At 40.2% G+C, this 115,343-nt stretch carries 94 protein-coding genes and 4 pseudogenes (2 of these 98 running past the window's edge); 55 read left to right on the forward strand and 43 right to left on the reverse strand.

The features are described from left to right. The 4 genes in view from ACGHVY_RS02855 to ACGHVY_RS02870 are tightly spaced (at most 30 nt apart) and all read right to left on the reverse strand, a layout consistent with a single transcriptional unit that may run on beyond the window. Nucleotides 1-78, reverse strand: partial view of a pentapeptide repeat-containing protein gene (locus tag ACGHVY_RS02855; RefSeq protein ID WP_390597000.1) — the beginning only. 585 nt of this gene lie to the left of the window's left edge; the window shows 78 of its 663 coding nt (coding positions 1-78); its start codon is at nt 76-78; the stop codon falls past the left edge of the window. 30 nt (nt 79-108) lie between these two features. Continuing rightward, the gene (gene crcB / locus ACGHVY_RS02860; protein WP_308746363.1) at nt 109-486 is read right to left on the reverse strand and encodes a fluoride efflux transporter CrcB; all 378 of its coding nucleotides are present in this window, start codon (nt 484-486) and stop codon (nt 109-111) included. An 18-nt stretch (nt 487-504) separates the two neighbouring features. After that, a complete protein-coding gene (locus ACGHVY_RS02865) occupies nt 505-1,281 on the reverse strand; it encodes a hypothetical protein (RefSeq protein WP_390597002.1) in 777 nt (258 codons plus the stop codon). A gap of 13 nt (nt 1,282-1,294) precedes the next feature. After that, the gene (locus ACGHVY_RS02870; protein WP_308746365.1) at nt 1,295-2,128 is read right to left on the reverse strand and encodes a M23 family peptidase; all 834 of its coding nucleotides are present in this window, start codon (nt 2,126-2,128) and stop codon (nt 1,295-1,297) included. Between the two features lie 190 nt (nt 2,129-2,318). On the opposite strand from ACGHVY_RS02870, the pseudogene ACGHVY_RS02875 reads away from it, so the two are divergent. The 6 genes and pseudogenes from ACGHVY_RS02875 to ACGHVY_RS02900 all read left to right on the forward strand — a co-directional run. After that, nucleotides 2,319-2,552: pseudogene (locus ACGHVY_RS02875) on the forward strand (glycoside hydrolase family 97 C-terminal domain-containing protein); the annotation flags it as partial. A gap of 163 nt (nt 2,553-2,715) precedes the next feature. Next, nucleotides 2,716-4,125 carry an amidophosphoribosyltransferase gene (locus tag ACGHVY_RS02880; protein ID WP_308746366.1) on the forward strand — a complete coding sequence of 470 codons (1,410 nt, stop codon included), beginning with the start codon at nt 2,716-2,718 and terminating at the stop codon, nt 4,123-4,125. Between the two features lie 119 nt (nt 4,126-4,244). Then, nucleotides 4,245-5,468, forward strand: a complete 1,224-nt coding sequence (gene pepT / locus ACGHVY_RS02885; RefSeq protein WP_390597005.1) for a peptidase T — start codon at nt 4,245-4,247, stop codon at nt 5,466-5,468. A 52-nt stretch (nt 5,469-5,520) separates the two neighbouring features. Then, complete coding sequence (gene gcvT / locus ACGHVY_RS02890; RefSeq protein WP_390597007.1) at nt 5,521-6,606, forward strand: glycine cleavage system aminomethyltransferase GcvT; 1,086 nt, start codon at nt 5,521-5,523, stop codon at nt 6,604-6,606. Nucleotides 6,607-6,759: 153 nt separating this feature from the next. Next, on the forward strand, nt 6,760-9,033 hold the full coding sequence (locus ACGHVY_RS02895) for a cation:proton antiporter (RefSeq protein ID WP_390597009.1): 2,274 nt from the start codon (nt 6,760-6,762) through the stop codon (nt 9,031-9,033). 49 nt (nt 9,034-9,082) lie between these two features. After that, entirely contained in the window at nt 9,083-9,508 is a 426-nt protein-coding gene (locus ACGHVY_RS02900; protein WP_390597011.1) for an HIT family protein, read from the forward strand. Nucleotides 9,509-9,656: 148 nt separating this feature from the next. Here the strand turns inward: ACGHVY_RS02900 and ACGHVY_RS02905 are convergent, their stop codons facing one another. Continuing rightward, nucleotides 9,657-10,079 (reverse strand): RNA-binding S4 domain-containing protein, encoded by a 423-nt coding sequence (locus ACGHVY_RS02905; RefSeq protein ID WP_175630020.1) that lies wholly within the window; start codon nt 10,077-10,079, stop codon nt 9,657-9,659. A gap of 103 nt (nt 10,080-10,182) precedes the next feature. Continuing rightward, nucleotides 10,183-10,749, reverse strand: a complete 567-nt coding sequence (pth, locus tag ACGHVY_RS02910; RefSeq protein ID WP_308746393.1) for an aminoacyl-tRNA hydrolase — start codon at nt 10,747-10,749, stop codon at nt 10,183-10,185. 258 nt (nt 10,750-11,007) lie between these two features. Between pth and ACGHVY_RS02915 the strand changes: the two genes are divergently transcribed. Continuing rightward, nucleotides 11,008-12,171 (forward strand): IS4 family transposase, encoded by a 1,164-nt coding sequence (locus tag ACGHVY_RS02915; protein ID WP_002561845.1) that lies wholly within the window; start codon nt 11,008-11,010, stop codon nt 12,169-12,171. 51 nt (nt 12,172-12,222) lie between these two features. Here ACGHVY_RS02915 and ACGHVY_RS02920 read toward each other — a convergent pair whose 3' ends face one another. Beyond that, entirely contained in the window at nt 12,223-12,813 is a 591-nt protein-coding gene (locus ACGHVY_RS02920; RefSeq protein WP_390597013.1) for a 50S ribosomal protein L25/general stress protein Ctc, read from the reverse strand. 137 nt (nt 12,814-12,950) lie between these two features. Then, nucleotides 12,951-13,352 (reverse strand): PUR family DNA/RNA-binding protein, encoded by a 402-nt coding sequence (locus ACGHVY_RS02925; RefSeq protein WP_308746372.1) that lies wholly within the window; start codon nt 13,350-13,352, stop codon nt 12,951-12,953. A 168-nt stretch (nt 13,353-13,520) separates the two neighbouring features. On the opposite strand from ACGHVY_RS02925, the gene nusB reads away from it, so the two are divergent. The 6 genes from nusB to ACGHVY_RS02955 all read left to right on the forward strand — a co-directional run bounded on the left by nusB (nt 13,521) and on the right by ACGHVY_RS02955 (nt 17,407). After that, on the forward strand, nt 13,521-14,447 hold the full coding sequence (gene nusB / locus ACGHVY_RS02930) for a transcription antitermination factor NusB (protein ID WP_308746373.1): 927 nt from the start codon (nt 13,521-13,523) through the stop codon (nt 14,445-14,447). Between the two features lie 39 nt (nt 14,448-14,486). Then, a complete protein-coding gene (gene yajC, locus ACGHVY_RS02935) occupies nt 14,487-14,810 on the forward strand; it encodes a preprotein translocase subunit YajC (protein ID WP_308746374.1) in 324 nt (107 codons plus the stop codon). Between the two features lie 21 nt (nt 14,811-14,831). After that, nucleotides 14,832-15,845, forward strand: a complete 1,014-nt coding sequence (locus tag ACGHVY_RS02940) for a YbbR-like domain-containing protein (protein WP_308746375.1) — start codon at nt 14,832-14,834, stop codon at nt 15,843-15,845. Beyond that, nucleotides 15,835-16,452 carry a dephospho-CoA kinase gene (coaE, locus tag ACGHVY_RS02945; protein WP_390597016.1) on the forward strand — a complete coding sequence of 206 codons (618 nt, stop codon included), beginning with the start codon at nt 15,835-15,837 and terminating at the stop codon, nt 16,450-16,452. The genes ACGHVY_RS02940 and coaE overlap by 11 nt, the downstream gene beginning before the upstream one ends. A 20-nt stretch (nt 16,453-16,472) precedes the next feature. After that, nucleotides 16,473-16,904, forward strand: a complete 432-nt coding sequence (locus tag ACGHVY_RS02950; RefSeq protein ID WP_308746377.1) for a DUF5606 domain-containing protein — start codon at nt 16,473-16,475, stop codon at nt 16,902-16,904. 254 nt (nt 16,905-17,158) lie between these two features. Beyond that, on the forward strand, nt 17,159-17,407 hold the full coding sequence (locus ACGHVY_RS02955) for a hypothetical protein (RefSeq protein WP_308746394.1): 249 nt from the start codon (nt 17,159-17,161) through the stop codon (nt 17,405-17,407). 56 nt (nt 17,408-17,463) lie between these two features. Here the strand turns inward: ACGHVY_RS02955 and clpB are convergent, their stop codons facing one another. Together clpB and ACGHVY_RS02965 are read right to left on the reverse strand one after the other, a co-directional pair. After that, nucleotides 17,464-20,052 carry an ATP-dependent chaperone ClpB gene (gene clpB, locus ACGHVY_RS02960; RefSeq protein WP_390597018.1) on the reverse strand — a complete coding sequence of 863 codons (2,589 nt, stop codon included), beginning with the start codon at nt 20,050-20,052 and terminating at the stop codon, nt 17,464-17,466. Nucleotides 20,053-20,309: 257 nt separating this feature from the next. Beyond that, nucleotides 20,310-21,929, reverse strand: coding sequence for a plasmid pRiA4b ORF-3 family protein (locus ACGHVY_RS02965; protein ID WP_390597020.1), 1,620 nt, complete (start codon nt 21,927-21,929; stop codon nt 20,310-20,312). 234 nt (nt 21,930-22,163) lie between these two features. Between ACGHVY_RS02965 and ACGHVY_RS02970 the strand changes: the two genes are divergently transcribed. Both ACGHVY_RS02970 and ACGHVY_RS02975 read left to right on the forward strand, forming a co-directional pair. Beyond that, nucleotides 22,164-22,748: a DUF6621 family protein gene (locus ACGHVY_RS02970; RefSeq protein WP_390597022.1), complete on the forward strand. Its 585-nt coding sequence runs from the start codon at nt 22,164-22,166 to the stop codon at nt 22,746-22,748. A gap of 55 nt (nt 22,749-22,803) precedes the next feature. Next, a complete protein-coding gene (locus tag ACGHVY_RS02975; RefSeq protein WP_308746382.1) occupies nt 22,804-23,700 on the forward strand; it encodes a LysR family transcriptional regulator in 897 nt (298 codons plus the stop codon). Nucleotides 23,701-23,913: 213 nt separating this feature from the next. Here the strand turns inward: ACGHVY_RS02975 and ACGHVY_RS02980 are convergent, their stop codons facing one another. After that, the gene (locus tag ACGHVY_RS02980; protein ID WP_390597024.1) at nt 23,914-24,555 is read right to left on the reverse strand and encodes an HU family DNA-binding protein; all 642 of its coding nucleotides are present in this window, start codon (nt 24,553-24,555) and stop codon (nt 23,914-23,916) included. A 396-nt stretch (nt 24,556-24,951) separates the two neighbouring features. On the opposite strand from ACGHVY_RS02980, the gene ACGHVY_RS02985 reads away from it, so the two are divergent. From ACGHVY_RS02985 to ACGHVY_RS03015, 7 genes and pseudogenes are all read left to right on the forward strand, one after another. Next, a complete protein-coding gene (locus tag ACGHVY_RS02985) occupies nt 24,952-25,233 on the forward strand; it encodes a hypothetical protein (RefSeq protein WP_390597026.1) in 282 nt (93 codons plus the stop codon). 71 nt (nt 25,234-25,304) lie between these two features. Beyond that, nucleotides 25,305-26,273, forward strand: coding sequence for a hypothetical protein (locus ACGHVY_RS02990; RefSeq protein WP_390597028.1), 969 nt, complete (start codon nt 25,305-25,307; stop codon nt 26,271-26,273). Between the two features lie 56 nt (nt 26,274-26,329). After that, a pseudogene (locus ACGHVY_RS02995) lies at nt 26,330-26,687 on the forward strand (DUF1810 domain-containing protein); the annotation flags it as partial. A gap of 96 nt (nt 26,688-26,783) precedes the next feature. Next, the gene (locus ACGHVY_RS03000) at nt 26,784-28,049 is read left to right on the forward strand and encodes an ATP-binding protein (protein ID WP_390597030.1); all 1,266 of its coding nucleotides are present in this window, start codon (nt 26,784-26,786) and stop codon (nt 28,047-28,049) included. 28 nt (nt 28,050-28,077) lie between these two features. Next, the gene (locus ACGHVY_RS03005; protein ID WP_390597032.1) at nt 28,078-28,497 is read left to right on the forward strand and encodes a DUF1810 domain-containing protein; all 420 of its coding nucleotides are present in this window, start codon (nt 28,078-28,080) and stop codon (nt 28,495-28,497) included. 15 nt (nt 28,498-28,512) lie between these two features. Further along, on the forward strand, nt 28,513-28,887 hold the full coding sequence (locus tag ACGHVY_RS03010; RefSeq protein WP_390597034.1) for a YccF domain-containing protein: 375 nt from the start codon (nt 28,513-28,515) through the stop codon (nt 28,885-28,887). A 119-nt stretch (nt 28,888-29,006) separates the two neighbouring features. After that, nucleotides 29,007-29,999, forward strand: coding sequence for a putative sulfate exporter family transporter (locus ACGHVY_RS03015; protein WP_308746389.1), 993 nt, complete (start codon nt 29,007-29,009; stop codon nt 29,997-29,999). Nucleotides 30,000-30,107: 108 nt separating this feature from the next. Here ACGHVY_RS03015 and recA read toward each other — a convergent pair whose 3' ends face one another. The 4 genes from recA to ACGHVY_RS03035 form a co-directional block, all read right to left on the reverse strand. After that, nucleotides 30,108-31,145, reverse strand: coding sequence for a recombinase RecA (recA, locus tag ACGHVY_RS03020; RefSeq protein WP_308746390.1), 1,038 nt, complete (start codon nt 31,143-31,145; stop codon nt 30,108-30,110). 24 nt (nt 31,146-31,169) lie between these two features. After that, nucleotides 31,170-31,625: a thioredoxin-dependent thiol peroxidase gene (gene bcp, locus ACGHVY_RS03025; protein ID WP_308746391.1), complete on the reverse strand. Its 456-nt coding sequence runs from the start codon at nt 31,623-31,625 to the stop codon at nt 31,170-31,172. Nucleotides 31,626-31,651: 26 nt separating this feature from the next. Continuing rightward, a complete protein-coding gene (locus ACGHVY_RS03030; RefSeq protein WP_308746392.1) occupies nt 31,652-32,845 on the reverse strand; it encodes a saccharopine dehydrogenase family protein in 1,194 nt (397 codons plus the stop codon). 96 nt (nt 32,846-32,941) lie between these two features. Beyond that, nucleotides 32,942-34,225, reverse strand: coding sequence for a hypothetical protein (locus tag ACGHVY_RS03035; protein ID WP_390597037.1), 1,284 nt, complete (start codon nt 34,223-34,225; stop codon nt 32,942-32,944). Between the two features lie 144 nt (nt 34,226-34,369). Between ACGHVY_RS03035 and ACGHVY_RS03040 the strand changes: the two genes are divergently transcribed. Then, complete coding sequence (locus ACGHVY_RS03040; protein ID WP_390597039.1) at nt 34,370-35,161, forward strand: META domain-containing protein; 792 nt, start codon at nt 34,370-34,372, stop codon at nt 35,159-35,161. A 130-nt stretch (nt 35,162-35,291) separates the two neighbouring features. On the opposite strand, the gene ACGHVY_RS03045 is transcribed toward ACGHVY_RS03040, so the two are convergent. Beyond that, a complete protein-coding gene (locus ACGHVY_RS03045; protein WP_390597041.1) occupies nt 35,292-36,548 on the reverse strand; it encodes a DUF3472 domain-containing protein in 1,257 nt (418 codons plus the stop codon). A 351-nt stretch (nt 36,549-36,899) separates the two neighbouring features. On the opposite strand from ACGHVY_RS03045, the gene dnaK reads away from it, so the two are divergent. The 9 genes from dnaK (at nt 36,900) to ACGHVY_RS03090 (ending at nt 45,874) form a co-directional block, all read left to right on the forward strand. Beyond that, nucleotides 36,900-38,813, forward strand: coding sequence for a molecular chaperone DnaK (gene dnaK, locus ACGHVY_RS03050; protein ID WP_390597043.1), 1,914 nt, complete (start codon nt 36,900-36,902; stop codon nt 38,811-38,813). Between the two features lie 212 nt (nt 38,814-39,025). Beyond that, complete coding sequence (locus tag ACGHVY_RS03055) at nt 39,026-39,589, forward strand: helix-turn-helix domain-containing protein (RefSeq protein ID WP_117932466.1); 564 nt, start codon at nt 39,026-39,028, stop codon at nt 39,587-39,589. Further along, entirely contained in the window at nt 39,586-40,848 is a 1,263-nt protein-coding gene (locus ACGHVY_RS03060) for a site-specific integrase (protein WP_195504196.1), read from the forward strand. The genes ACGHVY_RS03055 and ACGHVY_RS03060 overlap by 4 nt, the downstream gene beginning before the upstream one ends. Nucleotides 40,849-41,162: 314 nt before the next feature. Next, a complete protein-coding gene (gene mads1 / locus ACGHVY_RS03065) occupies nt 41,163-41,516 on the forward strand; it encodes a methylation-associated defense system helix-turn-helix domain-containing protein MAD1 (protein WP_004290508.1) in 354 nt (117 codons plus the stop codon). Continuing rightward, entirely contained in the window at nt 41,513-42,112 is a 600-nt protein-coding gene (locus ACGHVY_RS03070; RefSeq protein WP_390597046.1) for a BT4734/BF3469 family protein, read from the forward strand. Before mads1 ends, ACGHVY_RS03070 begins: the two co-directional genes overlap by 4 nt. Next, nucleotides 42,063-43,868: a DUF3987 domain-containing protein gene (locus ACGHVY_RS03075; protein ID WP_390597048.1), complete on the forward strand. Its 1,806-nt coding sequence runs from the start codon at nt 42,063-42,065 to the stop codon at nt 43,866-43,868. Before ACGHVY_RS03070 ends, ACGHVY_RS03075 begins: the two co-directional genes overlap by 50 nt. Before the next feature lie 101 nt (nt 43,869-43,969). Continuing rightward, on the forward strand, nt 43,970-44,338 hold the full coding sequence (locus ACGHVY_RS03080; RefSeq protein ID WP_195504193.1) for a MobC family plasmid mobilization relaxosome protein: 369 nt from the start codon (nt 43,970-43,972) through the stop codon (nt 44,336-44,338). Next, nucleotides 44,322-45,221: a relaxase/mobilization nuclease domain-containing protein gene (locus ACGHVY_RS03085; protein ID WP_195504192.1), complete on the forward strand. Its 900-nt coding sequence runs from the start codon at nt 44,322-44,324 to the stop codon at nt 45,219-45,221. Before ACGHVY_RS03080 ends, ACGHVY_RS03085 begins: the two co-directional genes overlap by 17 nt. Further along, a complete protein-coding gene (locus tag ACGHVY_RS03090) occupies nt 45,221-45,874 on the forward strand; it encodes a hypothetical protein (protein ID WP_390597050.1) in 654 nt (217 codons plus the stop codon). The genes ACGHVY_RS03085 and ACGHVY_RS03090 overlap by 1 nt, the downstream gene beginning before the upstream one ends. A 27-nt stretch (nt 45,875-45,901) precedes the next feature. On the opposite strand, the gene ACGHVY_RS03095 is transcribed toward ACGHVY_RS03090, so the two are convergent. From ACGHVY_RS03095 to ACGHVY_RS03120, 6 genes are all read right to left on the reverse strand, one after another. Continuing rightward, complete coding sequence (locus ACGHVY_RS03095) at nt 45,902-46,417, reverse strand: very short patch repair endonuclease (protein WP_195504190.1); 516 nt, start codon at nt 46,415-46,417, stop codon at nt 45,902-45,904. Nucleotides 46,418-46,503: 86 nt separating this feature from the next. Then, complete coding sequence (locus ACGHVY_RS03100) at nt 46,504-50,082, reverse strand: hypothetical protein (protein ID WP_195504189.1); 3,579 nt, start codon at nt 50,080-50,082, stop codon at nt 46,504-46,506. 25 nt (nt 50,083-50,107) lie between these two features. Then, on the reverse strand, nt 50,108-52,351 hold the full coding sequence (locus ACGHVY_RS03105; RefSeq protein WP_390597053.1) for an LlaJI family restriction endonuclease: 2,244 nt from the start codon (nt 52,349-52,351) through the stop codon (nt 50,108-50,110). A 2-nt stretch (nt 52,352-52,353) separates the two neighbouring features. Next, on the reverse strand, nt 52,354-54,198 hold the full coding sequence (locus ACGHVY_RS03110) for an McrB family protein (RefSeq protein WP_390597054.1): 1,845 nt from the start codon (nt 54,196-54,198) through the stop codon (nt 52,354-52,356). Nucleotides 54,199-54,205: 7 nt separating this feature from the next. Next, entirely contained in the window at nt 54,206-55,321 is a 1,116-nt protein-coding gene (gene dcm / locus ACGHVY_RS03115) for a DNA (cytosine-5-)-methyltransferase (protein ID WP_195504187.1), read from the reverse strand. A gap of 14 nt (nt 55,322-55,335) precedes the next feature. Continuing rightward, a complete protein-coding gene (locus ACGHVY_RS03120; protein WP_195504186.1) occupies nt 55,336-55,545 on the reverse strand; it encodes a helix-turn-helix transcriptional regulator in 210 nt (69 codons plus the stop codon). A gap of 231 nt (nt 55,546-55,776) precedes the next feature. Between ACGHVY_RS03120 and ACGHVY_RS03125 the strand changes: the two genes are divergently transcribed. Then, nucleotides 55,777-59,778, forward strand: a complete 4,002-nt coding sequence (locus ACGHVY_RS03125; RefSeq protein WP_390597056.1) for an NACHT domain-containing protein — start codon at nt 55,777-55,779, stop codon at nt 59,776-59,778. A 235-nt stretch (nt 59,779-60,013) separates the two neighbouring features. Here the strand turns inward: ACGHVY_RS03125 and ACGHVY_RS03130 are convergent, their stop codons facing one another. From ACGHVY_RS03130 to ACGHVY_RS03170, 9 genes are all read right to left on the reverse strand, one after another. Further along, a complete protein-coding gene (locus tag ACGHVY_RS03130) occupies nt 60,014-60,838 on the reverse strand; it encodes a hypothetical protein (protein ID WP_195504184.1) in 825 nt (274 codons plus the stop codon). 10 nt (nt 60,839-60,848) lie between these two features. After that, complete coding sequence (locus tag ACGHVY_RS03135; protein WP_390597058.1) at nt 60,849-61,553, reverse strand: hypothetical protein; 705 nt, start codon at nt 61,551-61,553, stop codon at nt 60,849-60,851. A gap of 4 nt (nt 61,554-61,557) precedes the next feature. Continuing rightward, a complete protein-coding gene (locus tag ACGHVY_RS03140) occupies nt 61,558-63,111 on the reverse strand; it encodes an RNA-binding domain-containing protein (RefSeq protein WP_390597059.1) in 1,554 nt (517 codons plus the stop codon). Nucleotides 63,112-63,556: 445 nt separating this feature from the next. After that, the gene (locus ACGHVY_RS03145) at nt 63,557-68,434 is read right to left on the reverse strand and encodes a RecQ family ATP-dependent DNA helicase (RefSeq protein WP_390597061.1); all 4,878 of its coding nucleotides are present in this window, start codon (nt 68,432-68,434) and stop codon (nt 63,557-63,559) included. Nucleotides 68,435-68,635: 201 nt separating this feature from the next. Next, nucleotides 68,636-69,652 carry an anion permease gene (locus ACGHVY_RS03150; RefSeq protein ID WP_390597063.1) on the reverse strand — a complete coding sequence of 339 codons (1,017 nt, stop codon included), beginning with the start codon at nt 69,650-69,652 and terminating at the stop codon, nt 68,636-68,638. Nucleotides 69,653-69,667: 15 nt separating this feature from the next. Further along, entirely contained in the window at nt 69,668-70,315 is a 648-nt protein-coding gene (locus tag ACGHVY_RS03155) for a DUF47 domain-containing protein (RefSeq protein ID WP_390597065.1), read from the reverse strand. 78 nt (nt 70,316-70,393) lie between these two features. Next, entirely contained in the window at nt 70,394-71,029 is a 636-nt protein-coding gene (locus tag ACGHVY_RS03160; RefSeq protein WP_390597066.1) for a DedA family protein, read from the reverse strand. Between the two features lie 95 nt (nt 71,030-71,124). Then, nucleotides 71,125-71,562 carry a hypothetical protein gene (locus tag ACGHVY_RS03165; protein WP_390597067.1) on the reverse strand — a complete coding sequence of 146 codons (438 nt, stop codon included), beginning with the start codon at nt 71,560-71,562 and terminating at the stop codon, nt 71,125-71,127. Nucleotides 71,563-71,659: 97 nt separating this feature from the next. Continuing rightward, nucleotides 71,660-72,481, reverse strand: coding sequence for a GNAT family N-acetyltransferase (locus tag ACGHVY_RS03170; RefSeq protein ID WP_390597068.1), 822 nt, complete (start codon nt 72,479-72,481; stop codon nt 71,660-71,662). Between the two features lie 168 nt (nt 72,482-72,649). On the opposite strand from ACGHVY_RS03170, the gene ACGHVY_RS03175 reads away from it, so the two are divergent. From ACGHVY_RS03175 to ACGHVY_RS03215, 9 genes and pseudogenes are all read left to right on the forward strand, one after another. Beyond that, complete coding sequence (locus ACGHVY_RS03175; protein WP_390597069.1) at nt 72,650-73,909, forward strand: carboxypeptidase-like regulatory domain-containing protein; 1,260 nt, start codon at nt 72,650-72,652, stop codon at nt 73,907-73,909. Between the two features lie 56 nt (nt 73,910-73,965). After that, nucleotides 73,966-74,145: pseudogene (locus ACGHVY_RS03180) on the forward strand (RNA polymerase sigma-70 factor); the annotation flags it as partial. Continuing rightward, nucleotides 74,121-74,568: pseudogene (locus ACGHVY_RS03185) on the forward strand (carboxypeptidase-like regulatory domain-containing protein); the annotation flags it as partial. The pseudogenes ACGHVY_RS03180 and ACGHVY_RS03185, both read left to right, overlap by 25 nt. A 60-nt stretch (nt 74,569-74,628) precedes the next feature. Beyond that, nucleotides 74,629-74,805 (forward strand): DUF4250 domain-containing protein, encoded by a 177-nt coding sequence (locus ACGHVY_RS03190; RefSeq protein WP_024988655.1) that lies wholly within the window; start codon nt 74,629-74,631, stop codon nt 74,803-74,805. 201 nt (nt 74,806-75,006) lie between these two features. After that, nucleotides 75,007-75,546 (forward strand): RNA polymerase sigma factor, encoded by a 540-nt coding sequence (locus ACGHVY_RS03195; protein WP_308746744.1) that lies wholly within the window; start codon nt 75,007-75,009, stop codon nt 75,544-75,546. Between the two features lie 4 nt (nt 75,547-75,550). Beyond that, nucleotides 75,551-75,907 (forward strand): hypothetical protein, encoded by a 357-nt coding sequence (locus ACGHVY_RS03200; protein WP_390597070.1) that lies wholly within the window; start codon nt 75,551-75,553, stop codon nt 75,905-75,907. A 32-nt stretch (nt 75,908-75,939) separates the two neighbouring features. Continuing rightward, the gene (locus ACGHVY_RS03205; protein ID WP_390597071.1) at nt 75,940-76,500 is read left to right on the forward strand and encodes a hypothetical protein; all 561 of its coding nucleotides are present in this window, start codon (nt 75,940-75,942) and stop codon (nt 76,498-76,500) included. A gap of 53 nt (nt 76,501-76,553) precedes the next feature. Next, complete coding sequence (locus ACGHVY_RS03210) at nt 76,554-79,298, forward strand: TonB-dependent receptor (protein WP_390597072.1); 2,745 nt, start codon at nt 76,554-76,556, stop codon at nt 79,296-79,298. A gap of 86 nt (nt 79,299-79,384) precedes the next feature. Beyond that, entirely contained in the window at nt 79,385-80,956 is a 1,572-nt protein-coding gene (locus ACGHVY_RS03215; protein ID WP_390597073.1) for a ClC family H(+)/Cl(-) exchange transporter, read from the forward strand. Nucleotides 80,957-81,023: 67 nt separating this feature from the next. Here ACGHVY_RS03215 and ACGHVY_RS03220 read toward each other — a convergent pair whose 3' ends face one another. Then, nucleotides 81,024-81,383 carry an LruC domain-containing protein gene (locus ACGHVY_RS03220; protein WP_390597075.1) on the reverse strand — a complete coding sequence of 120 codons (360 nt, stop codon included), beginning with the start codon at nt 81,381-81,383 and terminating at the stop codon, nt 81,024-81,026. A 376-nt stretch (nt 81,384-81,759) separates the two neighbouring features. Between ACGHVY_RS03220 and ACGHVY_RS03225 the strand changes: the two genes are divergently transcribed. Further along, nucleotides 81,760-82,923, forward strand: coding sequence for an IS4 family transposase (locus ACGHVY_RS03225; RefSeq protein WP_002561845.1), 1,164 nt, complete (start codon nt 81,760-81,762; stop codon nt 82,921-82,923). Here the strand turns inward: ACGHVY_RS03225 and ACGHVY_RS03230 are convergent. Further along, a complete protein-coding gene (locus ACGHVY_RS03230) occupies nt 82,920-84,284 on the reverse strand; it encodes an LruC domain-containing protein (RefSeq protein ID WP_390597076.1) in 1,365 nt (454 codons plus the stop codon). The two genes, ACGHVY_RS03225 and ACGHVY_RS03230, sit on opposite strands and share 4 nt — an antisense overlap. 177 nt (nt 84,285-84,461) lie before the next feature. Then, nucleotides 84,462-85,295, reverse strand: a complete 834-nt coding sequence (gene nfo, locus ACGHVY_RS03235; protein WP_308746750.1) for a deoxyribonuclease IV — start codon at nt 85,293-85,295, stop codon at nt 84,462-84,464. A gap of 897 nt (nt 85,296-86,192) precedes the next feature. On the opposite strand from nfo, the gene ACGHVY_RS03240 reads away from it, so the two are divergent. The 12 genes from ACGHVY_RS03240 to ACGHVY_RS03295 all read left to right on the forward strand — a co-directional run bounded on the left by ACGHVY_RS03240 (nt 86,193) and on the right by ACGHVY_RS03295 (nt 100,696). Next, nucleotides 86,193-86,693: a hypothetical protein gene (locus tag ACGHVY_RS03240; RefSeq protein ID WP_390597078.1), complete on the forward strand. Its 501-nt coding sequence runs from the start codon at nt 86,193-86,195 to the stop codon at nt 86,691-86,693. Nucleotides 86,694-86,717: 24 nt separating this feature from the next. Beyond that, entirely contained in the window at nt 86,718-87,668 is a 951-nt protein-coding gene (locus tag ACGHVY_RS03245) for a DUF6175 family protein (protein ID WP_390597079.1), read from the forward strand. Between the two features lie 12 nt (nt 87,669-87,680). Continuing rightward, nucleotides 87,681-88,601, forward strand: a complete 921-nt coding sequence (locus ACGHVY_RS03250) for a hypothetical protein (RefSeq protein WP_390597080.1) — start codon at nt 87,681-87,683, stop codon at nt 88,599-88,601. Between the two features lie 33 nt (nt 88,602-88,634). Then, complete coding sequence (locus tag ACGHVY_RS03255) at nt 88,635-90,698, forward strand: WG repeat-containing protein (protein WP_390597081.1); 2,064 nt, start codon at nt 88,635-88,637, stop codon at nt 90,696-90,698. Nucleotides 90,699-90,757: 59 nt separating this feature from the next. Further along, nucleotides 90,758-91,975, forward strand: coding sequence for a hypothetical protein (locus tag ACGHVY_RS03260; protein ID WP_390597083.1), 1,218 nt, complete (start codon nt 90,758-90,760; stop codon nt 91,973-91,975). Between the two features lie 39 nt (nt 91,976-92,014). Continuing rightward, nucleotides 92,015-92,563, forward strand: coding sequence for a hypothetical protein (locus ACGHVY_RS03265; RefSeq protein WP_390597084.1), 549 nt, complete (start codon nt 92,015-92,017; stop codon nt 92,561-92,563). A gap of 19 nt (nt 92,564-92,582) precedes the next feature. After that, entirely contained in the window at nt 92,583-92,912 is a 330-nt protein-coding gene (locus ACGHVY_RS03270; RefSeq protein ID WP_390597086.1) for a hypothetical protein, read from the forward strand. A gap of 10 nt (nt 92,913-92,922) precedes the next feature. Continuing rightward, nucleotides 92,923-94,134: a radical SAM peptide maturase, CXXX-repeat target family gene (locus ACGHVY_RS03275; protein ID WP_390597088.1), complete on the forward strand. Its 1,212-nt coding sequence runs from the start codon at nt 92,923-92,925 to the stop codon at nt 94,132-94,134. Nucleotides 94,135-94,138: 4 nt separating this feature from the next. Then, nucleotides 94,139-95,080, forward strand: a complete 942-nt coding sequence (locus ACGHVY_RS03280; RefSeq protein ID WP_390597089.1) for a CXXX repeat peptide maturase — start codon at nt 94,139-94,141, stop codon at nt 95,078-95,080. Further along, complete coding sequence (locus tag ACGHVY_RS03285; protein ID WP_390597090.1) at nt 95,077-95,349, forward strand: CXXX repeat peptide modification system protein; 273 nt, start codon at nt 95,077-95,079, stop codon at nt 95,347-95,349. The genes ACGHVY_RS03280 and ACGHVY_RS03285 overlap by 4 nt, the downstream gene beginning before the upstream one ends. Nucleotides 95,350-96,007: 658 nt before the next feature. Beyond that, the gene (locus ACGHVY_RS03290; RefSeq protein WP_390597092.1) at nt 96,008-99,148 is read left to right on the forward strand and encodes a SusC/RagA family TonB-linked outer membrane protein; all 3,141 of its coding nucleotides are present in this window, start codon (nt 96,008-96,010) and stop codon (nt 99,146-99,148) included. A gap of 15 nt (nt 99,149-99,163) precedes the next feature. After that, nucleotides 99,164-100,696, forward strand: a complete 1,533-nt coding sequence (locus ACGHVY_RS03295) for a RagB/SusD family nutrient uptake outer membrane protein (RefSeq protein ID WP_390597094.1) — start codon at nt 99,164-99,166, stop codon at nt 100,694-100,696. Between the two features lie 82 nt (nt 100,697-100,778). Here the strand turns inward: ACGHVY_RS03295 and ACGHVY_RS03300 are convergent, their stop codons facing one another. The 9 genes from ACGHVY_RS03300 to ACGHVY_RS03340 all read right to left on the reverse strand — a co-directional run. Beyond that, nucleotides 100,779-103,397 carry a DUF4962 domain-containing protein gene (locus ACGHVY_RS03300; protein WP_390597096.1) on the reverse strand — a complete coding sequence of 873 codons (2,619 nt, stop codon included), beginning with the start codon at nt 103,395-103,397 and terminating at the stop codon, nt 100,779-100,781. 2 nt (nt 103,398-103,399) lie between these two features. Next, on the reverse strand, nt 103,400-104,668 hold the full coding sequence (locus ACGHVY_RS03305; RefSeq protein WP_390597097.1) for a sugar MFS transporter: 1,269 nt from the start codon (nt 104,666-104,668) through the stop codon (nt 103,400-103,402). After that, nucleotides 104,665-105,636, reverse strand: coding sequence for an ROK family protein (locus ACGHVY_RS03310; protein ID WP_390597099.1), 972 nt, complete (start codon nt 105,634-105,636; stop codon nt 104,665-104,667). The genes ACGHVY_RS03305 and ACGHVY_RS03310 overlap by 4 nt, the downstream gene beginning before the upstream one ends. A 44-nt stretch (nt 105,637-105,680) precedes the next feature. Further along, nucleotides 105,681-107,309: a Tat pathway signal sequence gene (locus tag ACGHVY_RS03315; protein WP_390597101.1), complete on the reverse strand. Its 1,629-nt coding sequence runs from the start codon at nt 107,307-107,309 to the stop codon at nt 105,681-105,683. Between the two features lie 25 nt (nt 107,310-107,334). Next, nucleotides 107,335-108,951 (reverse strand): sulfatase, encoded by a 1,617-nt coding sequence (locus ACGHVY_RS03320; RefSeq protein WP_308744309.1) that lies wholly within the window; start codon nt 108,949-108,951, stop codon nt 107,335-107,337. A gap of 101 nt (nt 108,952-109,052) precedes the next feature. Beyond that, complete coding sequence (gene hepC / locus ACGHVY_RS03325) at nt 109,053-111,053, reverse strand: heparin-sulfate lyase HepC (protein ID WP_308744310.1); 2,001 nt, start codon at nt 111,051-111,053, stop codon at nt 109,053-109,055. A 28-nt stretch (nt 111,054-111,081) separates the two neighbouring features. After that, nucleotides 111,082-112,368: a DUF4995 domain-containing protein gene (locus ACGHVY_RS03330; RefSeq protein WP_390597104.1), complete on the reverse strand. Its 1,287-nt coding sequence runs from the start codon at nt 112,366-112,368 to the stop codon at nt 111,082-111,084. A 203-nt stretch (nt 112,369-112,571) separates the two neighbouring features. Continuing rightward, the gene (locus ACGHVY_RS03335) at nt 112,572-114,251 is read right to left on the reverse strand and encodes a RagB/SusD family nutrient uptake outer membrane protein (RefSeq protein ID WP_390597106.1); all 1,680 of its coding nucleotides are present in this window, start codon (nt 114,249-114,251) and stop codon (nt 112,572-112,574) included. Nucleotides 114,252-114,267: 16 nt separating this feature from the next. After that, nucleotides 114,268-115,343: the 3' portion of a SusC/RagA family TonB-linked outer membrane protein gene (locus tag ACGHVY_RS03340; protein ID WP_390597108.1), read on the reverse strand. 2,080 nt of this gene lie beyond the right edge of the window; 1,076 of the gene's 3,156 nt are visible here — the last part of the coding sequence; its start codon lies beyond the right edge, outside the window — the gene reads right to left on this strand; the stop codon is at nt 114,268-114,270.

The raw sequence follows: 115,343 nt of genomic DNA on the forward strand, positions 1-115,343 counted from the left end.
GGTGCGCATACTGATTTCCTGTTCTTCCATCATGGGAGGGACTACGCGGACGGGTTTTGTAGAGTTTCTTTTTATCATGCCGCAAAGATAGCTTTTATATTCGGATATTTAAATTTGCTTTCCCATATATCCGCCACCCAGTGCGGCAGCCAGCCCTATTCCTATACTTAATAAGGTATATAGAATGAATGTCCCGTAAAATTCTCCTTTCAGCAGACCTATGCCGTCACTGGAGAACGTAGAGAAGGTAGTAAAACCACCGCACAGTCCCGTTGTCAAGAACAGGCGTACTTCGAAAGGAAGATGAAACCGTTCCGAAAGTGCATAAAACAGGCCGATAAGAAAACTGCCGAGAAGATTGACGGTGAACGTCGCCCATGGGAAATGATAAGGCACAATCCGCTCGTGCATAAACAACTGGACGCAATAGCGCAACGCGCTACCGGTGCCGCCGCCGATAAAGATATAGATGATTTCTTTACTCATTTGGTTTTAACATTTGCATTATTTGTAGGCCGCTTCAAAATCTTTTTCGAATTGCCGGAAGCCGCCGGGGTAGACGCAGTCTATCCGTTCGGAAACAGTCGACAGGTCGTCTTTGTTTTGCAAGGAAGCGATGAGCTTCTTCAATATATCTCTGGGGACTGTTTCTATCCAGAATGTGACAAGTGCGTGTGCGAGAATATATGAATATTGCTCGTCGGTTGCCTGCCGTTTCATAAACTTGCCGTATCCGCTATTCATAAATGTAGGGAGATCGATTTCTCCCAACATATACATCGTGCGGATTCTCCCTTGCTCATATTCGGTGAAGGTGTGGCGGAGACCCTTCTTCGTTATCTTGCAATGCTCGAAGTATTCTGACAGTCCTTCGTTGAGCCAACTGGGAGGAAATCTGCCAAGAATTTGCCGGACAAAGTGGTGGCTAAGTTCGTGGTAAATAATGGCAAGGCTTCTTTCCCGTCCTTTTTCCCGTCCCAGTATGATTGCCTTCTGCAGTTTGGGCGAATATATGCCTGCCGCTTTGAATGGCAGGGATATGTTTACGCTTTCAAGATACTCCATGGCCTCTTTTTTATCCTCGAATACATGCAGTTGAAGGGTCAGCGTATCGGGCAGTCCGAATTGTGTGTAGAAATTGACTTCATAACTGATGAATTGCTCGATATTCCGCCGGTCTTTCTCGGGAAGCGGGTCGCCGGCATATTCTATTTGTACAGTCTGTGCATCGAGCAAACTGCAAAAGAACAAAAAAGAAAAGAGAAGAGAAAGTGTGCGCATGATGATGTTGCTGTTATTTCTGGTTTTTATGTTTCATATATTTCTTTTTGTCGCGTTTGGTCATATCCTGTGTGATAAGTTCATCGTCGATGACAGCCTGATAGATTGTCTTTTCTTTGAGCTTGATGTCTCCTTCTGTTGTACGGAATACCGGAGCAAAGTGGGAGTAAGGATACCCCGAGGATTCTCCGCCTTTGAACTTGTTCTCATCCAGAAAGAAAAATGAGATGGAAACTCTTGAAGATCCGGCTTTTCCGACGGGTTGTCCTACTTGTACTTCCTCGCCCGGTTGAATGAAATTTTCGTTCATCACGAGATAAGCCGCAAACGTCTGGTCGGGATGATAGATTAGCAGTTGCCGTGGATTGGCTGTCGTACAGGCTATTCCGCTGCGGGTTGCATAAATGGTATCGCCTTCTTTTATACGGAAGTTGAGTGTTTTTAGAGGTTCTCGCGGGTCGGTTTGCCAACCTGTCTTTTGTCCGTCCTTCACGGGGAGGGCATAAGGAGTGTTGATTTGGAAATCTTTGGGGAACTTGCCGCGGTAGTATCTGTAAGTGGATGAACTTTTGAACGGATTCTCGAACGGTGTGTTCTTTTCTATTTTGAATATTGTATTTTTCCCGGGAGTCAGATTGTAGGAACGGTCGTTCATGCGATATAGATAATAGTCGCAATAATCTTTGTTATAGTAATTGAGTTCCCTGCCGCCTTGTACATTTGTTTCCCATTTTGATTCGATGATTCCGAATGGTTGTTCCATTAATTTTCGTAAGGACTGGGCGGATATATGACAAGCGGACAGTGTGAATACGAATAAGAGGGTGGATTTAAGGTGCTGTGCCATAACTTGAATAATATAAAATGTGCTATTTTTAGAAAATAAGTAATTACTCGCAAATATAAGAAGAAACAGTGATATGTGAATGTAATTATTCTGCTTTATTCGACAAGACTACTCTATTTTTTCTTCACTGGGACTGGAAATGAAAAATGATCCGGGGTTAATGAATGGACTTGCTTTGGCAGACACTAAAACTTCTACTTTTGTACTCGACTTCCTTGAACCGGGGAAACAGTATGTGGCTACACTTTATGAAGATGGTAAAGATGCTGGCTATGAAAGGAATCCGACTTTTTATCAAATAAAGAGAGGAATTGTAACCGCGGGAAACCGAATCTCCGCGAAACTCGCCCGTAGCGGTGGATTTGCATTGAGTTTGATTGGGACAACTCCGGGCGACAAGAAGTTAATAAAGAAATGGAAATAAGATTCAGGTAAGAGGATTGTTTTTCGAAACCACCTTTTTAATAAAAATTAGTTGTTGTCCCGCGAAGAAATCTAAAACTTTGCGGGGCTCTTTTTTTATCAGACGGATTCTTTTTTGTACTTTTGCGCATCTTTTTTAAAACATCATCAATAAAGAGAACGACATGGGAGGTTTTTTCGGAACAGTCTCGAAAACTAGTTGCGTGACTGATTTATTCTACGGTACAGATTATAACTCACATCTGGGTACGAAGCGGGGTGGACTCGCTACATATAGTAAGGAAAAAGGGTTTATCCGTTCCATTCACAATTTGGAAAGTACTTACTTCCGAACCAAGTTCGAAGGAGAACTGGACAAGTTTAAAGGAAACGCCGGCATCGGCATCATCAGTGACACAGATGCACAACCTATTATTATCAACTCTCACCTCGGGCGCTTCGCCATTATCACCGTCGCAAAAATAGTCAATATCCAGCAACTGGAAGACGAACTCCTCAATCAGAATATGCACTTCGCCGAACTTAGTTCGAGCAGCACCAATCAAACGGAACTTATCGCATTGCTTCTTATACAAGGCAGAAACTTTGTTGAAGGCATCGAAAATGTGTTCAAGCACATCAAAGGTTCTTGTTCCATGCTTATTCTGACGGAAGACGGAAGTATCATTGCCGCACGTGACCAATGGGGACGTACTCCCATTGTAATCGGTAAGAAGGACGGTGCTTATGCGGCAACAAGCGAATCATCCAGTTTCCCGAATTTGGATTATGAGATTGAGAAGTATTTAGGTCCCGGTGAAATAGTCCGTATGTATGACGATCATATCGAGCAGCTTCGTGAACCGAATGAGGATATGCAGATTTGTTCGTTCCTATGGGTATATTACGGTTTCCCGACTTCTTGCTATGAGGGCAAGAATGTAGAAGAAGTCCGTTTCACAAGCGGATTGAAGATGGGGCAGACGGATAAGTCGGAAGTTGATTGCGCCTGTGGTATCCCTGATTCGGGAGTAGGTATGGCTTTAGGATATGCGGAAGGTAAGGGAGTTCCCTATCACCGTGCCATCTCTAAATATACACCGACATGGCCTCGCAGTTTTACACCCAGCAACCAGGAAATGCGTTCGCTGGTCGCTAAGATGAAATTGATTCCGAACCGTGCGATGCTTCAGGGAAAACGTCTGTTGTTTTGTGACGATTCAATCGTCCGCGGTACGCAGCTACGTGACAATGTGAAGATTTTGTATGATTATGGAGCAAAAGAGGTGCATATGCGTATCGCTTGTCCACCGTTGATTTATGCTTGCCCGTTTGTGGGATTCTCTGCTTCCAAGAATGCGCTGGAATTGATAACCCGCCGCATTATCAAGGAACTGGAAGGTGACGAAAATAAGAATCTGGAGAAATATGCCACTACCGGTTCTCCCGAATATGAAAAGATGGTCAGTATCATTGCCGAACGTTTCGGCCTGTCTTCTTTGAAGTTCAATACGCTGGAAACACTGATTGAAGCTATCGGATTGCCCAAATGTAAAGTGTGTACACATTGCTTTGATGGCAGTAGCCACTTTTAAAAAAGATTATACAATAAAAAAGAGCCGTGAATTGCTTTGTAATTCACGGCTCTTTTTTTACCTTTACGGCATTGTAAACTATCAAATAGTAAGTAGTAAATCGTTAAATCGTAAATAAAATGACTTTAGTAGACAGATTTTTAAAGTACGTAAGCTTCGATACGCAATCTGACGAATCGACAGGGCTTACTCCCAGTACTCCGAAACAGATGATATTCGCCGAATATCTGAAAGCGGAACTGGAATCTTTGGGATTGGAAGATATTACTTTGGATGAGCATGGCTATCTTTTTGCCACGCTTCCCGCCAATATAGATAAGGAAGTGCCGACTGTCGGATTTATCGCTCATATGGATACTAGTCCCGATATGAGCGGTAAGGATGTAACTCCGCGCATTGTCGAAAAGTACGACGGTTCGGATATCGTGCTTTGTGCTGAAGAGAATATAATCCTTTCTCCTGTACAATTTCCGGAATTGCTGGAGCATAAAGGGGAAGATTTGATTGTTACCAACGGAAAGACTTTGCTTGGCGCTGACGATAAAGCAGGTATTGCAGAAATCATATCGGCAGTGGTTTATCTGAAGGAACATCCCGAAATCAAACATGGAAAGATCCGTATCGGTTTCAATCCGGATGAAGAAATCGGTGAGGGTGCTCATAAGTTCGATGTAGAGAAATTCGGCTGTGAGTGGGGATATACAATGGATGGTGGTGAAGTAGGGGAGCTGGAGTTTGAAAACTTCAATGCTGCTGCCGCTAAGATTACCTTTAAGGGACGTAATGTGCATCCGGGATATGCCAAGGACAAGATGATTAATTCTATCTATCTTGCCAATCGGTTTATCACCATGCTGCCTGCACAGGAAAGACCAGAACATACTACCGGATATGAAGGTTTTTATCATCTGATAGGTATCCAGGGTGAAGTGGAGCAAAGCACTGTTTCTTATATCATCCGCGACCATGACCGTGCAAAATTTGAAGACCGTAAGAAAGAAATGGAACGTCTGGTTGCTCTGATGAATGAGGAATATGGGGCAGGTACGGTAACTCTCGAACTGCGCGACCAATATTATAATATGCGTGAGAAGATAGAACCGGTAATGCATATCATCGATACTGCTTTTGCCGCAATGGAAGCTGTTGGCGTGAAGCCGAACGTGAAACCGATTCGTGGTGGTACGGACGGTGCGCAACTTTCTTTCAAAGGGTTGCCTTGTCCGAATATTTTTGCCGGCGGGTTGAATTTCCACGGACGTTATGAATTCGTTCCTGTTCAGAATATGGAAAAGGCTATGAAAGTCATTGTGAAGATTGCCGAACTGGTGGCTTCCAGATAAGATTTCGTAGTCAGGTATCGCTAATACTTAAAACTTAATACTTAAAAAGAATATGAAAACCACTCCGTTTACAGAGAAGCACATAGCACTCGGTGCTAAAATGCATGAATTTGCAGGTTATAATATGCCTATTGAATACTCCGGCATCATTGACGAACATCTCACGGTTTGCCAGAATGTCGGTGTGTTTGATGTGTCCCATATGGGAGAATTTTGGGTGAAAGGTCCGAATGCATTGGCCTTTCTTCAAAAAGTGACTTCCAATAATGTGGCAGCGCTTACTCCAGGCAAGATACAATATACTTGTTTTCCTAATGAAGAAGGCGGTATTGTAGATGACTTGCTGGTGTATCAGTATGAACCGGAAAAATATATGTTGGTAGTCAACGCTGCCAATATGGAGAAAGACTGGAACTGGTGCGTTTCCCATAATACGGAAGGTGCGGAGCTGGAAAACTCTTCTGATAATATCGGTCAGCTTGCCGTGCAAGGTCCGAAAGCAATTCTTGCTTTGCAGAAATTGACGGATATTGATTTGTCCGCTATTCCGTATTATACGTTTAAAGTAGGGAAGTTTGCGGGCGTAGAGAATGTTATTATCTCCAATACGGGGTATACAGGGGCAGGTGGTTTCGAACTTTATTTCTATCCGGATGCTGCCGACACTATCTGGAAGGCTGTTTTCGAAGCGGGGGAAGAGTTTGGTATCAAGCCTATCGGCTTGGGGGCTCGTGATACACTCCGATTGGAAATGGGATTCTGCCTGTACGGTAATGATTTGGATGACACAACTTCTCCGATAGAAGCCGGATTGGGATGGATTACCAAGTTTGTAGAAGGTAAGGATTTTATCAACCGCCCCATGCTGGAGAAACAGAAAGCGGAGGGAACTACCCGCAAGTTGGTCGGTTTTGAAATGATTGACCGGGGAATTCCTCGTCATGGCTATGAACTCGTAAATCCGGAAGGGGAGAAGATTGGAGTAGTGACTTCGGGGACTATGTCGCCTACCCGCAAAATCGGTATCGGTATGGGATATGTGAAGCCTGAATATAGCAAGCCGGGTATGGAAATCTGTATTGACATGCGCGGACGGAAATTAAAAGCAGTAATAGTAAAACCACCTTTCAGAAAATAAGATTTGAATTCATCTTGTTTGATTCAGCCCCGGATAAGGTCGGAACTTATCCGGGGCTGGTTGATTTTATGCCGGCTATTATAAAACATATCCGTTAATATGTTGTTTATACCGTAGATTTATTATAATTTTGTCATCAAATACGATGAAATAATGTCTCAATTACCTACTCTTATAGCCGACCTTGCACTGATACTGATATGTGCAGGTATTATGACTTTATTGTTTAAGAAGTTGAAGCAACCTCTAGTTTTGGGATATGTCGTTGCCGGTTTTCTGGCAAGTCCGCATATGCCTTATACACCTTCTGTAATGGATGCCGCGAATATCAAAACATGGGCGGATATAGGTGTCATCTTTCTGCTGTTTGCTCTTGGACTGGAATTTAGCTTTAAGAAGATTGTCAAAGTGGGCGGTTCTGCTATTATTGCTGCCTGTACTATAATCTTCTGTATGATTTTGCTGGGAATAGGTGTAGGTATGGGCTTCGGATGGCATCGGATGGATAGTTTGTTCCTGGGAGGTATGATTGCGATGTCTTCTACTACGATAATTTATAAGGCGTTCGATGATCTTGGATTAAGGAAAAAGCAATTTACCGGGTTGGTGCTGAGTATCCTGATTTTGGAGGATATTCTCGCTATTGTGTTGATGGTGATGCTTTCTACTATGGCGGTGAGCCACAATTTTGAAGGTACGGAGATGTTGGAGAGTATCGGCAAATTAGTATTCTTCCTTATCTTGTGGTTTGTGGTCGGTATCTATCTGATTCCGGAATTTTTGAAACGTTGCCGCAAGTTGATGGGGGAAGAGACTTTGCTTATCGTATCACTGGCACTTTGCTTCGGTATGGTGGTGATGGCTGCCAATACAGGATTCTCTGCTGCATTCGGCGCATTTATCATGGGTTCTATCCTGGCAGAAACAATTGAAGCGGAATCCATAGACCGGTTGGTGAAACCAGTGAAAGACTTGTTTGGAGCTATCTTTTTCGTGTCGGTGGGCATGATGGTCGATCCTGCAATGATTATAGAATATGCCGTACCTATCATTGTCATTACTCTGGCTGTTATTTTGGGACAGTCTGTCTTCGGCACTTTTGGAGTGATACTTTCCGGAAAACCTTTGAAGACAGCTATGCAGTGCGGATTTAGTTTGACGCAGATTGGTGAGTTCGCCTTTATTATAGCATCTTTGGGAGTCTCTTTGCATGTGACGAGCGACTTTCTGTATCCGATAGTGGTGGCGGTTTCCGTCATTACTACTTTTCTTACTCCTTATATGATTCGCCTTGCCGAACCCGCTTCTTCTTTTGTGGATGCCCATCTTCCCGCTTCGTGGCGGAAACTTCTGATGCGCTACTCTTCCGGGTCGCAGACTGCGCTCAACCATGAGAATTTGTGGAAGAAGCTGATATTGGCGATGGTGCGCATTACGGTGGTTTATTCTATTGTCAGTATATCGATTATCGCGCTTTCTTTCCGCTTTGTCGTACCTTTCTTTAGGGAGAATCTGCCGCATTTTTGGGCGTCGTTGCTTGGAGCAGTGTTTATCATTCTTTGTATTGCTCCTTTCTTACGGGCTATTATGGTGAAGAAAAATCATTCGGCGGAGTTTATGACTTTGTGGCATGATAGCCGGGCTAATCGTGCTCCTTTGGTGTCGACAATCGTTATCCGTATTATGATAGCGGCACTCTTTGTCATTTTTGTTATTTCCGGCTTGTTCAAGGCGTCTATCGGGTTGGTTATCGGAGTTGCTGTGCTTGTTGTGCTGTTGATGGTATGGTCGCGCCGCTTGAAAAAGCAATCCATATTGATTGAGCGTCGTTTTTTTCAGAATCTTCGTTCCAGAGATGTACGTGCGGAATATCTGGGAGAGAAAAAGCCGGAATACGCCGGACGTTTATTGTCGCATGACCTGCATCTTGCGGATATGGAAATTCCGGGAGAATCCAACTGGGCGGGTAAGACATTGTTGGAATTGAATCTGGGAAAGAAGTTTGGCGTTCATGTCGCTTCCATTCTTCGGGGAAAAAGACGGATAAATATTCCGGGTGGTTCTGTACGTCTGTTTCCGATGGATAAGATACAGGTGATAGGAACGGATGAACAATTGAATGTATTCAATGAAGCGATGCAGAATGGGGCGAAGATAGACTGGGAGGTATATGAAAAGAGTGAGATGGCTCTGAAGCAGTTTATCATTGATAGTGATTCTGTTTTTGGGGGTAAGACTATTCGTGAATCGGGTATCCGGGATAAATATCATTGCATGATAGCTGGGGTGGAAAGTGAAGACGGGACATTAATGGTTCCCGATGTAAATGCACCGCTCAAAGAAGGTGACGTGGTTTGGGTAGTAGGCGAAAAAGAGAATGTGTACCAATTAGTCAATCAAAAAAACGAAAAAGTACAAGTGGGATAAGAATGGAATCCTTATTTTTGTGCCGGTAAAAACTTAAAATAATAATATCATGAAGAGCGATCCGAAAGAATGTCTGTATTGCCAGAATAATGAGACGCTGCATAATCTGATGATTGAGATTGCGCAGTTGAGTGTGTCACATGTATTCCTGTTTAAGGAACAAACATATCGTGGGCGTTGCCTTGTTGCATACAAGGATCATGTGAATGATTTGAATGAATTGAGTGATGAAGACCGTAATGCTTTTATGGCTGATGTAGCACGTGTTACCCGTGCCATGCAAAAGGCTTTCCAGCCGGAGAAGATAAATTATGGCGCTTATTCTGATAAACTGTCTCATTTGCATTTTCACTTAGCACCGAAATATGTGGATGGTCCTGATTATGGCGGCATATTCCAAATGAATCCGGGGAAAGTCTACTTGACGGATGAAGAGTATCAGGAGTTGATTGATGCTGTAAAAGTGTATCTGTAAATGATACTTTGTTTGATGACAGAATAATTTCTTTTTAGACATAGGAACAAAAGATGAAACTGCAGTAGTTTAATGAACAGTAGAAATAATTTTCTAAGCGCAGCCTTTATGTTCTTTTGCTCTTATGTCTAAATCAGATTCCCATTTGCTATTCTTCACTATCAAAATCGAAATCAAAGTCGAAATCATCCAAAAATTCAGGAGTGGTAAACTCTTCCAATTCCCGACGGTCTTTTTTGGTAGGACGTCCTGTTCCACGTGCACGGTCTATGAATCCGCTGATTTTGCTCATCTCCAATAGTTCGTACTGGTCGGGAGTAGTCACATTTTCCATCATTTCCGGTACAAGCTTTGCGCCTATACGCTTTTCTATCGCTTGCAATACTTTGAAGGAGTAGGTGATGGGAGGCTTTTTCACTTGAATGACATCCCCCGGTTTCACCATGCGGGCTGCTTTGACCAGGGAGCCATTTATGGTGACACGTCCTTTCTTGCAAGCTTCTGCTGCAATCGTGCGTGTTTTGAAGATGCGGACAGCCCACATCCATTTATCTATTCTTGCTTCAGCCATTTTTTTATTAATGATTAGTTATTTAGTGATAAGTGATTAACGGGTAGTGGTTGGTAAGCGATTAACAGGCTAATCTTTAATCACTAATCATTAACCACTATCTTCATTTCTTGTTGAATTGGTTCATCGTGATGTCGATGCCGGCCAGGCAGAAACTCTTGATAATCTCTCCTGCCGTTTCCAGTCTTTCGCTCATGGTTTTCCAGTCTTCATCGGTGAAGTGTCCGAGTACATAATCAATCTGTCCGCCGCGTGGAAAATCGTTTCCGATGCCAAAACGCAGACGGGCATAGTTTTGAGTACCTAAGGTGGCGGCGATATGCTTCAATCCATTATGTCCGGCATCACTTCCTTTGCCTTTCAAGCGTAACGTACCGAAGGGAAGAGCCAAGTCATCCACTACAATCAATACGTTCTCCAATGGAATGTTTTCTTTCTGCATCCAGTAACGGACAGCCAATCCGCTCAGGTTCATAAAAGTCGACGGTTTAAGTAGTGTCAACTGTCGTCCTTTGACAGAGAAGCTGGTGGTGAATCCATAGCGTCCGTCGATGAAAGGAGGCGCATTATTGGTTCTGGCCAATGCTTCTACCGTCATGAATCCGATATTATGCCGGGTTTCGTGATACTCAGGGCCAATATTTCCCAATCCGACAATTAAATATTTTATCATTGCTTTTCGGTAAAACAGTTCGTTAATATAGAAAGAGAAACGCAGATTAATACAAATTAATGCAGACTGAATATCTGCTTTAATCTGCATTAATCTGCGTTTGCAGTATATCTCTTTTTACAGGGATAATCATTACTGTCCCGTAAAAGTGGATAAATAGTTCTTTGAAATAATTGAAATATAGTCTATTAGATACTACTTTTTAGGCGCGACGATTTGAAATCATACCTTTGAGGTCAATTAAGGTGACCTCAAATGAACCAAGATAAATATGTTTTCGCTCAGTTAGTAGAATTCTTGAACAATGATAAGTTCAGAAGACTTGTAGACAAGTATGATGGCAATCGTTATGTGAAACATTTCACTTGCTGGAGTCAGTTACTTGCAATGATGTTCGGTCAACTCAGTAATCGTGAAAGTCTTCGTGACTTGATTGTAGCTTTGGAAGCACATCAAGGAAAGCGTTATCATTTGGGATTGGGTCGTGAGCCCATTGCCAAAACTACGCTTGCATCTGCCAATCAGAATCGGGATTACAGAATCTTCGAAGATTTTGCTTTCTATATGATGAAGGAAGCATGTGAAAAACGATCGACTCACATCTTGGATATTCCAGGAAGGAAGTATGCGTTTGATTCCACTACGATTCCTTTATGTTTGGCTACATTCCCTTGGGCGAAGTTCCGTAAGAAAAAAGGTGGAGTTAAGGCTCATGTCCTTTATGACATAGAAGCACAACTTCCAGCCTTTTATACAGTAACTACAGCATCCAGGCATGATTCAACAGAAATGTCCGCAATTAATTATGAGCCAAATGCTTATTATATATTTGACAGAGCGTATGACTCGTTTAAAGAACTTTATCGGATTCATCTTACAGGTTCTTTCTTTGTAGTCAGAGCGAAGTCTAATCTGAAATGCAAGTTCTGTAAATGGAAGCGTAGAATGCCGAAGAATATCCTTTCAGATGCGGAAGTGAAACTGATAGGGTACACTTCTGAAAAGAAGTATCCTGAATCATTCAGAGTCATCCGTTTCTATGATGAAGAGGATGATCGTGAATTCACATTCCTGACGAATGCCAAACACATATCTGCACTTGATGTTGCCAATCTTTATAAGAAAAGATGGTTCGTGGAACTTTTCTTCAAATGGCTGAAACAACACCTTAAGATAAAAAGGTTCTGGGGTACTACCGAGAATGCGGTTCGAATACAGATTAGTGTTGCTATCATCACCTATTGTTTAGTAGCTATTGTCCAATATGATATGCAACTGAATCGTTCAACTTATGAGGTCTTGCAGATTCTTAGCATCTCATTAACAGATAAAACGCCTTTACAAGAGCTGTTTAATAAGACTAATTTCAATGATGTCAAAGAACAATTTAATCCCCTTATTCCGGGATTATTTGATTAATTAATAACTCGTCCCGATTTTAACGGGACACTAGTGAGGGATAATCTCAGATTACTTGCCAGCGGCTGCTGCTGCACCTCTTGCTGCACGAGTCAACTTAACAGCACATACAACGGCTTCTTTAGCATTGATCAGTTCAAGACCTTCGAAGCTCAGTTCGCCAACTTTAACAGTCTTACCCAGTCCCAGGTGAGAAACGTTAACAGTCAGTTTTTCAGGAATTACATTGTACAGAGCTTTCACTTTGAGCTTACGCATCTGCAATGCCAATTTACCACCGGCCTTAACACCTTCAGCAAGACCTTCCAACTGTACAGGAACTTCCATTACGATAGGTTTGGCTTCATCAATCTGATAGAAGTCAACGTGCAGGATAGTATCTTTTACCGGGTGGAACTGAATGTCTTTCAAGATAGCGTTTACTTTTTTACCATCGATATCCAGGTCTACTACGTAGATGTGCGGAGTATAAACCAGATTACGAAGACCTTCGTTGGTTACAGTGAAGTGAACAACTTCATTACCACCGTAAAGTACGCAAGGTACACCACCGTTCTTACGGATTTCTTTCAAAGCTCTTGCTTGTTCTGAAGAGCGTTCTGCAATAGTTCTTGCAGTTCCTTTTACTTCAATTGATTTCATTTCTTTAAAAAAATGTGTTACTCTAAATTAAGTTAGTTTGCTTAATTCACCATCACACGATGTGGATTATCACACGATGTTGCAAAAAAGCGGTGCAAAAGTACGTCTTTTTTTTGAATAATCAAAGATTTACTTTCTTAAAAATCGATGTCAATCTTGATTTCGCTCTCTAAATTGTCCTCTTGTACTTCTTCGGCAACTTTTTGCTCCCTTTCTCCGTCTGTTTTCTGGTTCAGGCGACCGGTGTAGTTGTTCATGGGGGCCTGGCTGATAAAGCCGATAGCTTCTGTCAGTCCATCCATAAACTTTTGGAAGTCTTCTTGATATAAGAAGATTTTGTGCTTCTCGAAACTAACCTGAGAATCATCACCTTCTCCCGTTATCACTTTCTTACTCTCTGTAATAGCCAGGAACATCTCATCTTTACGATTCTTTTTTACGTCGAGGTAGTAGATGCGTTTACCTGCTTTGATAGACTTGGAGAATACAATCTCTTTGTCATTCATGTCTGCGCTCATTTTCTTTTTTAAATCTTCCATGTCTTACGATCTGTTTATAATCGGCTTCAAAATTGGATATTTTTTTTAAACTGTCAAAAGAAAAAGCGCAGAGAATGAAATACTGCATTAAAAAATGTGATTTATTTGTGGAAACTCGCTAAAAATATCTACTTTTGCAGTTCGATAACAACAGTATTAAATTGAATTATGATCAACAGAGTTCTTATTCGTCTTAAGATTATACAGATAGTATATGCCTATTATCAGAATGGCAGCAAAAATCTAGACTCAGCGGAGAAAGAGTTATTCTTTAGTCTTTCAAAGGCGTATGACCTTTACAACTATTTGCTAATGCTGATGATAGCATTGACAGAGTATGCACAAAAGCGCATTGACGCGGCAAAAGCCAAACTGGCACCCACAGCCAAAGAGTTATATCCCAACACGAAGTTTGTGGACAATAAGTTTATTGCCCAGTTGGAAGTCAATAAGCAATTGTCCGAGTTTATAGCCAATCAGAAGAGAACTTGGGTGAACGACCAGGATTTCGTAAAAGAGCTCTACGAGAAAATTGTGGAAACCGATATCTATAAAGAGTATATGGCTTCTGATGACAAATCGTATGAGGCAGACCGTGAATTATGGAGAAAAATCTATAAGACATATATCTTTAATAATGATTCTCTCGATCAAGTATTGGAAGATCAGAGTTTGTATTGGAATGATGATAAGGAAATTGTAGATACATTCGTATTGAAGACAATCAAACGCTTTGACGAGAAGAAGGGTGCAAACCAGGAACTGCTTCCTGAATTTAAGGATGACGAAGACCAGGAATTCGCGCGTCGTCTGTTCCGGCGTACTATTCTGAATTCCGACTATTACCGCCACTTGGTAAGTGAGAATACAAAAAACTGGGATTTGGACCGTATTGCATTTATGGATGTTATTATTATGCAGACGGCATTGGCAGAAATTTTAAGTTTCCCGAACATTCCGGTCAGTGTTTCGTTAAATGAATATGTGGAAATTGCGAAGTTATATAGCACGGCCAAGAGCGGTAGCTTTATCAACGGAACATTGGATGGAATAGTTAATCAATTGAAAAAAGAAGGTAAGTTGGCCAAAAACTGATACCTTTGTATATATAATAGAAACTAAAACTGATTATTTATGAACGTATTGACTGTATTATTGCAAGCTCCAGCTGGTGCTGCCGGAGGTGGAAGTATGATGTGGATCATGCTGATAGCAATGTTTGTTATCATGTATTTCTTTATGATCCGTCCTCAAAATAAGAAGCAAAAAGAAATCGCTAATTTCCGTAAATCTCTGCAGGTAAATCAGAATGTGATTACTGCCGGTGGTATTCACGGAGTAATCAAAGAAATTACAGACGACTATATCGTGCTTGAGATTGCTTCTAACGTGAAGATTAAAATAGATAAGAATTCTATTTTTGCAGACGCTTCAGCGGCTAGCAATCAATCTAAGTAAATAGTTGGTAAGGAAATGCCTATGTTTGATCGTAGGAAAATAAGGTATACGTATTTAAAACTATCTAAGAGAATTAAGGATTTTCTGCTCAGTGATAAGAGCAGGGAGTTCTTAATTTTTTTATTTTTCTTCCTGATAGCCGGTGGATTTTGGTTGCTTCAGACATTGAATAATGATTATGAGGCGGAATTTTCTATTCCGGTGCGGATTAAAGACCTTCCCAATAACGTAGTGCTGACTTCGGAACCTCCTTCCGAACTTCGTGTCAGGGTGAAGGATAAAGGTACTGTTCTCCTTAATTATATGCTGGGAAAAAGTTTCTTTCCGGTAAATCTGAGTTTTCTTGATTATAAAGGAAAGAATAATCATGTGAAGATTTATGCATCTGATTTTGAGAAAAAGATATTGAGTCAGTTGAATGTGTCTTCCAAGATTCTTTCTATTAAACCCGATACATTGGATTATATTTATTCCGAAGGGAAATCCAAATTAGTACCTGTCCGCCTTCAAGGAAAAGTGACTGCCGGACTTCAATATTATGTGTCAGATACGATTTGCAGTCCTGACTCTGTATTGGTCTATGCTCCGGAGGGGATTTTGGATACGATAACCACTGCTTATACTCAGAAGATAAATCTGGAGAATATATCGGATACCACTCGCCGGAGAATTTCTTTGGCTTCGGAAAGAGGAGTGAAGTTTGTGCCGGGTTCGGTTGAAGTGACGTTTCCGGTGGATATATATACGGAGAAAACAGTGGAAGTTCCGTTGTATGGGATTAATTTTCCGGCGGATAAAGTATTGCGTGCTTTTCCTTCAAAAGTTCAGATTACTTTTCAGGTAGGGCTGAAGCGTTTCCGCAGTATAAAAGCGAGCGATTTTGTGATTAATGTTTCTTATGAGGAATTGCTTAAATTAGGCTCTGATAAATATACGGTCAAGTTGAAATCATTTCCGAGCGGCATCAATCAAATACGTATTGTGCCCGAACAAGTTGATTTTTTGATAGAACAAGTATCCTCTAATGGCGATTAAGATTGGTATAACCGGAGGCATCGGCAGCGGGAAAAGTGTAGTTTCAAGGTTGCTGGAAATAATGGGAATTCCTGTTTATATTTCTGATATAGAAGCGAAGCGTATCACGAATACCAATGAAGTGATTCGGCGGGAGCTTTGTGCCTTGGTCGGTCGGGAGGTGTTTCAGAATGGAGAACTGAACCGTCCTTTGCTGGCATCTTATATGTTCGGTCATCCGGAGCATGTAAAAGAAGTGAACGGAATCATTCATCCGCAAGTGAAGGAAGATTTTCGCCACTGGAGTGTCCGGCAGGAGAATAAACCATTGGTTGGCATGGAATCAGCCATTCTTATTGAAGCCGGTTTTAAGGATGAAGTCGATTTTCTGGTTGTGGTTTATGCGCCGTTGGAAATAAGGGTGGAGCGTGCCATAAAGCGCGATTGTTCATCAAGAGAACTGGTGATGAGACGTATCGAGGCTCAGATGAGCGATGAGGCTAAGAGGAGTCATGCTGATTTTGTGATTGTGAATGATGATGAAACACCGTTAATTCCACAGGTTTTAGAGCTTATTTCTTTGCTATCTAAAAATAATCATTACCTTTGCCCCGCAAAAAATAATTAATAAACAAAAGTATATATACTATGTTGAAGACTATCTTGTCTATCTCCGGCAAACCGGGATTGTACAAACTTATTTCGCAAGGAAAAAATATGTTGATTGTCGAATCAATCAATGCTGAGAAGAAACGTTTCCCCGCTTATGGTAATGAAAAAATTATTTCATTGGCAGATATAGCAATGTACACAGACGACGCAGAAGTTCCTTTGTACGATGTACTGGAAGCAATTAAGGAGAAAGAGCAATCGGCAACGGCTTCCATTGAACCAAAGAAAGCTACACCTGAGCAGTTGCGTGAATATTTGGCGGAAGTATTGCCGAACTTTGATCGTGACCGCGTATATATAGCAGATATCAAGAAGTTGATTACTTGGTATAATCTGTTGATTTCTAATGGAATTACGGAATTTAAACCGGAGGAAGCTAAAGAAGAAGAGGCATCTGCAGGAGAATAATTGATGTAGCCTGTTTGAAGAGATTAAAAGAACATGATAATCACTGAGTGGTTATCATGTTTTTCTTTTATATAAATGCTTGTTTGTTAAGGAAAAAATTAGTATATATTGGGTAATCTTTTCTTTAAATAAATATCTTCTACTTATATTGTAAATAATGATGCTTTTTTATGTATCTTTGCCATTGTTAATAATTTCACGGAATTTGGGCGTGGATAAATATAATAGTGAGAACAAAAGTGTTGTGTATGGGGATGGAGACGATAACAAATAAAGAAGTGAATGTCCATTTGGACAAAGAAGCAGGAGCATTATGCCTGACTGGTTTGCTGGTAGGTACAATGGTGTTCTTGTATGATTCTCAAGGTGAGTTAAGAGGGAGGCATCAGTTTGCGTTACCTTCACTTACTATAACAATTCCCAAACAGGGTACTTATGTTTTAGTGATGAGTCATCCGAACTGTCAGCCTGAAGTTCGGAGAGTGGTATATACAGAAATATAAAAGTCGGCAGGTCTGATGAAGGCCTGCCGACTTTTTTTCATTTAGCTTGGTGATATTTAATTTCTGAATACCAGTCCATCGCCGCCTGCGTCGACAATGATCGCTTTGCTTCGGTTTACTTCCTGGGCAAGCAGTTTCTTGGACAAGTCGTTCAGCAAGTAGCGTTGGATAGCTCTTTTTACCGGGCGCGCTCCAAATTCAGGATCATAACCCACCTGGGATAAGAAATTCAATGCGGCTTCAGTCATTTCCAGTTCCACGCCATTCTCTGCAAGCATTTTTTGTACACTCTTAATCTGTAAGAGTACGATCTGCTTGATTTCTTTTTCCGTCAACGGCAAGAACATGATCGTTTCATCAATACGATTCAGAAATTCAGGACGAATGGTCTTTTTCAGCATATTCGTCACTTCTTTCTTCGTTTCTTCGATTACTTCTTCCTTATTGGAACCGTTCAGTTTTTCCATCTGACTTTGTATATATGAACTACCCATATTTGAAGTCATAATGATGATTGTGTTTTTGAAGTTAACCACTCTTCCTTTATTATCAGTCAATCGTCCATCATCCAATACCTGCAACAGGATATTGAAAACATCCGGATGAGCTTTTTCTATCTCGTCAAACAGCACAACAGAATAAGGTTTCCGTCGGATAGCTTCTGTCAACTGACCGCCTTCATCGTATCCTACATATCCCGGAGGCGCTCCAACCAAACGTGAAACGCTGTGCTTCTCCTGATACTCGCTCATATCAATACGGGTCATCATCGTTTCGTCATCAAACAGAAACTCAGCCAACGCCTTTGCCAGTTCCGTCTTACCCACACCAGTAGTTCCGAGGAAGATAAACGAACCAATCGGACGTTTGGGATCTTGTAATCCGGCACGGCTACGGCGTACAGCATCTGCAACCGCTTCAATCGCTTCATCCTGACCGATAACCCGTTGATGAAGTTCTTCCTCCAGATGTAGTAACTTGTCTTTTTCGCTCTGCATCATCTTGCTGACGGGAATACCTGTCCAACGAGATACGACATCTGCGATATCTTCCGCATCTACTTCCTCTTTTATCATGGCTTTGTCACCCTGCATCCCACGAAGTTTCTGCTGGGTATCTTCTATTTCCTTGTCCAAAGCCTGAAGTTTGCCGTAACGGATTTCGGCCACTTTCCCATAGTCGCCTTCACGTTCAGCCTTTTCAGCCTCGAACTTCAAGTTCTCTATTTCTACTTTATTCTGCTGAATCTTGTCCATCAACGTTTTTTCGCTTTGCCATTTGGCTTTGAAGGACTTTTCTTGTTCTTTAAGTTCAGCGAGCTCTTTGCCGATGATTTCCAGTTTCGGCTTGTCATTTTCACGTTTGATAGCTTCGCGCTCAATTTCCAACTGCTTGATTTTACGGGAAATCTCATCCAGTTCTTCCGGCACGGAGTCTACTTCCATACGTAGTTTGGCGGCAGCTTCGTCCATTAAATCAATCGCCTTATCCGGCAGGAAACGGTCTGTGATATAACGGCTGCTCAACTCCACGGCAGCAATAATAGCATCGTCCTTAATACGCACATGGTGATGATTTTCGTAGCGCTCCTTTAACCCGCGAAGGATAGAGATCGTACTCAGATTATCCGGCTCATCCACTTGCACGATTTGGAAACGACGTTCCAATGCTTTATCTTTCTCGAAGTATTTTTGATACTCGTCCAGAGTTGTAGCACCGATAGAACGCAGTTCTCCACGAGCTAAAGCCGGTTTCAGAATGTTGGCTGCGTCCATAGCGCCTTCGCCTTTTCCGGCTCCTACCAATGTGTGGATTTCGTCAATGAACAGAATAATGTCACCTTCTGATTTCTTCACTTCATTAACGACAGATTTCAAACGTTCCTCAAACTCACCTTTATACTTTGCACCTGCCACCAATGCACCCATATCTAGTGAATACACTTGTTTGTTTTTCAGGTTTTCGGGTACATCTCCACGGAGGATACGATGTGCCAGACCTTCTACGATAGCTGTCTTACCTGTACCCGGTTCACCAATCAGAATCGGATTATTCTTTGTACGGCGACTCAATATCTGAAGTACCCGGCGTATTTCTTCGTCACGGCCGATTACAGGATCCAGTTTGCCGCTACGGGCAGCTTCGTTCAGATTGATAGCATACTTTTCCAGTGACTGATAAGTATCTTCACTTGACTGTGATGTTACTTTTTCTCCTTTCCTCAATTCGCTGATAGCATTTCGCAATTCCTTTTCCGTCATACCTGCATCCTTCAGGATGGTAGATACGGTGCTCCTTACGGTCAACAATGCCAGTATAATATGTTCCAATGAAACGAATTCATCGCCCATTTCTTTGGAATACTGCGTTGCCTTTTGCAATACTTCATTGGATTCGCGGCTCAGGTACGGCTCTCCACCGGACACTTTCGGCAGTGAATCAATTTGCTTGTCGACAACAAGAGCTACTTGCTGCCCGTTCATACCAAGCTTTTGGAAAATGAAGTTGGTGACATTCTCGCCTACTTTCATAACTCCCTGCATGATATGGGCAGGCTCGATAGCCTGTTGCCCCCGGCTTCTTACCAGGTTTACGGCTTCCTGTACCGCTTCTTGGGATTTGATAGTAAAATTGTTAAAATTCATATCGTTGTTCTCCTTTCTTATTTCATGTTCTTAATAACACCTAAAAGGGCGCAAAAGATTTGCCAAGTAGAAAAATATGACAAAATAACATGATTATTAAGGAGTTAAAGGACAAAATGACCTTCTTTATTCGATAAGAACTGACGAATTTACAAAATACTTCGCAGAATAACAACCGTATATAATCAGAATAACAACCGTATATAATCAGAATAACAACCGTATATAATATGGTATGTTATCCTGCGGAGAAATAATTATTCAGAGATTGCTATCGGAAAATCGTTCATCTCTTTTTTTGCTTTCTTTATATTGAATTTTTGGGGATTGAAATCCTTTCCCAACCATTCCCGGTATTCGCGTGCGGCTTTAGTGCGTGGATGTTCTAAGGCTTCTAATATTCTGCGATACCCCCATATCCCTCCGCAATCTTCGGGTGGACAAGCATTGGCTCCATCTATGAGGATGATACTACGGATGTCGTCTTTTTTATAAGCTTCCTGTGATTCCAGGGTGATTGTGTGCATCCAACTGTCGCCGAAGTCATATTCATACTCTATCCGTGAGCCTTTCTTTGGCAGAACCTCTCCTAATGAGGTGGCAGAAGAACTCTTTTCAATCTTGTCTTCCCGTAAAAAGTTGTCGTCTTTTTCGTAATCGGGCAAATATATATTTTTTCCTTTTCGAAATAGGTGCAGATGGTACCCTTCCCAACCCATAGCAACTTCTATGACTTCTGCAAAACTTTCCAAACGGATGTTTGAAGGAACTTCGAGAGTACGCCATACTTCCGGTGAGGAATCTGTCAAAGTGATTTTCAATTTGAGTTTTTTGGGAGTTATTGTCTCAATGTAAAAAGAATCCTCATCGTCAAACTCATCATCAAAGTCCTCATCAAACTCATCATCGAAGTCCTCGTCAAAGTTTTCGTCGTCCCATTCGTCATTGTATACTACGCCTATAAGGTCTTCTATAGTCTCAAAATCCAAACTTTCCGATTGTTCAGCATGAGGCATTTCTTTTTTCAGTTCTTTAATACCTCCTTTTACTAATATAGTGGGAATTTCATAACGCTTATAAATTTTCTCCAATATAGGTAATGTTTCTACTGCGCGTATATTTTTTAACAGGTGTGCTATATAGTCTATGATAGAGACATTGTTTTTTTCCGCATCATCCAAGTGGTCGTAATAGTAGTTCAGTACTTGGCAGAACCATTTGGTCACTTCCAACCTTCTTTCAGGGCTGGATATGGCAATTTGAGCGACGGCACTACAAATATTCTCTTTGCCGATGAAAAGGGTTTGGGGCTCTTTTATAAAGTCAAGTAATACGGGTAACTGGTTTTTTCCGAGTTGGTATAAAATGATAGGAGTGATATTGTCGGGTATGGAACAGTAGTAACTCAAGAAAGTGGGGCTTTGTCGCATAATTTCCAGGACTATTTCCAAGCTTGATTCCATTTGATAATGTTCCATTATCCAATAAATATATAACAACTTCAATATCTTGTCTTCTTCATCCTCGGCATTTTCCTTGAAATTAATGAATAAATTCAAGATGAAATTACGCACTTCTTTTTCAAGTTCGTCTACAGGCACTGATGCGCAATCCATCTGTAGTTCCTCTATTATATAATCTTCATAATTTTTCATATCCCAAAGCCTTTTCAGAAAAGGGGCGATGGGCTTGGCTTCTTGCGCATAATCAGGCTGTTGGTAGCAATAGATGTCTTCTAATTGCCGGTAACAGTCTTGTATTCCATCGTTTAGGAAAAGATTTAATAACTCTTGTTGCTCTTGGGGAGTGAACATCTCTAACGCTTCTCTGACTACTTTACCGAAGTCTATCGGAGTTTTGTTTTGTTTCTTAGTCATTTTGTATTTTAATTGAGTGGTTTATTAATTGTACAAAGGTAATGCAACTTTTTGATGAAATATCCCGAATCCTTATTTTTTCTTTTTCCAATTCGGATATTTCTTAAATTCCATGTTTTGCCTTAAAATCCTTATTCGAAACTATCTTGTGTCATTCTGCCTGACCTTTCAAATATTCTGTTTATCTTTGTCTCAAAATAAAAAGTAATCTGATAGGAGGATGATAATTAATATATGAACGATAAACCTCAAATAAAACTGTCCGAAACAGTAGTGCTGATTGATGCGGCTTTTCTGAACTTTGTAATTACAGATATGAAAGGATACTTTGAAAAGACTTTGCAACGTTCTTTACAAGAGATAGACCTTTCGATACTGACCACCTGTCTGACTTTGGATGCAGGGATTACGGAAGGAAAAAATGAAGTGCAGTTTCTTTTTGTTTACGATAAGGAGTCAGGGCGACTTGTTCACTGCCAGCCTTCCGATTTGGAGAAGGAACTGAATGGAGTTGCTTTTCAAAGTCCTTATGGTGAATATTCATTCGCGAGTGTTCCTTCGGAGGGAATGGTGTCGAGAGAAGATTTGTTTTTGGATTTGTTGTCTATCGTTGTCGATTCGGCTGATGTGAAAAGAATGATTGTGATTTCTTTCAATGAAGAATACGGAAAGAAAGTGACTGACGCGCTGAGTGAAATAAAGGGAAAGGAAGTTATTCAGTTCCGGATGGACGAACCGGATGTCCCGTTGGCATATAAATGGGATATGCTGGCTTTTCCCATTATGCAGGCATTGGGGATTAAAGCTGATGAACTTTAATAGAACCTCTGTCTGATACTTATTATCTAATACCTAATACTTGAAATTTAGCTTCATGTCCGATTTTCGTTTAAAAGTATTTCAGAGTGTGGCGAAGAACTTGAGTTTTACAAAGGCTTCGCAAGAACTATTTGTCAGCCAACCTGCTATCACCAAGCATATCCAGGAATTGGAGACTTATTACCAGGCTCGTTTATTTGAGCGTCAGGGAAGTAAAATCTCGCTGACCGATGCCGGCGAATTGCTGTTGAAGCATAGTGAGAAGATTTTGGATGATTACAAGCAACTGGAATATGAAATGCATTTGCTGCACAACGAGTATATTGGCGAATTGAAACTGGGCGCCAGTACTACGATTGCCCAATATGTCCTTCCCCCTTTATTGGGAAGCTTCATTGCTAAATTTCCACAAGTCAACCTTTCCCTAATCAATGGAAATTCGCGGGGAGTGGAAATTGCTTTGCAGGAACACCGGATAGATTTAGGTCTGGTGGAAGGTATCTTCCGCCTGCCTAACTTAAAATATACCTCATTCCTGCAAGATGAACTTGTGGCAGTAGTGCGTGCGCATACCAAACTGGATATTCAGGATGAGATATCTCCGGAAGACTTGTTGAACATTCCATTAGTCCTGCGTGAAAGAGGATCGGGGACGCTGGATGTATTCGAGCGTGCTTTGTCGCAACATAATCTGAAACTGTCTTCTTTGAATGTAATGATGTATCTCGGCAGTACGGAAAGCATCAAACTTTTTATCGAACATGCTGATTGTATGGGGATTGTCTCTATCCGTTCTGTACACAAAGAACTTGTTGCCGGCAATTTGCGTGTGATTGAGATTAAGGAAATGCCTATGCAGCGCGAATTTAACTTTGTGCAACTGCAAGGGCAGGAGGGAGGGCTGTCCCAAGTCTTTATGCGGTTTGCGGGACATCACAGCAAAAGCCTGTAAGGTCAGCCTTAGCTGAATTCAGAAATTCAGTGCTCGCTCCCAGAGAAGAAAAAATCATTTCTCATATTCTCATAGTTTTGCTGTAACTCACCTGTAATCAATAGATTATTGTATGAGAAATACTTTTGAAGAAATGCATTTCTCATCATTTTCAAGTAAATTGGCTCTTAAAATGGTTATTTCTCATACCCTTTTAAGGTATTTCTCATACTTTTATTGTCCCTCTTCTACTGTTTTCCTCTTTATATATACTCTGTGTGCTCCTCTACCTGTGATTTCTATTCCGGAATCAGGTTCGTGTCCCCACTGTCTCAGTTCATTGGTAGCTGCGGTTTGAAGTAATCCTGTTAGTCTGCGATAGTCCAGAACGGTAAGGAAAGGATGTTCGTCGAGATACTTTATTGCTAATGCCAGCCGTTGTTCCGGTGTAAATTTTTCTGAGGAACGTTTTCGCTTCCAGGGTGCTCGTTCCAGTCGGCATCTTTCACTAATGTTTCTGACCATTGTTCTGTCTACCCGGAAATTTACGCCTTTTATAAAGATACTCTGTGCGTTACGATGTTTTCCGCCTTCCACTTCTTCCCGTTCCTTGTCTCTGCCCAAAGTAAGTGACGGAGTAAATGTCCCTATTCCGTCTATCTTTACCGAACGTCCTTCTGCCATCAGACGTGCCATTTCAATGGCTGTCTGAAGCAGTACGCCTTTTATATCTCCTGCGCTGAAACCACTCACGTCGCCCACCCGTTGTGCCAGCTCTTTTATACTTGCATTATCTATCCGCGCAAATTTAGGATAAGTAATTCTTTTGCCTGTTTTTTGGATGTCGGGCATCTCATCCATAATGTATCGTGCCATACTATACTATCTGTTGTTTAAAGTATTAATAGATAAGTTCTTTTGTATTAAGAGTAAACTCTCTTTCTTCTAATAGCAAAGTTCCTTTTCGTTAAATATAAACTGTAAATGCAAGTTTTGTTTTTATAAACGCAACTTGTATTTATAAAAATGAAGCTTTTGTTTTTATAATCAAAGCTTGCGTTTATAGTTTACTCTTATACAAAGGTAAGTTTTCTATTTGATAAAAAGAAGTTTATCAGTAATAAAGAGGAAGTTATTTGTTAATAGACTGGGGGAGGAGTAATAGGAGATATGATAGGCTGAATTGTACTACTATGGGATATATGATAATGAGCTTCGGGCAGCTTGTTCTTTATTGTTTGGGAATCTGCGAGCACAATTTTTTAAATTGTTATGGATAATATTACAGATTTTATGAAGAAAGCTCTCCCCGAGTTCAAGAAAGAGTTTAGGAATGGGATTACTGATTTATTCTTTTTGTATGTTCAATCAGACAAGGCTTTGATGAAGGCTTATTTAGATTGTGTGGCTTCTACAGGTGATTTGAAATACGTTAATAGTTGCATCGCTCAACAGCTCAAACGGGAATTTTCATTGATTAATACGAAGAAAAGAAACGATATGCCTAAAAGTAGTTTGATTCAGTCTTTTTCGGAATTGGAAAATGAAGACTAAGGAGAATATGTCAGAAGGGCATAAAATGTAACAGTACGTCTAAAAATATAATCTTAAATAATTGTTGATTTATGAAGAAGATTTTCATATTTACCATATTGCTGGTAGGTTGCCTTAAAGTTTATGCACAGCCCAATCTTTCAGAGTTGGAGGGAAAAGATATATTATATGAATATATGAAAACTCCTCCTGCAACTATACTTATAATAAAAACTGAGCCTGAAACAAAAAAGAATCAGTATGGGCAAATAGTTAGTACTACAAAATATGGCGTTCTGCAAAAACCGTTTTCTTGTTATTTTGTGACAGATCGATATAGCATTTTTGCTCAAAAGTTGGGACCGCAAAAATATATGCTAATGTGTGATGGTAGTGGAACATTTATATATTCTTTCAGGGGCAATAGACTTAATCCGGGATGCATAAAATATGTTGATAAAGAAATTTTTCCGCGTATAGGTGATCGGTATAAATATTTGTGTGATTATTATCAATATGAGATTCCTGCTGACACTTATTCGACAAACAAAGAGGGTGAAGCGATCATAAAAATCAGCTATTGGCCAGAAGTTATGCAACTATTGTTTAAGAACGCCCCCGAATATTATGATGCATATAGTCCACTTTGTAAAAAAATGAATCTGAGTGACCCTGTATTTTCATCTTTGTTAATAGAAGCTTTGATAAGATACAATGGAGGTGATAGTAGTTTCTTGTTCTGCAAGGAAATAGTTTGCTCTTTAAATGGATTTAAAGGGTGTTCGGGTAAAAGTTCTATTCGGATTATTAAAGGCTCAATTTTATCATTTTATCCTTTAGAACCTGTGATGCCTGTCAATTCGGATAATGATAAGCTTATAAATTATCCTAAAGATAATCGTAGCTTTTCACAGAATTATCTTAAACAAGTAAAGCTGACAAAAACAATTCCACGCGATTACGGTTCTATACAGTTTAAGGGTAAGCCGCAGGTACTGACCGATTTGTATGGTTATGAAGTTGTATTCGATGATGCGAATATGTATTATTTTCAAAAGTGACATCAATCATATTAAAATAAATCGCTGCATATTTTGTTTAATATACGAAACCAAATGAAGTGAGAAACAGGCGGAAATATTCTCATTGGATTTGGTATATATTTCTTCAACTGAAAGGATTGGGAATGAGCTATAGTTCGCAGTATTACGGAATCAGCGGAAAAGAAGAGGCTGAAGCATATCTTGCGCATCCAATTTGGGGTAAAAAGACTTCGTGAAATAACATCGGTCTTTTTGCAATTAAAGGGTAAGACGGCACAGAATGTTTTTGGTTCTTGGGATGGCAATGGAAGTTCTTTTATGTATGACGCATTTTTAACGAAGTCGTGCCGGGTGATCTGTTTCAACAAGTGATAGACCTATAATCAGGATAAGACAGATGAAACGACAGAGAAAATAGTAAATAATTCATAATCAATCCCTCTATCTGAAATAAATAGATGTGTATTTTGTTTTGTATATGAAACAAAAATGCTATATTTGTGTTTCATATACAAAATAATATCAGATATGAATAAGGAACAAATAAGGCATATAATAGGTGAAAATCAAGAGTTTGTGAAGGATATAACATTTATGGAACGTCCTTTTACTTTTGAGGATGCGGGTAATTATGTGTTTTTAGGTATTCGCCGGGCTGGAAAATCCTATTTGATGTATCAGCGGATACACCAACTTCTGAAGAAAGGGCATAAGATAGAAGAAATACTTTATATCAATTTTGAGGATGAACGTTTTATCGGCTTGAAATCAGAAGAGTTGGACGATATAAAATTGGCTTATGAAGAGACCTTTTCCTATCAGCCTATCTTCTTTCTGGATGAGATACAAGTTGTAGACGGGTGGGAAAAGTTCGTTCGTCGGTTGGTAGATAAAAAATATCGTGTATATGTGACTGGAAGTAATGCGAAAATGTTGAGTAGTGAAATTGCTACGACATTAGGCGGGCGTTTTCTTATCCAGGAAGTATATCCGTTTTCTTTTCGTGAGTTCCTTCTTTCGCAGGATATAAGATTAACGGCAAACTGGCTTTATACTCCAAGTTTGCGTAATGAAGTGGTACGCACTTTTGATGCTTATTTTTATAATGGAGGATTTCCGGAATTGATAGCATTTAAAGATAAACGTTCTTGGTTGAGTGGACTTTATCAGAAAATATTCTTTGGTGATTTGGTAGCTCGTTATGCACTACGTAATTCGGATTCGATGAGTTTGTTGGTGAAGAAACTTGCGGAAAGTGTTATGCAACCCTCTTCTTACAATCGACTTAAAAATATTGTATCTTCAGCGGGAGAGAGCGTGGGAGTACGAACTGTTATTGACTATGTGAGATATTTGGAAGAAACTTGGCTGATATTCAGTGTTGAAAATTATGCTGCTCGTTTTGCCGAAAGAGAGAGTAACCGGAAATATTATTTTATAGACAATGGTATTTTGAATCTGTTCATCTTTAATCCGGAAACTTTGTTGTTGGAGAATTTAGTAGCTGTCTCTTTATATAGAATTTTTGGAAAAGAACTATATTTCTATAATCAGAATGTAGAAGTTGATTTTTATATTCCTGATCAGAAATGGCTTGTTCAAGCTTCATATAATATTTCTGATACTCAAACTTTTACCCGTGAAATGAATGGGCTTTTGAAAACGGCAAAATTCTTAAAAGCGGAGAAGTTGCAAATTGTGACTCGTAATGAGGAACGCACAGTTGAGCAGGATGGTTTTACAATAGAGGTAATTCCCATTTGGAAATGGATGATAATGTTAGAGAACAAGTAACTGATAATCTTTAAGATAAAATTATGATATGGTAGATTATAACTTGCAGCGATTTCTTGACGCCCAACAAGGCGACTATGAGCGTGCCCTTGCAGAAGTAAGAAACGGGCGGAAGCATTCTCATTGGATTTGGTATATATTTCCTCAACTGAAAGGGTTGGGAATGAGTTATAATTCACAGTATTATGGAATCAGTGGTAAGGAAGAGGCCGAAGCATATCTGGCGCATCCGATTCTGGGTGAAAGACTAAGAGAAATAACATCGGCTTTTCTGAAATTGAAAGGTAAGACGGCGCAGGATGTTTTCGGCGCGTTGGATGCGATGAAGGTACTTTCGTGTATGACGCTCTTTAATGAGGTTGCTCCGGACGGTTTGTTTCAGCAGGTGATAGAACAATACTATCAGGGCAAAACGGATGAGATGACAAAAAGAATGTTGGATAAATAATAAAATGTTATTGTTATGGGTTGTTTGATGAATCTTTTATGGCTGTTGCTTGGCGGTATTTTTACGGCAGTAGAATACCTTATTTCAAGTATATTAATGATGATTACTATTATCGGTATTCCCTTTGGGATGCAAACGCTGAAGTTGGCAGGACTTGCTTTGTGCCCTTTTGGTAAAGAAGTGAGAAGCGGAAGTCGTTCCAACGGTTGCCTTTATATACTGATGAATGTGATATGGATATTCGTGGGTGGCATTTGGATTTGTTTGTCACATTTGGTCTTTGGGGCGATTTTGTGTATAACTATTATTGGGATTCCATTTGGTTTACAGCATTTTAAACTGGCTTCATTGGCGTTGTCTCCTTTTGGAAAGGATATTGTAACTGTATGAAAATAGTCTGAAGTAGATTATCTATAACTAAAAGTTATAATGCATAATTAGAAACTATTGGTGTGTCTTGATTGTTTCCCGTACCTTTGCACCCCGAAAACAATTAAAGATAAAATTATATGATTTCAACAGCTACAAAAACGTTGCAGACGAATAACAAGACAATTTACGTCGCGTTACTTTCTACTTTGACTTTTTTTCTCTTTTTAGATTATATTCCGGGATTGGAAGCATGGTCGGCATGGGTGACTCCACCGGTTGCTTTATTTCTCGGACTAATTTTTGCATTGACCTGCGGACAGGCACATCCGAAATTTAATAAGAAAACCTCTAAGTATTTATTACAATATTCAGTTGTCGGGTTGGGATTCGGTATGAATCTTCATTCGGCTTTGGCTTCCGGTAAGGAAGGCATGGAGTTTACTGTAATATCTGTTATTGGTACGTTGGTGATTGGTTGGTTTATCGGTCGTAAGCTGTTTAAGATAGACCGGAATACCGCTTATCTTATCAGTTCGGGAACTGCTATCTGTGGTGGTAGTGCCATTGCAGCCGTAGGGCCGGTGCTGAAAGCGAAAGATAGTGAGATGTCTGTTGCGCTGGGCACTATTTTTATCCTGAACGCAATCGCACTCTTTATCTTTCCGATGATTGGTCATGCCTTGAATATGGATCAGCAGCAATTCGGAACATGGGCGGCGATTGCCATTCACGATACGAGTTCGGTTGTCGGTGCAGGTGCCGCCTATGGTGAAGAAGCCTTGAAAATAGCGACTACTATCAAACTGACTCGCGCGCTTTGGATAATACCTATGGCTTTTGCTACTTCATTTATCTTTAAGAGTAAGGGACAGAAAATCAGTATTCCCTGGTTTATCTTCTTTTTCGTATTGGCAATGGTGGTAAATACTTACTTGCTTGACGGAGTGCCGCAGTTAGGAGCTGCCATCAACGGAATCGCCCGTAAGACATTGACGATTACTATGTTCTTTATCGGTGCTTCTCTTTCTATTGATGTGTTGAAAGCGGTCGGGATTAAGCCGTTACTTCAGGGAGTTTTGCTTTGGGTAGTGATTAGTTTGAGTACGCTGGCTTATATTTATTTCGTATAGGGAAGAATCACAAATAATAGATATAGGAAAGGTGGGAGAATATCGCATTACACGAATATTCTCCCACCTTTTATAAGTACTATTCTATTTTAAAGAGACAGAGGTCTGTCATTCTTTTTTCTTCAATGCTTCGAAAATCAAGCCTTCCAGTTCTTCTGCAAGTTCTGGATTGTCAGCTATACATTGTTTTGCAGCATCGCGTCCTTGTCCTAATTTAGTGTCATTGTAGCTATACCACGAGCCGCTTTTCTTGATGACTCCCAAGTCTGCACCCAAGTCAATGATTTCTCCTGAGTGAGAGATGCCTTCACCAAACATGATGTCGAATTCTGCTCTACGGAAAGGAGGAGCAACTTTATTCTTAACAACTTTTACTTTTGTCAGTTTGCCCAGAATTTCTTCACCATCCTTGATTGGTTGGCTACCACGAATGTCTATACGTACGGAAGCGTAAAACTTCAGTGCATTACCGCCTGTGGTTGTTTCCGGACTACCAAACATAACACCGATTTTTTCACGAAGCTGGTTGATGAAGATACAGGTAGTACGCGTCTTGCTGACTGTACCGGTTAACTTACGTAATGCCTGCGACATCAGACGTGCCTGAAGACCTACTTTGTTGTCGCCCATGTCACCTTCGATTTCCGCTTTGGGAGTCAATGCGGCAACAGAGTCGATAACGATGATGTCAATAGCGGAAGAACGGATCAGTTGTTCTGCAATTTCCAATGCCTGCTCACCGTTATCTGGTTGAGAGATATACAATTCGTCAATGTTTACGCCCAGTTTGGAAGCGTAGAAACGGTCGAAAGCGTGCTCGGCATCAATGAAAGCAGCGATACCGCCTGCCTTTTGTGCTTCGGCAATGGCATGAATAGCCAGTGTCGTTTTACCGGAAGATTCCGGACCATATATTTCGATTATTCTACCTCTCGGGTAACCACCTACGCCAAGTGCCACGTTCAAGGCTATAGAGCCTGTCGGGATCACTTCTACCTGTTCAACACTATCGTCACCCATTTTCATGATAGAACCTTTACCGAAGCTCTTTTCTATCTTTTCCATGGCAGCCTGTAAGGCTTTTAATTTTTCGCTTGATGCCATTTTATTATCTGTTTCAAAATTAAGTTCGTCTTTCTTTGCCATACCTTATTCTTATAATTAATGGATTTATTGATTTAAAATCTGTGAGGCGTGTTCTTTGGTTTTCACTTCTTTCGGAGTGATAATCCGTTCTACGATTCCTTCTTCGTTAATAAGGAAAGTAGTGCGGAAAGTACCCATATATGCACGTCCGTACAGTTTCTTTTCTCCCCACACGCCAAATTCTTCTACCAATTTCTTATCTGTATCGGCAATCAGCGTGAACGGAAGATTGTTCTTTTCGATAAATTTCTGATGCGACTTTTCATTGTCTACACTCACACCGATTACTTCGTAACCGGCTTTGCGCAGGTCCGAATAATTATCGCGCAGATTGCACGCCTGTGCGGTACAACCGGATGTGCTGTCTTTCGGATAGAAATACAGCACAACTTTTCTTCCTTTGTAAGCACTCAGACGGATTTCTTCGCCTTTTTCATTGATACCCAAGACTTCCGGTGCTTTATCTCCAATGTTAATCATAACTTTATTTCTACTGAATTGATGTTTTACAGCTCTAGATCCTGATCAATCACTTCATGCCAAGGCAGACCTTGCTTGTTCAGTTGTTCCATAAACGGATCCGGGTTGAACTCTTCTACATTGTTTACACCCGGACGTTTCCATTCTCCTTTGAAGAACATCATAGCTCCGATCATTGCCGGAACTCCGGTGGTGTAGCTTACTCCTTGCATGCCTGTTTCCTTGTATGCTTCCTGATGACTGCAATTATTGTAAACATAGTAAGTGCGTTCTTTTCCGTCTTTCAGACCACGGATACGGCAGCCGATAGATGTTTCGCCCTCATAATTCTCACCCAAATCCTGCGGATTAGGCAGTACGGCTTTCAGGAATTGCAGGGGAACAATCTTTACTCCGTTGTAGTCAACCTCGTCAATACGCGCCATACCGATATTCTGAATGACACGTAAGTGGGTTAAATATTCCTGTCCGAAAGTCATCCAGAAACGCGCACGTTTGATAGTCGGGAAGTTTTTCACCAACGATTCCAGTTCTTCGTGATAAAGAAGATAGGAGTCACGGGGACCGATATTCGGATACGTGAGGTCTTTATGGATTTCCAGCGGACCGGTGGTTATCCATTTGCCGTCTTCGTAATAACGTCCGTTCTGAGTGATTTCGCGGATATTGATTTCAGGATTGAAGTTTGTTGCAAATGCTTTATGATGGTTTCCGGCATTACAGTCTACAATATCCAAATATTGAATTTCGTCAAAATAATGTTTGGCTGCATAAGCTGTATAGATGCCGCTTACTCCCGGGTCGAATCCACAACCAAGAATAGCTGTCAGCCCGGCTTCTTTGAAACGTTCATGATAGGCCCACTGCCAACTGTACTCAAAGTGAGCTTCATCTTTCGGCTCATAATTGGCGGTGTCCAGATAGTTCACTCCGGCTTTCAGACAAGCTTCCATGATGGTCAGGTCTTGGTAGGGAAGAGCAACGTTTATCACCATTTCCGGTTTGAAATCGTTGAATAAGGCTACCAGTTCTTCCACATTGTCTGCATCGACCTTAGCTGTCTTTATATTGGGATTACCTATCGCCTCGACGATTCTGTCGCATTTCTCTTTTGTACGGCTGGCAATCATAATATCTGTAAATACATCGGCATTTTGTGCCACTTTGTGCGCAACGACAGTGCCAACACCGCCTGCACCAATAATAAGAACTCTACCCATTTCTTTAAATTGCGAATTAAAATTAAGAATATTAGAATTGTTTATGGAGCAAATATACGTGATTATTTTCAGATAATCATTCGTAGTTACTCCTTTTTATTTGTATCGTCGTAAGGTACCGTTCTCAAATTCCAGCGTTTGGCCATTATAGAACCAAGTTTCAAAACGATTATCTTTTTTCAGTTCGATTTCCACCGGGTCACCAATAGACAGGCGGCATTCATCGGTACTCATACCTGCTTCCAACTCACCCCGGGAAATAATCTGCCAACGTTTCCCGGTAATGCCCGGATATTTCTTCTGTATATCTTCAAATCCGAAAAGGTCTTCGATGTAATTATCATTTTTGATGATAACATCATATTTCAAGTCGGTTTCCACTTCATAGATACTTCCACTTTTGTCTTCCAATAGCAGGACTGCCAAACTGCCGGGAGAAGCCGGTTTCACTTCTTTTATCTCCAGAACCGTATATCGGGGTAAGTGGACACGCGATTCGCTCTGTTTACCTTCAAGGGATACGATTCTTTTGGCTACCAGTATCTTTTTAGGATAAACGGTGTGTCCTGTATATTTGTTTTTCAGTCCTTCGATGTTGTCTGAACTTTTGTTCGTGAAGCTGATTGCGTTTGAAAAATACTTCATTCTCTTTTCACCCTGGAAGTCATTCAAGTCCATGCCCGAGTTGGTTCGTGAGAGGGCGACTTCGATATAATAAGAATGTCCTTGCGTATCTTTAAATATGATTTTTACAGGGTATCTCTGGCTGCCGGCTCCGATAGCGGTGATTGTCGCTTCAGTATTGACGGGAATGGCTACGTCCCGATAACCGGAATAGCTGTTGGCGTCGTCCACCCGGACGTTTTCGGACTGTATATAAATTGTTTTTCCTGTCAACAGATTCTTCGCGGTATCTATATCTTTCAGGCAGACTAATCCGTTAATATATGTACGGGGAGCTTTTTCGCAGATTTCATCCAGACGCATATTCTTTATATCATAATAATACTTTTCTCCTTCACACTCAAATAGGAAACGGGTGGAATAGTTCGTGGTGCTTGACAGGTTTTGGGATTTCTCTTCAGTTCCGGTGAAGGTGAGGATTTTGTATTTCAATAAACTGTTGTCCACTCCCTTGTCAGTGTTGTATTTGGAGAGGGTAGGCATGAACATATCCCGTGAGGATGGAGCAAACATGAATTTCATTCCGGATGTCCATTTGCACAGAGGTTGCAACGGAAAGTTGTTTCTGATAAACTGCTCTTCTTCACTTACGGGAATTTCTTGTGTGGAAGGTGTGGTGACAATGTAGTCGTTTTGTGCTGCGATATGAGACGTACCGCAGCAGAATAAAATCAGAGAGAGAGCGATTGTTCTCATATTTATTTACTTTTTGTGAACTATGTAAATTGTTCGTTTGTTGTACATTCAATGGCAAATGTATATATTTTATATTGTATTGGATGTTATTTCCCAATCTTTTTAATATCTTTGTCTCCAATTTAACTTAAACGTTATAACAATATGAAGAAAGTATTAGTTTCAATTTGCATTGCCGGTGCAGCACTTGCAATGTCATCATGCCGTTCGGTTGAGAAGGCAATCCCTCTGTCATCTATTAATGGTGAGTGGAATATTATAGAAGTTAATGGCTCGAAAGTTGCTCCGGGCGAAAGTAGAACCCTTCCGTTTATTGCATTTGATACGGCTACCGGTCGTGTGTCCGGTAGTAGCGGATGTAACCGTATGATGGGCACGTTCGATGTAAATGCGAAACCGGGAAGCTTGGAACTAGGTGCCATGGCCAGTACCCGGATGATGTGTCCGGATATGACTACCGAAAAGAATGTATTGAGTGCTCTTGCACAAGTAAAGGGATATAAGAAAGCAGGTAAGGAGAAGATGTATCTCTGCAATGCTTCCAAACGCCCGGTTGTTGTTCTTGAAAAGAAGGAGGCTGATGTGAAACTTTCGGTGTTGAATGGAGAATGGAAAATTAAGGAAGCGAATGGTGAAGCGATTCCTTCGGGAATGGAAAAACAACCGTTCATCGCTTTTGATGTGAACAAGAAATCTATTCATGGTAATGCCGGATGTAACTTGATTAACGGAGGTTTTGAAATCAGTACAAGCAATGCCAGAACGATTTCCTTCCCGGGAGTGGCAACTACAATGATGGCTTGTCCTGACATGGAGACGGAAGGCAAGATTCTGAAAGCGTTGAATGAAGTAAAGTCATTCGATGTATTGGCAGGCGGTGGCATTGGGCTATATGATGCCAATAATGCATTGGTTATTGTATTAGAGAAAAAGTAATAATTATAAGGAATAGGAAAGGCTGTTTCAATAAAGCCTGATATTTATGAAATCGGCCTCACTGCTGTCTGTTACAGTGAGGCCGATTTTTAGTTTTTAAAACTTTATATCTAACAGTGGAAGCAGACTGTTACAATTGCTTCAATGCTTCCCAATCAATTTCCGGCTCTTTGCCTGTTGGCTTGCAATAGAACTTTGTTCCCATCGGAACGGATTTGTTAAAGAATCCTCCCATTTTCAGATAAAACCGATTGTCTTTGGTATTACCGCCCTGATAGTCGAGACGGACTTGGGCGCTAGCTGTTGCATCGTGTGTAAAGGTAGCGTCAGTGAGTCGGGACCATTTACCTTCTTTGCTGCGTGCCCATTGGTTGCCGAAGAAAACTTCACGTGACAAATATCCTTGTTCCGGGCTGAAATTTTCAAGGAAGCTGTGAGGACGTTTATACCATGTATTGGTATTGGGGCGTAAGAAACTAGCTATTAATTTCCATTCTTTCTCATCTGTTGCATAGAAATAGGCAGTATAGGTTGTATTACCCTTTCCGTCCGGTCTGATTTGCATCAGAAATTTGTATGTATTACCGGCTTTCCAAGGATATTTCAAATAACTTTGTCCGCCTGAGCCTTCGTTGCCAAACTCTCCGATATGCACATCTTTGCCTTGGCGTAATAGTTTAATCTTTTGGTCATCCGGAATCTCTTTGGGATTTTGTGTATCAAAAGGACTCCATACAGAGAAGAGAATACGGCGTTCTGTCGGAGAGTTATATTGCATTCCGAAATAACCTTCACCGAAGCCGGCTGTCATGTAATAGCTGTGCATTGTTTCCCCTTCTTTGGGTACTGTGATTTCGTTGTAGAACCATTCAGTGTCACCTTCAGGCAGCGTATATCCCAAATGAACGGATGGACCGCGACGCCCCCAATAGTCTGAGAAGTCTTTCACATAATTACTCTTGCCTGTAACATTGTCTGCTATCAATTGCTTAATTTCTCCGAAACTCTCGCCATTTTTAGAGACTCCTTGCAAGTCGATACGAACATACCCTGCTTGGCGTATATCGATATTTCCTACAGGAACTTTGGTGAAATCATCCGATTGCAGATTGACTTTGAAGTTCTTCTTTCCATAACTGACTTTGATTTCGGAATGCCCTTTGGCATACAGTGACAAATCGGCTGTTGTCGGTTGATGTAAATAGAAGTAAATGCTAACGATACTTTTAGGATTTGTCCAGTGTTCAACTCCTTTTTGTGTTATTCGCGCACCATCTTGCTGTCGGGTTACATAGCCATTGCCGGAAACTCCTACAATAAGTTGTTGAGGTTGTGCAAATACGGTAGTGCATAGTAGTAATGCAAGTAGACATAATAGATTTTTCATGTTGATGTCATTGATTGATTTTATGTATAATTCCGATATTAATAAATAGTTTGTTGTTTCATAATGCAATATCACAAAGTTAAGAATTAATTTTCTTTATTGAACCAGAATAGATGATATTTGTTTTTAGTGTCAGTCATTGAATAACTTTCTTTATGGCTATCATGGCAAGAAGGTTTATTAAAACTGTCGTTTTGGCAGATATTATGTCATGCATTCGTATAATTTCTTTTTGGCACACGGTTTGCTTTTTGATAAGCGTCCGTTCGGGACGAAGCTTCGCAGAAGAGGCCGAGAAACAGCCGGACAAAAAGAAATCATTGAATAATAATAAATAAAAAAATAACGATCATGGGAAAAATTATTGGTATTGACTTAGGAACAACGAACTCTTGTGTTTCTGTATTTGAAGGTAACGAACCGGTGGTAATTGCAAACAGTGAAGGTAAACGTACTACTCCTTCTGTTGTCGCTTTCGTAGACGGCGGCGAACGTAAGGTGGGTGACCCTGCTAAACGTCAGGCTATTACTAACCCGACACGTACAATTTTCTCTATCAAACGTTTCATGGGTGAAAATTGGGATCAGGTTCAGAAAGAAGTTACTCGTGTTCCTTATAAAGTAGTGAAAGGTGACAACAACACCCCGCGTGTTGACATTGACGGACGTTTGTATACTCCGCAGGAAATTTCTGCAATGATTCTTCAGAAGATGAAGAAGACTGCAGAAGATTACCTGGGACAGGAAGTGACAGAGGCTGTCATCACCGTTCCTGCATATTTCTCTGACTCTCAGCGTCAGGCTACTAAAGAAGCCGGACAGATTGCCGGTCTGGAAGTAAAACGTATTGTGAACGAACCGACAGCCGCTGCTCTTGCTTACGGTCTGGATAAGGCTCACAAAGACATGAAGATTGCCGTATTCGACCTTGGTGGCGGTACATTTGATATTTCTATCCTCGAATTCGGTGGCGGTGTATTCGAAGTGCTTTCTACAAACGGTGATACTCACCTTGGTGGTGACGACTTCGACCAGGTAATCATCAACTGGCTGGTAGAGGAATTTAAGAATGACGAAGGTGCCGACCTGACTCAGGATCCGATGGCTTTGCAACGTCTGAAAGAAGCTGCTGAAAAGGCTAAGATTGAACTTTCTTCTTCTACAAGTACAGAAATCAACTTGCCGTATATCATGCCGGTAAACGGTGTGCCCAAGCACTTGGTGAAGACTTTGACTCGTGCTAAATTCGAATCTCTGGCTCACAATTTGATTCAGGCTTGTCTTGAGCCATGTAAGAAAGCTATGAGCGATGCTGGTTTGAACAACGCTGATATTGACGAAGTGATTCTTGTTGGTGGTTCTTCACGTATCCCTGCTGTACAGAAGTTGGTAGAAGATTTCTTCGGTAAGGCTCCTTCTAAGGGTGTGAATCCGGATGAGGTAGTAGCTATCGGTGCTGCTGTACAGGGTGCTGTTTTGACAGACGAAATCAAGGGTGTAGTATTGTTGGATGTTACTCCGCTGTCAATGGGTATCGAAACGCTGGGTGGCGTAATGACTAAGTTGATTGATGCTAACACTACAATTCCGGCTCGTAAGAGTGAAACATTCTCTACTGCTGCCGACAATCAGACGGAAGTTACTATCCATGTATTGCAGGGTGAACGTCCGATGGCTGCACAGAATAAATCAATCGGTCAGTTCAACTTGACAGGTATTGCTCCGGCTCGTCGTGGTGTTCCTCAGATTGAGGTTACCTTCGATATTGACGCTAACGGTATCTTGAAGGTATCTGCAAAAGATAAGGCTACCGGTAAGGAACAAGCCATCCGTATCGAGGCTTCCAGCGGTTTGAGCAAGGAAGAAATCGAAAAGATGAAGGCTGAAGCTGAAGCTAATGCCGAAGCTGACAAGAGAGAACGTGAAAAGATTGATAAGTTAAACCAGGCTGACAGCGTAATCTTCCAGACTGAAAATCAGTTGAAGGAATTAGGTGACAAGTTGCCTGCTGACAAGAAAGCTCCGATTGAAGCTGCTCTGCAGAAACTGAAAGACGCTCACAAGGCTCAGGATTTGGCTGCTATTGATGCTGCTATGGCAGAAGTAAATACTGCTTTCCAAGCTGCAAGTGCTGAAATGTATGCACAAAGCGGTGCTCAAGGTGGTGCACAGGCTGGTCCTGATATGAATGGTGGTGCTGGTCAGCAAGATAACAGCAAGCATGGTGATAACGTTCAGGATGCTGACTTTGAGGAGGTCAAATGATTCCGATAAGGAAACAGATAATAAACAATAAGCAAAAGCGTGCAGCTCAATGAGTTGCACGCTTTTGTATTTATAGGGTTCATGGTTGCTATGCGTTTTCTATGGGCTTTTTTATCTCTTATTTGCGACATGTTTGCGACAAGACAAAAAAGTAGATAATGTGGGACTTAATCACACTTATACATACTAATACACACTTAAAAGTAGATGATATGCCAACAATCGGATTTGAAATCAAAAGGAAGTGCAAGGTCTGCGGCAAAGTATTTGTCGCAAAAACACTCGACAGCCATTACTGTTCTCCTAAATGTGGCAAAGTGGCTTGGAAACGCAAAAAGGACGCAAAGGATAGAAACGCAAAGTTAGAAGCCATTGCCCGACAAGTATCAGACATCAGAGAGTATATTTCTGTAAAGGAAGCGGTAGCTATGTTCGGGGTGGAACGCAGTACCCTCTATCGTCTAATCAAATTAGGACGTATTCCTGTAATCAACATGGGTACAAGACTCACACGAATCAAACGCTCCGAAATGGAAAGGCTTTTTCTAAACAGGCAGGAAAGTATTGCAGAAAAAGAAAAGCCTGTTCCTAAAACATATAGCTTAGAGCCGGAGGATTGTTATACCATTACAGAGATTTGTGAGAAATATCATATTAATGATAGTTCAGTATGGGCGCACGTCAGAAAATACTCCATCCCCTCAAGACAAATAGGAAACTATGTGTATGTACCCAAACAAGAAATTGATAATCTATATAAATCAGAAGTAGAATGAAGAAAGCATTACCCCATACCAAAGTGACCGTCAAACTCAGAAGGTCGAATTATAAAGAAGAGTGGTATCTGATTATAGAGTCGTACCCAGTTTACAAGAGAGGTTCTAAACGGGCAAGCCGTGTGGTGGAATCTATTAACCGGATTATATCCACACCTGTTTGGGATAAGTCGTCCATTGCACGTATTTTGCCGGATGGAACATTCAACTATAAGCCTAAACGTGATTTGAATGGAATTATCCAATGCCGTTCAACGATAGACCAAGAGGCTTGTATCTATGCCGACAATGTGCGTAAGTTACGCCAGCACGAATATGACAGTGCCGTCCTCTACACTGATAAGGAAAACGAAATCGCTGCACAAAATGAACGAAGCGAACAGGACTTTATCAAATACTTCAATGGCATCATCAGTAAACGGCATCCCAATAGCTCTAATTCAATAATAGTCAATTGGACTCGTGTGGGAGAATTATTGAAAATCTATTCGCAAGGCAACCCGATTCCGTTTAAGACGATTTCCGTAAAACTACTTGAAGACATCAAAATGTTCATGTTACGTGCCCCGATGGGAGGCAATAAGAAAGGGACTATTTCACAGAATACAGCTTCCACCTATTTCTCCATCCTCAAAGCCGGATTGAAACAGGCGTTCGTTGATGAATATCTGACGGTTGACATCAGCGCAAAAGTAAAAGGAATAACAAACATAGAGACACCTCGTGTTGCACTTACTATGAATGAAGTGCAAATGTTGGTTGATACTCCTTGTAAAGATGATGTTTTGAAACGTGCGTTCTTGTTTTCTATCCTTACAGGATTGCGACATAGCGATATTCAGTCATTGAAGTGGCAGCAGATTCAACAGACAAGCAAAGGTACATGGCAAGCGATTGTGATTCAGCAAAAAACAAAACGACCCGATTATAAGCCAGTCATCCAACAAGCCCTTCAGCTATGTGGTGAACGCCCAAGTAATGATGAAGTGCTCGTTTTTGAGGGATTGACAGATGCCTCTTGGATTTCCCGTCCTTTGAAAGCTTGGATAGAAGCATCCGGCATCAAGAAACATATCACCTTCCATTGCGGGAGGCATAGCTACGCTTCGCTATTGTTGGAAAATGGTGTTGACATATACACTATCAAGTCTTTAATGGGACATACAAATGTCAAAACCACGCAGATTTATACGCATATCGTAAACGAACAAAAAGAGAAAGCCGCCAATACGCTGCATATAGAAAATTTGGGTTTATAGGTTATAGTGGAGACTTCCACCATTGAGCACCAACGACTTATATAATATCAACGACACACTTACCACCGTATTCCCCTCATGAAGCATCGGCTTTTTGAGGGGGATTTTGTTGTATAGACGTTCTCCGTGAAGAGGGTATTAGTCCTAATAGTGGTTTATCCCTATTTTATTTTCTTTTTCAGCAAATCATTGTGTTAATGAAAACTAAATCTATCGGTGGCAAATAAGTGGCTAATTGGTGGCTTTCAAGCACCTATTTAGCACTCATAAACATCCCTATACTTTTGCGGCATTAACTTTAATACGAAGAAAAAATGGCTTATAAAGTAAATTCATTGGAGGAAATGCCAAATGCGTTGTCCTACCTGATTGAGTCCGTAGAAGCACTACAATCCAAAGTAAATGCCTTGCAGCATAAGCAGGCAAGTAATTCACCCAAGTGGATGGATATAGACGAACTTTGTGCTTATCTGCCATCACATCCAGCCAAACAGACAGTTTATGGATGGGTATCTACCAAACAGATTCCCGTACATAAAATAAATAAGGCTTTGGCTTTCCTGCAATCGGAGATTGACGATTGGTTGAAGAACAAATCGCACAAAACCCAAGATGACTTAATGGAAGAAGCCAGACGATTTGTCGAATCTAAAAAGATTATCAGATGATGGGAACGACAGATTATTGCTTTTCGTTCTTTCGCAAGCCCATTCAAAACATCGAACCGATAAGGGCGGTAGGCATTGTGGATGTGTATCGCTATGTCATCGGGCATTATGCGCAACCACAAACCGCATCCCTGCGTTCGATGCTACCTTCTCCCGAATCCAAAAGATACAAAGCCACCCATTTCGACTATTGTACTTTTTCGGGATTATTCCGCAAACGGAATGAAAAGGAACTGATTATGCACTCAGGATTGATGTGTTTGGATTTCGACCATGTGGAGAATATCGTGGAGTTAAAACAGCAATTGCTCAATCATGAATATTTCGATACGGAACTGTTATTTGTTAGTCCATCCGGTAGCGGATTGAAGTGGATAATACCTGTTGACTTGAAAGGATGGGAACATTCCCGGTACTTCAAGGCTGTCGCCAACTGTATCAAAACAACAGGTTTGCCATCAGTGGATATGTCCGGCAGTGATGTGGCTCGTTCTTGCTTTCTATCATACGACCCACAAGCATATATTAACCCTAAATACAAAGATGATGTCGAAGAAAATATTTTCCGTCCAAGATTGGGAGAATGTCCCTTCTGAAATACTGCAAACACATACGCCTGATATTGTCCCTATATGTAATAAGGTTAAAGACGATGTAGAAAGTGTTGTTCGGGAGATAGAACAACGTGGCATTGATATAGCACCCAATTATAAAGATTGGATGGAGTTGGGTTTTGCGCTTGTTGATGGATTGGGAGAGAACGGACGGGAGTATTATCATCGCATCAGCAGATTTTACCCTACCTATCAAAGGGAAGAAACAGATAAACAATATACGCATTGTTTGCAATCCAAAGGGCAAGGCATTACTATCCGTTCTTTCTTCCATTTGGCAAATCAAGCTGGAATTTCATTGGCTCCATCCAACAAAGAGCATTTATCCATTTTGCCAAATATCCAAAATGGCAAAACGGGCAAATGGATAAAATCAGAAGAAGAACTTCCTGCATTTCCTGAATGTGTATTTGAGCATCTTCCTCCTTTTCTAAATGAGGTTGTCAATAACTCCATTTCAGTAGATGACCGTGATACGATACTGATTGGGGCGATTGTGTGTTTGTCGGTTTGCTTTTATAATGTTTGTGGTGTGTACGATGAACGCATTGTTTATCCGAATCTATATCTGTTTGTTGTGGCAGATGCAGGTATGGGAAAAGGGGCATTGACCTTATGCCGGGAATTGGTAGCTCCCATTAACCGTAATTTGCATGAACTTTCAAAGCAGATGGAACAGGAATACAAAGAAGCGATGAGCACTTATATCAAAGGTAAGAAAACTGATGGAATGACTATGCCTGCCGAGCCGCCCATGCGTATGCTTGTCATTCCAGCCAATAGCAGCGCAAGCTCTTTCTTGAAGATATTGGGAGATAATGACGGAATCGGACTGTTGTTTGAATCGGAGGGCGACACGTTAAGCCAAACATTGAAGTCGGACTATGGCAATTATTCCGATGTGTTGCGAAAGGCATTCCATCATGAGTTGGTAAGTTTGAGCCGTCGTAAGGATAGGGAGTATTGTGAAGTAGCTAATCCGAGAGTTTCTGTAGTTTTGGCTGGAACTCCCGAACAGGTAAGAAGGTTGATACCTGATGCGGAGAACGGGTTGATGAGTCGCTTTTGCTTTTATATCATTCGCTTCAAGCGAGGTATAAGAAATGTGTTTGCCACAAGCGACATTTCCCAATCCAAGAATGCCAAGTTCAGACTATTGGGAGATAAATTCTGCCATCTGCATGAGGAATTTGTACGACAGGGAAATTATTCATTCTCCCTTCCCTCCGATTTACAGGAACACTTTATAGAATACCTCAGCCGTGTGAATGAAGAGTGTTGTGACGAAGTGGATAACAAGATGCAAGGAGTAGTCAGACGGATGGGACTGATTGCTTATCGTATAATGATGGTGTTGACAGCTGTCCGGCATTTGGAGAATGTACATCGCAATTCTTCCTCACATGACAAGACAGAGCAACTGGTCTGCCATGAGTTTGACTATTCTACAGCCATGAATATTTGCGAAACCTTACTTTATCATGCCGTATTCATTTATCAGAATTTGTCAGGAAATCAGTCCAAACGATTCAATTTCGCTTCGCAAGAGACCGGTGTTTATGCACGAAGGAATGCCCTTTATAATATGCTACCCGATACTTTCACAAAGAAGGATTATGATGCACAGGTTTCATCTTTGGGCGAAAATGGAAGTACTGCAAACAAGTGGATAGAAGCCTTTATCAAAGATGGCAAGCTATGCCGAATAGAGCAAGGGAAATATAGGAAGATTTTTTGAGTGGCAAGTTTGTGTTTTAGTGTCACTAAAACCTATGCGGCAAGCGGATAAACTGTCACTCTCAAAAAATCAATTTATGAACATCGAAAGTTAAGATAAATATGAAGGAGAAGAAACTAGGCGGTCGCCCTAAGTTGGCGAACTATCAGAAACGTACCAAATGTTTTCGGGTAATGTTTACCGAGAACGACTACATTTATATCCAATCCAAAGCGGAACAGGCTGGATTGTCTGTCAATGAATTTTGCCATCAGGCGGCAATGGATTGTCAAGTCTGTCAACGTATCAGTCCGGAAATGGCATCGGCAATCCGTGACCTTTCCGGCATCGCCAACAATGTCAATCAGATTGCCCATCAGATGCACACTTATGGTTTGGAATCAGTCAAACAACAATGCTTTTCAATCATATCAGAAGTCAGTAGAATTATCAACCAAATAAAGAACAATAGCCATGATAGCGAAGATTAAAACAAGAGCAGATTTCGGAGGAATAGTGAATTATGCCAATGACCAAAAGAACAAGAAGAAGTGTGCCACACTTTTAGCATACGAAGGTGTCTGTGCCATCAGCAATAAAACCATAGCTGATTCTTTTCAGATACAAGCGTCCATGCGCCCGAAAGTAAAAAGTCCGGTGAAACACATATCACTTGCTTTTTCTTCGTACGACATTAGCCGTTTCCCTGATAACGAAGAAGGAGATGCGCTGATGGTAGAGATTGCCAAGAAATGGATGGAACAAATGGGTATTCGTAATACTCAATATATCATAGCCCGACATCACGACACGAAACATCCTCATTGTCATTTGGTGTTCAATCGGATAGACAATGAAAGCAATCTCATTTCCGACAGCAATGAAAGAATACGTAATACTAAAGTATGTCGGACTTTGACTAAACAATATGGACTGTACTTTGCTCCTAAAAATAGCAAAGCCAGAAACAAGAGTCGTTTGCGCCCTTATCAATTACGGAAGTATAATCTACGGTCTGCAACTCTTGATGCATTGGCTGTATCTCGCTCATGGAATGATTTTCTTGGCATTCTCAAAGGTCTAGGTATAGATATGCGCTTTAATTGCACAGATAACTCTGATAAAATTCGTGGCATATCATTCTGTCAAAATGAATATAGTATAGCCGGTTCTAAACTTGACCGTGATTTAAGTTTTAACAGTCTTTGTGCTACATTGGGCAATGTGGCAGCGGAACTGATTGTTCAACCTCATCAAGCCATAACTTCCGGTGGAGGCGGAGGAACAAATAATGAACAGGGATGGCGAGACGACAAAGACAAGGATAACCAAAGAAACGAACCTTTTCATAAACCCTCAAAACGTAGAAGATAATGAAAGAAGATGTAGTAGCTGCAAATCTTGCAAATTTGCGTCAAAGTATCAACGAGCTAAAAGAGTGTATTGAAAAACAGAATACTACAGTTCCTAAACCAGAGCAATCTGTAAAAGTGGACTTTGACGAGAAGACCATTTATAATGGAGTCGCCAAAAGTTTCTGTGCCTGCTGGAATGAAGCCTTGTCTGTGGTAAAGCAACATGTCTGGAAACAGCAACCGGACACTTTACCATTTTCACTGTGGTTCTCGAAACTCATTGAATTATTCAAGCAGAAGTCTAAATTTCTTGAATATCTTTATCGGCACGTTTGCGATTACAATCTCAATCGCATGAATATCGAAGCAAATACCGAAAGCATATTAAAACGGCAGGATGAGATATTTGCAAAAATCAATGAGTTGAGAAATCCGGTAACGATTATTCCACCCAATATCAATGGGATGTTTATACGAGGACATCATATCAAACTTCGATATGTTGTGGTCTTTATTGTCGTTATTATGGTGTGGGCTGTTGTAGCATCGGTTAGTAGTGTGAAGTATAAGGAAGAATCCTTTGCACATTATTCGATGTATCGGGCAGTGAAAGAACAGCATCAGTTCTTGATGGAAAAAGCAGGAATAGAGCTAAAAAGAAATATGGAATAGTCATCGGAGAAAATAGGCAACAGCTCTTTATTGTTGCTTATTTCCATAAGTAACTTTTGGTTCTGCAGCCACAAGTGTACTGTCAGTATCAGGCAACTCGTATGTTTTTATTTTCCTGTCTTCAAGAAAAATATGATTCAATGTATAAGCTAACGACTCAAGTGTTTGTATTCGGACTTTTGGTTTTAGTTGGCACTCCCAAATCGTGATACAATGCCAGCCCATAGCAGCAAGCTGGCATTGCTCTTTTTTATCTCGTTCCTTATTCCTTTCTATCTTGTTTGACCAAAAATCTATGTTTGTTTTAGGCAGACGAAAGTATTTGCAATTTTCATGACCATGCCAAAAACAACCATTCACAAAAATGACCGTCCGGTATTTGCGAAGCACCAAATCGGGGTGACCGGGAAGGCGTGGATGATTTAGCCGATAGCGGAAGCCTCGGCTAAAAAGGAATTTCCGCACCAATAATTCAGGCTTTGTATCCTTTCCACGTATAGATGCCATATTATGATGACGTTGTTCTTTGGTCAGTACATCCATTTGTTTATTTCAATAAATGTAATATAAGTTTTGACAATCTTGCTTCATTGTAAGGTATGTATCGTTTATATAACAATAATTCTCTATTACTTTTGAATCTTATGATATACCCGCAATTTATCTTTTTCTTCTCTAAAAGAAGATATAAATCCGACCTTTTGCAACACTTCCAATAATTGCATATTCAAAGCATTATTTGATAATTTCGCTCTCTTTTCATTATCACAAATATCAACATAAATTCCACCTATAGAAGAAAGGAATAGATTAATATTATTATGATTATCAACTCCGTTTCTAATAATAGAAGTTATTAATTGAATTTTTTGGTTCGTATTGCTCGAAATCTTTAACAACCTTGCCAATATCTTGTATTCAACATTCGCTTGTCGTTTTTGTGAGAACACCTCAATCGCTATATCTGCTAGAGACTGAGAATTTTGTAGAATATCATTTGGAATAATGCCTATAATACCAAACTTATTATCTATGGTAAATCGGCCTCTTGTCAGAATTTCGTAGGCACTATTTGCCGTGAAATGATAGTCTAAAGCAAGATTTTCAGCAAATGTGTTAGAATGATATATAATATATTCAACAAAAGCTTCTGTATTATTCATGATAGTAATCGCCGTTTGATTAAATGGTATTCTTCCATGCCTAATAAGAATTTCCAACCGTTCACGTTTGATGTGTTGCAGCCGATCAATCTCCGGAAATTCTCCATTGAAGGATAATAGCAACTTTTGGAAATTCTCCAAATTTAAAACTTCACTACCAAATAATGAAACATATAATTCATCCTTATTACTTAATGTCTCTGGATAGATTTCTTTTGAAAGTTCCTCTGTATAATAGTTTATATACTGATTTAACTCTTCGGACATGCCATTTTTGTATTTGTAATAAAATGACACGTTATTCCATGTCGGCAATATAATTTTAGATATGACAGCTATATCATATACTTCTTTGTTTCCTATTTCTGTGAAACTATCTATATGATTATGCTGACCTGTCAAATAATTGACCTTTACCTTTGAATCAATATGTTCGCTTGTTAGCAAGAATATAAGGCTATCGTAACTTTCATCTTGGTTCTCATCCTTAAAGCATAGGATAGCCGTAAGTATATTTTCTTCCACATGGCTAATAAATGATTTACTATTTGTTGCTTTTATTCTAGTATAATTTAGATTCTTTGCAGATAACGTCTTATCATTTATATGAAGGTGCATTGTGATAAGAAGCATATTATCAAGATTAATTTCGTAACAATTATTTTCGATGACACAATCAAGCAAATCGTCAGAACCATTGCATAAACTTACAAATAGGCTTGTTTTTGCCAGCATCAGCGACTTATCCAAAGTGATGTCCTCGCAATGTTCAGTCAAAAACTTATAATTATCATTAAGCCATTTTTGTTGTGTCTGTTCCAATTTGGGACAAAACTTTAAATAAGCTTCTATGAGAATATCTTTTTCAGTCAGATTGTTCCAACTTGTTATATTATTCCATGAATTTGCATATTCAATGAAATGTCCGAATATTTTTCGTTGTTGCTTGCCTTCATTGTAATATTGAGCCAAGAACTGGAGTGGAGCATGTTCACATTCCAAGCGAAGCATTATATGTTCAAATTTCTCGTTGTGGATTTTATGTAATGCAAGATAATCCAATAAATCTATATTAAGAATGGCATCACTCTCAAACATATAGTCTTTTAATTCCTTGACAAAATTTTCAATTTTATCTATATGGTATTCATAGGGCTGTCCTTCTTCTATTTTCATGGATAGCAAAAGTTCCCTATCTGCCAGCGAAACCATACCTTCATAAAAATACGATATATAGTCGTAGTAATCTTCATTTAAGTAACCTCTTCGTACAAACATATTCATCAGAGGTGTCAAGTTAAGGTTCCTGTATATGTCGGTTTCTCCTAATTTATATTGTTTGATCAAGGCAGCCAGTTTGAAGGATTTGACTTTAACTTTTTCCCTTTGAATTAGCTTACGTTGACTCTTGAAATAAGCCTCTCCTTTTCCCAATATTTCTATCCTTTCGGAAAAATTGACCTCTTTATCTATTTGTTTAAAGTCAACCACTTTTGATGATGTATTTGTTCCATATCCATAACAATATTGATATGTTATCTTGTTTACACTTAACAATTTATTAAAGAGAGTTTCATCGTTTGCTATTTGATTAAGAGAATAATAATTATTTTCAATATGAATAGAGGCTGGGGTTGGTGAGAATTTATTACAAAGATTGAACATAAACAATCTCCTCAAATCAGTTTTACTTAAATTTATATCCTGTTTGAAGATCTGTTCTTTTTTAGACAGAGCGTTTTCTGATTCTTCTATGGCTTTTAAAGCGAGGGATATAAATTGGGGCTTACTGCTGATACACGTATAAATTTTTCCTTCTCTACGATGCAACGAAGCAAAATCCTGAGGATAATAGTTCTTATAAACTATCATTCCCAACAATTTAGTCTTATTGAGCAGAGAATTTTCCTTGCATAGTTTATCACGATATTGTTTGTATTCATTTACAATATTGGTCAAAATACGCATGTCCTGAATGAAAAATGCCATTTCTGACAAATCTTCATCGCTGATGCCATCGTTTCCGCATCCTTTCTTCTCAAGTGCAGATTTGAGCTTATCTTTTGAGTTGGACGGGTTAATTACAGGTATTACCGTTGTTATAAAGTCGAAAAACTTTGTTCTTTCTTCATCTTTAAAAATATCGTCTTTGATGGCATAAATAAAAGTGATATGTCTGCCAACTATTTTGGACTCATTGACAAGCTGGTTCAGCTCACGCAGTTTCAAGAATATATCCGATGTTCCGAATCTATCCAAATCTTCAATAATAACTACATTATAATCAGTTACTTGAAAGAAATACAGAATTTCATCAAGATGTTTGTTAAATATAGAGTTGTCTTCTATAACTTCAATTTCCCCATCTTTCAAGTTTAACTTATTCAGTTTGGAATTGCTATAAGACCTAAAAATATAACGGGCAATCACATATAATACAAACAACAGCCACGCAAAAGCGACAAAATCAAAAATTGTATTCCATGTTTTACCCCAACTGAAGAAATTGTAGATTGAATCCACTCTTACGAAATTCGGTTCAAATAAGATGAGAAAACATACTACTGTGAATACACAACAAAGCGGATATTTTATCAGTTCACGTTTCGTCAGATGTACAATTTTTCTAAAACGAGAATTTGGTACTGTTTTCGTATCTTCTCTATATATGAGTTGTTGCAGAATGCTGTATTCTATTTTACGGTTAAGATTTTCTATACGTTTTTCTTTTTCCGCATCAGTCAATTCGGATGATTTATTCCCCTTTTCATTAGGTTCTTTCTTCTCTGATTTTTTATCCTCTATTTGTTCTTCATTAGCTTGTAAAGTTGCCAAGGAAATAGGCAGAAAGTTATGTTCATTGGCAAAATCTTCCATAAGAGTCATGAGTACAGAGCTTTTCCCAGATCCAAAAGGACCAGTAAGGGCAATGTTTCTTATATGCTCTTTTTCTGCTAAAGTCAGAGCCTCATTTAATTCAATGACTGATTTGTATGAAGCATCTACTTTTGCTAATTTCTTGGGAAGTAATGTGTCAATAGCCATATTCGCCTTATTTTATCTGAATAGATTAAATCCTTTGTTCGTATAATTCCACCATCAAATCATTAGCAATCAACTCTCCCGGCTGCATCTTAATACGATATATAGGAGTGCGACTACTGCCCAATGAAATAAAAGAGGATAGATTCAACTTCAAGCATAGTTTTCCGCTCTTTGTGCCAAAATATACTTTCTCCACTTTATAATAACCATCAATATCTCCGCCAACCATAGGCAAGAAATATCTTATATCCATCACATTGATAGATGTCGGAATTTTTTCCATCGTATAAGTCTTTGCAGTATGACTATAAAAGTCTGCATAATCCGCATCTGTTTTCCGAATTAATCCAGTCAGAATATTCTTTATCTTTGGCTTTGGTAGTTTGTTAAGGGTGCCGACATTGTCTATGCTTTCAATATGGAAATCTGTTTCAAGCTCAAACGGATTGCTGACGTGAAAATGAGTTTGCAAAGTGTCTAAAAGTTCTTTGCTTTGTGCCGTCTCCCTCTCCATTGTTGCAGATTTGATTTTGAGAGATTTCCATATATCTGATTCCTCGGCCTTCATTAAGGCAAGAATCAGATAATTACAATCAGCCTTCGGACGATACAATTTACCATTCAACTGCTGGAAATTGTCTTGGATAAACTGGCGACAATCCTTTCCTTCGCGTGGTTGGAGAGTCCTGAACGTATATAAACGGTTTAAGGTTTCTTGAATTTTATTTCTAAATTCCTTACGTATATATTCTCTCCATGCCGATTGTGCACTCTTGTTATTACGACCATATAATGATACAATGTATAAAAAGTTTACATCGTAGTGGCACAATAACAATGTATCTCTGTCAAACAAGCGGTTTTCAAATTGACGGTTCAGCTGTACTCCACCGTCCTGTGCTTTCAATTCTTTGTCATCGAATGAAAGAAATTTACTACCGCCTGTCTTCTTGTTAGGAATCCGAGCACTGATAAAGAAGTTGGGAATGGGATTATATCCTTCGGTTAATGAATCTCTTAACTGAGGATGTTCTCCGTTTCCTTCTCCGTCCAAAAACAGGTTTATATTCCATTGGATGACATTTTTGGCGTATGTATATTGTTTGTAAATGGATTTGTCGCCAAGTTGTGTCCTGTCATTCTTGGAGCGTTTGTAATACTTGCTGTCTCCAATGTAATAAGTGAGTTCGGAAGTCAAATCGGACTGTTTGATAAGCCCTTGTCCTATAAACATGTGGTCAACCAACTTGCCGTCTCTTTGCTCGGTGAGTTCTTTCGGTAAATTTTGTTTGTCATCGCCACTTACCAGAGCGTCTATCATGACTTCAAAGATTTGCTCGAAATCTTTCGCCAGCAAAAAGTCTTCCGCCTGCCTGTTCATTGCAATCTTATACTCCCTGTCAAAGAATGCATAGCACAAATCCCATATTCTCAGATCTTTGTCCGAGAAATATTTGTACTTGATTTGTTTCAATCTTCGGCATCCGAAATTCCTCTCTATATAAACTTTCTTCAACTTGTCATAGTTGATAAGCGGATATTGAACATTGATTTCAAAGGAGAAACCATGTGTTTCACGGATGTAATTCAATATCGAGAAGTATATGACAAGCAGTTCTTCGTCAAAGTTCACCATTTTCTTCCTGTTCACTGGCTCGATGTAAACAGGGCTTCCGTTTTGAATTACTGCCTGCGATGAAGTAATGGTCTTGTTCCAGTTGATTTTGTTATAACCGGAATGCACATTTTTAGCCACGAATGTAAAATAGTCCTGATTGTTTCTATTGAAATCTCTTAGTGCTATTATTACGTCAAGTAAAGTGTTATGCTTCTGTTTTCGCCCTCTGCTTTCGGACTGATATTCCTTGCTTTCAAGTATATTGTCGTTGTGACTCTGTTTATATACACTTATCGTCCGGTATATCCAAATCGAAAGTGTAGATAGAAATTCCTTGTATTCCTTACAACCTTCTTCCGTAAACTTAGCTTTTACTGTATTGGACTCAAAGTCTATTATTTCCTGTGGCGATGCACCAAATATCGTATCATCACCACGTTCCTCGTTTGTTTCACCTGTCAGTACGACTTTGGGCAAGAAGAAAATAACATCTTTTGCCGCCTTGCTATAGCAATACCCGACATACTCAAAGGCGTATCTGGCTTCCTTTACAGGAACAGACACAACATCTTTGAGTATTTCTCTGATTGTCAGGTTGTCCTTGACAATATCGTTCAGATTATATGGGTATCCTTCAATAAACAGCAGCATATTTATAATTCTTGAATATTAATTCCCCATTCTGGTTTGGATTGAATTATGGATAGAAAATTCGAAAAGCCCTTACGATTTTTACCATCTCCTACTTGTGTGGAAACGTGTAAAGATTCGTTGTTAGATAATCTAATTTCTTTGGATCTTTCCGCTGCTTTTGGGTCACGCGAATCTTTTATACGTTTTTCCCTATCTTCATCTGTTTCTACGATATGAGGAATTATGAAATTTGCAGCCTTCCAAGTATCTCGTATTTGAGCCGCTGTCTCTTGTTGATGATTATCGCAATAAATTTTGACGGCGCGTTTTACTAATGCACCTTTTCTCCAGACTTTACCATTTTCATCTGTTTCCTCACCATTGATGGAATATCGAATTGTAGACGGGAGTTCGTCATCACCTTCTGATGTATCATCATAATTTTCCAGTTCATCCCTGTCTATTGGTTTTAATCCAAGCTTATCCATCATTGAAATAATGAGTTGCTTGCAGTCTTCATCATACAATTTAGAGAAAGAGAAATCCGTGTCTATGGGAAATATGTCGGCATCACCATCTTTACAGACATCATTCCACAGATAAAACAATATTTTGTTTCTGAACAAATTAAAGGATATAACTTTTGTGGGTGGATTTATAAAATAATCCCCCATCATCTTATCCTCGGAACCTGTATCTTTTAAAATATGCTTATTGACTTCTTTTTGGAAATCGCTCCATCTATATTCCGTTCCATCAATATCAATTACCCAATCTGTGTTTTTATACTTAATCGGCTCATACTCCCAATCCCAACGACGTTTGAATGCGCTGTCGATAGGAAAGAGCGATTGATCGGAGGTGTTCATCGTAGCATATATATACAGATTTGCTGGCAGGCAAAGTTCCCCGTCTTTTATTCCGAGATTGTCTTCACCAAGTTCTTCTTTCAAATAAGCCTTCAAATCTGCATCTGCCTTAATGGTATATTCAGAGACTCCGTTTTCGTCCCTGTCAAGGAGTTGGAACAAGTCTCCGATTTGGGCACAATTACCTCGGTTGATTTCTTCTATAATTAGATATACATTTTCATTCGGTTTTCTGTATGCCTGCATATAGGCATTAAGAAACGCCTGAGGAATGAATTTGTATGTAATAATCTCCTCTGATAAATCCACTTCGTCTCTCAATCTGACAGTTTCCTTACCAAACAGTCCATATAAAGGACGTTCACTTTTTGTAGGTTTGTATGCTCCAACAAAAGTTGAATAATCACTATCGGGATGGAATGTCGTTCTAAAGATATTTTCTTTTGCAACCCCTTTAAGTTGTTCCTTTATTTTATGGGATTTCCCAGTTCCTGGAGCTCCATAGAAAATTTGCTGACGGCTAGTACTATCACAAGACTGATGCGGTTTTATGACAGAAGGTCTAAAGCTATCTGCTACATTCTCCAACTCATCTATTGTTGTTTCTAATGCTTCTTTTTCAAGACAGATCTTTACATCAGAATCAACAGAGTCTAGCATTGGTTGGTTTGCCCATATTATTACCTTACTCAATGTTGAGAACAATGGTTTTGTCTGAACCGTAGAATTAGCATTTGCGACAGGATCCGAGAAGTATGCAGATCCATTATTTCTCCAAGATGTCTCATCGTATTCGGTCAAGCCCTTAAAAGACTCCAAATTAACCAATATATCCTTCAAAGTTTGAAGAATATTATCTAATCCTATTTGAAAGAACTTGGTGCCGCCACGTCTGCCTGAGTTGCTGAAAGTAATAAAACCGCCTCTCCCGCTCAGTGTCGCCTTAAAGTCACTATTGCAGGATGCTTCATTTAAAAATGAGAATAAATCTTTCATAATCCGATTACATCAATTGTTTAACTATTTCTTCAGCCAACCTTTTGATAACAGGAATAGCGACACTGTTTCCAAATTGCCGGTAGGCCTCTTTGCGTGATACTACTATCTTAAATTCGATATTGGAATCATTATAATTATGGTTCTTCGCACACTCCGGTTTTTCCCATCCATTACCAATAATACGATATCCTTGTAATCGCCCAGCCTCCACAGGAGTTAATACACGGGGATTAAGTCCTTTTTCAGATTGATCGATAAGTATTTCACTACCATCTTTCCAATACCTTGCTGAAATGGTACTTGTATATGTGCTATCAGCATTGAATAATGAATAGCCAAATCCTTTCCCGTTTTGTATGTTTCGCTCTTTTCGTTTTTGATGACCTTCCCACATCTTGTCACTGATGGTGTATTGAGAATCCATTGTTTCCTCCGGCTCGAAAATATCAGATACTTTGGTTGATAGTGTTCCATCTTTCAACTTTTTTTTATCATATATAGTAGAACCATCTTCTGCAATTCCATATGGAAATTTAAACTCGTTGACATTTATCAGTTTCTTATACCATGCTATAATAAATAAACGTTCTCGATTTTGCGGTACTCCGAAATACTTTGCGTTAAGTACATCGAAAGAATAATCATACCCCAATTCTTCAAGTGTAGCTAGTATAACTTTGAGGGTATTCCCTTTATCATGTGTCTTCAACCCACGAACATTTTCTAGAAACAACACTTTAGGAGGACAACCTGCGTTGATCTTCTCTTTGATAATGTTGGCTATACTAAAGAATAAAGTCCCTCTTGTATCTTCAAAACCTCTTCTCAGACCTGCTACAGAAAAGGGTTGGCAAGGAAAACCACCACAACAAATATCAAAATCAGGAATCTTGCTTGGGATTGCATTATTGATATCTTCATTAAAATACAGATACTTTCCGTCCCTGTCTTTTTTAAAGAGTTTTGGTTCAATATCTTTGTAGTTGGCTTCGTATGACAAACGGGCATTCTTATCCAATTCACTTGCAAAAACACATTTGCCACCAACATAATGCATTGCAATATGAAAACCACCAATGCCTGCAAACAAGTCTATAAATGTATATTTCTTCTTTGCCATTTTTTTCTTTTCACTTATTCTACAATTTCATACAAATCTTTCAAATCACACTGCAGCACCTGTGAAATCTCTATTAATTGCGGTGCACTTGGTTGTGTGGTATTGGTACACCATCGGCTTATTGTCATTTTTGACACACCAAGTTGTTCTGCTAAGTGAGTCTTTGTAACCATTTTATCTGCTAGAATCACACGAATTCTGTTTTTATATACTTTCTTTTCCATTGAAAAATATTATGCATATTTGTGCAAAGATACACATTTTTGTGTAATTGTCCATATGAAATACACCAATAAATACCACATATTAAAAAAATGCTTCTATATTGTTTATTCTTCCTTTAATCTTATTCTAATGATTCTATTTCATATCAAAATTACAAATAAGTTCAATTTTATAGCTATTTATGATTGCCAAACTATAAAAAGAGTTATCTTTGTGATAAATAATTGGTTATGACAATAGACAATAATACGGATAGAAAGGACTTTTCTATCGAATATATCGTACCACAGATAGTGAAATATCAAAATATTGATGATTTGTTAGAGAATAAAAATAACACCCGATCATTTTTTGATACAAATGAGTATCTGTCAATAGATAATGTGCTACAAGAACATTTCGCTTGTATAGTCGGTGAACCGGGGATTGGTAAAACCCGACTTGTTGAAGAGATCAGAAAACTAACTTCAACAAAACACGTATATTATACAGCATCTAAATTTGACACAAACACCGAGAATGTTTCTGCCGATAAAGAATATTGTATAATAGATGCTTTAGATGAAGTTGACGGAAGCCTGTTTTGTCGTGTTTTACTATCAATTGGACAATATAAAAATGAGCATCCAAATGTTAAAGTGTTGTTTACTTGCAGAAAACACTATGTTGCATCTTATGCAAGTCATTTTGCTGCTTGCAATAATTTAAGATTCATAGAATTGTTCAGGTTAAGTGGAACAGATGTTGATGAATTCGTAGATAAAACATCTGAAACAACCAAGAAAAATGTATCTAAAAGTTCCAAATTAAAAGAGCTTCTATCCATTCCTCGATATTTAGTATTTCTATTGGAACGCGAAAATAAGCAAGGAGTATGCTCGAATATCAGTGAACTTTTTGAGTATATAATAGAACGTTCAATACAAACTGCAATAGAAAATAGTCAGATAAAGAATGAGAACATTAAGATTCTCATACAACGTGTTTTGGAAAAAGTGGCTTTCATTATGGAAATAAGCCGTAAAGACAATATTACGAAAGATGAGTTATATTCGGTTTTAGATGGGATAAAAGGAAATATGGCGCAGATGCTCATCTCCAATCTAGACTTGCTCTTCTTTGAAAATCGAATATTGAAAGAAACAAATGGAGTATTGCAGTTTGAAAATACAGAACTACAAGAATATCTTGCAGCTAAAGAACTATGCAGGCAGGACAATATAGAAAGTGTACTCTACGATGTTGCTGTTCAGCAAAAATTGAAACATATCTACCCTAACTGGTATGATGTGATTCCTCATATATCATATACAGAAGATAGAGTTAACACTTTTATCAATGTACTTAAACTCATTGTGTCATATGAATCAAATCTTGAAAACGAGGCCTTTGTATCGCTTTTGAGATATGTTGATACATCAGTCCTTTCACTTCATCAAAAAGAGGATCTGTTCTCAATTGTTTTTGATCATTATCTGCGTGTACCTGCATACATTATGTGGAGAGGTTCTATATCAGAATTATTGCAGGAGTGCTATACATTAAGTTGCGATATAAAAATGATATTTCCATCAGACAGACTCAATAAGATACAATTATCTAATATATATGTCATTCTTGATGCACTTGTCGAAGAAGAAAAATTAAGTGAATGTGTTTTGGTTCATTGGACAAACGCTGCAAAAGACTTAATGGCAACTGACGATAATGAAAAAAAACTTGTAGCTTTAAACTTGTATAGTGCGCTTAAATGTACAGATGAACTTATACAATTGTCAGAATATTATAACGGATTTACCAAAGAGCTAAAAGAAAAATATTGTGAGGTAACTGGCTATAAGCAATTTGTAGACAAGAATGTTGTAAATTGTTGGCTGGATGGCTGCTATGAAAGTAATCCATACGCTATAAATGCAGTTTTATGTATAAAAAATACAACCACTATAATTTACGCATATAATAAAATTATAAATAATGGTAAGCTCCAAGAATTTTTCAATCCTAAAGGAGCGTTATTTGTACATTATGAGTTATACCTGAAAACCCAATTTGAAACAATTTGGGCTAAAGATTCTGAAAGTAAAAAGATTATAACAAAAATCATTGCGAGTTTTATGGAAAATCATTCGTATGCTACTCACAATGATATTAATACTATAGTCAAACAAATACTACTTGAAGAGACTACAGGAGTATTGTTTATTAAATGTTTTAGTGATAGCTGGGATTTAGAAAAATTGTTTAGGAATTTTGATGCCGAACTTGTTGATTCTGAGCTTTTATCTTCTGTAGAAAAGTTGCTAAAAGAAACAAGTATTGAGGATTGGAATGTAAATGAGATTCTCATTTCTCTTGTCGGCAAAATAAGGAATGATGAAGCGAAAAGGTCTTCTATAGCAGAGTATATATCACGTTATACCGAAACATTTGAGCGTTGGAATAAAGCATCCCAAAAAGCAGAAGACGAAAAAGTAAATTCACATGATCAACAACTTATAAAGGCTTATGAAATCCTTTCAGATTCAAAAGTCTCAAATTCTTATAAATATGAAGCAGCGTTAGAGTTGTCACAAAACATTGATTTCGTACAACGACAAGATTTCACTCAGCCTTTGGTTAATGTTATAGCAATATTTTTCGATGAGATTGATTTGGATAAAATGATATTAGAAAAGACATCAGAAAATTCTTTTAGTGTGTCTAAGTCGTTAATGAAGATACCATATTATGTGAAGGCCATATGCCAGTTAGGTGTTCCTGATTCGTTGAAAAGCTATAGGAATATTTTAGCTAAAACCCTGCCAATAGTTTGCTGTACAACGAGTCTTGATGCTCACGAAATAATAGGAATTTATAGGTCTGTCATTGGGAGCTTTAGTGAAAAGGAAAAGGCTGAACTTGTGGAATGGTGGGCATCAAGAAAAGATGATTTTATGAACATTAGCTCTGAAGATGTCTTTACTTGCATTACTGATTATGGTATTGACGAACTGTCATATAAGTTGGAAGAATATATAGAACAATATATCGCATATAAAGACCTTAACCATAGTATTGCGGCATCCAAGGCCTTAGAGATTATATCAAAAGGGTATTGTAACTGGGATATACATAAATATAAGACTTTGTTCGATGAACTTAAGGACGATAGCATTACAAGCATAAAAATGCAGTGTAATGCTATAATGATTGAAAAGTTTCAAGATCCCGATGCAATAACATGGAGAATTGAATATCTCAAAAGAAATGTTGTACAATCTCTTAACAATGACACAGGTCATGCACGTGCGATTTCATATGAAGAATCTGAAGTGATAAGTCCAAATCCGCGTATGTTCAGATGCTTTATGCCTATTATCGGAAATGAAGTATTAGAAAAACAATTACTTGAATTATTCGATTTTGGTCTATCCTTAACCATAAAGAAAGAGACCCAAGAATATGCCAGCTATATCCTTTGCCAGACATACTTTTTCTTTATAAATACCAATAATATTCATTACATTTCAGAATTAAGAAAAAGTATTGAAGCTTTTAATACTAAAAATGTTAGTTATCTTGCAAATAACATCATGAATAGTTTCGAAATTACATTCCTGATAAATGAAAAAGCTAATATTGGTAAAGCAATTAAGCAATATAACAAATGTATTGAAGAGTCATATTTGGAAATTCGGAATGATGGTGATCTTAGACGCTATTTTACCTATATACATTCTAAAGTTCAAAAAGAAATACAGGATCAAGGTATATATTCTTTAGTCAGACAAGAAGCTTTAAGTGAAGATTTTATTCAGAGAGAATTGAAAAATACTATTATAAACAAGTGTTGTCAAATGGGGCTGGACGCAATTGGGATAGACAGAGAAGTTACTCTGCAAGATAACAAACGTACAGACCTTCTAATTAGATATGGCTTATGTAATCCTATTATGGTAGAACTTAAGCTGCTTCATAATAAGGAAATTCAAAACAAAAATAAACGTAAGGAATATAAGAACAAGTTTGTCCAATACACTAATGCTACCAATGCTTGTTTGTCTGTATTCTGGATATTTGATGTTCATAGGAAAGGTTGTGACTCCTCAAGTTTCAAAGCTCTAGAAGCTGAATACAAAGACCTTAATAATACCTTAGTCTTGTATACTGATTGTAAATGTAGTAGTGGGGTTGAAACCGGCTTACCTAAATCAAAAACTCCCCAAGCTACTCGTAAAAAAAATAAAAGGTAAAAAATAAAATTTATCGACTGAGGTAATAAAAATTATGTCCCATATTACAATGAGCCTATTAGAATAGATTTAGGAGAGGAAAAAGTTCCCCTCCTAAAGTCTAAAATGCACGAAGTGTTTTTTATAGACAATCTGTCAGCCAAATCTTCTATATCTTTTTAACTTCACATAAATTTTTTATTTAAGCCTTCAATACAAGTCATCTGAATAAATACTCATACGATATTTCCATTGCTTAATTATTTACTTTGTACCAACAATTGGCAGATACTTTTATTGGTTCATCAAGGGTGATAATAGCTTTACGCAAACTGTCTGTACAGTACATGAGTTCCGTCATATTCTCTTGAAGATAAAAGTTCCCGAAGATACTATCACATTGGGCACAACCGAACGAAGGATATGCTTCTCCAATCGTCTTACTATATCTTGGCTTTATTTCGCCCATAATGAATGTTTCAGACGGATGCTCATGCATATACTTCTTAAGCCCTTTGATGATAGAAGGATTGAATGTGATGTCTTCATCCATCATTAAATGCTGTCCATTGATCACAATTCCTTCTTTCGAGAAAAGACGGTTTGCAAAGTAGACATCATTCTCCCTATGACATTTCCAACATTCATTTTTATAAAAGCACAATTCTATTTTGTTTATTTCAGCTTGCTCTGCAAACTTAATCTTACCATCAATAAGAAGATGAAGGAATGTGGGTAATTCAAGTCGATTATTGGAATTATCATCAAACATTGAATTGAGACAAACAAACTCCTTATCTGTTTGGAATATAAGATTAAAGCATGGCAGACTCTGTTTTTGATAAGACGAGTTTGCTGCTGGCAATAACAGCCAACATCCGCAAACACGTTCTTTACGCATAGCTTTGTATGTGGCTGTTACATTGCGAGGACATTTGCACACGTTGAAAGCCACTTTGTATGTATCATGTTCAACAACGACATCTGCATTCCATGTGGCAGACTTTACTTTGGTTATATAGTTTAGACCCATGTCTTTACAAACGTCAAGTATTGTTGATATGATTATTTCTTTTTCCATAATCGTTATTTTACTTATTTTCTTTCTCCCTTTTCTCTTTTACTCTTTCCAATCCCGGCATCTTCTTAGCCAATGCACTTTCTCCGGCAGGAAAATAGAGAGGAAACACTTTATATAAGAAACCTGCAATGTCACTGCGCTTCTTGCCCATATTGAAAAATATAGAGCATACAAAGTACATAAGTTCTTGTTGACTGCACTCGTCTTTGGGCTGTATGCTTATTGATGGAGCAACAATCAAATCATGTTCGGCAAATGATAGCGCACTTGCAAGAATGGCTTTCTGTTCTTCCTCAGTGAACACTTTTATTTTCCCTGCAAACCATTCAAGTTCTTCTTGCTGAAGTGCTTGTTGCTTTTCATTCTGATGTTCCAATAGGATTGCTACATTTTCTTGTTGCTTTTCTGTCAAGGCGTTTTCCAATGCTTGATTCTTTCGTTTAAGGACATTGAATTTCAGCAATGCGGCAATGTACATACAGAAATAACCTACTGCAATATCGAATATCAGGACAAGCAGATAATTGCTGTTTGAGTTTTTGGTATTCTCAGCCATATACTCACTGATAGGAATAACGGCTAATAGCATGATGATGGCTATTGCATAAAGCACTCTGTATCGCGTTTTATGGTTTACCTGCGGTAAGGAAGCAAACAAAAAGGCGATAATCAAGACAGCAATTATTGCACAAAGTGGAATGAAAGATGTTCCCATAGGTTTATTGCTCAGTTTGAGGGTTAACAATAATGCGCCAATAGCCAGCTTTATCAGAACCTTCATGAGCCAAAATCTCCATATCCCTAAGGCTTTTGATGTTTTTCTCTATTGCACGTTTAGTTACACCAATCTTATTAGCCATATTATCGGCTGTGATTGATGGGTCAGAAATAACGAGGTCAATTATTTTTTGTGCAGTTTTACTGACCTTCTTCAGTGTTTTCGATGTATCTCCGAACCTATTTGCATTTACACCGAACTTTTTCACCGAACCTTTTTCGTTTACACCGAACTTTTCTGCATTTACACCGAACTTTTCGACCGAATATTCTTCGTTTACAGGGTACTTTTTGAGGGTACTATTTACCCTGTTGGCTACCTCTTCCACAGGAATTCTTCCGTTCTCGTCCCAGTTCAGGTTATAGAACGTGGTATAGAAAGAAGTCGCTTCCGTTTGATATTGCGGTTCTTTTCCTTGCAGGAAGTTAGGCAGTTTCTCTGTAAGTTCTCGCATTTTGCGTAAGCCAGAACCACGTTTCTCCATATAGTCCAACTGTGTGAACACATCTGCAATGACGGGATTGCGACGCATGGAAGGCACTTTGTATATATCTCGGTCTTGAATCTGCGTACCGTCAAGCATAGCGCCCGGTGATACTAGTTCTACGCGGTCATCATAAATGTCGATATGTACTTCACCACCCATCACGGTATAATCTCTATGGATAAGATGGTTTACCAACCCTTCAAAGATAGCACGGTCGGAATAGTCGGGGAGGTTCAGACGATAGTTCGGCATCTTCACCCATCCACTCATGGTATAATTCTTGATGAAGTCCATGCCGTATTTCAAAAGCAATACAAGGTTAGCCCGATGTTCTACGGAACTGATGGCATCATCTTTATAAAGTCCTGTCCAACGGGTACAGAAGATACGCGATTGGAATACGGTGCAATTATCCACAAACAGCAATCCAGCATTGGTCAGTTTACCGTCAGGAGTAACCAGACCGAATGATTCCAAAAACTTGTCATTCCATTCCTGATGGGTTTGTTCACGGAAAGTATTGGCGAGAATAATAAAAGAGTGCTTGCTGGCATCCACTTGTGTAGGCAGTGAATCCCATGTCATGTGCGTACCCTTTAATACCAACGAAAGAAGTTGTTGTGAATTACACTCCACGCTTTCATTGCCAACCCGTACATACGCGGTACGTGTTCCGTCTTGATAATAGTAATAAGGTGTAAGCGTTCCAGCCTTTACTTTCACTTCAAGCAAGGAGTGTCCTTCATGTGCTATCGGGATAAGTTGTATTTCCGGTACTGGGTCAAGTCTTGCCTTGATGGTTTCGCTGATAAAGTCTGCATCAGATTGTGGGTTCTCTAAACCTACAATCACTCCATCGTCGTTCACTCCATAGAACAAGCTGCCGCCATCCGTATTGGCAAAAGCCGATACGGATTTAAGCCATGACTTCACTTTCTTACGTTCCAGCATTTCCTTGAAATCGTAAGCTGAGCATTCCGCTATCAATGTATTGTTTTGAATTTGCATCGTTTCCTTCTAATTGTTAGGGTACAACTCCCCAATATTATGTACAAAGATAAGGATAAAAGTGGAGATTCTGTTAAAATTGACACAGACTTTTGATTTTTATGCGTTTACATCTCTTTATTTATGAATAAAAATCGTACTTTTGCAGTCAAGAGCTGTGGTTGCTTATGGATGCTTATTTTCGGATTTGCGATATAATTGCAACACGTGTACGCAAGTTGCTCATACAGAGATACTGTTGATTTTGAGGAGGTCAAATGATTTCGATAAGGAAACAGATAATAAACAATAAGCAAAAGCGTGCAGCTCAATGAGTTGCACGCTTTTGCGTTTACATTTATTTGCGATTTTTTTTAACCTGCACTCACTCCATTATCGTTTACTTTGTAGAACAAGCCCCGTTTAATTACGAAAAAAGACTTTCATGTATTTCATGCATTTTGAATTACAAGGAAAGAATCAAATCAGCTAGCAGGACAGCTGTTTCCGGTTCGTTTTTCGGTGCCTCTTTTGGTTTCCATGCTACAACGAATCGAACAGAGGCGGATTTCACGTTATAACCTTTTTCTTGCCATTCTGATAATGTGGTTTGCATATTTTGTGACAACTTTGCTATCGGTTTATTGGTCAAGGCGTTATATAAAATAAAATTATTGTAATTTAAAGAATCTCCCCCTTTTAATGCCAATACCTCATGCTTAAGTTCTTTGAAAAATCCCAGATTGACATCTTTGTGAGAGAGTTGCAGGACTATTTCTTCAGGCATTGCATACTCTTTTTGACTGATATTATATTGGTCTACACTTAAGTGATTAAAGCAATCGCCATTTGTATGCACAAACAGACGATTTTTTGCACGCGTCATTCCCACATAGTACCGACGCATCAAATGGGCATCTTTCAAATAATTGTCAGAAATGAGCATATATACGTCGTCAAATTCTCTGCCCTTAGCTTTATGAATAGTCGATACCACAACATCTGTACCTGAAACATCACAGAAATCTTCCACTGATGACTCAAATACAAACTCTTTGAAATCACTAAAATATTTTGCTTTGTTGGTCTGTTCAAACAGTTGCACACAACGTTTTATGTATGTCAGGCTTTGACTTCTATCATAAGTGGAAAAGGTTGCATGTTTGGCATCTTCCCATAAATCTTCCGGAATTAGGGGTGTCTTCATTCGTTTGTCTATATACCTCAAGAAATACCTCATCTCAGCCATGTTCCAAAAAAGGAAACCATCCATAGATTGTATTAACTTGCTGTTTATGCCATGTTTTCGTAAGAGAGCTACAAGGATTACAGCTTCTTCGTTTGTCTGGGTGAGCACACATGAAGTGCTGCCGTCCTTCCGATAGTGAATTAATTCCTCAACGAGCGGTTGATACATATACTTTGATTGATGGCGTGTCACCTCAACCCAACCATCTTCTTTTCTCATTGAGATAATTGGCGTACTTTTCATCCTTTTACTGATACTCCGTACAAACTCATTGGCGAAATTAACCGGATGGTGTGTACTGCGATAATTTTCAGTCATCTCAATGAACTTGCTTCCGGATTCCTGTGTCAGTTGGTACATATATTGAGAATCAGACCCACGGAAATTATAGATGTTTTGGTCATCATCGCCTACTGCTATCACACGCATCTCCTCATTTTTAGTCATAAGAGCCTTTACAAGTGCATGTTCTTCAACCCCCATATCCTGAGCCTCGTCTATGACCAGTACTGTTTTGCCGATTTTGTTAGGCTCCACTTCTCCTTGGTCGATCATTTCGGCTGCCTTTGAAACAACATTCTTGGCGGCCTCAAGATTACCTATCCGCCCCAAAAGGTCAAAGCAATAGGAGTGAAATGTCTTTATCTCGACAAAGTGGGCGGCATTGCCTATCAGTTCCATGAGTCTTTGTTTGAATTCCGTAGCGGCTGCTCTTGAAAACGTTAACATCAGAAGTTGCTCGTGTTTTACATCTTCGAGTAGTAGAAGAGATGCAAGTTTATGTACCAGTACTCGTGTTTTTCCGCTGCCGGGACCTGCTGCGACAACGATGCAACGTGAATCCTTGTCGGAAATAATCTCCATTTGGCATTTGGACAACTGACCAAATAATTGTTTGTATTTCTGTGGTGTCAAGTTACGCTGTATTTCACTGGCTCTTTCTTCTTTGAAGTATTTTGTGACGAACTTCTTATAGTCCATTTGAAAATAATCTTGGACATATTGTAAAGCTGCATTATAATCCTTTACCATCAAATTGGCATATTCGCCCACGATATGAACTTGCTGGATTTTCTGCTTGTAGAATTCATTAAGCATCCGGTAGTCATCCTGCTTATATCTCGATTTATTGTCTTTTATTCTTTGTATATTCATTGCGTTATAAAGAACCAAAAAACCGCCTTCGAGTTTGAGTGCTCCGATTTTCGACAGATATAGAAGTGCTTCTTCCACCTCTTCCAATTGTAGATTGTCAAATCTGTTAAAAAGGGATTGAGGGCTTGATTTTATTTGATTTAGAAGTTCTACCACAGAAAATTGAACAGCTTTGTTTTCTGAAGTTCCCTTTTCCGTATCAGTTGCTAGCCTGTATAGCCATTCCACAGTAAAACGGCTTATTTCCAATCGTCTTTCAAAACGCTTGATAGTTGATTCCGAATCTGCCTGACGGCTGATTTCCATATTGTGGCCCGCATCCTCTTTCTTGCGAATATATCCTTTGACGGTGAGGAAGTAGAGTAGTGTCCGGATATCTTTTTCATTGGAGGCATTGACTCCATCGTTTACAGCATTGTCATTTAGTTGCTTGCATGATATCCGCAAAGATTCGTCAGGTATGTGGCTGAGGATATATTGCTCAAGTTTCGCAAAACGTTCGAGGAGTGTCCGCGATTTTCGTTCCGAGTCACCGACATCCAGCAGATAGGCAGATATGTCTTTACTGTCTGCCAATATGCCTTCCTGCCTCATTCGCTCTACGGCAGATATGACTTCACGCTTACTTATTCCTAATATATCTGCCAGATAATCAATTCGTGACTCAGCTTCTGAATTTTGAGCTTTAGTAATATGCTTCTGCGAAATCAGTGATTTGATGATTCGGACAGCCTTCTCTATTTCATCGTTGCCAAATAACAGTGACGCTGATATGCGTTCTCTTGCTTCATCCATGTTTTTTACTGTGATACCTGTAGCATATACATGAGGTACATTGTTTCCTCTTACCAGATATCCACTTTGTTCCAGAGCAGCCAAAGCCGTCCGCACACGTGTTTCAATATCGGACACCGAATCGTCCCAGCCTGCTTGCCGGGCAATTTCCAATGCAGAACAACTGACTTTCATGCGTTGCCTGGTAAGGTCTTTTATCGCTTTCCATACCTGTTGGATTTCGCTGATGCTTAGCTTTGTCTGGTTCAACAATATAAAATGCTTGTCCAAGTCATTGTCACTATAAAGGACATAGCAACGTGCATTGAGGTTAGGATCACGACCTGCTCTGCCTGCTTCCTGAACATAATTTTCCAGTGAGTCGGAAATGTCGTAATGTACCACAAGACCGACATCTTTCTTGTCGACTCCCATGCCGAAAGCTGACGTTGCCACGATGATGCGTACCTGGTCATTCATGAATGCATCTTGGTTCACAATCTTTTCATCAGCTTCCATCTTGCCATTGAAAGGTAATGCCTTATAACCGTCACGGGTCAATTTGGCTGCCAGTTCTTTTGTACGTTTAGTGCGTGATACGTAAACAATTGTCGGGCAATCGGATTCAGCCACGAGGCCTCTCAGTTTTAAGTATTTATCATTGTCATTTTCGGCATGTACGACAGAATAACGCAGATTTGTTCTTGAAGCCGTTGATGCAAACAACTCCAAGTCTAAATTCAATGTCTGTTTGAAATAGTCACAAATATCTTGCACTACTTTCTGTTTTGCCGTAGCAGTGAAGCAAGATACAGGTATCGGATTCTTGCATCTTTTCTTTTGTTGGTATTCCCGGATGAATTTACCTATGTAAAGATAATCAACCCTGAAATCTTGTCCCCATGAAGAAAAGCAGTGTGCTTCGTCTATCACAAATCTCACGATATGGCGTGCCGTCAAAATTTTCTCGATGGTTTTTGAGCGGAGCATTTCAGGAGATATATATAAAAGTGAGGCTTCTCCGTCTTGTACTCTTTGTATTGACAGCGCTCTTGTGATTGGGTCTAACAGGCCATTGATGGTTACGGCATCAGTAATACCTCTATCAGCAAGATTGTCTACCTGATCTTTCATTAGTGATTGCAATGGAGAAATGACAACTGTAAGTCCATGCACGGAACGGCCTGCCATAAGTGCAGGTAATTGGAAAGTAAGCGATTTTCCACCACCGGTAGGGAATATTGCCAATAATGACTTGCCTTTTACCGCTGCTTGGGCGGCTTGTTCTTGAAGCGGTTCACCTTCATAGGTACGGAAGTGCTCATATCCGAAGAAAGCTTTTAAGTTATGGAGTACGTCCAGTCGGGTATTGCAGTAAACGCAGCTTTCGTTACAACTGGTATGACGCAGAAGTTTCACAACAAATTCCACTTCCGGATAATTGTGCAGTACCCATCCGGGAGTAATGGAGCGATGGTCGGTAGTATCTATTAGAGCCAGTGCATATGCCAATTCGCATGGATGCTGTTTGATTAGCGTATTAAGATCAGCATGTTGGCAGATTTTTCCCACATAAAGATTCCTTATGAGTTCGGGTATCCCTTCATTGACAGATTTTGCCCCCACCATACTGAGAAATCCTTCAAACTCTTTTTGGTCTTTTAGCAATGATGCAAATAGCTTGCGCTTTTCGTCCGGCAACGAATGCCAGCGTGCTATTTCGTCAAGTAGCAAGTCTTTTGCTTTTTCGCAGTCGTTCACCGGGTTATTCATCTGCTCACTTATCAGTTTGTCATCTTTCATAAGCCTATGGTAAGGGCGTTCTGGAAACAGTAGAGGCGAAATATAAAGTGTATCGACTAAAATCCAGCGGTATGTTTTGTCAGGGAACAGATATTTGGCATCATGATGAATGATATTGTGCCCGCAGATGTAGTCTGTGTCGCTGAGAAATTCAAACAGTTCCTCTTTTGAAGTTTTATGATATGTTGCGCCGTCATGGCGGAGTGCTCCGATATCATGAATTTTACGATCTTTCAACCCAATCTCAACATCTACTATGGCATAGCGTGGGGCATCATATGGTACAGATGTATTTTTATTACTGATGACATTATTAGTGTCCTCAGTTTTCCTGATTCCTATGAGTCGGCTCCATATTGACATACGTTCAATATAATAAGTTGTTTTATAATTTGGATTTATTATGTATCTGCATGGTTTTCTTGTTGTTGTTCGGGTATGACAACCCGATATCATTTACAAAGGTAAATGATAAAACTGAAGAAACCGTTAAAAATTACCGTTTTCTTTTGATATTTATATGTTTATATCAAGTTTTTCTATAATTATTTTTCGAGTAGTCTTTTATAGAAACAAAGAAACAATAAAATAAATTCCCGCTGCTAAAAGCCCGCTGACCGGAATCGTGAGAATCCACGCAATCATCAAATTTTTTGTTACTCCCCAACGGACAGCGGAGAGACGCTTTGTTGCACCTACTCCAATGATTGCTCCCGTAATGGTATGTGTGGTGCTGACAGGGATTTTCAGCATTTCTGTGATGTAGAGAGTAAAAGCCCCTGCTGTTTCGGCAATCACTCCTTCCAATGGAGTGACTTTGGTGATTTTTGTCCCCATCGTTTTTACTATCTTCCAGCCACCGGACATTGTTCCGAATGAGATGGCGGTAAAACAGGAGAAGGCAACCCAGTCAGGAAGGTCATTGATACTGTTTATGCCCATGCCCAGCCCCATTGAATGGGCGGCTATCATGGCAGCGGCAATGATACCCATTACTTTTTGAGAGTCGTTCAGACCATGTCCTACACTGAAAAGGGCAGAGGATACAAGTTGTAATTTCTTGAACCATTGCTCGGCTGTATGAGGATGTGCGCGTCGGCAGATATAAAGAACGAATAATGTGAATCCGAATGCTATGACCATGCCGATAAAGGGAGCTAGAAAAATGAAAGCTGCAATTTTCAAGATAATATTAAGCTGGATAGCTTCAAATCCGTTAGCCATGATGGCAGCTCCGGCAAATCCGCCAATAAGAGTATGCGAGGAGGAAGAGGGAATACCTTTCCACCAGGTAACCAAGTTCCAGGTAATAGCCGCAATAATTCCTGCCAGTATAATCGGCAAAGTAATATACTGCTCTACTACGGTCTTTGATACCGTGTTCGCAATGCCGAAACCGCCTATAATATATTTAGCGATGAAAAATGCGACGAAGTTGAAAAATGCTGCCCATAAGACAGCTTGGAAGGGAGTAAGTACCCTGGTGGATACGATTGTAGCGATTGAATTTGCTGCATCGTGAAAGCCGTTGATATAGTCGAATATCAGAGCCAAGATAATAATAGTCACTAATAATTCCATGTGTTCCGGTTTCTTTTATGCGTATTTTACAATCAGGCTTTTTAAAATTTTGCCTACATGTTCTGCTGCGTCAGTAGTCTTTTCTAGCTCATGCATGATTTCTTTAATCTTGATAAGTTCGATACAGTCTTTTTCTTCCTCAAAGAGCTTGGTGATAAAGAACTCATATACATCATCCGCTTGATTTTCGATCTCATGCAGTTTGGAACAATATTCCCGAAGTAGAGTTGGTTTTTTGCGGAATGTTTCAAGTTCATCCATGGCTTTGCAGATATATATGGCTTCTTCCTGAATCAGTCGGCTCAATTCTTTGCCGCTGTCGGAAATGGGACGAGGGTTATAAATAGAGATTCGTTTGGCACAACTGTTTATTCCGTCGATAACATCATCCATGCAGGAAGCTAGGTCGTGGATATCTTCACGGTCGAAAGGAGTGATGAACGTAGTTCCTAATTCGTCAAAAATCAAATGTGTCAGTCTGTCTCCTTTCCGTTCGAGGTCTTTTATCTTTTTGTAATAGTCCGCGCGTTCTGCCGGTTGGTCATGTTGCAGACTTTCTACTAAAACAGCAGATGAGGCAGAAAGTACTTCTGACAATTGTTTCAGTAATGGGAAAAACTTCGGTTCCTTTGGAGTGAACCGGCTAAAAAAGGAATTTTTCATAAGTGTAAAAACTTTAAATTGTTTTTTCTACTCTATATCTATTAGTAACAAATGAATACAGATTATAGTTTGGTCTGATTAAGATTTCAGTTTGGCGCGTAGTACCTCAATTATGGCAGGTAGTATGGATATAAAGATAATAGCCACAATCAGCAGTTTCAGATTTTCCTGCACAAACGGAAGGTCGCCGAATAAATACCCTGCATAGCAAAATATAGATACCCAAATAGCACCGCCAACTAGATTATATACCATGAAATAGTAATAATTCATTTTTCCCATTCCTGCTACGAAAGGGGTAAATGTACGTACTATGGGGATAAAGCGTGCCAGGATAATGGTTTTGCCACCGTATTTTTTGTAAAACTCATGTGTTTTTTCCAGATGACTTTGCTTGAATATCTTGGATTTTGGATTATTGAATAGCTTTCGACCGAAGAAATGCCCGATCATATAATTACATGAATCGCCTAATACGGCAGCGACAAATAATATGATGACAAGTATATGTATGTTGATAGGCATATCTGGTAACGCAGAGATAGCTCCTGCAACAAAGAGTAAAGAATCCCCCGGCAGAAAAGGAGTGACCACTAATCCCGTTTCACAAAAGATTATAATGAATAAGATTGCATAAGCCCATGCGTGATAATCACGCACAATCATGACCATATATTGGTCGATATGGAGTATAAAATCCAGTAAAAAGTCCATTTTATATACTTTGGTTGTTATTAAAAGGAAAACTGAAAACAAAAAGTAAGACATAGAAAAGAGGAGTCTCTATGTCGGAAAAGTATATAAAATCGCTAAATGAGTATGTGCCCTAATGTATAGATGTGATATCTATCAGAATATTTGATAAAATTAGTGTAATATGAGAAACCTATCCATTGATTCTTGGGAAGTTGAATCTTTAAAGAACTTAATATCCGGATAGTGCCGGAAGGGATATTGAACCTGAGTAACTTGGAAGGAGAAAAATGGCGGAAAGAGAATGGATTTAAGACACCGTCACTGTCATTATAGTTTTGTTTTCCTGTATTTCCTTTTGCTTTGATGAGTTTTTTCTCTTTTCCGAGTTGTTTTATACTAGCCTTGGCTTTGGAATAATATGAATTGGTGCAAGTTCGTATGCCGGTGCTACCGGCTTCTAACCGATATGTTTCCTGTTCTTCGTCGGAAATCATATGGAATCCCCAACTAAGAAACATACCTAATAATATACAGAATATGTACTTCATCATAACGGTCGCAAATGTAGAAACTATTTTTATATGAAATACATATTCACAAGCATAATTAACAATTATATCCGCGGCCCTTGGCAGTTATTCTTTGCAGCTATGTTAATTTCTGTTGTTTACAGTGAATACAGTAGTCATGATGCACTGTTCGCAGTTTTCCACACTTAGGGCAGGTATATTTATGATTTTGCCCTATTAAGAAGCTTTCTTCTCCCTTTTCTTTTATGAAAGTAAGATTCACAATCATACTCATGTTATATTTGATTCGGTATCTGGCATCTAGTGCTTTTAATCGTTTGCAAGGGAAAGTAGTACATTCAAAACAATAATACTTTTTCTTATCGCATGAAAGAATGATACAGTTTTGGCAACTTTTCCGAATTTCTCCTGCCTGGCTTCTACAACCGGGGCAAGGCTTTTTCGCATCTTGAAAAGCATGACATAATGCGCAGTCCATTCCACAAGGCGCAATAGAACTGATTCTGGCTTTCCTTTTCAATATCATCGGCGTATAAGTTATCCCGTTAGTACATTGCTTCTCATTGGTCCTTTCAAATCCCAGGCTTTGATAAAAGCGGATGGCGTATGTGGATGAATTTACAGTCATTTCATCTACCGGACAATCATTGATAGCGAAACAGAATAATTGCTTGCCGATACCTTTACATTGGTGTTCTTTTCGGATAAAGAATAAAGAAAGATGTTTTCCTTCATGCTTTGTCCCCATGATACCGACCAGGTGCTTATCTTCAAAAGCCCCATAGATAGCCAGTTCATTCATCAGTTGCTCACTAAAGATAAAACTTTTGAAAGAGATGAGTCCTTCTTCATTGAAGTCATCTGCTCCACATTGTATATAGACATCCAGGGCTAATGCTGCTGCCTGTTCGTATTCAGTCTTGTCTAATTTGTGTATCATGGCGATAATTCTTATCGTTAATTTGCCGGGAATTTACTATTAATTCCCGGATATTGTATTGGAATCCGATTTCTTTTTCTTTTTTTTGTAAAAACCGTAGGGTATTTCCTGTCTGAGCGCTCTTATTAGTAGAAACGCAATTTATTTACCTTTTAAAAAAGCATCAGTATGAAGAATGTAGAAAAACACCTGGTTGGATGGCTGACGATTTGTTTGTTACTTTGCAGCTTTCCTGTGTGGGCGCAAGGAGATGCCGGAGATTATCTCACGATTGTGGGCATGGTGAAGGATAAGCAAAATAAAAAAGCTCTGGAGAATGTGAATGTATCTGTACACGGAAGTAACATCGGTACGGTGACAAATGCGGAAGGAGAGTTTGCTTTGAAACTCAAAAAGACGGATGCACCGAGTGAACTGGAAATTTCTCATATCGGCTATGCCAATAGCCACGTCTCTATCGAGAAAGAGGCTCCTGCAAAATTGACAGTATGGATGACACCTCATGCCAACTTACTGAATGAAGTGGTAGTGTATGCCAACGACCCGCGTATGATTGTGGAGAAAGCTATCAGCAAGATTCCGCAGAATTACAGTGACAAACGTGATATGCTTACAGGATTTTACCGGGAAACGGTGCAGAAAGGCCGGCGATATATTGGTATATCGGAAGCAGTGCTTGACGTATCCAAGACTGCATATACCAATCGGAATATCAATTATGATAAAGTGCGGGTGATGAAAGGTCGTCGTCTGCTTAGTCAGAAAGCGAGTGATACGCTGGCTGTTAAAGTAGTTGGCGGACCTAATCTGAGTGTAACATTGGACGTGGTGAAAAACAGTGACGCATTGCTCGATTTTGCAGAATTGAACAATTATGAGTTTTGGATGGCAGAATCTGTTCTTATAGACAATCGCATGCAATACGTAATAAATTTCCGTCCGAAAGTGATTCTTATGTATGCTTTATTGTATGGCAAACTGTATATCGACCGTGAACGGCTGTCATTCACCCGTGTCGAAATGAGCTTGGATATGCAGAATAAGTCGAAGGCAACCACAGCCATTCTTTATAAGAAACCTCTTGGTTTAAGATTTAAGCCGCAGGAACTCTCTTATCTGATTACCTATAAAAACATAGACGGAAGAACTTACCTGAACTATATCCGTAACACGATTCGTTTTAAATGCGATTGGAAACGAAAACTCTTTTCCACAAGTTATGCAATAACTTCGGAAATGGTCGTGACCGACAGGAAAGAAGGCTCATTAGAAACTATACCCAACAAGGAAGCCTTCAGCCTGAACCAAATATTCTATGATAAAGTGGACGAATACTGGCATGAAGGTTTTTGGGGGAATTATAATATAATCGAACCTACGGAATCTTTGGAACACGCCGTGGATAAACTGAAAAAGCAATCTAACTAGAATAAAATAGGGATAGTTTTCTCATATTTGAGGTCAATCATAATGGAGAAGCACATATGCTGAATGAACTGCTCATACTAAAAAAGATAAAGGAAGGCGACATAAAAGCGTTTGAAGATCTCTTCCGCTGTTATTATTTCCCTCTTTGCTGTTATGCGGCAGGCATTACCGGACAAATGAAAGTGGCGGAAGAAATAGTCGAAGAACTCTTACCAGTGCTCTATTGCAGGCGCGTCTGGAAGTCCATCCGAAATATGTAAAAGATGCATCCGGCATGTTTGTAGAAAGAAGTACGCGTAATATCCGGATAATTCCGCAAAAAGTGGTATATACCATTTCTTATAAGCCCTGGCAGGGAACTTATTATATCCATCACATTCGTGGCGACCTTCATTTTAAGGTTAAACGGAGACGTATGCTCTTTAGTAGCCAAGACCTGCATATTTGGTTCGAGATGATTACTTGTAAAGTGGATACCGAACAAGTGACGGCATTTCCCCGCACACACGGACAGGTTGCCCACCCGTACCATCTTTTCTGATACGAACTTCAAATATGACGAAGATTTTTGGAAGGAATTCAATGTCATTCCGTTGGAGGCGGAAATCAGCAAACTGATAGAAAAAGTCTCTTTAAAGATAGAAGAAATAGGTGATTGATTTGTTTTGCCATTCGATGAGATTGCTGTAACTTTGCGTCCGGTTTAAAGATTGTATGTTATGGAATTACCCAAAGACCCGATGATGCTGTTCAGCGTCATCAATATGAAGTTGCGTGATTGTTATTCTTCACTTGACGAACTTTGTGAAGATATGGACGTAAATAAGGATGAATTAGTGAATCAGTTGAAAGCTGCCGGTTTTGAATATAGTGCGGAGCATAATAAGTTCTGGTAATAATCTTCCTGTTTACTGTTTATAGATAAAACATTTGAAGCACTGCCATAGCCTCTGTAAAGGCTTGGGCAGTGCTTTTTCCATCCAATCTGCAACCTTTCTTTTTCCTCTGCTCCTGTTAATAAAAGCAAAATACGAATTCCCGTATTTAACTTCCACATCCTTCTGCGTTCTAACTAATAAAGCTCAGAAAAAGAATTGATGATAAACGAGAATAAAATTCGTGAAGCTTGTTCCTCGAATCGCGAACGGGGATTCAAGATGCTGATGGACTCTTTCCAGGTGCCGATATATAATTATATCCGTAGATTGGTTGTATCTCACGAAGATGCCGAAGATGTACTTCAGGAAGTTTTTATCCGGGTATTCCGGCATATCGACCAGTTTCGCGAAGAAAGTTCACTGTCAACCTGGATTTACCGGATTGCGACGAATGAAAGTTTACGCCTGTTGAACAGCCGTAAGGACGAGGGAGTCGTTTCTGCGGAAGATGTACAGGAAGAGTTGATGGGCAAACTGAAAGCTTCCGATTACATTGATTATGAAAACGAACTGGCAGTGAAGTTTCAGGAAGCCATTCTAAGTTTGCCGGAAAAGCAACGGCTTGTATTCAACTTGCGTTACTACGATGAACTTGAATATGACGAGATTGCACGTGTATTGGATAGTAAAGTGGATACGCTTAAAGTGAATTACCACTATGCGAAAGAAAAGATAAAGGAATATATATTAAACAGATAGAACGATGAAAAAGGATTTTGATTTTGACGATATTGGTAAACGGACACCTTACACTACTCCCGACGGATTCTTCGAGGATATGCAGCGCAAGGTAATGGAACGTGCGGGAGTGAAACAACAGCGGAAATTTCACATGAAGCTGGTTATTTCTACAGCAGTTGCCATAGCAGCCATGTTGACAGGGCTTTTATTCGTTCCGTCTTTCTATCGGACGGATGATATCAAACCGTCCCCGTCGAATGTACTGGCTGTTGAAAGAAGCAACAGTACCGACCCGGTAGACAAATGGATTAAAGAATTGTCGGATGAGGAGTTGGAAGAGCTCGTCAGCTTCTCTGAAAACGATATATTTTTGAATTAACTAACTCAATCAATTATTAAAACGTGAAGATTATGAAGATGAAATTTATTTATGTAGTTTTGGCAGCCCTTTTGGTAGGTAGCCAGATGAGTCTTTCCGCTCAAAATAAGGACAATAAAGAAAAGAAACAACGTCCTACACAGGAACAAATGGTACAGATGCAAACCAATCAGATGGTTAAGACACTGATGTTGGATGATGCAACGGCCGCTAAGTTTACTCCGGTTTATGAGAAATATCTGAAAGAATTGCGCGAATGTCGCATGGTGAACCGCAAGCCGAGAGCTGAAAAGCCGCAGGGTACGGAAACGACTGCTAAAAAAGAAGGGCAAAGACCCTCTATGACTGATGCTGAAATAGCAACAATGCTGAAAAATCAGTTTGCACAAAGCCGTAAGATGCTTGATATCCGTGAAAAGTATTACAATGAATTCAGCAAGATACTGTCTCAGAAGCAGATAATGAAAATTTATCAGCAGGAGAAAAGTAATGCGAATAAGTTCAAAAAAGAGTTTGACCGCAGAAAAGGACAGAAGTCCGGACAAGGACACCATCATCAGGGACAAAAACCTCGTGCTCCGCGTCAAAGTTAAGAACAGGGATTAGGTTATTTTATTAGAGTTTTATTTTACTAAATCAACACAATTTGAACATAGGCAGTCATAAGTATTCTTTTCAGTATCGTTTGATTAGTTGTTATGTCTTCTTACTGATTAGTTTGGCTGTTTATGCACAGTCCGGTGGAGAGCGTTTTGCCGGACGTGTTGTTGACTCGGAAACCTATGAGCCGGTACCGTTTGCTACGGTCCGGCTTTTGGCTTTACCGGACAGTGCAATGTTGGCGGGCGGGGCAACCGATGCACTGGGAAAATTCCAGTTAGCCGCCACTGCTCCTAAGAATAAGGCTTTGCTACTTCATATCTCTTTTATCGGATACACTCCGGTTTATCGCGCTGTCTCACCTGCGGCAACCAGCAATAAGAATACCTTAGGAGATATTCCTTTAAGCTCAGAAACAATCGCTTTGGATGAAACAGTTGTGGTAGGTCAGGCGCCTATGGCTGTGACCGAAGGAGATACAACCGTTTTTAATGCGTCTGCTTATCGCACTCCCGAAGGTTCGATGCTGGAAGATTTAGTGAAACAACTTCCCGGCGGAGAGATAGATGCGGATGGAAAATTGCTGATTCATGGAAAAGAAGTGAAGAAGATACTGGTGGACGGAAAAGAATTCTTTTCCGACGACCCGAAAGCGGCGCTCAAGAATCTTCCTGTAGAAATGATAGAGAAGCTGAAAGCATACGAACGTCAATCTGACTTGGCGCGTCTTACAGGTATTGACGACGGGGAAGAAGAAATGATTCTCGACCTGTCCGTAAAGAAGAATATGAAGCGCGGTTGGATGGAGAACTTTATGGGCGGATATGGAAGTAAAGACCGTTACGAACTAGCCAATACCTTGAACCGTTTTCGGGACAACTCCCAACTGACAATTATCGGAAACCTGAACAATACGAATAATCAAGGCTTTTCCGAGATGCAGAGAGAATCCGCCAGTTCCAGCGGTAATCTGCGTACGCAAAAAGGACTGACCACTTCCCGTTCTCTGGGAGTGAATGCCACTTATGACTGGCAGCGGGTCAAGTTCCGGTCGAACATTCAATATGTAGGAACCGATCGTCTGGAAGATAGCCGTACAACGGTTGATAATTTCCTTCGTCAGGACAAGTCCATCACTCAGAGTACCGGGCGCAACCGACTGAAAAATGACAATCTGATAGCGAATGCTTTTCTGGAATGGAAAATGGACTCCGTAACTACATTGATTTTCCGTCCCCAGTATCGTACGGCAGTCAACGACAGAAGTAATGAAGGATTCCAGCAAGGGTGGGGGAATGATGTCCTGCTCAATGAAAAAGAATCATCTGGAACAAACCATAACTCTTCCTATAATATGACAATGATGCTGCAACTCAGCCGTAAACTCAGCCGGATGGGGAGAAACGTTGCATTGAAAGTAGATTATGGCACCAATGCTTCTTCAATGGACAGAAAGAATCTTTCTACTACACACTATTTTAAGAATAACACGGAAAAAGTTCAGAACCAAAAGATAGAAGACGAAGTGGACGGCTACAACTACCGCTTGCAATTGGTCTATGTAGAGCCGCTGCCCTGGTTGCACTTTCTACAATTCCGTTATAGCTATCAATACCGTGTGAACAACTCCGATCATTTTGTCTACAACTGGGATAAGGAACTGGAAGAATTTACTCCCGACTATGACGAAGAAGCAAGCAACCAATTTGAGAATCAGTACAGCAACCATCTGTTTAACCTTGCCATCCGTACTTCCCGAAAAAAGTACAATTATAATATCGGTGCCGACTTCGAACCTCAAAAATCCGTAAGCCATTCCATCTTGAAGAATGACCCGGAAAACCAGTTGAAAAGAACCGTCTTTAATTTCTCGCCTACTGTCAATTTCCGTTATAAGTTCTCCAAACGTACCCGTTTGCAGATTGTATATCGAGGGAAGAGCCGTCAGCCTAATATACGTGACCTTCAACCGGTAACCGACCGTACCAACCCATTAAATATCCGTGTGGGTAATCCTTCTTTGAAGCCTTCTTATACCAACACGTTTACGCTGAATTTTAATTCCTATAATATGAAACATCAACGGAATATGGTCGCTACCGCACTGGTCGAAAATACCATCAACAGTGTTACCAATCAAGTGACCTATGACAGCGAAACCGGTGTGCGAACCACTACTCCGCTCAATCTGAACGGCAACTGGCGGGCTTTGGGCTCTTTTTCTCTTAATACTCCTTTCAAAAACCGTAGCTGGATATTCCGCACCTATTCATATCTGCAATATAGAAACCAGAACGGATACAGCACCATCAACAAGGAAGCCCCTGTAAAAAGCACAGTGAAACATCTTACAGCCCGTCAACGCCTGCAATTGACATACCGCACGAAACAAATGGAAATCAGTGCCCGTGCAGAATTGCTTTACAACAATTCCCATAACAATGTGACAGAGACACGGACGGAAACTTACGATTACCGCTTTGGTACGGAAATGCAATATTACTTCCCATGGGGGATAGAACTATTCAGCGATCTCATCTATTTTCAACGTTCCGGCTATGGATACAGTGGCTATGCCCGTGAGAATTTTATGTGGAACTGCCAGTTGTCGAAAGCCTTCCTGAAACGGAAACAATTGCTGCTCCGTTTCAAGATATATGATATTCTTCATCAGGATGTCTCAATGATACGTACGATTACTGCCACTGCCATTCGTGATACTGATTACAACGCGTTGGGTTCCTATTTCATGGTACACGCTATTCTTCGTCTGAATATGATGGGGCGCTGATTAAAAATTAAAATTCCGTTTGTCTGAAACCACAGCAGGGTTTTGATTGTTGTTGTCGTACGTAAAAGCAATGAAAACCTTGCCGAATGTTTGATTATGTCAATAAATTGAAGGATAAGGGCCGTTGGCGAATCTTTAAACTGAAGTTGATTGATGCGCGGCTTTACTTTGTCAGTATCTTCGTGGGACTGCTGACCGGGCTTGTTGCCGTGCCTTATCATTATTTATTACAGTTTTTCTTCAATCTTCGTCATGATTTCTTTGATGCCCACTTGAAGTGGTATTGGTACATTCCTCTTTTCCTGTTGATGTGGGGGATTCTTATCTTCGTCTCCTGGATGGTAAAGAAAATGCCTCTCATTACGGGTGGAGGGATTCCACAAACGCGTGGAGTCATTAACGGACGGGTTGATTATAAACATCCTTTTCTTGAATTGATTGCCAAGTTTGTAGGTGGAATACTTGCATTAAGTACCGGATTATCTTTGGGGCGTGAAGGGCCTTCCGTACAGATAGGCTCGTATGTGGGATATTTGGTATCCAAATGGGGGCGAGTGCTTAGCGGCGAACGGAAACAATTATTGGCCGCCGGTGCCGGTGCGGGGTTAGCGGCTGCTTTTGCTGCGCCGTTGGCTTCTTCACTGTTGGTTATCGAATCCATCGAACGCTTCGATGCGCCTAAAACAGCTATTACTACGCTTTTGGCAGGGGTGGTCGCCGGTGGGGTAGCCAGTTGGATTTTTCCCATGAATCCTTATTTTCATATAGATGCCATTGTGCCGGAAATGACTTTCTGGGGGCAGGTGAAACTGTTTCTTCTATTGGCTGCCGTAGTTTCCATTTTCGGAAAGTTCTTTTCTATCACTACCCTTCAAGTCAAGCGTATTTATCCTGCTATTAAACATCCGGAATATGTGAAGATGCTCTATCTTCTTTTTATAGCCTTCCTTATCTCTATGGCAGAATTCAATCTGACCGGTGGGGGAGAGCAATTCCTGCTTTCGCAAGCCATACATCCGGATACACATATTCTCTGGATTGTCGGTATGATGCTATTGCACTTGGTCTTTAGCATATTCTCTTTTTCTTCGGGTTTGCCGGGAGGAAATTTTATACCTACATTGGTGACGGGAGGATTACTCGGACAAATCGTAGCATTGATTATGGTACAACAGGGGCTTATCGCTCACGAGAATATCACTTATATCATGTTGATTTGTATGTCCGCCTTTCTTGTTGCAGTAGTCCGTACTCCATTAACGGCTATCGTGCTGATAACCGAGATAACGGGACATTTAGAAGTTTTCTATCCTTCTATCGTAGTGGGAGGATTAACTTATTACTTCACGGAAATGCTTCAAATAAAACCTCTCAATGTGACTTTATACGAGGACATGATTCATTCGCCCGCATTCAAGGAGGAAGCGCGCTACACATTATCGGTTGAAGTCATGAGCGGCTCTTATCTGGACGGAAAGATTGTAGACGAACTTCGTCTGCCGGAGCGTTGCATGATTATTAATGTTCACCGTGACCGGAAAGACTGGACTCCTAAAGGACAGAAACTAATGCCCGGCGACCAGGTACAGATAGAAATGGATTCGCAAGATATAGAAAAACTGTATGAGCCTTTGGTCAGTATGGCGAATATTTATTAAGTATCTGGTATATATAAAAATAGCCGGATATACACTTCCGGCTATTTTTATATACGAATGTGGCTGGCTATTTCTTGTACCAATCCTTATTTGTATTATTATTCTTTGCCCAGCCTATGAATTTCGGATAAAGTTCACTAATGGAAATTCCTTCATTTTCTTTTGTCAGAAGCTTATCCACATCACTCAGGTTGGCACCTTGCAAGAAAAATGCAAATGGATAGATTTTATCTTTATCGGATACGTAGTAAATGCCTTTAGCCGGATCCGAACGATCATCTCCTGTATTGAAATATGTCATATCAGCTTTGGCTGTTGGCGCCTGCATCGGAATATGTATTTCTAAGCGGGTTCCATTGTTGCTAGGGCGGAAAATAAAAGCATCTAATGAGGTTTCAGACGTTTTCTGCCCTTTTCTTATATTCAATAGTTACCTTGTACTGCGTTTTCGAGTTTTCTTTTACTTTCTCCGTCAGTATGACAACATTGTTTTCGTGTACGAAGTTGGTTACCTTAAACTTTGTGTCATTACTTGTCTTGGCAGAGTCTGTCATATTCTGATAGTTACCTAAATCTTTTAAGCTAAATGCCAGACCGTTGTTCAACATTGCCTGCCAATCGGATGTGTGAGGTTCTAAAGTGAATGATTCCTTTAGAATTTCATTATAAATATTGAATCATTACTGTCCCGTAAAAGTGGATAAATAGTTCTTTGAAATAATTGAAATATAGTCTATTAGATACTACTTTTTAGGCGCGACGATTTGAAATCATACCTTTGAGGTCAATTAAGGTGACCTCAAATGAACCAAGATAAATATGTTTTCGCTCAGTTAGTAGAATTCTTGAACAATGATAAGTTCAGAAGACTTGTAGACAAGTATGATGGCAATCGTTATGTGAAACATTTCACTTGCTGGAGTCAGTTACTTGCAATGATGTTCGGTCAACTCAGTAATCGTGAAAGTCTTCGTGACTTGATTGTAGCTTTGGAAGCACATCAAGGAAAGCGTTATCATTTGGGATTAGGTCGTGAGCCCATTGCCAAAACTACGCTTGCATCTGCCAATCAGAATCGGGATTACAGAATCTTCGAAGATTTTGCTTTCTATATGATGAAGGAAGCATGTGAAAAACGATCGACTCACATCTTGGATATTCCAGGAAGGAAGTATGCGTTTGATTCCACTACGATTCCTTTATGTTTGGCTACATTCCCTTGGGCGAAGTTCCGTAAGAAAAAAGGTGGAGTTAAGGCTCATGTCCTTTATGACATAGAAGCACAACTTCCAGCCTTTTATACAGTAACTACAGCATCCAGGCATGATTCAACAGAAATGTCCGCAATTAATTATGAGCCAAATGCTTATTATATATTTGACAGAGCGTATGACTCGTTTAAAGAACTTTATCGGATTCATCTTACAGGTTCTTTCTTTGTAGTCAGAGCGAAGTCTAATCTGAAATGCAAGTTCTGTAAATGGAAGCGTAGAATGCCGAAGAATATCCTTTCAGATGCGGAAGTGAAACTGATAGGGTACACTTCTGAAAAGAAGTATCCTGAATCATTCAGAGTCATCCGTTTCTATGATGAAGAGGATGATCGTGAATTCACATTCCTGACGAATGCCAAACACATATCTGCACTTGATGTTGCCAATCTTTATAAGAAAAGATGGTTCGTGGAACTTTTCTTCAAATGGCTGAAACAACACCTTAAGATAAAAAGGTTCTGGGGTACTACCGAGAATGCGGTTCGAATACAGATTAGTGTTGCTATCATCACCTATTGTTTAGTAGCTATTGTCCAATATGATATGCAACTGAATCGTTCAACTTATGAGGTCTTGCAGATTCTTAGCATCTCATTAACAGATAAAACGCCTTTACAAGAGCTGTTTAATAAGACTAATTTCAATGATGTCAAAGAACAATTTAATCCCCTTATTCCGGGATTATTTGATTAATTAATAACTCGTCCCGATTTTAACGGGACACTAGTGATATTGAATGTTTTTTCATAGGTATAAAGTACAACTACATCATTCATGTCGTAATCATAGGCTTTAGGCCAATAATCTTCGAATGAATACACACCTGTCTTTTTGATGGTGGTATTTGATTCCGGATCTACAGTCGGAACATTCGTGATTTTCGGATTTGCTTTTAGGGCAAACAGGACATCTGTGAAATTCTGGTCGTCTTTGTAATCCTCAAAAGTAATGGCAATGTTGCCTTTGCTATCTTTGAACATAGCAGTACGAACATTTCCGATACCTTCTGTTGAACAAGCATAATAAGGAAAATCGAATTTGAAAGCTGAGAAGTACCTATTCCAAGCATTTGTAGCGAGGACAAAGCCGATTTTATAACCTTTCGGGAAGTACTCTGTTCCTTTCGGGTAATCTTTATCGAAGTATTTCAACTGCACGGATTCTCCCTCGTTAATACCTCTTGGGTATGAATACACTCCATATCCGTTATTCCAACTGGTTTGAGTATTGGGGAATATTGTATATATAGTTACATCATTTAAATTAGTTGGAACCTTGTCAGCTCTATAGTAATAGTATCCCAATGAGCTATTCCAACAAGTCCATCCGGACAATGCAGTTAATGCTACAGCAGTTTGGTCTTTTTCAATATATAAATCAGCTCCTGTACGGTATGCTTGCGGACAGACAAAACTAGTAGAATTTTTCAAAACACTATTTATGGTAGTCTTGAGCTCTTTCATCTCTGATTTGCTTAATTTTAAGTCACCATTATATAGGTAGCCTATTTTCCCTGTTTCTGCATCAAAAGTGCCTAGAGCATTATTCCATCCTAATGATGTAAATCGGTTGGCATTATATTGGGTATTTTTTTTGCCCTGTGGCTCTGAAGCCCTTGTTCTGGTTTGTTCGTCAGTTTCGGAAAACTTCAATATTCCATTCTCTACTTTACCTTCTATTACAGGTTTTGTTGCAAATGGCGATGTGGAGACAATATACACTTCTGATACATATGCAGGAAGAGACATTTTACCGTTATACTTGCCTTCTTCATCTGTCCAAGCACCATCCAGCGGCTCGATGTTTTCGTCAATGGTTATAGTGTTGGATTCAGTTTCCTGTGGTTTTACCGGATTCTTGTCATATATATAAAAAGGTACGTGCGAATCGGCGTTCGAATAATCTGCTTCTACTTGTACTACTTGTTTTGTAGAGAAATCTGATAGATTTGTTTCTTTTCCCGGAGCTTCCTGGTATAAGTCTTTATCACTGTCTACACAACCGCTTATACCCACTGCGATGACCATTGTGCATGCTAACCAAAACTTTTTCATATATATTGTTTTTTGTTTATGCGATTATTAAAATGTTTGTTTTGCAATAAAAATACCCGTAAGTACTTTGAAGTCCAAAGGTTTACGGGTACAAAAATACATATAATTATCAATATTATAACATAAAGTTGAGGATTTTTTCGCAAATGTGTTGCATAACTTGTATTTCTCGGTCTTTTACTCGATGCTTCTTAGCCAGGCAATCTCTTCCGCCCACTTGCTTTCATCCGGAGTTTCGAGTATTATCGGCATATTGTTAAATCTTGGATCTTTCATTAATCTTTCAAAAAAGGCTCTTCCAATCAGTCCCTCACCAATACTGTCATGGCGGTCGACATGGCTTCCCAGTGCTTTCTTTGAATCATTCAGATGTATGCCACGTAGATAATTGAATCCCACTTCCTTATCGAACTCGTCGAATACCTTATCATAATCGTTCACTATATCGTAACCTGCTGTATATGTATGGCAAGTATCAAGGCAGATGCCCACCCGGCTTTTGTCATCCACCCGGTCAATAATATATTTTAGTTGCCAGAATTCACTTCCCAGATTACTACCTTGCCCGGCAGTGTTCTCAATAACGGCTGTGACTCCTTTAGTCTTTTCCAAAGCGATATTGATACTTTCTGCGATAAGTGCCAGGCAATCTTCTATCGATATTTTATTGAGGGAGCTGCCGGGATGAAAATTTAAAAGTTTCAAGCCGAGTTGTTCGCAACGTTGCATCTCGTCCAGAAAGGCGGCACGGCTTTTTGCCAATCCTTCTTCCTCCGGGTGTCCCAAATTAATAAGGTAACTGTCGTGAGGTAGGATATACTCCGGCTGAAAACCGAACTTCTCACAATTCTCTTTGAAAAGACTGATATTTTTTTCTGTCAACGGTTTGCTTACCCATTGGCGCTGGTTCTTTGTGAATAGTGCAAAAGCGTTTGCTCCTATTTCGTGCGCATTGACGGGGGCGGATTCTACACCGCCGGATGCGCTTACGTGTGCTCCGATATATTTCATCTGTTGTTCTTTTTTTGATTCTTAGTCTGCAAATATAACATATTTATATGAACTAATGTTTGAATGAGTCATTGAAGTAGGATATTTAAAATCACTTTTTACTTTCCACAAGTTTCACGGACTCGTAAGTTGTGGTATGACAGATGTTTACTGTGATTAAAAGTCCTCCTTTTTATCTTTCACATTCTTCACACTGTTCACACTCATAAAGAAGCTCCGAAAACCAAAGCTTAGGTGTTCCGTGATATAGGAGGACATAAGAAAACGAATATGACTGAATACCGGATTGAAATAGTCAGCATGATATTGGCCGAATGCAGTTGACCATCTGGCCGACAGTAGTTGTCCATGTAGCCAACTGCATTTGGCCAAGTAGCCGACTGGAGTTGGCTATTAATAAAACTACATTTGAACGTTTTCCATCTTAGTGCATTTATTACTCGTTGGAGGTTATTATTGGGGATATTTATATATATAATAGGTGTTGTGGAAAGGATAGATAAGAGAAAAGAAGTAAGATATTTAAAATAAAGTTTGCCTGTCTTAATTTAACTCTCTATATTTGCAGCATCCAGCTAGCCCCAGAGGGGGCGGCGGGGATTTTTTTAGAAAAAAGGCGTTTACCAAACATATCTTTCAGTCTCGAATCTCGCAAATTCCAAGTCTGTAAGGGGATATGGCAACGGAGAACGTCCACTATAGGTGTGATTAAACATTATGCTATGCATTGTGTTCTGTATATCTCATCTAGGCGTGGGCTAGCTGCGTTGCTTATCCTTACAGACGGGCAATGCGAGAGCCTGAGACTGAGATAAGCAACAGTACAGACTCCCATGCCTTTTTTTTATTTATTGCCCAATCCGGGGAGGCTATAAGCAGACAAAACAAAAAGCGGGAATGAAACGACGTAATTACTTGATAGTTATTGCTCTGTGCCTCTTTTTCATTAAGTCTATATCAATGTACGGGCAGAATGTGAAGCAGAACATTGATAGGAGGTATGACATCATTTGTGAAGGAAATGGAGTAGAAGGTACTTACCTTGTAAAAGTTTGGGTGTATGCAAACAAACTTAATCTGAAGCCGGAGACACTCCGGAAGTATGCTGTTCATGGAATTATATTTAAGGGGGTGACTGGCAGCACAAAGTGTAACGGTCAGAAGCCATTCGCCAAAAGCTTATCTGCTGAGGAAGAAAACAAGGAATATTTTGATGAGTTTTTCGAAAAGAAAAATGCCTATTTGAATTTTGCCACGATTGTAGAAGGCACGTTTGAACGTGTCAAAGTTACAAAGCGGCAATATAAAATAGGTGCCGTGATTTCTGTGGCAAAAGATCAGTTGCGCAAACAATTGGAAGCTGATAATATAATCAGAGGATTGTCTTCGGGCTTTTAAAATGTAACTATAAACTATCAGCATATGAAACGGATATATTATGTTTTTACCTTACTTTTCTTTTCACTGAACTTATTGGGGCAAGCAAAGAAACCAGAATTAATGGTTGTGCCCAGTTTACCTTGGTGTAATGAGAAGGGATATGTGTTTGAAAGAACGACAGAACTGGGAAGTGAAACGCTTCCTGACTATAAGAGAGCGTTGGCGCAGGATAAGGATTTGATGAATGTCATTTCTAAGATTGGTATTTTGATGGCTGACAAAGGTTTTCCTTTGAAAGACCTTTCCGCTTCTATAAAAAATATGGAAATGATAAATGCACGTAATGCCATGACTTTGAGTAAGAATTCGGGTGCCGTATTGACGGAGACGGCACTTGATATTTTGAAACGGACTGCTAAGTGTGACATCATTCTGGAAGTTGACTGGAGCGTGAATGTGTTGGGGCCGAAGAAATCGGTAACCTATAATTTGCGCGGGATAGATGCTTACACCAATATGCAGGTTGCAGGTGCGCAAGGAACAGGTCAACCCTCTTTTTCGGCCGAGATACCTGTATTGGTCGAAGAAGCCATTCTTGTCAATATGGATAATTTTACTTCACAGTTGCAGGGGCATTTCGATAATTTGTTTGAAAATGGTAGAGAGGTCTCTATTGATATAAATGTGTTCGATACGGGAGCAGGAGTTGATTTGGAAACCGAGTACGGTGAAAATGAGTTGATTGATGTGATTGAAGAATGGCTGGAGAAGCATTGTGTAAAAGGACGGTTCTTGAAAACAGAAGGCTCGGAGAATTTTGCCATGTTCAATCAGGTTCGAATTCCAATGGTAAATGAAAATGGTAAGGCGATAGATACGGAAGATTTTGTGAAGGAATTGAGGAAGATGTTGCGCAAACCACCATATAATCTCACTTGTAAGGTGATTCCTCACGGGTTGGGAAGATGTCAATTGATTATAGGTGATAAATAAAAAAGAAGAAGCATGAAAAGATTTATAGGTATATTAATCGTATCGCTGATGTTTTTTAAAGGAATGTCTGCGCAAGAATGTGATACTCCTATTACTGTAGTGATGCCGGAGCATATTGAAGAATTGGACGAGGCACAAAAGAATTATTTGAGCTCTAAACTGGAACAACTGGTTGTTTCGCAAGGAATTACTTCTGACTTCTTTTATACTCAGTTTGTTTTGACTGCTGATGTGGCAGGTATGCAGAAGGAGATTGTACCAACTATTCCGGCCAGTGTTACTTGTCAGTATGATGTCATTGTCAAGTTGGTTGATAGGGCGGGGATGAAAACTATGGCAATTCGGACTGTAAATGTAAGGGGTGCGGGTAACTCAGAAGCGAAGGCTATGCAGAATGCATTGAGACTCATCAATTTCCAAAATAAAAATCTGATTGATTTTATAAAAGGGGCAAAGAGTAAGATTCTGGCGTATTACAATGAACACGCAACGCAAATTGTGGCTAAGGCTCATCGGTTGGCTAATCTTGACAAACATGAAGAAGCATTCAATCTGCTGGCATCTGTTCCCGAATGTTGTGATAAATATGATGAAGTGACACGTGAAATTATATCCATTTATCCGAAAGCACGGGATAAAGTCGGTGAAAAATTTCTGAAGGAAGCACGCAGAATATGGACTGTCGACCAAACCGGAGTCGCTGCAGAGGAGGCTTGTTATTGGTTGTCGTTGATTGACCCGAAGTCTTCGGCTTATGCTGGTGGCGAAAAGCTATATGCGGAAATTAAAGATAGGGTGAAAGTAGAAGTACAGCATGAGATGAAGGTTTATGACGATAACGTTGACTTGATAAAAGAACAAATAAATGCTGCTAAGGAAATAGGAATGGCCTATGGAAAAGGAAGGCAGACGGAGATAAATGTGATAAAATAAAAAGGAGATTATGAACTAAATATTTGTGACAAAATGAAGAATCGTATATTGATTAGTTTGATTGCTTTCATCATTATAGGTGGAATGGGTACTTTATTTGCTCAAGATTTAACTCTACAACGTGATAAAAAAGGTAGAGTTGGTCTTGTTGATATAAAAGGTAAATTTGTTGTGAAGCCTAAATATGATGAAATCGGGGATTTTGAAGGAGGATTGGCAAAAGTGCGCATTAAAGATAAATACGGATTTATCAATGAAAAGGGAGATGTTGTGCTTAAAGTACAATATTCGGTGATAGAGGATTTTGTGGATGGCGTGGCCAAAATCTGTGTCGGAGCTAAATATAATAAAAAAACAGAGGATTTGGAAGGTGGTAAATGGGGATATGTGAAAGATAATGGTGAAATACTTATAAAACCGATGTATGATGATGTAGAGTATTTTAATAAATTCAATATCGCTAAAACGAAGAAAGGAAAAGTGTACGGTTGGGTTTCAAGGTATGGAAAAGAGTTGATTAAACCGGAATATACTGAAGTAGGTGAATTGATTGATGGCATGGCACGTGTCTGCAAAGGTGGAAAAATCGGTAAAAGCGGACAGTTGGAAAATGGCAAATGGGGATTTGTCGATGATGGTGGCCGTATCGTCATCAAGGTAAAATACCGTTCTGCCGGAGAATTCAGTGAAGGAGTGGCATGGGTTGGAACAGGACCTACGCAATATAGTTATATAAATAAACAGGGAATGGTGATTAGTGAGAATTCTACTACAAATAAAAATGCTCATAACGGAATTATTATTCAGCAGAAACTATTGAAGAAGAAAGAAAGTAAAACCGGAAAAAGAGGATTATTTTTCGGAATCTTGGATACGAGAGGGATGGTGCTGGAAGACTTCGTTTATAGCGCTATTGCTATGAATCAATATAACTGGTCGTCTGCTTTGGATATGAGTACTGATAAAACTTACTATTTGCATAATGAAAATGGTAAGATTACTAAACTGGAAGCTGGAAGTTTGGACTTTAATTTTAACAATGAGATTGAGAGGTATACAATTGGAGATAAATCCGGCTATGTACGACGGGATGGAAAGGTTATGATAGAACCTAAGTATGTGATATTGGGGGATTATACTGATTATACCATTGCTTCGGAAAATGGCTCCGGTTTTGGGTATGTGTCTAAAACCGGTGATGTATTGATTCCTTTCGATTATGCTAAAACATCTGCTTTTAATGGTGGATATGCTTCTGTTTGCAAAAATAATAAATGGTATGTTATTGATGGAAAGAATAATATTGCCCTTACTACTGACATGGATTATTTGGGCATCTATTCTGAGGGGATGCTTCCTGCGGTGAAAGGCGGTAAAGCCGGGTTTATCTCATTGGACGGGAAAGAAGTCATATCTTTTAATTATGAAATGGTGTCGTCAATGCATAATGGAAAATTCAACTATAAGGAAAACGGAAAGTGGGGTATTAAAAATGTCAGAGAAAAAGTCTTGTTGGCTCCTGTCTATGAGATTATCTCAAACTTTTATGATGAGTTTGGGAATAAGCTAGTGGCTGATGGCGGGAAATTCGGATTACTCAATTCAGAAGAAAAAGAAATATTATCTCCTACTTTCGATTTTATTCAATTGGATGGTCGGCACAGTGTTTATGTGGTTTCTCAAAAGATTAATCAAGATAATTGCAAGAAGGCGGCTGGCATTATGAAAGAACATATTATGAATGAGGCTCAAAAAGGGCTGATTGATTCCAACTTCTTTGCCAATCTTGGGGTAGATGCTGATAAAATAAGGGAAAAAACGATGAAGAAAATGGAAAAAGAGAAGGCTTTTGCTCCTGAAAAGTTTATTGGTGAATCGCTTTGGGGAGCTGTATCAACGAAAGGACAAGTTGTTGTGGAACCTTTTTGCCCGGTCTCTCCCTTATTTGCCTATCAAGTTGCTATCGGACAGTTTGGACAAAAAAGGGTATCTGCTGACGATATTGAATATCTGATGAAGCATCCGGAATATTATATTGTAAATTATAATCGGTTTAAAGTTAGTGAAGTTATTCCTGAGGAGTTGTGGAATTTTTGAGTGAAATGAAAAAGCAGTAATAAGAAGTTTAATTTATCAATATAAAGAATTAGTAGGTTATGAAAAAAAATATATTCATCGTAAGTTGCCTCATGATGCTGGTTAGCTCTACAATAGGAGCGCAAGAGAAAAATGATGAACAGGCTGCTCAATATAGGCGGAGCTCTATTTATTCGATGCTCGTACGGCATACTGAAAAGAAGTTTGGTAATGAGATTATGGAAGAGTATCTGAAATTGCCTGTCCCGGATAAATATGATAATCATAATTTGAACGTGCGTCTGGTAGAAACGACGAACGATAAAGAGCAAGAAGAAGAGATTACCCGTTTCCTTGAGCAAAATCAGGTTGCTAAAAGACTGGTCGCTAAATGGTTTGAACGGGATAAAGAAACCGGGATATGTAATATGAGACTTATTTCGGAGAGGGGACAATATAATGCGACAGAACTGGACGTGCGCTTGGCACATAAAACGGCCAGGGGACTGGCTGCTCTTTCAGATGCTGGCGAAGAATTAATAGCTAATACGTTTATCATGGTGAATGATATCCGTTATATAGATAAAGAGAATACTTCGAAAGCGTTTGGTGTAGGAATACGCTTATTAGGTAGTGTTGCCACTATTGCTACAGGAGTAAACTTTACAGATATGAGCGACAATGCTGCTGCTTTGGCGGAAAGCATCAAGGGATTTAAGGTAATAGTGAATTCTTATCTTTATAAATTGGAATGGAGTGATGATGTTGCCAATAAATTCTATGCTGAATATTATTTAAACGGTCCTGATAAAGTGATAGCGGAAAAATTTCTGAAAGATAATGGAACTTTCAGACTAAAATTTATAGGGAAGCAGTCTGTGCGTTCCAATAAAACGACTATGTCTAGTAATTATGAGCCGGGCGATATGATTAGGAAAGTGGTATGCCGTGCTTTGGACGAGTCGGTATTAGGTCTTCAGCGTAATTTTGATGTTTTTAAAGTTAAGACTCCTCTTTATGGTATAAGCGGGAAAGAAATCTATGCTCAGGTAGGATTGAAAGAAGGAGTTACTCAGGAGTCAAAGTATGAAGTACTAGAGAAAAACTTGGATGAACAGACAGGAAAGACAGTTTATAAAAGGATAGGAGTGATAAAACCTGTGTCTGGTAAAATCTGTGATAACCGGTATATGGCTGCAGAAGATCACACTCTCAATTCAAAACTGAAGTATACTACTTTTAAAAAGATCAGTGGTGGCGATTTTTTTGAAGGGATGTTAATCAGGGAAATCAAATAGCATTGAACTAACATTAGTATTTACTTAATTTAATTATTTATGAAAAAGAATCAAAAGCTTAGAAACGGCTTACAAGGCTGGTTCAAAAGGAATGTAAAATTGTTTTGCATCGCATTGGCTTTATTCCCTTCGTTGTGCCATGCAATTGATTGGACGCCTAAATATGCAGGAGGAATGCATATCGGTTATGGAACAAGTTCGACCGTGAACAGTATGAAGACTTATTCAGCCCGTGCCATGCTGGGTATGATGCACGGTATCATGTGGGGGGATTATCTTCAGACATCACTCGGGGTAGATGCTCATATGCTGACGCATTATTATAAAGGTCAGGGCTTGCGTTTTGCCATGACGGGGTATGTCGATTTGCGGGGCTTCTATCCTGTGACCTCTGACTTTTCACCATTCGTGGATTTGGCATTGGGTGCAGGACACTCGCTGAAACCGTCTGGTGGCAAAACTTCTTTCTATTGCGAATTCGGACCGGGAATAAAGTACAAAAAGTTCACTCTTAGTTGCGGCTTGCAGAAGTTCGGGAACGATAAAGGTTCTTCTCATTTTTATGTAAAGACAGGTTTTTATTTCTAATATTTAAAGGATTATATTTATGAAAAAGAAAAATAACAACGACGAACTAATTTCCAGAAGACAGTTCTTTAAGAAAGCGGCAGGACTTGTACTTCCGGCAATAGCATTGACTGCATTACCAAGTATTCTCACTTCGTGTGAAATTGATGAACCGCCTTTGGATGAAATCGGAGGTGGCTGCTCTGATTGTAGTGGTAAATGTAAGGATACTTGCAGCGGACAGTGTACGAGAACTTGTGCGACTACATGCAAAGGAAAAGCACTTACTATTCCTTCCAGTTGTAACCATAGTTGCAAAGGAGAATGCTATTCCAGTTGTACGGGTACATGCAAGAATTCAAGTAAATGATAGTTGCTAAATGGAAATAAAAAAACAAGATGCAGGTTGGCAGTTTGGAAGGACGAAGAACATCACATTCATTGTCACAAAAGACTGCCAGCTTGCTTGTAAATATTGCTACCTCGTTGGTAAGAATACGAAAGAACGTATGCCTTGGGAGATAGCCAGGCAGGCTGTTGACTATATTTTGGAACGGGAAGAAGAATTCCGGGAAGAATCCGTTGTCTGGGATTTTATCGGAGGAGAACCCTTTTTGGAAATAGATTTGATAGATAGGATATGCGATTATATTAAGGTGGAACTGTTCCGGCGAAACCATCATTGGTTCAACTCCTATCGTTTCTCATTCTCTACTAATGGCATTAATTACCATGAAGTGAAAGTGCAGAATTTTATCAAGAAGAATAGAGGGCATTTAAGTATCGGCATCACTATAGACGGTACGGAGATGAAGCATGACCTGAACCGTGTGTATAAAATTACGGATAAAGGTTCTTACAAAGATGTGGTACGTAATATACCGTTATGGCTGGAACAATTTCCAAATGCAGGAACGAAAGTGACTATCAGTAGTGCGGATATTCCTTATATTAAAGAAAGTGTTCTCCACCTGTATAGTATTGGCATACACGAGGTTAATATAAACTGTGTTTTTGAGCCTGTCTGGAAACAAGGAGATGAGGCTCTTTTTGAGGAACAGCTTATACAACTGGCCGATGCTATCATAGATGGAGGATATTATCAGGATTACACTTGTTCGTTTTTTACAGAGCATATAGGCAAACCTATGGATTGTGTATTGGATAATCAGAATTGGTGTGGAGCCGGTATGATGCTTGCCGTGGATGCAGCAGGTAATTTCTATCCTTGTACTCGTTTTGCCCAATACTCTTTGCGTAGTAAGAAAGCATGGATTATCGGAAATATTCATGACGGCATTGACAAAAACAAGCTTCGTCCATTCTTAACTCTTGACCGTTGTACGCAGAGTGCGAAAGAATGTATTGATTGTGAGGTAGCTAGTGGCTGTGCATGGTGTCAAGGTGAGAACTACGATGCTGCTGACACTCCAACCATTTATCAGCGGAGTACTGCTATCTGCAAAATGCACAAGGCGCGCGTTCATGCCAATAACTATTACTGGAACAAACTTTTCCGTAAGCTGGAATTGGAAGGTGAATGTGATGAGTTTGAGAAGAAGCAAAAGAAGTCAAACAGTGTAATTTGTTAACGCTATGATTCAATATCTGATTATACAATTAGACGATACAAGTACGTCTTTTTGTTATTATGAAAATAATGATAAGGCACGTAGGCTGATAGTTTTGGATGATTTAAAAGCAGGTATATTTTTTGCTATGAAAGAAAACCTGTCGATTCAGTTTGTGTATCCCGATTATGAACTTCCTGATGAATATAAGGAAACTATCGAATCTATTGACCATAGCAAGATTGTCCCCGTCGGTTGTCAGGAAGAAGCAGATGTGGTTGTTTTCAATGATTGGAGCACATTTTTAAGTTATCAGTTTGCTCTAGGTCAAACTTATGTGCTTCGAACATCAAAAAAGGATTTCTTTGATAAGTATTTGTCTTTAGATTGTATTCTACCAAGGATATATCGTTTAAATATCATATTTACTGATATAGCAGACTTTACAGATTCCGACTTTACTATTTACAAGCAAGTATTGCAGGCCATTTCGAAGATGATTGCATCATCTTATGCTCAAGGAGAGAATCCGCAATTTAATTTGCTGACTGACCGTATCATGTTAGACAGGATGAATAATTGCAATGCCGGATGGGAAAGCATAACATTGGCACCTGATGGGAAGTTTTATGTTTGTCCGGCTTTTTATCTGGAAGGTGAAGTAGCTGCCATAGGAGATTTGGAAAAAGGTCTTGACATCAAGAATGCACAACTTTATCGTTTGGATTATGCTCCTCTGTGCCGTATCTGTGATGCTTATCAGTGTAAACGTTGTATTTATCTAAACAGGAAAACTACGTTGGAAGTAAATACTCCTTCGCATGAACAATGTGTTGTTTCGCATCTGGAACGAAATGAGGCACGTGCATTATTGGCTGTTATCCGCCAATCAGGGAGTACTTACATGAATAATGTGGAAATAAAAGAAATAACGTATCTGGATCCTTTTGATATAAGAAAGAAATGAAAAAAGTAGTTGGAAAAGTGACGGAGGAAGAGAAGAGTGAAATTCAACAGCTCTTTGAACGTCAGAATGGCTTGAATGAATTGGCTAAAATTGTATCTGCTGATAATGATGCTTTATATGAAAAATTAGTGAAGGACTTGGGCGAGACTGGAGCCAAGTTTCAGGACTGGTGGAATCGTATGGCGGAGTATTATCAGTGGGAGAGTGGAGAAGGCACTCATTGGGAGATTGATTTTGTGACTAATGATATTAACTTAGTTTATGAATGAGGTTTTCTTGAATGAATGTTGAGAATGAATGACTATTTAGTATGTACAATTAGTAAAATGAATGTATTATGAAGCAAATTTTATGAAAAATGGCTGTATGTATGGCAGTAGTGCTGTTATCGTTTAGTGTATGTTCTTGTGGCGATGATGACGAAGATCCGGTCGGTTTACGTGATTTTCATAATGAAACAGGAGAGTGATAATAAGCTCTCCTGTTTTTTTGTTCTATTTATATATAAGGTATTGGGAAAAGTTGCCTGACAGAAAAGAAATAAGAAAAGTGAAATAAAGTTTGTCTGTCTTAATTTAACTCTCTATATTTGCAGCATCCAGCTAGCCCCAGCGGGGGCGGTGGGATATTTTTTTTATTTAAGAAAGGCGTTTACCAAACGTTATCTTCTGAACTCAAATCTCGCAAATTTGAAATCTACAAGAAGATAAGGCAACGGAAAGCGTCCACTGAGGATGTTTTATCAAACACTATGCTTTGTGTAGTGTTCTGTATATCTCATCTTGGCGTGGGCTAGCTGGCGTTGTTTATCCTTGTAGATGGGCAATGCGAGAGCCTGAGTTCGGGATAAGCAAAAGTACAGACTCCCATGCCTTTTTTTATTTACCGCTCAATCCGGGGAGGCTATAAGCTACAAATAACACGCAGATGAATTACAAAGCTCCCAATTCTTTATTTTATTGTTTGAATGCTGTTCCTATTAAAGTTATCGGAACTTTTTGTGCGTTATTCTTGTGTATGGCTATTTATGCGCAAGATGTCACAGTAAGAGGAAAGGTTACTGCTCACGGAGAGGGAATGGCAGGTGTGACCATTGTTGTGAAAGGCAGTAATGGGCAACAAGGTACGATTACCTCAATTGATGGCAATTATTTGTTAAAAGTATCCGGAAAAGGAACTCTTGTCTTTTCGTATATCGGCTATGAAACGATGGAAGTTCCGGTGAAAGGACGTACAACTATCAATGTAGGGATGAAAGAAACATCTCTGGCTGTTGATGAGGTAGTCATTACTGTACCTTATGGCACAGTTAAAAAATCCACTTTCACCGGTTCTGCAGGAGTCGTTGATAAAAAGTTGATTGCCTCGTCACAAGTAAGTAGTGTCTCGAAAGCATTGCAGGGCAGTGTGGCAGGCTTACAATCATTCTCAACGAGCGGACAACCCGGAGAAGACGCCAGTATTTATATTCGTGGCATCGGGTCGGTCAATGCGTCTACCAATCCGCTTTACGTAGTAGACGGTGTTCCTTATGACGGCGCTTTGTCTTCCATCTCTTCACAGGATATTGCTTCTATCACTGTGTTGAAAGATGCTGCCGCTGCTACGTTGTACGGTTCACGTGCTGCAAACGGTGTAATTATGATTACCACCAAACAGGGCGTTGACTCTGCTCCGGTTATTGAGTTGTCTGCCAAGTACGGTTTTTCAAGCCGTGCGGTAAGAGACTACGACCAGTTAGGTACCAATGATTATTTTATGCTGCAATGGGAAGCTATGCGCAATAAATATATGGATGACGGTCATTCGGCAGAAGATGCTGCGCAGAGATCTTCATCCGAGTTGATATCTACTATTGGTATTAATCCTTATGGAAGCAAATATGGCCAGCCGGTTGGCGTAGATGGTAAATTGGTGGCAGGAGCTACACCCTTGTGGGATGACAGTTGGGAGGATGCTTTGACGCAAGATGCGCACTATACGGATTTGAGTGCCCGAATCTCAGGTGGAAGTAAGAAAACGAAATATTACTTCTCGCTGGGTTATCTGAACGATCAGGGCGCATATATCTGTTCAGGTTTCAAGCGTTATACACTACGTTCCAATATCACTTCCGATTTGCGTGACTGGCTACAAGTCGGCTTGAATGTTTCGGGCACTCATTCTGTTCAGGATTATCCGAAGCAGAATGATACCGCAATTGGTAACATCGTATTGGCTGCACGTTCATTACCTTCTTTTTATCCGGTTTACGAGCGGAATCTTGATACAGGTGAGTACTTGCGCGATGATGCTGGAAATAAAATCTATGATTACGGTAATTATCGCAAAAGTTCCTATATCGGTTATAATTTTGCTCAATCCATGCCTTATGACAAAAATGAGATAAAGCGAGATGCGGCTTCAGTACGTGGATATTTGCAGATTACCCCGATTAAAGGTCTAACTTACAAAACCTCTTTGAGTATAGATTACAACAGTAAGTTTTCGCACGATTACTCGAATCCTACTTATGGAAAAGAACCGTTGGTTGGTTCGGTTAGCAAGCGCAATTACCGCACTACGGGTATGACTTTCAATAACGTGGTGAACTGGACGCATATTTTTAAAGATGTCCACAGTGTCCATTTGATGGCGGGACAAGAGTATTATGAATACAATACTTCCAACTTTGGCGGTTCACGTACCGGTGTCATAACTGATGGCTTTTTTGAGCCGGATGCAGCTTCTACATTGACAGGTTTCAGTGGCAACAGCGATCAGTATAAGTTGATGAGTTATTTCGGGAGTGCCGAATATTCTTTCAACCAGCGTTATTTCTTGTCGGCATCTATGCGTACTGACGGATCATCACGTTTTCAGCCCGATAATCGCTGGGGAACATTCTGGTCATTTGGCGCTTCCTGGAAAATCCATCAGGAGTCTTTTATGAAAAGTGTTGCCGACAAATGGTTGTCAAACCTAAGTCTCCGTGCCAGTTATGGGGCTCAGGGCAATGATAATGTAGGATATTATGCTTATCAGGAATTATATGATATCGGTAGTTTCCTGGGTGAGACCACTCTTCACGCTTCCCGTCTGGCAACTCCCGAATTATCGTGGGAAACGAACTTGAACTTCAATATCGGTTTGGACTTCGGTTTCTTGAATAACCGTATCAACGGTACGATTGAATACTTTAACCGCGCATCCAAAAATTTGCTGTTCAGCCGTGATTTAGTTCTTTCTACCGGTTTCAGTTCTATGGATGCTAACATTGGCAAATTGAAAAACTACGGTTGGGAATTTACGGTGAATGCTACACCTGTATTGACTCGTGACTGGACATGGCGATTGTCGGTAAATATGACGACATATAAAAACAAAATAGTGCAGTTGCCTACGGAAGTGATGTGGCAAGGTAGTAAGAAATGGGTACAAGGCGGTTCATTATATGACTTTTGGCTGTACGAGTGGGGTGGCGTAGATCCCGAGACTGGCAATGCACAATGGGCCTATTATGACGCTGACGGTACGAGACATTTGACCGATGACTATTCGGCTCTGACTTCCGATAAGAAAGTAAAAGCGGGTAGCTCTTTGCCGAAATTGAGTGGAGGTTTCCAGTCAGACCTTACATGGAAAGACCTATCATTGTCAATGTTGTTTTCTTATGGTATTGGCGGCAAAATTTATAATAATGATGTTACTATGCTGATGAGGGTAAACGGTGGTAATGGCGATAGTATGAGTAAAGAACTTCTGAACCGCTGGACACCGGAAAATACAAATACGGATGTTCCCCGTTTGACACAGGATGGTACAAGCAAGTTTACTGCTTCATCTACACGTTGGCTGGTAGACCGTTCTTTCCTTCGTTTAAAAACAATGACACTCAACTATAATTTACCGAAGAAATGGTTGCACCCATTGACATTGAAAGATGCAAGCGTGTTTGTGCAAGGTGAAAATATGCTGACATTCAGCAAGCAACAGGGGCTTGATCCGGAGCAACCGGTCAGTGGTATGGCTTCTTTCCGCTATCCGGCTATGAAGACAATTTCATTTGGTATCAATGTCAAACTCTAAAAAAAGAATACAACAATGAAGATAAATCTTAAAAATGTGTGTGGGGTTGTTTTGCTGGTATGTGCAGTGGTATCATGTGATTTGGATACTACCCCTACCACTTCATTAGACGCTCCGAATGTATATAAAGATACGAAGAATGCCGAACGTGTGCTGCGAGGTGCGTGGAACTATATTTTCAATTCTGGTTCCACTTATGCATCTATTGGTATGGGCTCCATAATGCTGAATGATGACTTTGCCGGTTCGGATGTTGTCAGAACAAGAAGTTACGGTTTCTCTGGAAGTTATAACCTGACAAACGGATATGCACGCGGTGAGTATAATGGTGTGCTTTGGGATTTGATGTATGATCCGATTAATAATTGTAACGGCATATTGAAGTATATAGACGATGTGGCAGGCACTAAAGAGGATAAAGCCCGAATCAAGGGACAGGCATTCGCTACACGTGGTTATGCATATATGATTTTGGCCACGCATTATTCTTTTGCCATTGATAAAGACCCGAATGCCGTTTGTGTGCCAATATATACCGAACCGACGGATAACGAAGTAGCCTTGACTGGAAAACCGGCTTCCAGTGTATCTGAAGTCTTTGCTCAAGCTTTGAGTGATTTGGAAGATGCCTTGTTGCTTATCCCGGAAAATTACTCACACGGGAATATTGCCAATGCGCAATATCAAATTGATTATCCTGTGGTGTTGGGTTTGCTGGCACGTACTCATCTGTATGCCCGTAACTGGCAGAAAGCGTATGATTATGCGTCGGATGCTTTGAAAATCAATTCTTTCTTAATGAATGAAAGCCAATACAAGAGCGGTTTCAATGATTATACGAATGAGGAATGGATGTGGAGTTTGTCATGTACGATTGAGGATAATATGCCATGCTACCTGTTTCATTTCAAAGATTGTACTTCTATCCCTGGTAGTTATTATACGAGCCTCAATACGGATCCTAATTTCAAAGAAATGTTTGAAGACGGAGACTATCGTAAAGACTTGTTCGATTGGGGACAAACTGCTAGTGGAGACTGGGCTATGGTAAATAAGAAATTCATATTTAAAGATCTCGACAATATGTTGGCGGATTTAGTGATGATGCGTACCTCGGAAATGTATCTGATTAAAGCTGAAGCGGCTGCTCATTTGGCTGGAAAGGAGAGCGAAGCACAACAATTATTGTATACTTTGCGCAATGCTCGTATGAAGGAAGGCAAAACGACAGCGGCGGTTACGGAAACCGGTGATGTATTGATACAGGAAATATGGAAGGAGCGTCGTAAAGAATTGTGGGGAGAAGGTTTCGCTTTGACTGACCTCATCCGTAACCAGCAATCTGTGGAACGTAAGGAGTATGATGGAAAGATTACTGTGGGCGACAAAGAAATAGCCGTCAAAGGGCATACGATTATTAGTTTTCCTGATAAAACTTCCTTTGCCCCGAATAGTAAATATTACCTGTTCCGTATTCCTGAAAAGGAAGAGTTGCAGAATACCGGACTTTATTCAAAATATCCGAGATTGTCTATTTACGATTTATAAATTCGTAGTTCTATAAAATTGTCCCATTCTTCTTTTATTGTCAAAAGGGGAATGGGACAATCTTTGATATAAAGGATATTGATTATATCTCAAAATCAGGCAAATAGTCTGTCAGCACTTTGCTGATTTGCTTGCCTTTCACTTGGTCAGTAACAACCGTTGCACCTTCCTTTTTGCCTGCGTCATAATTCAAGGAAACCTTTTCAGCTTTATTGGTGACACTGATAGCGGCTTTTCCTTTATCTGTCAGGTTGCATATGATAATCCAGTCACCTACTTGTATGGTATTACCTTTACGAATCACTTCCATGTCCGAACGGTTGTTTCCATGTGTATCCATAACCGTTAAGAAACGGGCAGTCTTGCAAGGAACCGTTGTAGAGGAGAAATGCCAGTGATTGGGATATTTCAGAGCCTTTCCCTGAGCATTCGTCACATTTTTCCAGTTGGTCGGGGCGCAGAAGAAAGTATCCACGATGACTTGTTCTGTTTTGGCCGAACTGAATAAATGGGCAACGGAAGTGCCGCCGACCTTGTTCTTTCCGGTGATTTTCACTTCATCGGGCATTTCCTGCATTTCCATAGGGAGTTCTACCGTATGCAGAAGGTAACTCCAGGTAACGGCTTCTTTTCCTTCCAGTTCATCATAGATCACGTACACTCCGGTAGTTCCCAATTGAATGATGTGGCGACGGAACATATCTACTTTGTTCTCGTCCCATCCTTTTTCAGGCGTGTATTGAGTGCCGGACAATTCACCGCGTTTCAGCCATAGGGGAGAAGTCACTTTGCCATAAGCATTGGAAGCATCGCCAACCATATACGAAATCTTTTCCCCTTCATACCAACGTGGAATCCATCCGTATCCTTCCGTGCCTATCTTTTGTGTCATCCCGTTGACTAAAATGCTATTATGCGCACGTGTATTACGGTACGAATACATGCAATGGTCGTCTGTGAATCCCGTACGGTGTCCGCTACTGTAGAAAATAGCTTTGCCACCATAGAATGTGTTGAAAGCATTCTGATTGGCAAGTGCATGAGAAGTAGAACCATAAGGACTGGAACGAAATGAAAGCATTGCGTTCTTATCTATGTCTCCCAAAGAAGTATGCATCGTTGCAATTCCTGTTTCGTTGAATACCTTTGTCATAGGAAGTTCTGCCAGTGAGTGTTCCTCTTTCGGTAGGGATTTCCTTGTCGTACAACGATACCAAGTCAAGTCACCGGATTTCCCTAAGAATGTTTTCTTCATAATATCCGGTTCTTTCTCCAATATCGTGCGTGCATAAGCGGCTGCCCAAGGGTTGTTACATTCGCGTGCCAATGCATCTGCATAACCTACACGTGTACCGTTCGGTTTCATCTTTGTCTCGTGCGAATTACCCTGTCCGGCAGATTTCGAGAATGGCGGTTGCTGGTAAATAACGTAAAGCGCGTTATTATTATACCAAGGGTCGGCAAAGAAGTCGAATCCGCTGATACGGGAGTAGAAAGCGGGGACTTCGATCAATGTACGGAGATTGACATGGAAATAAGAATCACCGTTGTGCCATCCGCCATCGGTATTCAGTCCCGGCAGACGGGATACCCATTCGTTGTAGCAATAGTCTACCCAAGTAGAAGACATCGGAAGTTCGCCATACGTAGCAAAGGCTGCCATATTCAGAATACGGAAAGTCATTTGCCAAACGTGGTTGTCCGCAATACGATTTTCAAGATGGTTGACGTATTCGTGATAGAATTTCTTGCCGTTGTCACGGATAGTTCCTAAAAGCAACTTCTTTTCTTCCGGTGTCAGCAGGTTATACCATGCGTCATAAGCCGAAGTGCTCATGGACAGGATGGTGGAACGATTGAAGTCTCCTGCAAAATATTTACTGTTTTTCCAGGAAAGAATTTCGGAAAGGCGTTTGATGCCTTCTTTATAATACACTTCATCTTTAGTCAGCAAATAGGCGCGTACCATCGCTTCGATATTCGCTTCTTCACGGTCTACAATCTTCCGGCTTTCACGGATCAGGGCGGAACGATACTGCACAATATTGGTCAGTTTGACAACTTGTGTCGTATCAATCTCTTCTTCCAAATGCTTCAAAGGATGATTCAGGCATTTATTGGCTTTCGTGATATATGCTTGTGCCTCAGGATTATTCTTGTTCCGTTCGATGATGTTGTCCCAGGCGTTGGCATCGAGCAGGATGCGGGGATGGGTCTTAGGTAATTTAGCCAATACTTCTTGTAGTGAAGGCGGATTGAACGTGCGTGTCTGGTCGTCTACATAAAAATGGTAAACGGGTGACCATTCTTCCTTTCCGCTCTTGTCCACATAGGCGTGTTGCCAATACCATTTCCCCTTTCCGAACAGCTTGAAAGGATTGAAGAAAGCCCACTTCCTTTCCGCAGTGATTACCTCTGACTTGAACTCCGGATCGCGTGCAATGCGGATACGGTAGGTCACGTCCGGTTTGTAATCCTCTTCTTCCACACCGTCGAGAACAGCGCCGAGATGAGGAAACTTATCCGGCCACATGAAACGCGGCGGGTTGACTGCAATATGCTGTCCATCCAGTGGAGAAGGCGTTTCGCGGACTTCGTGCATCAGTGGCTGCTGACTCAGATGCATGATGCCTTTCTGTGCATACCCGTTTGCGGACAGCAGGATGGAGAACAATAGGAAAATATAGGTTCGTTGTTTCATAATCATGCTTTTTTAAACAGCTCTTTCAGTTTTACTGTCTTGTTGTTAATCAACGGGCGAGCCCAAAAACCGATAAAGGTGATGTATCCTACAAAAACGAGGATAAACAGCATACCGGTGCGAAGGGAAGTAGCATCCGCTATCGTACTGACAATCATCGGTCCACCGGCTCCGCCTACGATTGCCGAACACAGGATGCCGGCAAAGGAACCGTGATGTTGTGATGCGGAATTCAATGCCAATGAGAATACGATGGAATACATCATCGAAATGCTGAATCCGATAGCAGGGAAAGCAATGAGCGATACTTCTTTGTTTCCGAACAGTGCGGAGAGCAACAATACAATCGTCAACACTCCTGAGAACTGCAACAATCGCTTGCTGTCAATCAACTTCAATAACACCATGCCTACCAGGCATCCGGCAGTCATCAGTCCCCAAAAGTAACTCACGGCTTGTGCGCCGTCAGTCTGCGGATTCACGCCGTGATATTGTTCAAGGAACGTGCTCATAAAGATAGAGGTTCCCTGCTCCGTACTTACATAGCAGAAGATTCCCAAGAAGAACAACCAGACATATTTCTGTTTGAATAAAGCCAGATATGAGTCCCTGGAACCGCTTTTCTCATCTTCCTTCAATTCGATTTTCGGGAAACGGGATACACTGACAGCAACCAACATTACCAGCAGGATTAAAGCAAATATCCAGTAAAGGGATACCCAAGGCATTTCTCTTGGAGTAACGTCTGCCAGCAAATCAATAAAGAAACCTTTTCCGGCAGTATAAGTCACAGGGTCGAGTTCCCGAATCAGATACGTGTATACCAAAGGACTCAGGAAAGAAGCGATTCCAAACATGAATTGTGCCAGTTCGGCAATGAAAGCATAGTTCTCTTCTCCGCCTACGGTACGTTGAAGCGGATTCAATACGGTTTGCAACATAGCCATTCCCAGTCCGATGATGAAAGAAGAAGCCAGCAACATCGGATAGGTGTGCATACAGGCAAACAAAATCGTTCCGATAAACGGCATCAGGAATCCACCAAATAATACCGGCTTTTCACCGAAACGGTCGATAAGCAGTCCGGCAGGGATGGACATGATGGCGTAAGCCAGAAAGAAAGAAGTCGGGATAAATCCCGCCATCGCCAGGTCGCTCAGGTTGAAATTGTGAATAATGTCCGGAATGAGTGGTCCCAGGATATTAGTAATAAATGAGATGGTGAACCAGAACGCCATAATCAGCGCCAGCATTCCTAAATTTCTTTTCATAATTTAATTAGATTGGGGGCGGAAAATTGAGTAAACACAAGGGAGGCGGCTCCGATACTTCCGGCTTTATTGCCTAATGCGGCAGCCATGATTTCCGTATTCACGGCACAGTCGGAGATGGCATAGCGGTGAGCTTTCTCACTTACTTTCTGAATATAAAAGTCTCCGGCTTCAGAAAGTCCGCCACCGATTACGACTTTTTGCGGGCTGAAGATATTGATAAATCCGGCGATTCCATGTCCCAGGAAGTCACAATGTTCTTCGAGGGATTCGGTCGCAATCCTGTCGCCTTCTTTGTAAAGACGTACAATCAGTTCTCCGTTGACTTCTTCACCCGGATAAGAAATGCCGGCTTCCGCTATCCGTTGGCTGAAACGTCTCACCAAAGCTGAAGTAGAAGCATAATGCTCCAGACAGCCGACAGAGCCACAGGCACAAGGTTCGCCGTTGGCTATTAGAGGCACATGCCCCAATTCCGTTCCCCGGTTGGCATAGCCATTGAACAGTTTGCCGTCGATGACTACCGCACCGCCGATACCGGTTCCTACCGTTAAGAAAACAACGTGGGTAGAGCCTTGGCCAGCTCCGTACATCGTTTCGCCCAATCCCATCAGATTGGCGTCATTTCCCAATAAAGCCGGAATACCGGTTTCCGATTCAATGCGGTCTGCCAAGTGCAGGTTTTCCCAGCCTTTGATATTTTCCGCGCCACCCAGAACAATGCGGTTTGTACAATCTACGATTCCCGGTGTTCCGATTCCTATGCCGTCCACCTTGAGCCCTTGCTTTTCTGCAAAAGCCTTCACTTCATTGATGGCGGCAACCAACTGCCCGATGACAGCTTCTGCTGATACATCGGCTTTCGACGGTAACTTCCCTTGAAAATGAAATACGCCTTCATTATCAATAAGGGCGTATTTCACAGAAGTTCCGCCAAGGTCTATCCCTATAGCGTATTCTTTTTCCATATCTGCAAAGTAATGCTTGATATTTATTGCTTAATAGCTGAAAATCACACTCTTTCTGCCCAGATTGGTGAACTCCAAGCCCATTGTCCGTCACGTTGGCGGACGCGTACATAGTAATAGTCAGTATCGCGTTGAGGCTCTTTATCTTCCATATAGTGCTCTACTGTGAAGCAGCTTTCCGGCATTGCACGGTTGAAGAGGATTGCTTCGCTCAACCAGCCGATCATGAAGTGTGAACGTGAACCTTCGAGCAGTTCGCCCAATGTATGTTCAAACTTCTTGCCGTTGAATTCAGCGATAATCTTACCGTCTTTCGGCATCTCAACATCAAGGATTACAGCTTGCATGGCCGCAGTTGTTGTGTTCGGGTTCTTGCTGCTGTACATATCCAGTTCGGTTTCCTTGTCGCCGACAGATACGATGCGGTTGACGTGTGTGTGGAACTCTGTTTCACCTTCCTGCGGAGAAGTGAAGGCTGCGCCACGGAAACAAGGAGTCACGCTATGAAGCTGTCCTTTGTCCAGTGACAGTTTACCCTGCCAATGTACGTATCTTTCTTCACGGTTCCAACCGAAATCAACTTTCACTTTGCAACGTACGGTATCGCCTTCCGGGGCAACCGGAGTCAACGGGCCGTTCATACGGGCCAGAATCTGGCCGTTCTTCACAATATCTACATAGTCAATGCAACTTTCGCCCGTTACGTTCAGATAGATGCGACGGCTGTTGCCACGAACTACATCACCCATAAGGGCGTCGTTCAAACGGAAATCTATAAGAATCTTGTCACCTGTCGCGGCGCATACGTGACGGGTGCGGAGCGCTTCCCAGATAGCGTCACGGGTCAGTGACGGAGCCAGTACACCGATACGTCCGTCGCCATAACTTCCCGGATAACCGGAGTGCTGGTCGGTAGAAGCCATGATACCAAATTTCTTGCCTTGGTCAAGACCGTATTGAATCGTTCCTTCCCACTGGCGCGGTCCCATATCATGCAGATAAGGATAATCGCCCTGGTCGCTTTCTGCCAGACCGTGGCGGGAATACATTTCTACGAACGGAGTAATATCACCTTCGGTAAAGCAATTCCAGTTGTAACCGCGATAACCGCCTTGGTATCCCATATGGTGCGGAGTGACGAATACCTTGTGTCCTTTGGCTTTTTCTTTCCAATCCTCGATTGAAGTACATTCTACAAGTGGTGCGTCCAAATCATAGTTCAATGCAACATGATCTCCATGTTCCATGCTATGCGCCTCGTATCCTACGAATGTCAGGAATTCACCTTCCTTGTTGTACTCGTTCGTCATCTTTACATATTTCTCGTAACCGCCTTCACGTAAACGTTTGAAAGCACCTGTGTGGTAGTCGATTACCCATTTCAGACGAGGGTCGTCCGCGCCGGGAATATCCGGCCACATGGCATGAGGGGTTACACTGACAAAATCCAATTGTCCTTTTGCCGCTTCAAAAGCGTCGCGCATGTCGCCGTGTCCGTATGTGATGTTACAGTGGTTGTGTAAGTCGCCCCAATACATTTTGAGGTTGCTTGCTGATGGCATGATTTTCTTGGCATCCTTGCTTCCTGGTGCGCAAGCTCCCAATAAACTGCCTGAAGCTGCTAATCCGAGGAAAGACCAGCCTGTGTTTTTTAAGAAACTTCTTCTATCCATGATATAATTGTTTTTTGGTTAATCTTTATCTGTTCTTCATCAGTCTTCTGTCGCCTTTGAAAAGAACTTTTTCCTTTTCATCGGGGTCGGTATCCTTATATTGCTTTTGGGTATCTTGGAGAAGTTGCATCAATTCCTGCTGCTTCTCTGCATATTCCGGTTTGCCAAAGACGTTGTTCATTTCTCTCGGGTCGGCTTTCATGTCATACATTTCCCATTCGTCGATATCATTGTAGAAATGAATGAGCTTGAAATCCTGTGTACGGATACCGTAGTGGCGTTTTACAGAATGTTCAGCCGGATACTCGTAGTAATGATAGTAAGCGGCTTTGCGCCAGTCGGCGGGAGTTTTGCCTTCGTTTACCAATATCGGTTTCAAGGATGCGCCTTGGATATCAGACGGGATTTCCACTCCGGCAAAGTCGAGGAAAGTAGGGGCAAAGTCCACGTTCATACTGATGGCATTGCTTGTGCTTCCTGCCTTGATAGCTTTCGGATAGCGGATAATAAGCGGCATACGTTGACATTCTTCGTACATGAAGCGTTTGTCAAACCAGCCGTGTTCGCCAAGGAAGAAACCTTGGTCGGAAGTGTAGACAATAATGGTGTTGTCCAGTTCGCCAATCTTTTCGAGATAATTCATCAGGCGACCGATATTTTCATCTACCGCTAATGTGGTAGCCAGATAGTCGCGCATATACTGTTGATATTTCCAACTGATTAATGCCTTGCCTTTCAAATCACCCTTGCGATATTCAGCGATACGCTGTGCATATACAGAATCCCATTTATCCTGTACTTCGAGAGGCATGCGTTTATATACGCTGTAAAGACGGTTTGTGGTATCTTTCAGCATCTCTTCGCGGGTCAGTAGCTTGAGATCCCAGTCTTCAGTCAGCGTGTGTTCGATGGACATATCTTGTTCACGGGCTGCCTTTCCACGTCCTTCGTAGTCATCGAACAGGTTGGCCGGTTCCGGGAAAGTGGTATTGTTGAAAATACCCAAGTAGCGGGGAGCAGGCATCCAGTTACGGTGCGGCGCTTTCTGATGATACATCATACAGAACGGTTTGTTCTTATCGCGGCCTTCGAGGAATTCGATTGCTTTGTCAGTGATAATATCCGTTGCATATCCCTTTTCTACGATATGCTTGCCGTCTTCCCAAAAGTCGGGGTCGTAGTAGTCACCTTGTTCATGCTGGCCGCTGAGGATGCTCCAATGGTCGAAACCTTGCGGTTCGCTGATAAGATGCCATTTACCGATCATTGCGGTTTGGTATCCGGCTTGTTGGAGAAGTTTTGGGAATGTCTGCTGGTCACCGTTGAATGTGCTTGCGTTATCGGTAAAACCGTTTTCGTGGCTGAATTTGCCGGTGAGGATACAAGCACGTGAAGGGCCGGAGAGGGCGTTGACTGCATAACAGTTGTCGAAGCGGATGCCTTCGTTGGCAATCCGGTCCATGTTAGGAGTTTGGATCAAGTTTCCACCATAGCAGGACATCGCTTGGGTGGTATGGTCGTCCGTCATCATAAAGATGATGTTCGGGCGTTTGGTTTCTTCTTTCTTTTGGTTGCCGCAGGAAGCGAGGCTTAATGCAGCCAATGGAAGGAGTAGGGGAGAAGAGTAGTAATAGTTTTTCATAATGGTGAAAGAGACTGACTAAACAGTCGGTCGCATCTCTGATTTCCCTCCTTCCGGAGGGAGAAGAATTGGGGACACAACCGACTGTTTAGTCAGCTTTTTTATAGTTTATATTTTAATGACTGTTTCTTTCCGTTCACTTTCACTTCTACTTCCAGTCCGTTTTCATCGAACGCCTTGTTCTTGAATTTAGCTGCAAATTTAGGGGCATCTGCGCTCTTCTTAACCGGGTAGATAACAGTGATGTAACGTACAGCTTCTTCGCTGTCTTTCTTCACGTTGAACGATACATTCATACGTTTGTAACGTTTGCGGTAAGCAGTTGAACACCATCCGGGTTCTTTTTTCATACTCATACCGTCAGGTCCGAAACATTGCAATTTCATGTTGCTTCCATCCTCGAACTGAGTGAGGAATGTCATGTCTTCGCGGCTGTTTGCGATTTCTCCCTTCGGCATCTGGTAATGAAGGTTGATAGAACCTTTGGCGCTGCCCGCCATTTCGTCTACAATTACAAAGTAAGTGTTATCAACGAAGAATACGGAACGACGGTGTTTCAGATTCTTGTAGCTCGGATTTTCAGTAACCAAAGTTTGGATTGCACCTTCCGGCTGCCAGAGTTTGGTAACAGATTCCGTAGTATCCAGATTCTTGTTGTTCAGAGTAACAGTGTTGTGCACACAAGTTTGGCGATGCCAGTTGCGTTGTTCCATAACTTCACCCTCGCCTGCATATACATATGAGCCTGAATCCGGGAACAGGTTTTTGCCGTTGAACCAAAGTTCGAAAGTACCGTTGTCCGGCTGGCAGTGCCAGAATGCCTTCGGTCCGGCTTTTACTACCATCTGAGTGGCATCCATTCCCCAAGAATTACGGAATACGAAGAAACCTGATTTCAGGAAACCTTTGGACATATAATCCGGCAATGCACCTTCTTTGCCTTCTGTTGCGAAGTATTTGATAGCCTGGTTTTTCGGGAACAATTTGCTCCATGACTTGTAGTTCTTCACCATTTCTTTCTTTGTTGTCAACTTGGCATCGCTGAAACATGGGTTAGTGTAATCCGGGAAAGAGATGTTTGCGTAGAACATAATCATACTTTCGATAGTATCCAGATAATCCTGCGGAAATTCCTTGCGGAATCCGTTGGCATCTGCGATACCTAATGCCTTGCAGAAAATGTTGATAGCGGCAAGATGATAGTGCGGGTCGAGTTCAAACTGTCCGCCGTCTTCATATACCTGTACATGGATTTCACGGTTCAGAATGTCGATACCGCTTTTTCTCCAAGCCGGAGCATCTTTGAATTCAGGGAAGAAAGCGCCGGCATAAATCATGCGTTGGGCTTCGAACAGCAAGTGATTACCCTTGTCGGAGTAGTTGCCTAAGATATGTACGGCATGTTTGTGGTAGTTCACCAGAAATTCAGTCAGGAAGTCCGGAGTGAAAGAAGGAGAAGGCAGGAACAACTGGAACTGTGAAGTCTGGTCTTGCAGACGGTTGCTCACTTCCAGAGGACGCCATGCGAAACGTACGTTTTCCACTTCGCCTTTGATTTTTCCATCACTTACCATTTCGTACTCTTTCTTGTCCATCTTCACTAACGGATTCTTTTTAATCCAGTCGATGTATTGGTATGCCCATTCTTTGGCATATTTTTCGTCACCGGATACACGGTAAGCCTTACCCATCGGAGTAAACCATTTGTGACGGTGAAGCTGCCAGCGAAGTTCGTTATCCTTTACCGGCCAGTATTGCCAGTTGATGTCTTCTCCGTAGTTGTAAGAAGGCTGATAACCTTTGTGAACAAAGAAAGTATGCTTCAGTGCGTCGTCCGCCCATTGTTGCTCTTCTTTGCCGATAGTGACTTTTTTCAAGTTAATATCCGGAGTTTTTACATTAGTGCGAGCCCGGTAGTAGTCAAGCAATGCTTTTGCGGCATCTTCGTCTTTACCTTCCTGATGCAGGGCTTTTACTTTTTCCAGTCCCGGGTAGTCGAGGTTGAGAAGCGAAAATACTTCGCTTTTCAACTCTTGGGCGCTAGCTCTGCCTACAAAACAAGCGATTGCCAGCAGAACGATATACTTTAAAGTCTTATTCATGATATAATCGGTGTTATGGTTTTATGTCTTAGATATTTTTGTAGTTGATACCTTTCAGGTCCATGAATCTCTTCAATGCTTCCAAATAGTAGTAGTCAGCATAATTCAGCGGAGTATCAATTTCAGAGCCGTTAGGCAGTGAACCTACAGAGTGCATCAGAATGAATCCCTGGTTGTCGCCAACTTTTGCAAGATATGCGTCGCTTGACAAGCTCTTCAGAATCTTTTCTGCGTAATCCAAGTATTTCTTTCCGTCGGGAACCATTGTGCTTAATTCGATTAATGCCGAAGCAGTAACAGAAGCGGCCGAAGCGTCACGCGGAGTTTCTTCTGCGACGGGAGCGTCATAATCCCAGTATGGGATAGCATCGTCTGTCTTTACACGATTCATAATCATGTTGGCAATTTTGACGGCGAAGTTCAGGAAAGTGCTGTCATTTGTTTCACGATAGCAAGCTGTATAACCATATACAGCCCATGCCTGTCCGCGTGCCCATGAAGAATCATCGTTCTTGCCTTGGAAAGTTTGTTTCTTTTCCACTGTACCGTCATTGTTATAGCTCACTACATGCCAGCAAGTATAGTCAGGACGGAAATGGTTGTGCATGGTAGTCATGGCATGTTTGATAGCAATATCTTTATATTTGCTGTCACCGGTTGCTTTTGCTACGTTGAACAGAAGGTCAAGGTTCATCATGTTGTCGATGATAACTGGGAAGTTCCACGTTCCGAAATCCCATGAGCGGATAGCACCGATAGAATCGTCGAAACGTCCGCAAAGATTGTCGGCTGTTTCTCTCATCACTGCTGCGATTGTGTCGTTGGGTGCAAGACGTTCTGCATTACCGTAGCTGCAATTAATCATGAATCCCAAATCGTGTGTGCCTTTATAATAGCGTACCGGATTCAGTAGATTGGTATATTGGATAGCTTCTGTTTTCAGTGTATCGTTTCCTGTCAGTTCGTATGCGTACCATAAAGAACCGGGGAAGAAACCGCTTGTCCAGTCGTAAACACCGCAAAGACGGCGTTTGCCCAGTTGTTCTGCTGTCGGTTGTGCGCGGAGTGAGTCTTTGAAAGTCAATGAGTCTCTTTCCAACTGACGGCAAAGGAAATTCATATCATAACCTGTGCGGATAGAACGTGGAAGCTGGCCTGTACCGTCAACTTCTTCTGCTGAAAGCTGTAATTGTGCAGAAGCTACATCCAGTCCTTTTTTAATCCAACTGTAGTCTTCCTTTGGGGCTGTCTGGCACGATGCAAGTGCAATAGTAACCGAAGCAAAGAGAACAAGTTTCTTTTTCATGTTATTCATTTTAAGTGATTGTTTTTAGAAGTTTTGTAACTGATACAAAAGTAGTGGAAAGGGCAAACTTTGCGTTGCAGGATTGTCCAAAAGGTGTTTGAACTCTGCTTTTCAAGTTTCGATTTTGTTGAAAAAGGTTTTAATATTCTCCAATATGCCTTGGTGAGGGCATATTGGAGAGGATTATTCTTTTTATTTTAAAGGGAAATTACTTATTTTCCCCAGCCTGGATTTTGTTTGAATTGAATACATAAGTCTTTTTCTCGTTGTGGAATAGGCAATAACTCATGTTTGTTCTTTTCTGTATATTTGTACAACAGATATCTGTAGGTATCAGCAGAATCCCACCAATTAGCTAAAGCAGTATTAGTCTTTTGTATTGTTTCATAATAAATGCCCCAACGTACTAAATCCATACGGCGATGACCTTCAAAAGCTAATTCATAAGCTCGTTCTTTTCTAACAGCTTCGCGGAAACTTTCTTCATTCAAATTTGAAAGATCACAGCTTCCGGTATTACTAGGATAACCAAATCCACGACGACGGACCTCATTAATTGCCGCATAAGCTTCCGTTGTAGGACCATGTTTCCATTCATTTAGCGCTTCAGCATAGATAAGTAATACGTCTGCATAGCGTAAGAAATACCAATTGGCGTTTGATTTATCATTGTTGATAATAGCACCTGTCTTTTGGTGTTTTATAAGATCCCATTTTGCAGGTGTATAATTTTGTTTTTCTTTTTGTGCTTTAGTTGGATCTTGATCTTTAATCTTCGCTGATTCTTCCGTATCACTTTTACCTTTTGCCCATAGTACGTAATCATCGTCATACTTATAATTAGCTATTGATAAATCACGGCGTTTGTCATTAGCGTTTTTGCTATCTCTCCAGTCAAGTACAAATGTGTGGACTACTTTCATGTTTCCTGCACAACTGCCTCGCACACCAGCAATGGCTGTTGTTTTTACTCCATTCCATTTACCAATACGTCCCACTGGATCTCCTGAACCGGATACTGTCGGAGAGTAAAACGATATTTCTATTAAACTTTCAGTTGGATCCCATACACCACTACAAGTATTATCCCATAATTTATCGTAATCGCGTAATAATGAATGTTTTCCTGACTCTACGAGAATACGTGCTGTCTTAGCAGCATTTTCCCATTTTGCAGTATTTTGTACAGGATATCCTGCCCATGTGGCGTATACTTTCGCTAAGAGACCAAGTGCTGCACCTTTGCTGAAACGATATGCTGTACTTTCGCGAAGTTGATCGTCAATAGCATATGGCAGAATTTCACTGGCATAAAGAAGATCGTCTTCAATAAACTCATATACTTTATCTGGAGCAGCCTGAGTATAAGTTGTAGGAGCTTGATAGGACATTTCTGTATTGGTAATCAAAGGTATATTTCCATAACGGCGCACCAACTCGAAATAGAACATTGCTCTTAACGCTCTGGCTTCAGCAATATAGAGGGTTGCCAATTTTTTATCTGTATCATTATAATTATCTATTTTTCCACTGATACGTTCCAAAAAATCGTTTGCTCTATAGATACCTTTATAGAGAACTTGCCATGTTTGTTGGATTTCTACTTGGGTAGTAGGGAAAGCATTGTTGACGATGATACGATAATTTGTAATATCGGAACCTTCTCCTTGTGATATATCTGTTCCCATGTTGAATAAGAAAGATAGATGATATCCATATGCAGCATCTTCAACAGTTGTGCGATATACTCCTAACAGGACATCTTTCGCTTCTTTAGCATTGTTCATGTAGTTTTTCTTTTCCATTTCGCTTCTTGCTTCTTCATCTAATGAACATGAAAAAGGCAAAATGCAGAGGATAGACATAGCTATGTAATATATTAATTTTTTCATATTATTTTCTCATAAATTAGAATTGTATATCAACACCAAATGTAAACACTCTACTCTTAGGATAAGCACCCCAGTCCAATCCGGGAGTCATAGGACTCTTGCTGGCTGTACTTACTTCTGGATCATATCCACTATAGTTGCTAAGGCAGAAGAGATTCTGTCCAGTAGCATATACACGAAGTTTGGATACATAAAAACTACGGGTCCATTTATGAGGAAGTGTATATCCTAATGTGATATTTTTCAAACGCAAGAATGAACCATCTTCAACAAATCGTGAATAGACATCGTTTACTACATATCCGTTATAACTAGGCACCTTGTTAGAAGCGTTTGTAGGACTCCAGCGATCTGCAACTTCTGCTAATTGGTTTCTGCGTTGTGTGTTAGTTTGGGTAGCATATAACCGGGTTGCATTATAGATATCATTGCCATAATTAAATTGAAGCATGAAGCTAAAGTCAATGCCTTTGTAATTGAACGTATTAGTGATACCGCCATACCATTTGGGTAAAGCATTACCAATAACAGTACGGTCATTAGTTGTGATAACTCCGTCACCATCTTGATCTTTATATTTAACTGCTCCTGGAGCCAGTCTGTTTCCAAGATTCGGATTACTTGTTACACCTTCTTTTAACTGTAAAGTATTAGAACCCGGAACTGAATAAAAATCAGAATATTGATAGATTCCATCAAATTCATATCCATAAATCAGACCAAGAGACTGACCGACTATGGCCATGTAGTCATAAGATGTGAAGTTACTGTCAAATCCAGAACGTGCTTGCATATAGTTTACTCCTGACGCCAGTGACTTTAATGTATTTCTTATGAATGATATATTAAAGTTGGTTTGCCAAGTAAAATCTCTGTTTTGAATATTAGTACTGTTTAGGCTTAATTCTATACCTTTATTTTGGATTTTTCCTACGTTTTGCATTTGTGAATCAAATCCTGTAATATGTGCCAGTGATTGTGATAATAACAAGTCTTTAGTGTTTTTGATGAAGAATTCAGCAGTTACGTTTAAACGGTTGTCGAAGAAGCCGAGATCAACACCCAGGTTGATTGTGTTTGAACCTTCCCATT

It is taken from the genome of Bacteroides sp. f07 (genome assembly GCF_042854785.1).
In the GTDB taxonomy this organism is placed as follows: Bacteria; Bacteroidota; Bacteroidia; order Bacteroidales; family Bacteroidaceae; genus Bacteroides.

What these genes read in the sequence shown, in the direction of transcription:
- dnaK (WP_390597043.1), top strand. Translation starts at nt 36,900, where the DNA reads ATGGGAAAAATTATTGGTATTGACTTAGGAACAACGAACTCTTGTGTT.
- ACGHVY_RS02865 (WP_390597002.1), bottom strand. Translation starts at nt 1,281, where the DNA reads ATGCGCACACTTTCTCTTCTCTTTTCTTTTTTGTTCTTTTGCAGTTTG.
- ACGHVY_RS02920 (WP_390597013.1), bottom strand. Translation starts at nt 12,813, where the DNA reads ATGAAATCAATTGAAGTAAAAGGAACTGCAAGAACTATTGCAGAACGC.
- ACGHVY_RS03045 (WP_390597041.1), bottom strand. Translation starts at nt 36,548, where the DNA reads ATGAAAAATCTATTATGTCTACTTGCATTACTACTATGCACTACCGTA.
- ACGHVY_RS02970 (WP_390597022.1), top strand. Translation starts at nt 22,164, where the DNA reads ATGAACGATAAACCTCAAATAAAACTGTCCGAAACAGTAGTGCTGATT.
- nusB (WP_308746373.1), top strand. Translation starts at nt 13,521, where the DNA reads ATGATCAACAGAGTTCTTATTCGTCTTAAGATTATACAGATAGTATAT.
- ACGHVY_RS03080 (WP_195504193.1), top strand. Translation starts at nt 43,970, where the DNA reads ATGAAGGAGAAGAAACTAGGCGGTCGCCCTAAGTTGGCGAACTATCAG.
- ACGHVY_RS02880 (WP_308746366.1), top strand. Translation starts at nt 2,716, where the DNA reads ATGGGAGGTTTTTTCGGAACAGTCTCGAAAACTAGTTGCGTGACTGAT.
- ACGHVY_RS03070 (WP_390597046.1), top strand. Translation starts at nt 41,513, where the DNA reads ATGATGGGAACGACAGATTATTGCTTTTCGTTCTTTCGCAAGCCCATT.
- ACGHVY_RS03260 (WP_390597083.1), top strand. Translation starts at nt 90,758, where the DNA reads ATGAAAAAAAATATATTCATCGTAAGTTGCCTCATGATGCTGGTTAGC.
- ACGHVY_RS03135 (WP_390597058.1), bottom strand. Translation starts at nt 61,553, where the DNA reads ATGGGAACATCTTTCATTCCACTTTGTGCAATAATTGCTGTCTTGATT.
- ACGHVY_RS03255 (WP_390597081.1), top strand. Translation starts at nt 88,635, where the DNA reads ATGAAGAATCGTATATTGATTAGTTTGATTGCTTTCATCATTATAGGT.
- ACGHVY_RS03205 (WP_390597071.1), top strand. Translation starts at nt 75,940, where the DNA reads ATGAAGATGAAATTTATTTATGTAGTTTTGGCAGCCCTTTTGGTAGGT.
- ACGHVY_RS03130 (WP_195504184.1), bottom strand. Translation starts at nt 60,838, where the DNA reads ATGGAAAAAGAAATAATCATATCAACAATACTTGACGTTTGTAAAGAC.
- ACGHVY_RS03245 (WP_390597079.1), top strand. Translation starts at nt 86,718, where the DNA reads ATGAAACGGATATATTATGTTTTTACCTTACTTTTCTTTTCACTGAAC.
- ACGHVY_RS03075 (WP_390597048.1), top strand. Translation starts at nt 42,063, where the DNA reads ATGTCGAAGAAAATATTTTCCGTCCAAGATTGGGAGAATGTCCCTTCT.
- coaE (WP_390597016.1), top strand. Translation starts at nt 15,835, where the DNA reads ATGGCGATTAAGATTGGTATAACCGGAGGCATCGGCAGCGGGAAAAGT.
- recA (WP_308746390.1), bottom strand. Translation starts at nt 31,145, where the DNA reads ATGGCAAAGAAAGACGAACTTAATTTTGAAACAGATAATAAAATGGCA.
- ACGHVY_RS03120 (WP_195504186.1), bottom strand. Translation starts at nt 55,545, where the DNA reads ATGGAAAAGAAAGTATATAAAAACAGAATTCGTGTGATTCTAGCAGAT.
- ACGHVY_RS03230 (WP_390597076.1), bottom strand. Translation starts at nt 84,284, where the DNA reads ATGAAAAAGTTTTGGTTAGCATGCACAATGGTCATCGCAGTGGGTATA.
- ACGHVY_RS02980 (WP_390597024.1), bottom strand. Translation starts at nt 24,555, where the DNA reads ATGGCACGATACATTATGGATGAGATGCCCGACATCCAAAAAACAGGC.
- ACGHVY_RS02950 (WP_308746377.1), top strand. Translation starts at nt 16,473, where the DNA reads ATGTTGAAGACTATCTTGTCTATCTCCGGCAAACCGGGATTGTACAAA.
- ACGHVY_RS03060 (WP_195504196.1), top strand. Translation starts at nt 39,586, where the DNA reads ATGAAGAAAGCATTACCCCATACCAAAGTGACCGTCAAACTCAGAAGG.
- ACGHVY_RS02905 (WP_175630020.1), bottom strand. Translation starts at nt 10,079, where the DNA reads ATGGCTGAAGCAAGAATAGATAAATGGATGTGGGCTGTCCGCATCTTC.
- ACGHVY_RS03170 (WP_390597068.1), bottom strand. Translation starts at nt 72,481, where the DNA reads ATGATACACAAATTAGACAAGACTGAATACGAACAGGCAGCAGCATTA.
- ACGHVY_RS03225 (WP_002561845.1), top strand. Translation starts at nt 81,760, where the DNA reads ATGAACCAAGATAAATATGTTTTCGCTCAGTTAGTAGAATTCTTGAAC.
- ACGHVY_RS03150 (WP_390597063.1), bottom strand. Translation starts at nt 69,652, where the DNA reads ATGGAATTATTAGTGACTATTATTATCTTGGCTCTGATATTCGACTAT.
- ACGHVY_RS03275 (WP_390597088.1), top strand. Translation starts at nt 92,923, where the DNA reads ATGGAAATAAAAAAACAAGATGCAGGTTGGCAGTTTGGAAGGACGAAG.
- ACGHVY_RS03300 (WP_390597096.1), bottom strand. Translation starts at nt 103,397, where the DNA reads ATGAAACAACGAACCTATATTTTCCTATTGTTCTCCATCCTGCTGTCC.
- ACGHVY_RS03330 (WP_390597104.1), bottom strand. Translation starts at nt 112,368, where the DNA reads ATGAATAACATGAAAAAGAAACTTGTTCTCTTTGCTTCGGTTACTATT.
- ACGHVY_RS03105 (WP_390597053.1), bottom strand. Translation starts at nt 52,351, where the DNA reads ATGCTGCTGTTTATTGAAGGATACCCATATAATCTGAACGATATTGTC.
- ACGHVY_RS03305 (WP_390597097.1), bottom strand. Translation starts at nt 104,668, where the DNA reads ATGAAAAGAAATTTAGGAATGCTGGCGCTGATTATGGCGTTCTGGTTC.
- ACGHVY_RS02925 (WP_308746372.1), bottom strand. Translation starts at nt 13,352, where the DNA reads ATGGAAGATTTAAAAAAGAAAATGAGCGCAGACATGAATGACAAAGAG.
- ACGHVY_RS02940 (WP_308746375.1), top strand. Translation starts at nt 14,832, where the DNA reads ATGTTTGATCGTAGGAAAATAAGGTATACGTATTTAAAACTATCTAAG.
- ACGHVY_RS03030 (WP_308746392.1), bottom strand. Translation starts at nt 32,845, where the DNA reads ATGGGTAGAGTTCTTATTATTGGTGCAGGCGGTGTTGGCACTGTCGTT.
- ACGHVY_RS02955 (WP_308746394.1), top strand. Translation starts at nt 17,159, where the DNA reads ATGGAGACGATAACAAATAAAGAAGTGAATGTCCATTTGGACAAAGAA.
- ACGHVY_RS03110 (WP_390597054.1), bottom strand. Translation starts at nt 54,198, where the DNA reads ATGAAAGATTTATTCTCATTTTTAAATGAAGCATCCTGCAATAGTGAC.
- ACGHVY_RS03095 (WP_195504190.1), bottom strand. Translation starts at nt 46,417, where the DNA reads ATGGATGTACTGACCAAAGAACAACGTCATCATAATATGGCATCTATA.
- ACGHVY_RS03335 (WP_390597106.1), bottom strand. Translation starts at nt 114,251, where the DNA reads ATGAAAAAATTAATATATTACATAGCTATGTCTATCCTCTGCATTTTG.
- ACGHVY_RS03165 (WP_390597067.1), bottom strand. Translation starts at nt 71,562, where the DNA reads ATGATGAAGTACATATTCTGTATATTATTAGGTATGTTTCTTAGTTGG.
- ACGHVY_RS03310 (WP_390597099.1), bottom strand. Translation starts at nt 105,636, where the DNA reads ATGGAAAAAGAATACGCTATAGGGATAGACCTTGGCGGAACTTCTGTG.
- ACGHVY_RS02895 (WP_390597009.1), top strand. Translation starts at nt 6,760, where the DNA reads ATGTCTCAATTACCTACTCTTATAGCCGACCTTGCACTGATACTGATA.
- yajC (WP_308746374.1), top strand. Translation starts at nt 14,487, where the DNA reads ATGAACGTATTGACTGTATTATTGCAAGCTCCAGCTGGTGCTGCCGGA.
- hepC (WP_308744310.1), bottom strand. Translation starts at nt 111,053, where the DNA reads ATGAATAAGACTTTAAAGTATATCGTTCTGCTGGCAATCGCTTGTTTT.
- dcm (WP_195504187.1), bottom strand. Translation starts at nt 55,321, where the DNA reads ATGGCAAAGAAGAAATATACATTTATAGACTTGTTTGCAGGCATTGGT.
- ACGHVY_RS03010 (WP_390597034.1), top strand. Translation starts at nt 28,513, where the DNA reads ATGGGTTGTTTGATGAATCTTTTATGGCTGTTGCTTGGCGGTATTTTT.
- ACGHVY_RS02975 (WP_308746382.1), top strand. Translation starts at nt 22,804, where the DNA reads ATGTCCGATTTTCGTTTAAAAGTATTTCAGAGTGTGGCGAAGAACTTG.
- ACGHVY_RS03055 (WP_117932466.1), top strand. Translation starts at nt 39,026, where the DNA reads ATGCCAACAATCGGATTTGAAATCAAAAGGAAGTGCAAGGTCTGCGGC.
- ACGHVY_RS03100 (WP_195504189.1), bottom strand. Translation starts at nt 50,082, where the DNA reads ATGGCTATTGACACATTACTTCCCAAGAAATTAGCAAAAGTAGATGCT.
- ACGHVY_RS02900 (WP_390597011.1), top strand. Translation starts at nt 9,083, where the DNA reads ATGAAGAGCGATCCGAAAGAATGTCTGTATTGCCAGAATAATGAGACG.
- ACGHVY_RS03215 (WP_390597073.1), top strand. Translation starts at nt 79,385, where the DNA reads ATGTTTGATTATGTCAATAAATTGAAGGATAAGGGCCGTTGGCGAATC.
- pepT (WP_390597005.1), top strand. Translation starts at nt 4,245, where the DNA reads ATGACTTTAGTAGACAGATTTTTAAAGTACGTAAGCTTCGATACGCAA.
- ACGHVY_RS03240 (WP_390597078.1), top strand. Translation starts at nt 86,193, where the DNA reads ATGAAACGACGTAATTACTTGATAGTTATTGCTCTGTGCCTCTTTTTC.
- ACGHVY_RS03155 (WP_390597065.1), bottom strand. Translation starts at nt 70,315, where the DNA reads ATGAAAAATTCCTTTTTTAGCCGGTTCACTCCAAAGGAACCGAAGTTT.
- ACGHVY_RS03250 (WP_390597080.1), top strand. Translation starts at nt 87,681, where the DNA reads ATGAAAAGATTTATAGGTATATTAATCGTATCGCTGATGTTTTTTAAA.
- ACGHVY_RS02965 (WP_390597020.1), bottom strand. Translation starts at nt 21,929, where the DNA reads ATGACTAAGAAACAAAACAAAACTCCGATAGACTTCGGTAAAGTAGTC.
- ACGHVY_RS02915 (WP_002561845.1), top strand. Translation starts at nt 11,008, where the DNA reads ATGAACCAAGATAAATATGTTTTCGCTCAGTTAGTAGAATTCTTGAAC.
- ACGHVY_RS03140 (WP_390597059.1), bottom strand. Translation starts at nt 63,111, where the DNA reads ATGCAAATTCAAAACAATACATTGATAGCGGAATGCTCAGCTTACGAT.
- ACGHVY_RS03015 (WP_308746389.1), top strand. Translation starts at nt 29,007, where the DNA reads ATGATTTCAACAGCTACAAAAACGTTGCAGACGAATAACAAGACAATT.
- ACGHVY_RS03085 (WP_195504192.1), top strand. Translation starts at nt 44,322, where the DNA reads ATGATAGCGAAGATTAAAACAAGAGCAGATTTCGGAGGAATAGTGAAT.
- ACGHVY_RS03295 (WP_390597094.1), top strand. Translation starts at nt 99,164, where the DNA reads ATGAAGATAAATCTTAAAAATGTGTGTGGGGTTGTTTTGCTGGTATGT.
- clpB (WP_390597018.1), bottom strand. Translation starts at nt 20,052, where the DNA reads ATGAATTTTAACAATTTTACTATCAAATCCCAAGAAGCGGTACAGGAA.
- nfo (WP_308746750.1), bottom strand. Translation starts at nt 85,295, where the DNA reads ATGAAATATATCGGAGCACACGTAAGCGCATCCGGCGGTGTAGAATCC.
- ACGHVY_RS03195 (WP_308746744.1), top strand. Translation starts at nt 75,007, where the DNA reads ATGATAAACGAGAATAAAATTCGTGAAGCTTGTTCCTCGAATCGCGAA.
- ACGHVY_RS03040 (WP_390597039.1), top strand. Translation starts at nt 34,370, where the DNA reads ATGAAGAAAGTATTAGTTTCAATTTGCATTGCCGGTGCAGCACTTGCA.
- ACGHVY_RS03090 (WP_390597050.1), top strand. Translation starts at nt 45,221, where the DNA reads ATGAAAGAAGATGTAGTAGCTGCAAATCTTGCAAATTTGCGTCAAAGT.
- ACGHVY_RS03200 (WP_390597070.1), top strand. Translation starts at nt 75,551, where the DNA reads ATGAAAAAGGATTTTGATTTTGACGATATTGGTAAACGGACACCTTAC.
- bcp (WP_308746391.1), bottom strand. Translation starts at nt 31,625, where the DNA reads ATGATTAACATTGGAGATAAAGCACCGGAAGTCTTGGGTATCAATGAA.
- ACGHVY_RS03125 (WP_390597056.1), top strand. Translation starts at nt 55,777, where the DNA reads ATGACAATAGACAATAATACGGATAGAAAGGACTTTTCTATCGAATAT.
- ACGHVY_RS03315 (WP_390597101.1), bottom strand. Translation starts at nt 107,309, where the DNA reads ATGGATAGAAGAAGTTTCTTAAAAAACACAGGCTGGTCTTTCCTCGGA.
- ACGHVY_RS03175 (WP_390597069.1), top strand. Translation starts at nt 72,650, where the DNA reads ATGAAGAATGTAGAAAAACACCTGGTTGGATGGCTGACGATTTGTTTG.
- ACGHVY_RS03000 (WP_390597030.1), top strand. Translation starts at nt 26,784, where the DNA reads ATGAATAAGGAACAAATAAGGCATATAATAGGTGAAAATCAAGAGTTT.
- ACGHVY_RS02985 (WP_390597026.1), top strand. Translation starts at nt 24,952, where the DNA reads ATGGATAATATTACAGATTTTATGAAGAAAGCTCTCCCCGAGTTCAAG.
- ACGHVY_RS02870 (WP_308746365.1), bottom strand. Translation starts at nt 2,128, where the DNA reads ATGGCACAGCACCTTAAATCCACCCTCTTATTCGTATTCACACTGTCC.
- gcvT (WP_390597007.1), top strand. Translation starts at nt 5,521, where the DNA reads ATGAAAACCACTCCGTTTACAGAGAAGCACATAGCACTCGGTGCTAAA.
- mads1 (WP_004290508.1), top strand. Translation starts at nt 41,163, where the DNA reads ATGGCTTATAAAGTAAATTCATTGGAGGAAATGCCAAATGCGTTGTCC.
- ACGHVY_RS03005 (WP_390597032.1), top strand. Translation starts at nt 28,078, where the DNA reads ATGGTAGATTATAACTTGCAGCGATTTCTTGACGCCCAACAAGGCGAC.
- ACGHVY_RS02990 (WP_390597028.1), top strand. Translation starts at nt 25,305, where the DNA reads ATGAAGAAGATTTTCATATTTACCATATTGCTGGTAGGTTGCCTTAAA.
- ACGHVY_RS03190 (WP_024988655.1), top strand. Translation starts at nt 74,629, where the DNA reads ATGGAATTACCCAAAGACCCGATGATGCTGTTCAGCGTCATCAATATG.
- ACGHVY_RS03265 (WP_390597084.1), top strand. Translation starts at nt 92,015, where the DNA reads ATGAAAAAGAATCAAAAGCTTAGAAACGGCTTACAAGGCTGGTTCAAA.
- ACGHVY_RS03270 (WP_390597086.1), top strand. Translation starts at nt 92,583, where the DNA reads ATGAAAAAGAAAAATAACAACGACGAACTAATTTCCAGAAGACAGTTC.
- ACGHVY_RS03160 (WP_390597066.1), bottom strand. Translation starts at nt 71,029, where the DNA reads ATGGACTTTTTACTGGATTTTATACTCCATATCGACCAATATATGGTC.
- ACGHVY_RS03145 (WP_390597061.1), bottom strand. Translation starts at nt 68,434, where the DNA reads ATGTCAATATGGAGCCGACTCATAGGAATCAGGAAAACTGAGGACACT.
- ACGHVY_RS03035 (WP_390597037.1), bottom strand. Translation starts at nt 34,225, where the DNA reads ATGAGAACAATCGCTCTCTCTCTGATTTTATTCTGCTGCGGTACGTCT.
- crcB (WP_308746363.1), bottom strand. Translation starts at nt 486, where the DNA reads ATGAGTAAAGAAATCATCTATATCTTTATCGGCGGCGGCACCGGTAGC.
- ACGHVY_RS03320 (WP_308744309.1), bottom strand. Translation starts at nt 108,951, where the DNA reads ATGAAAAACTATTACTACTCTTCTCCCCTACTCCTTCCATTGGCTGCA.
- ACGHVY_RS03285 (WP_390597090.1), top strand. Translation starts at nt 95,077, where the DNA reads ATGAAAAAAGTAGTTGGAAAAGTGACGGAGGAAGAGAAGAGTGAAATT.
- ACGHVY_RS03280 (WP_390597089.1), top strand. Translation starts at nt 94,139, where the DNA reads ATGATTCAATATCTGATTATACAATTAGACGATACAAGTACGTCTTTT.
- ACGHVY_RS03290 (WP_390597092.1), top strand. Translation starts at nt 96,008, where the DNA reads ATGAATTACAAAGCTCCCAATTCTTTATTTTATTGTTTGAATGCTGTT.